Raw genomic sequence first — 115,343 nt, forward strand, 5'->3', positions numbered from 1 at the left:
ATGAACATCATCATCGAACGCGCCGCCCTTCTCCGGTCCCTTGGTCATGTGCAGAGCGTGGTGGAGCGCAGGAACACCATCCCCATTCTGTCCAACGTGCTGCTGCGGGCGAGCGAGGGCGAGCTGTCGCTGGCCGCCACCGACATGGACCTGGAGATCGTCGAGACGGTCCCGGCCACGGTGACCCGCGCGGGCGGCACCACCGCCCCGGCCCACACGCTGTACGACATCGTGCGCAAGCTGCCCGACGGCAGCCAGGTGGAGCTGGACATCGGCGGCGACGGCACGATCCTGACGCTGCGCGCCGGCCGGTCGCAGTTCAAGCTGTCCTGCCTGCCGGTCGACGATTTCCCGCAGCTGTCCGGTGGCGACCTGCCGCACCGCTTCGACCTGACGGCGGGCGACCTGCGGGCGCTGGTCGACCGCACCCGCTTCGCCATCTCGACCGAAGAGACGCGCTACTACCTCAACGGCATCTACCTGCACGCCGCCAAGGCCAAGGCCGGCGGGGCCGAGCTGCCGGTGCTGCGCGCCGTGGCGACCGACGGCCACCGTCTGGCGCGGGTCGAGATGCCGCTGCCGGAGGGGGCCGCCGGCATCCCCGGCGTCATCGTTCCGCGCAAGACCGTGAACGAGATCCGCAAACTGATCGACGAGGCCGCCGACCGCATCGAGCTGTCGCTGTCGGACAACAAGATCCGCTTCGCCTTCGATTCGGTGGTGGTAACCTCCAAGCTGATCGACGGCACCTTCCCGGACTATGAGCGGGTCATCCCGGTCGGCAACGACAAGACGATGGAGGTGGACGCCAAGCTGTTCGCCGCCGCCGTGGACCGCGTCGCCACCATCTCCACCGAGAAGAGCCGGGCCGTGAAGCTGTCGCTGACCCGCGGCACGCTGACCCTGTCGGCCACCAGCCCCGAGGCCGGCAGCGCCACCGAGGAGCTGGAGGTCAATTACCAGGAAGGCCCCCTGGAAATCGGCTTCAACTCTCGCTATCTGCTTGATATCACGCAGCAGATCGAGGGCGAGGGCGCGCGCTTCTCGCTGGCCGACGCCGCGTCGCCGACCATCGTGCGCGACGTCGCCGACTCCACGGCCCTTTACGTGTTGATGCCGATGCGTGTGTGACCGGTCCGGACGGATCGGCGCTTTTCGGGCCGGCGCGCTCCGGACCCCGTGTCTGACGGGGTGCGGCGGCCCGGCCCCCGCACCCCGGATCGGACGCTTTGCTCGACGCCAGACAGACTTCGCCCTACCCCGCCCCCGTGGTGGACACTCCGGCCGCTTTGGCGGTGACGCGCCTGACCCTGACCCGCTTCCGCGGTTATGACAGCGCGCGCCTGGAACCCGACCACCGCCCGGTGGTGCTGACCGGGCCGAACGGCGCCGGCAAGACCAACCTGCTCGAAGCGGTCAGCTTCCTCGCCCCCGGACGCGGCCTGCGCGGCGCCAAGCTGTCGGAGGTCGAGCGGATCGGCGGCAGCGCCGGCAATGGCACCAGCGCCGGCTGGGCGGTCGCCGCCGTTCTGGACACCCCCACCGGCCCGGTGGAGATCGGCACCGGCCGCGAGATCGGCCCCCAGGCGGCGTCGGGCGCCGAGCGCGACCGCCGCGTCGTCCGGGTGGACGGTCACCCCGCCAAGGGCCAGACCGTGCTGGCCGAGCATGTTGCCGTCGTCTGGCTGACCCCGCAGATGGACCGGCTGTTCCTGGAGGGCTCCAGCGGGCGCCGCCGCTTCCTCGACCGACTCGTCTTCGGCTTCGACCCCGCCCACGCCGGCCGGCTCAGCCGCTACGAGCACGCCCTGCGCGAGCGCGCCCGCCTGCTGCGCGAAGGGCATCGCGGCTGGAACGGCGACGAAGGCTGGCTGAGCGGGCTGGAGGACCAGATGGCGACCACCGGAGTCGCCGTTGCCGCCGCCCGCCGCGACGTGGTGCAGCGGCTGCGCGCCGCCTGCGGGCGGGCCGTCGGCCCCTTTCCCGGCGCCGACCTGACGGTGCAGGGCACGGTGGAGCGCTGGCTCGACGACGGTCCGGCGCTGGCCGCCGAGGACGCGCTGCGCCGCTCGCTGCGCGACAGCCGGCGCGCCGATTCGGACGGCGGAGGGGCCACGCTGGGGCCGCACAAAAGCGACCTCGCGGTGCGCCACGCCCAGAAGGACATGGCGGCGGCGCTCTGCTCCACCGGGGAGCAGAAGGCGCTGCTGATCGCCATCATGCTGGCCAACGCCCGCCTTCTGGCGGCGGAGCGCGGGGCCGCCCCGCTGCTGCTGCTGGACGAGGTGGCCGCCCATCTGGACCCGCAGCGGCGCGAGGCGCTGTTCGACGAGATCCTGGCGCTGGGCGCCCAGGCCTGGATGACCGGCACCGACGATTCGGTCTTCGGGCCGCTCGGCGGCGCGGCCAAGCGCTTCCACATCGAGGATGCGACCGTGACCCCGGCCTAGCGATTGAAAAGGCCCCCGAAAAAGGGCTGAAACGCCCAGAAAATCACCTACCGAAGTACGGTATTCCGCCGAAACCCAACGCAGTCTGCTATAGTCGAGCCATGGCACAGGAAGCACTGAAGAACGACCTCCCGCAGCAGGATTACGGCGCGGAATCGATCACCGTCTTGCGCGGGCTGGACGCCGTGCGCAAGCGTCCGGGCATGTACATCGGCGACACCGATGACGGCTCCGGACTGCACCACATGGTCTACGAGGTCGTGGACAACGCGATCGACGAGGCGCTGGCCGGCTACTGCGACGCGGTCGTGGTGCAGCTGAACGCCGACGGGTCGGTCACGGTGCGCGACAACGGTCGCGGCATCCCCACCGACATCCACTCCGAAGAGGGCGTGTCGGCGGCGGAGGTCGTGATGACCCAGCTCCACGCCGGCGGCAAGTTCAACCAGAACTCCTACAAGGTGTCGGGCGGCCTGCACGGCGTGGGCGTGTCGGTGGTGAACGCCCTGTCGGAGACGCTGGAGCTGCGCATCTGGCGCAACGGCCGCGAATGGTTCATGCTCTTCCGCCATGGCGTCGCCGATGCCCGTCTGGCCGACGTCGGCCCGGCCCCGATGGTGGACGACGGCAACGGCGGGCAGAAGCCGCTCTCCGGCACCGAGGTCACCTTCCTGCCGTCCAAGGACACCTTCACCAACACCGAATTCGACTTCGCGACGCTGGAGCACCGGCTGCGCGAGCTGGCCTTCCTGAACTCCGGCGTGCGGCTGGTGCTGACCGACGCCCGCGGGGTGGAGCCGAAGGTCCAGGACTTGCACTACGAAGGCGGCCTGGAAGCCTTCGTGAACTGGCTCGACCGCTCCAAGGTGCCGCTGCACAAGCCGGCGATCTCGATCAAGGCGGAACGCCCGACCGAGCATGGCGGCGTGGTCACCGTGGAATGCTCGCTCCAGTGGAACGACAGCTACCACGAGACGACCCTCTGCTTCACCAACAACATCCCGCAGAAGGACGGCGGCACCCACCTCGCCGGCTTCCGCGCGGCGCTGACTCGGGCGATCAACAACTACGCCAACGAGTCGGGCATCGCGAAGAAGGAGAAGGTCAACCTCTCCGGCGACGACGCGCGCGAGGGGCTGACCTGCGTGTTGTCGGTGAAGGTCCCCGACCCGAAATTCTCCAGCCAGACCAAGGACAAGCTGGTCTCCTCCGAAGTCCGCCCGGTGGTCGAGGCGGTGGTCGGCGAATGCCTCGCCCAGTATTTCGAGGAGCATCCGGCGGACGCCAAGCGCGTCGTCCAGAAGGTGGTCGAGGCCGCCGCCGCCCGTGAGGCCGCCCGCAAGGCGCGCGAGCTGACCCGGCGCAAGGGTGCGCTCGACATCGCCTCCCTGCCCGGCAAGCTGGCCGACTGCCAGGAGCGTGACCCGGCGCTGTCCGAACTCTTCATCGTGGAGGGCGATTCGGCGGGCGGCTCGGCCAAGCAGGGCCGGTCGCGCCAGTTCCAGGCCATCCTGCCGCTGCGCGGCAAGATCCTGAACGTGGAGCGGGCGCGCTTCGACAAGATGCTGTCCTCGGCCGAGATCGGCACGCTGATCGCCGCGCTGGGCACCGGCATCGGGCGCGACGAGTTCAACCCGGACAAGACGCGCTACCACAAGATCATCATCATGACCGACGCGGACGTGGACGGCAGCCACATCCGCACGCTCCTGCTGACCTTCTTCTTCCGGCAGATGCCCGAGTTGATCGAGCGTGGTTACCTCTACATCGCCCAGCCGCCGCTTTATCGCATCAAGCGCGGCAACGCGAAGGAGCGGTACCTGAAGGACGACCGGGCGCTGGAGGAGTATCTGATCGAGGCGGCGCTGGGCGACCTGTCCGTGCGCCCCGCCGACGGCTCCCTGCTGACCGGCGAGCCGCTGCGCGAGATGGTCGAGCAGGCCCGCGGCGCCCGCCTGCACATCGAGACGCTGGCCCGCAAGGCCGGCAACCTGTCGGTGGTGGAATCGGCGGCGGTGAGCGGCGCCCTGTCGGTTGCGTTGTCGCAGGACACCGCCCAGGCGCAGCAGGCGGCCGAGGCGGTGGCCGCCCGGCTCAACGCGCTGGACGTGGAAGGCGGCTGGCGCGGCGAGAGCCTGCTCCAGGGCGGTTACGCGCTGGTGCGGACGCGCCGCGGCGTGACCCACCGCCACCATCTGGACGCCGACCTGCTGAAGAGCGCCGAGGCGCGCAAGCTGGACGCCATCGCAGCGGACCTGAAGCGCGTCTACGCCGAGCCGGGCCGCGCCTTCGAGAAGCAGAAGGAGAGCCGCAGCCTGACCGGCCCCGTCGCCCTGTTCGACACGGTGATGGAGTTGGGCCGCCGCGGCGTGACGATCCAGCGCTACAAGGGCCTGGGCGAGATGAACCCCGACCAGCTCTGGGAAACCACGCTGGACCCGACCAAGCGCTCGCTGTTGCAGGTGAAGGTCAACCACGCCGACCAGGCGGAGGAGGTCTTCTCCACCCTGATGGGCGACATCGTCGAGCCGCGCCGCGAGTTCATCCAGGAGAACGCGCTCAAGGTTGCCAACCTGGACGTGTAAACAGGTTTGTCGGTTGTCTGATAAACCGAGGTTTCGCCACTTTAAGCGAGGCGGGTTGAACACCCCGCCTCGCTTTTCTTTTTGAGATTGCGGTAAATATTCCTAACCTCTCTTTGAGAGCCTCGGGGCGCCGCTTGTCAACATTGCCCGTCCCCGCCGACCGGGCGGAGGATGCGAGGTAACCCGATAGGCGAGACGCGCACCGCCCACACCCCGGGGCCGCGCCCCTCAAACTGTCCTTGGCCCCGCTCACCACCGCCCCAGAGCGTCGGGCGTCCCTCAATGTTGACAGTGTAATCGCCCCTTTCCTTTCCCGTAGTCGCGAAGATAGATCCCCGACGACCTGGTCCTTGAAAGACAGGCCGTCAAAGGATAGGTGCGCCCGGAAGCGATCCTGAGAATATTCGCTCGTTGCTTCGAGGACGTCCGCGCTCCACCATCTTCGCATTTCTCCTTCACGGAGCCTTCGAAAGGGAGCGAAGGACATGGGGCACACACGGGAGACGCCATCCTTTCCCATCCGGCGCGTCGGCGGACCGGAGGCGGATCTGTAACCCATCCGATCGGTCTGACCGGCCGGAACCGTCGGCGCCATCGTCGGGAACGGTGCCGGATCGTACTACCCCGGGGCGTACCCCGACTGCATCCGTGTGCCGGAGAATGTTCCTGTTGCGTTCGCGGCGCGACTGGGTCATGGGAATATATGCCCGTCAAAGGACGGGGTGCGAACCGGGGAGACCGATGTCTTGGTCCGCATGGCAGCGCATGAGGTGGAGGGACCACATGAACGAAGATGACGACATCGCCGGTCCGGAAGAGGCTTCCTTCGGGACCGATGGTCCAGACCCGGATATACGGGCGCCGCCGCGGAAGAGCGGCGGCGAGACCACCGTCCAGAGGAACCGCAACGAACGGGGCCTCGTCGCCAGCCGGAAGAACGGCATCCCGATGCCGTGGAAGCGGGAGGCGGAGCGGGACTTCATGCACCTCCTGGAGTCCGCCCCCGAGGTCCGGTCCTACGAGGGCCGCCAGGGCGCCATCGCGGTCAACGTCGACGGCGAGATCCGCGAACACAGGGTCCAGTTCAAGGTGGAGGTGGCCGACGCCAGCGGAAGGGCGCACACGGTGATGGTGGACGTGTTCGGCAGCCTCGACGGCGCCAAGGGCCGACTGGTCAATGCCGTCGCGGATCACTACTCCGCGCGCGCGATTCACTACGTCGCCATCACCGAGGCGGAGGTCGCCCGCCAACCCCGTCTTGGCAACGCGAAGGCCGTCCTGGCCGGAGGCGCCGCCGAAACGCCGGAGGAGTTCCTTCTCGCCCTCTCCGCCGCCCTCGCACGCGCACCCGCGACACTCGGCGAACTCGAACGCGCCCTCTCGGACTGGCGCCCCGCCGGGCCGACCGAGCCGCCCACGCCACTCCGTCACCTGATCTACGCCGCCACCCTGCGCGGGTGCCTGCGGCTGGAACTCCACAAGGAACCGATCTCGGAACACACCCCCATCCTCACCTGACGGAGGCACCCATGGCACGCCGGTTCACGCCGAAGATGGTCTTCCTGCCCGCCCAGCCGGTCGAGATCCGAGGACGGCGCCACCGGTATGTCCGCCGGGCGCCGGACGGCAGTGCGGTCTTCGAGGACGAACAGACCCAGGAGCAGGTCCGGCACACTGACGCCGAACTCGCCCAACTCCTCGAATCCGGGCAGTTCGACGTCCTGCCCTGGCCGGTTGTGAAGGCCCCGGACAGGGCGGAGGAACTCGCGGCGATGCGGGACCGCGTCGCCAACAACGACCGGCTGCACGCGGAGACGGCACGGCGCTGGCGTTACGTGCGGGCGTGGTTGGACAGCGGGCACGCAACCTACACCAAGGGCGCGCTGAAGGGACTGATCGAACGGGTGGCAAACGACAATGCCGACCCCACGCCGCCGGGGGCGAGCACCGTCCAGCGGTGGATCAAGCGGTTCCGTGAGGGCGGCCGCGCCTTCGAGGCGCTGGCGCCGACGATCCATCGGCGGGGCAACAGGACCGCGAGATTCGGTGGCGAAGTGATGGACCTGACCGACCAGGCCATCGACGAGAGCTACCTCCAGCCAGGGGAACCGCCGCTCACCTTCGCGCACAACAAGCTGCTCGCGCTGGCTGCCAACCGCAACGCCTCGCTGCCCGAGGCCATGAAGATCAAGATTCCCTCGGCGCGGACCCTCTACCGGATCAGGGACCGGCGCATCGACCAGTACACCCTGGTCGCCACCCGCCGGGGCAAGGAGGAGGCCGACGCGCTGTTCCAGCCGGTCGGCTCCGCTCCTGGTGTCGATGCCATCAACCGGATATGGGAGATCGACCATACCGAGGTCACGAGCTTCCTCGTCTGCTACGGCCCGGAACCCGATCCTGATCGCATCATCGGGCATCCATGGATCACGGTCGCCCTCGACAGGCATAGTACCATGCCCGTTGGTCTCTATGTCGGCTTCGAGGGGCCGAGCCTGTTCACGGCCTTCGAATGTCTGCGCAACGCGATCCTGCCGAAGGGCTACATGCGGGAGAACTATCCGCAGATCCAGAACGACTGGCCGTGCTTCGGCGTTCCGGGCTGCACCGTGCCCGACAACGCCGCCGAGTTCCGGTCCCCGCAATTCCCGATCGCCTGCGCCGCCCTTGGCATCGACGTCCAGTACACCCCCGTCGGCAAGGCGCGGTTCAAGGGCAAGATCGAACGGTTCTTCGGAACCCTACAGACCCAATGCCGCTCCGTCACGGGCGCGCGCTTCGCCGACTACTACAGACGTGTGCGCCGCCCGACGCCGGAGACCGCCAGCCTGGTCACCCTGGAGCAACTCGAGTACCTGCTGCACCGGTGGATCGCCGACGTGTACGCCGTCAGCCCGCGCCGCCGGTTCGAAGGGCGCTCCGCCCGCGACATGTGGGAGAACAGCGCACGCATCCATGCGATAGCCCCGCCGAGCCGAGAGCGTGTCCTGACCTCCCTGTCCCTGACCGAATTCCGCGTGCCGCGCAAGGACGGCATCACATTCCTGGGACTTCGTTACAACAGTACGGAACTTGCGAACCTCCGCATCGCTCCGAAGGCGCCTCCCGAGTTCCGCATCAAAATTGATCCCGGTGATCTTGCCGCGATCCAGGTGCACGACGACGCGAACGACCGGCACATCAGGGTTGAGGTCGATCCGGAACAGCGTGACGTCGCCGTCGGAAAAACTCTGCACCAGTACAAAGTCGCCCGCGCCCTCGTCCGCAATAACCCATTGCGGTACGCCGGGCAGGAGGACATCGCACGCGCGATGGTTGAGATCACCGAGTACGGCCTGAAGCGCCAAGGTAAGGGTACCCAGAAGGAACGCCGTGCCCTTGCGAAGCTCACCCAACAACCAGGCGGACGGCGGCGTCAGGCCGATGCCCCCGACACCCCGCCGCTCCCGATCGTCGACGTGCTCCTGGAAGGCATGGAGACGGTCGGCGTCCCCGGCGCGGCGCCCCCTCAGGCGGACGACATCGAGTTGATTGCTCGCCGCCACGGACTCAAGACCGACACCATGCGTCCGCGGGATGGCGACGATGGACTGGAGTGAACGGAGCCTCCGGATCGCGGCCTTCCGCGACGTATACGCCGTCACCCGGCGGGCAGAAGAGGCCGAGGAGCGCATCCGCGACCTCCACCTCAGCCACGGGACCGGCCAGGAGGGGCATTGCCTGCTCCTGGTCGGTCCGCCGGGGGCGGGCAAGTCCGTGGCGCTGCGACGCTACGCGGCCCGCCACCCGGACGTGGAGGAGCAACTCCGCACCCACCGCCGGATACTCGGTATAGAGGTGCCGCCCGGATGCACCCTGCGCTCCCTCGCCAGGACCATGCTGGCCGCCCTCGGGGACGTTGCGCCGTCGCGGGCGAACCAGGTCGAGGCCACGAAACGCGTCCATACGCTGCTGAAGGCGTGCGGCGTCGAACTGGTGATGATGGACGAGGCGCACCGCCTGATCCATACGGACACCGACAGGATCGCCTACGACGCCGCCGACTACATCGTCGGGTTGCTGAACACGAACCTCTGCCCGATCGTGCTGGCCGGGCAGCCGCACATCGAGCGCGTGGTCACCACCAACGCCCAGCTGGGGCGCCGTTCGGTCGGCGAGGTCTACATCGGGGCCTACGAGTGGGAGGACCAGGATCAGAGGAACGAGTTCCGGCTGGTCTTGAACGCCCTCGAACAGGCGCTCCGGCTTCCGTTCCCCTTCCGGCTCGGCAGCGCCGAGACGGCTCTGCGCATCCACCACTTCTCACGGGGGCTGCTCGGACCGGCGGTCCTCCTGATCGAGGAGGCGTTCAAATTGGCCCTGGATCGCTCGCTCGGGGCCCTGTCGCATCCGCTGTTCGCCGAAGTGGTGGACCGGCTCCGGATCGGGGATGGTCGGCGCCTGGTCAATCCTTTCGTCGTGGAGGCGCTCGCCCCGGCCCCGGCGGCCGGGCGCGACGAAGCGGTCAGGCCGAGGGTCGAGGAGGAGTCCGCCCGCAGACAACGGAGACGCCGACAGGCCCGATCGGAGGGCGGCCATGCCGACTGACGACGTCCCCCGACTTCCGATCCGGGTCCGACCGGAACGCGACGAGAGCCTGCTCGGCCTGATGGTCCGCACTGGCGCCGTCAACGGGTTCGGTTCTCCGGATCCGGTAGTGCACGCCTACGTTTTGTCCAACCATGACCTTCCGGCGTTGGCCACCAGTGTTTCGGCGATCCCGCTCCTGTCCCGCCTGCTGGCGCTCGACGAGTCCGCCATCGCCGTCCTGTCCTATGCCGGGCCGGACGGCGGCTCTCGCCTTCTCGGCCATCCCGTCCACCCCCACTTCATCTCGGCCCGACGGCGCAAGGTCTGCCCTCGGTGCTTGGACGAAAGCGGCTACCACAGAGCTCTGTGGGACATGGCCCTGATGACGATTTGCCCCGACCACCGCCTGCGCCTGGTCGAGCGGTGCCCCGCGTGCGGGAGCCGCCTCGGCTGGCGTGTGCCGTCGCCGTGCGCCTGCCGCTGCGGGTACGATCTGAGACGGGAGCCTGGCGTGCCGGTGCCCGTTGGCGAACTCGCCGGGGCCGGGGCGCTGCGACGCCTGTTCCTCACCGCGCCCGACGCCTTGGACGGGTTGGCCGCCGAGGTCGGCGTCGGCGGCGTGCTCCAGCTGGTCTATGTGTTCGGCGGTACGGAACTCGGCGTCGGATACCGCGCCAAACCGGCGCGCTTCGCCGACAAGCACCCGGATCGCGCACACCTGCTGCTCGACGCCGGGTGGCGGGCATGCGCAGAGTGGCCTGGGTCGTTCCACCGGTTCCTCGATGGCCTTGCCGAACGAGCGGTCGCGCGTCACGGCCGCTACGGTGCCGCCAAGCGGTACGGCGGGCTTCCGGCTTGGTTGGGCAGCGTCGCCGACGAACCCCACGGTCGCGTCGCGTGGAAGGCGTTCACCGACCACGTCGCCATGCGTCCCGACTTCTCCACCCGCCTGCGCGCCGTCCGGCGCAAGCGCGCCGAGGCCGCCCTTCCCGACGCGTGCGTCACTCTGGTCGAGGCTGCCCGGACGCTGGGCGTCGCATTCGACACCCTCAGGGCGTTCGTCGACCGCCATGGACTCGTCGTCACCGGAAGCGGCGGAAAGGGCGAGCCGGTGCTGTTGCGCGCCGCCACCGTCGACCGTCTCCGCGCCGACCTGCGGGAACTGGTTGACCAGGACGCGGCATGGCGCCTCCTGGGAATCGGCAAGCGTACCTTCGTCGGATTGCGCGGCACGGACCTGCTGCCTCCGCCCGCATCGGGCTTGGCGGCCGATCTGCTGGGGCGCAGTGCGTGGCGCGTCGCCGACCTGGAGGCGTTCCTGAGGCGCTTCGAGTCCGCCGTCCGCCCGGCGCATGGCACCGGGGAACTCGTCGGCCTGCCGACCGCGGCGCGCGCCCTCGGCGGCCTGGGTATGGGCGCCGAGGCGGTCCTCCGCGCCGTCCTGGAGGGGCAGTTGCATCCCGCGGCCCTGCGCCCCGAACGGCGCGGGCTTGCCAGAATGGTGTTCCACAAGGCGGACGCCGAGGCGCTCCGGGACACCTTGGGAGCGGCGGCGCGGCGCACGCTATCGGTCGATGGGGCGGCCAGGGCGCTCGGCATCAAGCAGGAGGTCGCGTACCACTGGGTCCGCCGCGGCTGGTTGCCGACCGTTAAAGTGCCAGGAACGACGGCCGAACGGGGTGGACGGATCACGGAGGAGGCGCTCGTTTTGTTCCGCCGGGAATACGTTACCGCACCCGATCTGCGCGGCACTAGGGGGTTGGGCACATCGAAGAAGCTGGCGCTCCAGTTGATCGATATGGGTGCGCGGCCGGTGTCAGGGCCCTCGGTGGACGGCGGGCGCCAGTTCCTGTTCCGACGCGCCGAGATCGACGCCCTGCTTGCGCGGCGCCGGAGCGCGGATCACGGAGCCGAGGACACGGACCAGCGGAAGGGCCGATGACGCGGATACGGACAAAAGTGAGGACGACGATGCGCCTGAAAGACATCCCCTACGAACGGCTCCCGCTCAACGCCGACATCCACGGCGAGCTTCGCGACCGTATCGACGTGATGGCGATAGCCTTCGACCGGCTTGGTCACACGGACTTGGCCCGCGAGATGGATGCGGTCCGCGCCGCCCTGTACCGCGCCTGGAATGCCGTCGAGGCCAAGCGGCGGGCTGAAGCCGATTCCGGCATATGATGCGGACGAGTGCTGCGGTTACCTAAAGATCCCGAATGGAGACGAGAATGACGGCGGAACGGCACGGGGACTTCCTGGTTATGCGCGATCTGGCGGGCTGCCGACGCGCCCTGCGCGTCACCGACATCTCCGAGGTGCGGGACCACGACGACACGTGCATGGAAGCCGCCGTCGTGACCCGCCGCGGGGAGGCCGTCATTCTGCCCGACGACTTCGACGAGGTGTTGCCGCTCGTGCTGGCACGATGGGATCGGCGCTGAGCGCCGCCCGTGAAAGCATCCTATGGTATGCCATTGGATCAAACGACTCGCGGCGGCTTGATCGCGAATATCCGACCGGTTAACGGCCTTATTTGCTGATTTCAGACAAAGTGGAGGGCCGCCGTCGCCCTTATGTCATCTTTCACGACAACTCGGATATGGACGGGACCGCTGGCGGTTGGGGTTTCACGCCTGATTTTTCGTTCCGACCAGCGCGGTTAACGCTTGGGCAACTGAAACACGGTATCCGGGATGATGTTCTATCGCCCCGATATCTGGAGGCTGCCTTGAAGCTGCTCCGTGACGCAAGAACCCTGAAGCTGAAGGCGATTGCTTCGCTTCGGACGGCCATGACGGGCTTCAACTCCTTTGGTGAGGACGGCCGTGTGACGACGGTTCTCCTCCATCTCCAACATGCGTCCGAGATGCTGTTGAAGGCCGCGCTCGTGCAGAAGCGGGTGCAGGTCTTTGACCGGGAAAAGCAGGTCTCCTTCGGCTTCGAGAAGTGCATCAACCTGGGGAAGATGCACTGCGGGGTCACCGAGGACGAGGCGGGCATCCTCAAGGCGGTGGACGCCATGCGGGACGCGGCCCAGCACTGGTTCGTCTACGTGGCGGAGGACATCCTCTACCTGCACACCCGCGCTCTGGTGACGGCCTTCGACACGATCCTCAAGCGGTCGCTCGACGACGACCTGTCGTCCCACCTGCCGACCCGCGTCCTGCCGGTCTCCACCATGCCCGCGGGCGACTTCGACTACCTGATCGACCGTGAGTACAGGCTGGTCGCGGACCTCCTCGCCCCCGGGCGCCGCGCCCAGGACGAAGCCCGGGGGCGCATCAGAGCCATGCTGGCGATGGAGTCCCATGTCGCCGACCACGTCGAGGTATCCGAACGCGACATCGAGCGCGTCGTGAAGGCGATCAAGGGCGGGAAGGCCGTCGCCGACGTCTTTCCGCGTCTCATGGCCCTGAGGGCCACCGCGACCGGCGCCGGACCGACGGTGAAGATCAAGATCGAGAAGAAGGTTGGCGCGCCGGTGAGGATCATCGCGAGCGACGATCCGGAGGAGGCCGGAGCCGTCCGCGAGATCGACCTCCGCAAGCGTTTCCACATGAGCGCCAAGGATCTGGCGGCGAAAAGCGGGCTGACGCCGCCGAAGGCCAACGCGGTCCGGCAATGGTGCGGGATCGATCGCGACGCCCAGTGTTGCCACGTCTTCCAGCACGGCAGCATGAAGTTCCCGTGTTACTCGGATCATGCCCTGACGAAGATGAGGCAGGCGGTCGGGGAACACGGAATCGACGCGATATGGGCTGCGCACAAGGGGAGGGTGGCGGAACTGGTGCGCGTATCGGCTATCGAAATGACGTGACCTGCACACCGCCGACAGCCCGGAATCGCGGCTCGGGAAACCCGAGCTTCCCAACCATCCCCTGGCCGAGGAACCCGAGGGGGCAGGCGGCCAGCCCCAGCCATTCCGCGCAGAGGCACAACGTCGCGATCAGGCAGCCGGAGTCCCGAAGCACCAGCGTCGCCGCGTGCTCGTAGGCGGCGTCCGCCTTGTCCATATCGGCCAGCAGGCGAAGCGTGCATCCGCGTGTTGCGCCGACCACGGCGACGAGGGCGGCGGCGTTCGCGGCGGCGATATGGCCGCTGTCCACGTCGAGCGTCCGAAACGCGTGCTCGCGCGGATCGTAGAGGAACGCGCCTTTGGCGGACTCCGGGATGCACACGACGGAGATGGGATGCAGCGCCCCAGCAGACGGTGCCGCGCGCCATTCCACCGGCAGTCCCGCCCGGCCTGCGGGGGCATGCCCCTTGGTCGCCACCGCGTGCCAGAGGAGTTCGGCGACACGATCGAGTTCCACCGGCCCACCGACGGCGGATCGCCTCGACCGCAGCACGTCGATGAAACCGCGCGGCGCTGGATCGGCGGGGATCGGCAGCATCTCCACGCCGGTGCCGCGCGGTTCGAAGGGTGCCCATGGCAGCGGAACCGCGCGCGGCTGCGGCTCGTCAGTAGGGATCCAAGCCAAGGGCTTCCCACGTCCGGTAATGTTTGACGCACCCGCGGCAGCTTCCGCAGGCGAGGTTGCCGACGTGGCAGGAATGGGCCCACGCCAGCACCTCCCTGGGGATGCCGGACGCACGGACAAGTTCCGCCGCGTCCATCCCGATGGCGGGGGCGGACACCGTGATGCCGCCTTCCTGGAGGGACATGAGCCGGGAGATGGCGTCGACGAACTCGGGCCGCCCATCGGCGTGCGCGCCATCGGTGACCAGCGCGCCAACCATCAGGTGTGTCACGCCAATCCGGACAGCCGCCATTCCCGCGAGTGTGAGGATCAACTGGTTGCGGAACGGCCACCATTCCGACACCGGCGCCACCGCGGCCGGTGCCGTGCCCGCCATGTCGCCCGAGCCCAGCGAGGAGCAGTCCGCGCGCACCACCTCGTGCCGGATGCCCATGGCTTCGCAGGCCGCCGCGCTGGCGGTAATCTCCGCCTGCGCCGGACGCTGGCCGTAGTCGACCGTAATGGCGACGTCTGGACGTTTCCACCACGCGATGGAAACGGAGTCCATTCCGCCGGAGAGAAGCAGTCCGATCATGATACCGGCAACCTCCACACCGCGCGGTAGACCGCCGAGGTGTAGTCGTCCACCACCTCGCATCCGGTCCCGACCACCATCTTCAGGTCCTCCGGCTTGACGTTCTCGGCGAACGCCACGACGGGGATGCCGAGCTTCACCGCGTAGCCGACCTCGAAGACCGTGCCGGGATCCATGCCGTTCAGGATCGCGAACATCACATCGCTGGCCTCCAGGCCCTTGATGTCGGCGGGGGCGACGACCTCGGCGCGGCCAGGGCCGACCGCGTGCACGGGGGAGAAGACCTCCGCCCCCATGTCCAGCAGGACGGCGCGCGTCTCCTCGACCAGCCAACGCTGCGCCAGATCGAAGAACGGCCCGGCCAGGTAGATCGTCCCCTTCCCGGGCGTCACCGGCGGGTCCGACAGCGCGGCCAGGTCGGCGGGCTGCCGGATCGGCAGCGTCCGACGGTTGCAGTAGTCGGCGGTGGCACGGGACGCGAGATCCGCGGCCTGGACGGGGTCCATTCCTTGGACGCCCCATAGGGCGGCGAAAGTGGCCGAGAACACGTCGCCCGAGCCGATCTTCCAGACGTATTCGGTGCTGTAGACAGGGACGGTTGCCGTTCCGCCCGGCCAAGCCACGAACGCGCCGTGCCCGCCCATCTTCAGGACGACAACCTCGGCGTTCTCGGTCCGCATCAACCGCCTCGCCACCTCGTCCGGCTCGTCGGTGCCGACCATCGACATGGCTTCGTAGCGGTTAAGCACGACCGCCAGACGGTTCGCCTTGGAACCGTTCTCCGAGAACGGCTTCGCGCCGAACGCGGACTGCGGGTCTTGCACGGCGACCTGGGCATCGACCACCGCGTCCCCTTCGAGCATGCCGTATCGCAGGACGACATCGCCCCGCACCCGCAAGGGGGCGTGCGTCACGATCCGGTCCGGAGACGGTCGGATGACGGGGGTCGCCAGGGGATGGAGATAGGAGAAGGACACCGGGTGCTGCGCGTCGCGCGCGTCGAGGGTGAACCCGAAGCGCGCCGCCAAGTCGTCGGCGTCCACCCGCAAGCTGGCGTCGACATATGCCACGAGCGTCGTCGGCACCAGCGACGACACCGCGGCGGCGGCCCGGCCGCCGGAACCGAACACCTCGTTCCAGAGCGGTTGTATGCACTTCTCGGCATACAGCCCTCCGACGACGATCAGGGAATCCATCAGATGGGTTCCACCCGGACCTCGTAGGCGCCGCCCGCGATCCTGACGATCACAGCACGGTAGGCGACTCCGTGGTTTGTGATGCAGCCGATGACGTCAAGGTACCCGCGGAACGTCAGGGAACCGGCGGCTCGTCCGCCGACGCCGACCACCAGCACCGGCCTGGTGCCGGAGGTGGCCACCCAAACGTCCAGAATGCTCCCGACCGTCAGCGTGGCGAGGATTGCCGGGTTCGGGCTGTTGATCGGACCTTGCCTTACGGTCAGGCAGGGATCGGGTTGTCCATCGCCTCCGCCGCCGAAGTCGCCATCCCCTCGTCCTCCCCCGCTTCCCGACATCGCGTCTGCTCCCTCCGTGGACGGTGTTTAACGTCCTGAAGCACGGAACCGGGGTCAACAAGAAAGTTGAGAAAGCTCGTGGATATCCTCCTCATTGTATCCCACATCACCGCATCCATGACGGATGCGCGTGCATGGGCTCGCGTGCAAAACTGGAGGAAACGCTGCTCAAGCTCGGCATATCTCCGGGCTGGGTCCACGTTCTCGGGAAACACGCCCATCACCCGGCAGGCCCGGACGACGTGGACGTCGAGGATGGCGACCTTGTCGCTGCCCCGCCGGTTGCGCACGATCCAAGAGGCGGTCTTCGGACCGATCCCCGGCAGGGCCAAAAGCGCATCCCGGAACCCCACGTCGTCAAGGGCCGACTCGTTCACGCCGTGTAGACCACGGAGCGCTGCCGCGAGGTAGGCCGACCGTTGGCGGGCGAACCTGTAGCGGACCGCGCGCCCTTTCACGATCAAGGGGGCCGACAGCAGGCGCAGGAGCTCCTCCTCCGGCAAAACCTCATCGGGGGCTTCCCGAAGTTCGTCGCGAACCCGAGCGAATGCCGCGAGCCCGACTTCGGCGGGAAGGCCATGACCGCCGAGGATGCAGGCGGAAACCTCCTCGGCCAGGGTGCCGCCGAGACGGAAACCGTGGTTGGGAACGTCGCCCTCCATCCAGGCCGCGGCCGACCAGAAGGCGGGGGTCAGGGGATGCTCGTGGCGGCCCCACTTCACGCCGGGCAGCAGCCACTCGTCGGGATCGGGCAAGTCGAGGAACCTGTACCCGTCGCCGAACGACGCGATCACCTGTTGCATGGCCGCCTTCCATATGGAATCCATATGCAAGATGCAATTTGGCGACTCGCATGTCAACGACCGGTGACGAACTCCTGAGGGCGGTGAACGAACGCATGGCGCGGCTTCGCCTGCGCCAGGAGGATGTCGCCGCGGCGTGCGGATGCACCCAGGGACACCTCAGCAAGGTTCTGAAACATAAGGTGAAACTGGCCCGGAAGACCGAGGTGGCGCTGCGCGGTTGGCTGGGGAGCGCCGACGGCAGTGACGGCACCGACGACGCTCGGGAGGCCCGGGAGTTGGTGGACCGTCTTGTTCAGGGCCCCGCCGAACGGCGCATGCAGATTATGCAATTGCTGCGGATCATCGACGGCATGGCGAGGTGACCGGCTTCCGTGACGGAACCCGGCGGGAGCCGGACGAACACATCCCAGCCACTCCCCAGCCGATAACGAAGCCCCCGGGATGAGCCGTCGGCGGATGATGGCACGCGGACAGGCTTCCGCGGCCGTCCTGAAACACATGCCGGGCCTCGGGCCGGGGGAAACCTACCGTTGGGTGCTGAATCCCACCGGTGCGGGCTGCCCCATACTGATCCCGGAGGGCATGCCCGCCAGCGGAATGGGCGGGCACCCCGTCCTTGGGATGGGGTGCCCGCCGGTCCTTTACAGCCTGAACGGCCCGCTCGCGGCGAAGCCCCGCGGCTCCACCGTCTCGCGCGCGATGACCGGCAACAGATCCCTCCGGAACGCATTCATCGGCTTGTCGGGGGACTGGAGCCACTTGCCGTCCTTCCGCTCCAGCCACCCGGAGGCGAACGCGTCGCCCGCGAGGAAGCCCGCGTTGGCGGTCCGGACGAACTCCGCCGCCCGCTCGGTCGGCCTCACGGCCACGCTCACCCCCAACTCGCCAAAACCGGCGCCGCGGACGCTGGCGATCGCCGGGAGACCGGCGAAGTCGAAGCGGTAGACCCCCTCCCCGTCGCCCCAGCGGTTGTCACCCGCGTCCAGGCTGAACAGCCCCCGATCCAGCCCGGTGTTGATGGCGGCGACCATCATGTTCCGCCACGCCGCCGTCCGGGTCGGCCCGCCGACGCTCTTCGCCAGCATGTCGCCGCCCCGGCTGCGCCGCGGCCTGTCCGCGGGGGCGATGTTCAGGAAGGCGTTCGGCCCGGTGCCGTCGCGCTTCACGGTAAACCCGAGGTGCAGCGCCGCCGCGATGAACATGCCGTTGCTCACGTAGCTGTCCGGCTCCCCGCGCTCGCGGTGGAACCGCTCCGCCACGTGCTTCCAGTCGTAGCTGATCGAGGTGCGGTTCACCGTGGCGCGCCTCGGGACCTGGGCGAGGAACTCGCAGGCCCGTACGAACTGGAGAACCCCATCGGCCGACGGCATCTCCTCGCGCAGGCCGCGGAACTCGTCCTCCCTCTCCTGGCGGCTCTTGCGGAAATCGTCCGTACGGAACCCGTTCATCGACAGGCCCGGCTCCGCGGCCATGACCGCCTCCACCGCCGAACGCGTCCCGGCGAACTTGCACCGCACCACGGCCTCCTCCAGGGCGCCGTACTTGACGGCCTGGAAGCCGTGTTCCTTCAGGTACTCCGAGAACACCCGGCTGTCGGGCGACCGCGTCTGCGGCCCGACGGCCAACTCGGCGCGCAGGGCGGCGTTGCTGCCCCAGCCGAGGCCGCGGGCCATGGCCTCGACGCGGTGGGACGACTTGAAGTCCGGCAGCATCCCGATGAGTTCACGCTTGATGGACTCGACATCGTCGAGCGAGATCAACGTCTTCATGACGGTTTCCCTAAGTTCGGATGTGGATGCCGCAGATCGCCGATTACCAGCGGCCCATCGAACCTGGGACCGTGAAGACCTGAACCTTATGCTTGTGGCGTCTGACTCGGCGACAAGTCATGGGTGCCACGGACCACGCCACGAACGTAATCGCTGCGCTTCGGCATGTCAACGCGCCGAATCGGTGCGGTGCCGTGGCGACGTCCGGCACGGCCCCGGGCGAGCATTGTGGGATGGTTCTCCGGTTCAGATTGGCATCTACTGGCAACGCCCAAAAACGCTTGCGTGTCACAATAGGAACGCTACCTTGGCGGGCGTCAGCGTGCCGTGGTCCGTGGGCCGGTCCGGCGGGACGCCTTCCGGGGAGCGGCAATGCGCATCGGCAGGGACATCCGGCAGATCATCTTCGACGGCCTGAGGATTGAGAACGTGCGGTGGTGGGGCGCCCTCGACGAGGTCGCGTTCCTCTCCCCCATGTTCGACCTCGAAGCCCTCCCGTCCTACGACAGCCGCTTCCAGGACGCCGCGGGGGACATCTGGCAGCACCGCGAGAACAACCCGGACGACTGGCCCCACGACTGGGTCTTCAGCGACCGCCGCCTGAACCTGCTCGGGTGCGCCGACGAGACCTTCCTGGCGTTCCTGTGCCGCATGCTCCACCCGGTGGTCCGTCCCGACGGGAACGAGGCCCAGGGTTTGGCGGCCAAGCTGAACGAGGCGCTGGCGCCCGCGGGCGTCGGCCTGGTCGAGGAGGGGACCATCTTCGGGCGTCCCGTCTACGTCGCGCGTCCGCTAACCTCGGCTCGTTCGTTCCTAAGGCACGCCAAGGTTTCGGCGGATGTCCTCGACGCCGGGTGGATGGCGAACGAGGTGCTCCGGCTCGAACGTGCGGTCGACGCCGACCCGGACGCCGCCCTCGGCGGCACCAAGGAACTGATCGAAAGCTGCTGCAAGACCATCCTCGCCAAGCGCGGCACCCCGGCCCCGGCCGGGGTGGACCTGCCGAAGCTGGTCAAGTTGGCCCTCACCGAACTGAAGCTCGTCCCCGACGACATCCCTGACGCCGCGAAGGGCGCCGACGAGATCCGGGTGCTGCTGAACAACCTCGCCACGGTCGCCGTGAAGATCGGCAACCTGCGGAACTGGTACGGGACCGGCCATGGCCGAGCGGGGAACCACAAGGGCCTCCAGCCCCGCCACGCCCGGTTGGCGGTCATGAGCGGCATCGCCTTCGTCACGTTCCTGGCGGACACCTTCCGGGGGCAGGAGGCGCAGCGTGCGTTGACCACGGCCGTCCCCTGACGCCGGTCGCGGGACGACCTTCTCGCCGGACCAAGGCGCCCTTGCGCCTGACGCAGCCTGCCGCTACCATGGCGCGATTTTCGTGCTGGGAATCAACCGCCGTCCCGCTCTCCACGAACACGGCTGGCGCTCCTCACCTGCTGCGGACCACGATGGGCAATTTGGATTCAACCCTGCTGGAGCAAGGCATCTATTCCCTGCCCCAGGCGTCACGTCTCGTCGGGGTGCCGCTGCCCAAGGTCCGCCGGTGGATGAAGGGCGGCGTCGTGCGGCGCCGGGGCGAGACGGACTTGGTCTTGGAGCCGCTCTGGTGCCCTCGCCTTCCCGCAATGGACGGCCAGGTGGCGCTGTCGTTCCTCGACCTGATGGAGCTCCGGCTCGTCCATCTCCTCATCGACCAGCACGACATGCGGCTGCCCAAGGTCCGGGAGTGCATCTATGGGTGGCGCCGGTTCGCCGACCGGTACCCATACCCCCTGATCAACCGGAAGGTCGATCTCTTCACAGCCGGGTCGTCGCTCAAGGCGCGCCTGCACGGCGAGGACGGCATCTTCGACCTGACGACGATGCAGTACGTCATGGGCGAGATCCTCAGGCTCCGGGAACTCGACCTGGACTACGACGGTCGGGACCTGCCGACATGCTGGTGGCCACGGGGCCGGGACGGCCTCATCGTGGTCGATCCGCATGTCGAGTTCGGCGACCCCGTGACCCGGGAGGGTCACGTGCCTACACGGGCCATCGCCGTGGCCGTCGGCGCCGAAGGCTCGGAGGCCAGGGTCGCCCGCATGTACCGCATCGAGGAGCACGCGGTGCGCGCCGCGGTCGAGTTCGAGAAGGGGCTGCGCGCGGGGAAGGCCGCCGCTTGAAGCTGCTCCTCGACAACGACCTGTCGGTTCCGTTGGCGGAAGGGCTCGCCCCCATCCTGATGGCGTCGCACGCAGTCGAGGTCGCCCACGTGCGGGACGCGTACCCCGGGATGCGGTGGGACGCGGTCTGGCAACGCCTGTCGGTCGACGGATGGACGTTGCTGAAGGGCGACGGCGAGTCGCGCCACCAATCCCATCGGCTCGACGTGATCCGCAGGAGCAACGCGAGCATCGTCTTCCTCGCGCCGCGCATCTGGCGGACGCCGGTCCACCAGCAGGCCGGAACCGTGCTCCTCAAATGGGAGGTGATCACGGCGGCGCTAGAGATATGCCCGCTGTGTCTGTTCGACGGGCGCGCCGCGACACCCCTTGCGGTCGGCGGGCATTCCGCCACCGCAGCCGGAGCGCCGGGGTTCCGCCGAGCGTCCGGCGCCTGAACACGCCTTCATCCCACCAGGACGGATGTCGCCGACGGCTCAGGGGTGCGCCTGGAGTCCGCAGACCACGACCGGGCCGCCGGGGGAGGACGGCGCCTTCCGCGGCGAGGAAGAGGAACCACGCGCCGACCACCGCGGGGGCGTAGCCCAGGAACCTTCCGGGGCATCCCGCATTCCAAGGATCGTGGCGCAAGGAAAGGGGGGTCGCGATCGGATTGCTTGTCGAGGAGACTGGTGCGGCGGCGCACGCGCCGTCGGTTCCCTAGCGCGGATTTCCGGCCTCGCGTCTGTCCTTAACGTGCGGTGAACTGATATGCCTCCGCCCCCGCCTAGACTGAGCGTGGGACCGGGCGTCGCCTCGGTCGATCTCGGCGATGGATACACCTATGGAAACGACTTTCCCTGTCGATGGCTCCACTCCCGGGGCACCCTCCACGGATACTAGGGAGGCGGGAGCGATTACCCCTTCGAACACAGGCGGCATCTCGGCGGCGAACGGCGGGAAGGTGGCTCCGGCACTAGGCGCGGAAGCGGCGCACGTCGTCCGGGACGTGATCGCCGCCTCCGTGGAGGTGACCTCGGCGTTGCTCGACGCGGGGCGCGGCGGGGTCACGGTGGCTATCGTCGCGGAAGGCCGAATGCAGGCGGGACGTGGCCACTGGATGGTAGACGCCCGTACCGATCCGCTACTGTTCGGCAAAGGCATCCACCTGCTTCTCCGCCCTTATAAGCCCGGGGACGCCCTCCTGCCGAATACCGTGGAAGTGCCCGCTGTCCTGCCGGGCGACGGGACCGATCCCGCCGTGACGAGGATCATCGCAACATTCGATGCGGTGGCGAAGGTCGGGATGCCCATGGCCGTCTGGTTCGACCGCGACCGGTGCCTGGACGTCACCGGCCTGCGCGTCCGATGCGTCGGGATGGTAAGGGAGACAGGGGCGTCGCACGAGGTCGCGCTCCTGGCCTTCGGCGAGGAGGCGTCTGCGCGCTGGGTCGATGTGCCCCTGGTGGTCGGGCTGTCCTAGATTCGTGAGCGAGGCGGGCGCGGCGTCCCCTTAGCCCAATCGGGAAGATAGTCCAGATTGTACACGGGCGGGGAGGCGCACTCCGTCAAGAGTGCCTTGCCAATGACGACGATCAAGCGGTTACGAAGGGACTTGCGCCTGTCCTGGTCGGATCCCGCAATCTCGTCGCAAGCCTCGCAGATCGCGGCGTGCAGTTGCTCAACGAGGTCGCATTTCTCGTCTTCGATCTGGTGAACAAGGTTGGTCATCGTGCCCTGCGATATTTCAGATGGTCGGCATCGCCGATGCGGTTCCGGACCTTACCCGGGGCCGTGTGGCATGTCGATCATGGGATGTGCCCGCCCCGACCGGGTGCATGCCTGCCTTGGCGCAAACGAGACATCCGCCCCGATCGGCGATCTCTCCTTGCTTGCCTCGCGGCTGCGCCGAAGCCGGGAGATGACGATCCGGCCCGCCCCACGGACGGGACGCCTGGGCCGCCCCAGCCCCGCGCCAGGAACGCCTTCCCACGATGGCTGCGTTCGAAAATCTCGCGTTATCCGGCGACCTCGCGCGGGAACCTCGCATTATGCGGCGACGCGCCTCGGGTTATCTGGCGGAGCCTCCAGGCGGAATGCGACCTTCTACCAGGTCGGCGCCCCGGGTTATCTGGCGCCCGACACAGGTGTTGTTGGTGTGGTTGGTCCTTAACGCAAAGCTTGAGAAACCGAACTCTATGATTGAGAAACTTTAACTCTATGATTGAGAAGTTTCACTCAATGATTGAGAAAGGCTGAGATCAAGCGAAGCTGGAACTTGACAGAACAGACGCAGAATGGGGCGGATCCAACCGGGTCCGCCCTTTTTCATAAAGCCCACGTTCCACACATGGAACTGGGGCTGGCGCCCTGCCCCATCAGTCCTTGAGACGCTTGCGCCGCGGCGGCTCGGCGCCCCCTTTCGATGATCAAGCCGGCCAACATGACGGACGGGTGCGTCGCCAGAGCACGCGCCAAATCGACCACCATAGGCAAGCGATGGATTGGAACGGCCGCGTTCCAAATCGCTGAGATAAGGCACGCTCATTCCGGCGCCGAACACGAGTTCCTTCTGGAAAAGGCCTCCTCGCTTTCTGTCCAGCAACGGGCGCCCCGTAACACTCGGCTGTGGGCCGACCAGTTCGGCCAAGGTCCAGCCCGATGCCGCACGCCCACCATTCCGGTGCCGCCCAACACCACGTTCGTGTTCAAATTCGCCTTCCTCCGTCCCACACGGGTGAAATCTCCCCGATCGCCCTGACGCGAAAGACTGGCTATGCTAGAAACGTGCGAGGTTGCTTCCGGGACCACGGAATGGCCCGGGCGCGCCCCCTGATAACGCTGCGATAATCACGGTTATCGGGGGGGGTATCACGTGACTTCCGCTGTTGTCGGGAACGGACGCCGGCACCATGGACCGGCTGTCGGCTGTCGGTTTTCCGGGATCGCTGGACTCAAGCCTGAACCCGCGGAAAGCAGCCGGATCTCAGCCCAGGATCGCCGGATAGGCAGTGCCAGGATCACTGGATTCGAATCGGGATTGGTGGACAGGTTCCGTCTCTCAGACCCTCCCGGCGTCCCCATCAGCACCGCATTTTCCCCAGTGCAAGCCGGTTGGCGACCCGCTGCGGGCGAGGCAGAACACGGCCAGTTTGATTACGTCCGACAAAAGGTATTTCCGGACGGAACCCTTGCGTGCGGCGGCGCGATCCCGCATCCTCCGCGCGAACCGCCCGCCCTTACCGCTTGGAAGCCACATGGCCAAGCACCAGCACCCCTTCACCGTTCCCGGCATCCGCCGCGCCGGCGACGAGTTTCAGGACCTCTGGGGCATCGAGCTTCTGCTCGAATGGCTGGAGCATCCTGAGCGCTATGACTGGGTCCGCTTCGAATGCGACGACGTGGGCGCCCTCGACGACGTCGTCGCTCGGCGCCGTGAGGGCGGGCTGGTCTGCCGACAGATGAAGCACACGGCCGAGCCGGACCGACCGGATCTCGCCGCGTCCTGGAGCTGGCTGACCAAGCGGGAGGCTGGCGCGAAGGGGTCGCGCCGCTCCCTGCTGCAGCGCTGGGCCGACGCCTTGGACCGGACGCTTGATGACGAGGGCATCGTCGACGCCGGCCTGTTCACCAACCGTCGAAGCTCATCGACCGCAACACGACCATCCCGACGAAGAAGAGCCAAGTCTTTTCGACCGCCGAGGACAACCAGACCGCGGTGACCATCCGCGTCTTCCAGGGCGAACGCGAGATGGCGGCGGACAACAAGCTGCTCGGTCAGTTCGACCTCGTCGGCATCCCGCCGGCCCCGCGCGGCGTGCCGCAGATCGAGGTGACCTTCGACATCGACGCCAACGGCATCGTCAGCGTCACGGCAAAGGACAAGGCCACCGGCAAGGAGCAGCAGATTCGCATCCAAGCCTCGGGCGGTCTGTCGGAGGCCGACATCCAGAGGATGGTCAAGGATGCCGAGGCGCACGCCGAGGAGGACCGGAAACGGCGCGAGTTGGTCGATGCCCGCAACCAAGCGGACGCCGCGATGTACACGGCCGAAAAGCAGTTGCAGGAGCACGGCACCCGGGTGAGCGAGACGGAGCGCAAGCCCGTGGAAGACGCCCTGAACGCCCTGCGCGAGGCGGTCGGTGGCGACGACATCGACCGCATCCGGCAACGGATCGACACGCTCTCGCAGGCGCTCACGCGCTTCGGCGAGACGATCCACCGTGCCGCCGCCGACACCGGCATCTGCATCCGCCGCTCCAAGACTGATCCGGAAGGCGAGGGCGCCGAGGTTTGGCTGTCGGCCGAGGCTATGGCCGCGCTCGCCGCGTGGCGGGTGGTGGCGCCCCGTTGGCCGGATTCGATCACCCGGCGCGCCGACGCGGGAGGGGGTGTTCGTCTTCGGCCATCTGCGGCGCGGCGGCCCGGGCGAGCGGATGAGCCCGGCGGCAGTGCGGCGAGTCGTCGTCCGACGCACCGGCGCGGCCGACCCGCTGGCCGTCGGCTTCAGCGGTCATTCCTTGCGCGTCGACGCCGCCCAGGATCTGCTCGCCGCCGGCGTCGACCTAGCCGGCCTCATGCAGGCCGGGCGCTGGGCCTCGCCGCAGATGCCGGCGCGCTACACCGAGCGCTTGCGGGCGGTGCGCGGGGCGGTCGCGCGGATTCGACGGTCCCGGCAGCGGGGCGACCACGGCCAAGACCCACTGTGATCGCCACCATCGACGAAGTCGCCATCAGCACGATGAAGCAGGACAGGTCGCAGGATTTGGTTGGTCCGTGCCTGGGCCGACCGAGCAAACGCCTTCGGACGTCGCCAACCAAGAGGCATCCTGTTCGGTCCCCATCGTTGGACGGGGATGCTCCACTTCGGCTTTTGGCGCAAAGCGGACCCTATCAAGGTGATGACGCTCTCCTTTCATCACACCTCTCCAGACCGCCGATCACCCGGACTGACGCAAACATGTTGGGCAGAGCTCTCCATAAGGGAAGGCTTCGGCTACTCCTTGCCGCTGCAGGACAGAATGAACGGCAGTAGGTCCTCATGTGGACGGGCGTCCCCTTGGCTGGCCGCTGACAGGTTATCGAGCGCCTTGGCGAGCGGGACGGAATCGAGCAGGCCGACGGCGGCGAGCGTGCCAACCACCTGATAGGCCTCGGCGCAGTCCTGCCGGAGGCGCTGAAGCTCGCGCAGCAGCGCGTCTCGGTCATCACCGCGAACAGCGAACGGGTCCGGGTCTTCGGGACCTTCGTTCACACCTTCCACCTGTGCCAACATATCGAGAAGACTGCCACGCTCACTCGACGGCGTGAGCTGGTCGCGAACCGGGAACGCGATGCCGGAAGAGGCGAAAAATTCTGTCCAGCGATCAGGCTCCGCCGCGGCCCGATCTGTGGGGGCGTCGAGCGGCGGGCCGACCTCCACCGGGCGCATTCCCCGCGGATGCCCAAGGATCTCGTACCGGCCGTCCCCCAAATCGCGGCCGGGCTCCCATTCAGCCGTAGGAGACAGTCGTATCCATCGCATTGTGGTCATGCCAGATGCTCCTTCACTTGACGGTAGAGCACCAGCGCCTGTTCCAACTGCGTGACCGCCGCATCCAACTCCTCCGGCGGCACGATCGTCCAGCCGATTTCCGACCCGGCCACAACCAGCACACGCGCCCGGTGGCGAATAGCCGCAATATGTTCGTCAATGCCACCGCCCTGGCTCAGAGCTGGAGCAAGCGCCAGCACCTCGATCTCCGGTGCCGGGCAGTCAGCGCCTGTGCCGCGTGTCAGCGCGTCGGCAATTCCTATCATGTCCAGGTCGGTAAGCTGGCGAACCCAGCCTTGCTCCTGCTGGCCGTTGTTGGACATGATCGGAGGCCCCCGCCCAACATCCGCCCTCCAATCAACCAAGTCGGGCCTGTTATCCGGCGTGATGCCGGCCCACAACTCCTCCAGGGTGTAGCGGTACTGCGGCTTCTGGGGTTCACGACCCTTTTCCGCACAGGCGGCCAGATACTCGTCCACGCTGTCGCGGAACGCTTGCCACAGGTCCGCGGCCGTGCGCCCCTCGGCGTGCACCACGTCAGAGATTTCCGGCGCGACCGCATGCAGCGTACTGGTCACCGGGTCGATCTGGATATCCAGTGCGTAGCCCTTGTAGCTGTCGTCGCGGTCGATCTCACCGGTGCCGGCGCCAAAGCCATCCCGCGACGTGCGCCACAGACACCCACGGAGCCGAGCGATGTCAACTTCGGCCTGCTCGACGCGCTGGCGAAGCTGATCGATTTCGTCGCAGGCCACCTCGAACGCCGGCACGCTCGGCGCGAGGTCCTCGGCGACGCGTTGTCCCGCGATGGTCCGTTTACCGAGAGCATGATAGTGCAGCCATTTCCGGCGCAGATTCGCCAAAGCCGAGCGGTCCCAAGGGGCTGGCGAAGCACTGACGTCCGGCGCCTCGCAGGGGAATTCATCCTCTCTGGCTATGCCTTTGAGGGCGGCGATGACAGCCACACTGGTCTGTCCACTCAAGCCGGCGACGCGGAACGCGTGCGCGAGCGCGTCCCATCCTTCGAAGGAAAGGTGGCGCTGCGGCGGCACGACTTCACCACGCTCCGTTCGTTTCATGGCATCGACTATGTTGCGAGCGGCGTCGTCAAGCATCCGGTCGCCGAAATGGATGTGCAGCGGCGGAGAGGCGCGTTCGGTGTCCTTGCTCATCAACCCCTCCACTGGTATCGGCGGCATCGCTTCCAGCTCCGGTGCCCGAGATCGGAGCGCCATTGGTCATCCCACGCTGTCGGTGGTCGGCCCAATCTTCCGGAGATAGCTACATCGCCTTCATCCACCTCGGCTGCTGCGGTCCGGCGTAACTCTGCGAGCGTTTGCGGATGGCGCAGCATCTGGCCGACGAGACGTCCAAGACGCGGCTTGCCAGTGCCGGGAAATGGCACGCGGCGAATTCTGAACATGACCTTTCTCCGCTAGGTAGCTACCTAGCGGAAGGCCGAGGGCTCCTTGCTCCGTCGACGCTGCATGACCATGGCTTGCGCATCACAACGGTCGCAACATAGCGTGTTCGGGCCGCTCCGCCTAGTCCACCCAGGATCGATGGTCTCGAACTTGGTGCCCCCCTTCGCCACACTCCTATCGGTGGATGGCGCCCCTTCCTGGGTGGCGGGATCGTTCGCTTTGCGCCATGAGCAGCCAGCACCGTTCAGCGCAAGCTGCCCCGATACGCGACCTTGACGCCTTCCGCCCGTCAGGGCGCGCGGCACGATATCCGGATGCCCGGCGCCGTGCCTCACTCATACACGGCGTCGCGCGGACCGGTATCTCCCAACGCCATTTTGACGAAGGCATCAGCCGTCAGGTCTGCGTCGAGCAGCGCGCCATGGTGGGCGAAGCGATCACTCCGGTCGAGCCACAGCCGATCACACAGCGCATCGAGCGAGCCGGAAGCACCGGGGAAGACCGCGTGCGACATCTCCTTGGTACAGATGAACCGGTCCGCCGAGAACGTGTCGGCACCCCATGCGGCGCGTCCGCAGCGCGCGAACTCGTAGTTCAGGAAGTCCATCTCGTTCTCATAGGCATGCGCCACCAGAAGGTCCTCGCCCAGAAAGGCGAAAAGCGCGTCGGCCACCTCGGGAAAGCGGGGCGCCACCTTCAGGTCGGCGGGCTTGATGCCGTGCACCTTGATGGCGTCGGGATGGAGAGGGGCGTCGGGGTTGACCCGCGACTCCCAGCTGCGCGCTTTCCTCCAGCCATCGCCCTCACGGATGATCTCAAGACACCCGATTTCGATGATGATGCCGGGCTGACGCAGGCCCTTGGGCGCCTTACTGATGTCCTGGAGGCTCGGCAGGCGCCGTCCGGTCGTCTCGATGTCGATCGCGACCAGCCGGTCACGGCCTTCCCACGGCTGCATGCTCATTGATATCCAATCTTTCATCGGTGGAGCCACCTGTGGCACGGATGTGAAACAAGGACAACGCTCCGTCACGCCGCCCAGAGTAGCATGGCGAAAGCGCCGGCCGCCGATCAGCGACACCACGGTCACAAGCGGCCGGCCCATGCCGTCGAGGCTCTTGACCCTGATGGGTCAGGATAAAGAGTCGCTGGTATAAGGCATGACGGCCGCGCCATGACCGGCGCGACTACCGGTGAGCAAGGAGTATCGCTGTGAAAATTCCCGGCCCCGAGCATCCCATCACGATCATCCCCAACCCGAATCGGATTCGTGTCGTCTTCGCCAGCCGGGTCGTCGCCGACACGGCACGCGCCCTGACGCTGACGGAGGCGAAGTTGCCCGTGGTCCAATATATTCCCCGCGCGGATGTCGACATGACGGCCTTCGAACGCACGGCGCACACGACGCATTGCCCTTACAAGGGCGATGCCACTTACTACAACCTGTGCGTGGGTGATCGCATCGCGATCAACGCTGTCTGGACCTACGAGACTCCCTATCCCGCCGTGGCCGCCATCCGCGAACATTTGGCGTTTTATCTGGAACGCGTCGATTGCATCGAAGAGCACGCGGCCACATAGCGGCAGCCGGCGGAAGGCTCCGCATGCGGTGTTGCTTTCATCGCAATGCCAGCTCCGTCTGCTCCTGACCGATAGTGTTGAAAAACTCCCTGACGAGTACTTCGCAGCCGTTTTGACGCAATAATGATCCACTCTGCCGGCCTTCAGAGCGATATCGCTGCGTGGCACCCCTATAGAGCGACGGAAAATTATAGAGCGACGAAAAATTTCTCGCTCCGGCAGGCTCGAGAGTTTTTCAACACTATCGGCGCAAAGCGGACCATCAGGGGCTTCGAACTTGGTGCCCTCTTTCACCACACGGCGAACGGCTGGGTGAAGCTGCTGGTCCGAAGGCCTACGGCTGTCGCCGCGGCGTGCCCCGTTACAGCGCTGTCGGGATTTCGACCGGGACGGGGCAAGCCCCTCTACCCGCACAGCCCCAGCAGGCAAGATGATGACCCTGAACATGCGTGTTGGCAAGGGAGTGGCTTCTCGCGGCAGGTTCCCCTTTCGCAACACCCATACTGGCAATTGTCGGTGCGAATCGGCCTCAGACGTGGCAGGGACGGGCCTCCCCTACTCGTTCTACACGGTAGGACAGGTTGCCGCGGTTCGTTGGCACCCAGGAAGGCACCCGAGCCCGACCAGGGTGTCGCGCACCGCCTCGTCGAGCGGGGTGTGGGGCTCAGCCCCAAGCTCAGCCGTCAGCCGGGCGTTGTTCAACTTGACGGGAGTCTCCCAGAGGTAACGCATCTCTACCAATTCCTGAAACAGCGGGACGAATGGGGAGGCTGCGGTCATCAGGAGCCATGGAAACCGACGGACGGGGAGATCAGGCTCGCCAACCACGCGCCTGATCGCTTCCAAGACCCGTGTTCCGTCTTCGTCCCAATGCCCTCCCATGTGGAAGGTGGCGAATGCATCCCGCGCCTCACGTTCAGCCAAACGCACCATTGTCTCCGCAACGTCAGGGAGGTAGGCCCACTGATGTCCGACGCCCGTTTTGCCAGGATAAGTGATGGAGCGGAGTCGGCGTCCGGGCTTCACAAGCCCTTGCGAGAACCAGCTGTTTCCTGCCCCTGGGCCGAAGAAATCGCCGGCGCGCACGATCAGAACTCGAACGTCCCCTTTGTCCGAGGCCATCCGGAGGTGCCGTTCCATTTCGACGCGAATGGCGCCCTTGCGGGTGAGCGGGGTCTGGGGAGAGGACTCATCCAGCAGCGGGAACGCGTCGGGCCCATAGTTGTAGACCGTGCCCGGAAGGAGGATGCGGGCGCCACTCGCGCGTGCCGCGGCAATCGCATTGGCCAGCATCGGAAGCACCAGCTTGCCCCAGTTCCGGTAGGCCGGGGGGTTTACCGCGTGCACGATGAGCGAGGCTCCCTGCGCCGCGTGCGCCACGGCTGAGGCCGACAGGGCATCGCCGCGAATCCACTCCAGGCCGCCTTGCGCGCCGGCTTTGCCGGGATCGCGGGCAAGCGCGCGGACAGTCCATCCACCGTTGCGCAGACGCCGCGCGACGTGCCCACCGATGCCCCCCGTCGCGCCGAGGACCAAGGCTGTCCGATGTGTCATATCCAACTCCTGCCGCTGCGTGTTGCGGCAGGTTGCTCCGTGGTGCTTCTCAACGGAATTGTGGAAAGTCGTGCAGTAGCTATACTGAAATACATGAGCCAGGAGCCCGCTTGGGACCTATACCGGACCTTCCTCGCCGTCCTGCGGGAGGGATCGCTGTCGGCTGCCGCGCGATCGCTTGGCCTCACCCAGCCGACGGTGTCGCGTCACCTCGAGGCGCTCGAAGACGCCGTAAGACTGAGGCTCTTCGTCCGGTCGCAACGGGGACTGACTCCGACCGAGGCGGCGTTGGAGCTTGAGCCTTACGCCGACACGATCGCCTCCGCCGCGGCCGCGATGCTCCGGGTCGCTTCGGGGCATGGTGCCGTGGTCGGCGGAACGGTGCGGATCAGTGCCAGCGAGGTTGTCGGGGTAGAAGTCCTGCCTCCGATCTTGACGGCATTGCGGGAACGACATCCTCATCTAACGATTGAACTCGTGCTCTCGAACACGGTTGAGGACCTGCTTCGTCGAGATGCCGACATCGCCGTGCGAATGGTCGAGCCCGCCCAGGATGCGCTGGTCGCCAAGCATGTGGGGATAATCGCGCTTGGATTTCACGCGCATCGTCGATACTTGGACCGGCGGGGCATGCCCGCCACGTTGGGCGAGTTGGTCCAACACGACGTGATCGGCTTCGACAGGGAGACACCAGCGATCCGGGCGATGCTCAAGCGGGTCCGCGGCGTGGACCGATCCGCCTTCGCGCTGCGGGCCGACAGCGACCTTGCCCAGCTTGCCATGCTCCGGGCCGGCTTCGGCATCGGCGTCTGCCAAGTTCCGGTCGCTGCACGCGATCCCGACCTCGTCCGGGTGCTCGCCGACGCGTTCGTGCTGAACCTTCCGACCTGGGTGGTGATGCACGAGGATCTCCGGTCGAGCCCCCGGTGCCACACCGTGTTCAACGCGCTCGTTGACGGATTGGCAGCCCACTCGAAAGCAGGAGCGTCCAGCGCGCATCGCGAACCTGGGACCCGGCCCGAGATGCCACCGGACAAACCGGAGTGGTAGGGAGGACGTTGTCTTACACCGGTCTGCACGGGATTGCGGCGCCTTTTCCAAAACAGTGACCACGCTAGCTGGCGGCTCCCCTTTCACCACATTGGCTCAAACCGCATTTTGTCCGGCTGACCACCGGCTTTGGCCGGGCGCATGCCCTTTTTTGTCAGTCCTTGCGGCCCCTCACGGCCCAGGCCCGCGCGACAAGATGGATGCTGCCGTCTGCCTGTGCCGGTAAGGACGCCCGCAGGCGCTCACGCAACGCGGCTCGGTTGTCCTCGTCCAACGACATGCAGTAGGCCGGCGCCGGCGCTTGTCCCCCAAGAAACGGAGCCCAGTAGTCGTCGAAGTCGCGGAACTTGGTGGGAACGTCGATCGGGAGGGTCTTCACCTGCGAAAGGCCGGCGCCCTCGAACAGCCGGCGCATTGTCTCCGGCTGGCATATCGGGAAACGACGCCCCTCGTCGAACCCGAGGGCCTGCGTGTCCAGTGCGATCGCCGCATCCCAAAAGCGGCGCATCAACTCCATCTTGCCTGCGTAATCCCAGACATAGAGCGCCACCTCGCCGCCTGGTCGAACGACCCGCGCCATCTCGGAAGCCGCGAGCGGATGATCGGGCAGGAAGTTGAGGACGAGGCCGGACACCACGCGATCGAACTGGGCGGCGGGGAACGGCAGGCCGAGGGCATTGGCTTGAAGCAGCTCGGCGCCTGAGGCCTTCAAGCGCCGATGTGCAAAGTCGAGAAAGCCGGCTGACGGGTCAATCCCGACCAAACGCTTGGGGGCGCATCGCTCAACAATGGCCTCCGCCACCGTTCCGGTGCCGCAGCCCACATCGAGCCAATCGAGGTCGGTCGGGGCGTTCAACCAAGCGAGCAACGCGTGGGCCACCGGACGGCTCCAGCGTCCCACGTAGGGTTCATAGAGGTCACCGCTCTCCCAGCGAACGGCCGCGGCTTCCGTCATCGCCGGGGCTCCCTTGGCCTTTAGGAGCCTGATCGTACTCCTTCCCGGCTTCGCGATCACTGGAACAGGCGGATAGGCGGGAGACCGCGACAAAAGCCTTTTCTTTACCTGTCAGAGGCCTTCTCCTCAACAGCCTCTGACGCGCTTCCGCTCTTGATCCGGACCAATTCGCCAACAGTGTCCGGGCCAAGAACCGACCAGTCACAGAAAAGGCGCACGTTCCCTCTTGCCGCGTCGGGCCCGGTTCTGTTCGGCCTTGCTTCCGTAGGTGTCCGAATGATGGGCGCGCACGGCCCACGCTGATGTTCGCATCCGACTGTTGTTTCAGCTCCAGACATTGGAGGCAAGCATGTGCCACAGCAGTGATCGTTGGAGCTTCTGGTCTCATCGGCAGCAGAAGACGGAGCCGGTGAATCGGAGTACGACACCGGCACCGACCGAGGAGGATGCCCGGAAGCCCGCCGTGGAACCGCGTGAGGACGAGCGAACCCGGCGCGAGAAAGAGTTGGAACGCCTGCCCTAATCGGGAAGCTTCTGAATCGCACTGCTCTCCTGCTCGGCTGCGTTGGCGATCTCCCGCTTGAGTTTGGCGGTGATGGCATGAACAAAGCTTGATCGGTCAGCGACGCTGTGGACAAAGGCGCCGGAGCCGCCAATGACCCGTTGTGCGAAATACGCCCCGAGCCAGGGAACCTCGTCGAGGATGACCAAGCCGTTGATGGTGACACCCTCAGCAACGACGCGGTCGCGCGCGACCTCTGGGAGCGTGCCAACGTTGTTGTAGCCGTTGCTGACAACGTCGATGACACGGCGGGGCGCCGGCATAACGTTGGGAAAGAGCGTCGCGCAGTTCAACAGCGCCGCACCGATGCCGGTGCTGCCGGCACGGTCACGCCGCGGCACGGCGTCGATCGCCGCCGCGAACGCTTCGCCGCTGCTGGCGTCAGCGATCACCGTCCATGGGACGAACACCTTCAGGGCCGTGGGATCCGACCATAGCACCAGGGTCACCGCAATTCGACCGCGATAGCCATCACGGATCAACTCCACCACGGTCCGATCTCGGAATGCGGCCGCATGTCCGTCGAGTTCGAATTCAAACATGGCTTGGTCGATGCTTGCTGATCCGTCAACGGCGAGCACGAGTTCCAGATCGACGGCGGGCTGGGCCGCAAGGGCGCTGCCACAGGAGAGGATGGTCGCGGCAACTGCAGCAGCAACTCCGGTCGGCACCGACATGACTGGCCTCCACCCAGTTATGTGGAGCGGCCCGAAACGTCTGCGACCGCCTGAAGCAACCCATCGCCGTTACGCGGTCGTCCAAACGAGTGTCCCCTTTCACCACACCGGGAAGGGTATCCGTTGGCAGCAAGTGCCGCTCCTTGAGGCTGCCGAGCAAGCTTCACGCTGCCCACCAGAGCCCATCAGGCGGCTTGGTCACGCTGGTATCGCCGTACGGCTTCCAGGTCCCACGCGGAACCCCGCAGGGTTGCCCGATGCTCCGGAGTGAGATCACCGGTAAACACTGGGTATTTACCCCACTGCCGTCAACCAAGAGGTGCCTCAAGACGGCTCACCGACATTCCAGATGGCCGCGCCCGAGCAACCGCCTCGGCTTCGCACTGTTACCTTTATCGCTGGGTGCGCTTACCAACCGAGGGACCGATGGGCGACGAGATGACCCCCGACGAATTTCTGCCCCCGGACGCCAGGGCACGCTTTGATCGCATTCGTGCAACGGCCCGAGAGGTCTTCGGCGACGACTACAAGGCCCGTGATTTCCTGGTGCGACCTCACCCGCAGCTCGAAAGTCGCCGACCCATGGCCCTCCTCCTCACCGAGGGTGACGAAGGCGTCAGGCGTGTCCAAGGCATCCTGCGGAGTCATCGCACGGCTGCCAAGCGGTAAGGATGACCGGCTGCGTTCCCTTGTGCGACGTTAGCGACGGCTTCTGACCAGGGAAGAAACGCACCCGAGAGACGAAGCGGATGGAGTCTGCCGAAAGAGCCCCTGTCCGCTGCCCAACCGTTCCGTCCACGGACGCAATCCGCCCGCAACGCGGATGGGGGCGACAGGGTTATCGCAGGAAGGCCGGCGACCGGAGAAGGCCTCCGCGGCGCGGAGGATAAGCTGCCGGACAGCGCATGAGGGCAGGATGACACGGCCGAACGCGCTTGAATCTCCCAGCACGCAGGTTGGTCCGCTTCCGCGCCAGGGCCTTGTCCTGTATTGGCCGGGCGTAGGAGGCTATGCGCACAGCCACGAGCGGGCCACCCATTTGGAAATCGCGCGACGGCTTGCTGCGCTCAAAGGGTTCGATGGCACCGGGGAATTCGACCCGAACCGGCGTTACGCCGATCCGGTCTATCTCCTGCCGGCTTTCACCCTCGTGGGAACCGACTCGGCAAGCGCGCTCGGCATCCGGAGCGAGCATGACCTGTTCGGCGGTGTCGTGCCTCACTCCTTCGCTGCGACCAAGGCGATCACGCACCCGCTCATCCGGTGCGACGCCTGCGCCCCAGCCGGCTGGTCGGCGGAGATGGGCCAGCGGGTCCGTCGGGTCGTCCTGCCGGGATTCACCGCCTTCAGCCACGGCGACGCCCTTATCGCGGGCCGGCACCTCCTGGATGGCGGGTCGGTGCGCGTCAAGCCCGTCCAGGAAACCGGTGGCCGCGGACAGGCCGTCGTGGGCAATGACGTCGAACTGACGGCCGTTCTGGCCGCCATCGACCCTGCGGACTTGTCCCGGCACGGCATCGTACTGGAGGAGCATCTCGGCAATGCCACAACGCTCAGCGTTGGTCAGGTGCGCGTGTCGGATCTCGTGGCAACCTATTACGGCGTGCAACGCCTGACCATGGACAACAACGGCGCAGTGGTCTACGGCGGCTCCGACCTGACGGTCTGGAGGGGTGGTTTCGACACCCTGCTCGGCCTCGCCCTGCCGCAACCGGTCCGGCTCGCGGTGCAACAGGCCTGCGTCTATGACGCCGCCGCGACCGCCTGCTTTCCCACCTTTTTCGCCTCGCGCCGCAACTACGACGTCGTCCAGGGGGTGGACGTTCGCGGCCGGCGGCGTTCCGGAGTGCTCGAACAGTCCTGGCGCGTCGGCGGGGCCAGCGGCGCGGAAATCGCGGCTTTGGAGGCGTTCCGGGCCGACCCGGACCTGAAGGCCGTGCGCGTCGCCAGCGTCGAGGCCTATGGCGCCGATGCGGCGCCGCCTCCGGATGCGACCGTGCATTTCCGCGGTCGGGACGAGCGGGTGGGCTTCATCAGCAAATACGTGATGGCTGAACGGTTGGGGGTGGGAGACGCTCATGGCGACGAGGGATGAGGGTATCGACATCGCGGTGGACGACCAACGCATCGCCGGGACGTTGGTCACCCCGGCGGCGGCCATTCCGGGCTTCCTGTTCATCCACGGCTGGAGCGGCAGCCAGGAGCAATACCTGGCGCGGGCGCGCGAGATCGCGGCGCTCGGCTGCGTGTGCCTGACCTTCGATCTGCGCGGGCACGCGCGCACCGATTCACAGTTCGAGACCGTCACGCGCGAGGACAACCTGCGCGACGTCATCGCCGCCTACGACGTTTTGGCCGGCCAGCAGGGTGTCGATCCGGACAACATCGCCGTGGTGGGCAGCAGCTACGGCGGCTATCTGGCGACGATCCTCAGTTCGTTGCGTCCGGTCCGTTGGCTCGCGCTGCGGGTGCCGGCGCTCTACAAGGATGAGGACTGGCACGTGCCAAAGCGGCGGCTCGACCGTGACGAACTGGCGACCTACCGCCGTGGCGAGGTGCGCGCGTCGGAGAACCGGGCGCTGAAAGCCTGCGCGGCGTTCGCCGGTGATGTGCTCATCGTCCAGTCCGAGCATGACGACATCGTGCCGCATCCGGTCATCATCAACTACCGCAAGGCGTTTGAGCGGGCGCGGTCCCTGACTTACCGGATGATCGAAGGCGCGGACCACGGCTTGACGGACGAGGCGTGGCAGGAGGCTTACACCTCACTCCTCGTTACCTGGGCAGCGGAGATGGTGCTGGGCGCCCGGGAGGGAGGCGGTGCGTCGGCGGTGCACACACACCGCCAGCCCATGCCGCGTCGGCAGAAACCGAGCCAGGCATAACGCCCACCTGCCGGCTGCTGCGGGTCGGCGCACCCATCATGCTGAATAATCGATAGGGTTCCCGCCAGGGTGGGCAATCGCCGCTACGGGTGCCTCAGCACAGTCAGGATGGTGACGGGCTCCGCATCGTTCAGCGCCTGACGCATCGTCCGTTCGTCGGTGAAACGGCCGCGCAGGAGCCGTCCCTCGCAGACCACCTCGACATGGTCGGCAGCGAAGGGCCAGGGGTCGACGACCAGTTCCACCGGGGCGCCAGACGGTGAACGGAGGCGGATCTCCGTCCGGGCCTCGCCGATGGTCGGGACATTGGGAATGCACGCTTCGCTGGTGAGACCCCATCCGACCTCCAAAGACATGCGGTCCACGGCGGCGACAAGCAATCGGTTGCGCTCGATGGTCTGCGGAGAGAGAGCCGACGTATAACGCGGGTTGCCCGACAGCGCCCCAATGCAGGCCCGTTGGAACCGGTGCTGGTCGTCCAGAAAGCGGCGAACCAGCGCGGCATCCTCCGGTGCCGCCTTGGCAAAATCGAAAAAGCTGCCGTAGATCGTGTCGGCATGCAGCGAGACGAGGAGAGCCGGATAGCGCCCGAACGCGAGCGCGCGGCGCACACCGTCCGTCCAAAGGCTGGTATGGATGGCCGCGCCGAGTTCCTGGAAGCTGTGCGGGCGGGCGGTCTGGGGGTTCAGCGTCGGTTCGGCTTCCCAGGACAGCCAGCCGATGTCGTGCAACTCCGCCCCAAGACAGACCTCCTCGCAGGGTACGGCCGGAGCGAAGATCCCATTGCCCCAGGCGCGGAGCAACTGGCCGGACAGCCAGGCATGGCTCGGCTGCGGGATGGCGATCACATCTTTGCCGACATCGCGAAACAGCATGGTCGACTCCCCAGGTCATGGGCAAGCCCGAGACCGGCGACCTGTGCCCTGTAAACGGATGCTGCCAGGGATCGTCTCATTGGATGCAGGCGTGCCGGTCGGCCATGGATGGAACGCTCGTCTCGCTTACCCGATGACACCAAATCGGTTATGGACCCGTCCGCGGTCCCCTTGGCTTGGGTCACAAAACCTATGCTGCCCGGACGGCATGAGGTGCACCTTCACCCCTCGCAGAGAAGTCCTGCTTTGGGTCAAGCCGGGTTCATCGGTTCGGCAGGCTGGACAGCAGCGTCCTCGGGTTCTGCTGGCGCGGCGGGGATGGGCTCCTCGTCGACTTCCTCCGGAGGGCGGCCAAGGCACGACCCATCAGGGCAGGCGAATGGTGACAAGGTCAGGGGCGCAAACTGGTGAGACTTCATGGCGCATCCTCCTCTTCACGTCAGAACACCGTCCACGCGACAACGTCGCAGGGGAAGCTGAAAACTTGCTTGTGGGTCGGCGCCCGCTTGGGACAGATCACTCTATGCCACGGCAAATCCAGCGCGCTGCCGTGGGGCCCGGTATCCAGGGGTCACCCGAGAGTGTCCAGCACCGCCCCCAGCGGTGGGAATCGAATACGTCGTCGGGGAGTTTGACCAGCGAGATCGGCGCATCACACCACGGACAGTGCGCCCAGGCGCCGCCGGCCTCCTTACCGGGCGGCGGTGTGCGCACCGTCGTCAGGCTCGGCACCGCCTTAAGTAGCTTTGGAATCGCGCTGCGATAAAGCGCCATGAGTTGCGGAATTTTGGTCAAATCACGCGCCGACAGGACGCCACGCGGGGCGAAGATCGTGTGCTCGGGCACGTTGATCAGAGCGGTGAGGAGGTCGATATCCCGACGGCACCGCCAGCATTCGGACGTGATACTGACCACCGCGGGCGCGGAGGCGGGCATCGCCGGACCTTGGAAACTGATGCGCCCCGTCAGAAGCATCGTCGTGAAGCCCGCCAGCCCGGTTCGTCCGCTGTGCCCGTCGGCATCCGTGACGATCACGTGAGGAACAGCATCGGTCGTCTTAGGGCGCACCAGCCGGAAGAGCGGCAGGTCCTGGCGGGGATGATGGCCGGGCACGTCGTAGCCGACAAGCCAAGCGCAGCGGACGCCGATGGTCTGGTAGCGCTCCTGTCGGTCCTCAATGGCGATGAGCGGAATTCGGGACAGTTGCACCTCGACCGCCACGGCCCAGGACGGGTGGCGGATGAGGACGTCGGCGATGGCGGCGCCGTCGTTCAGGCGTGCTTCAGTGGTGACGTCCAGCCCCAACGCCGCCGCCGCGCGCGCGACCACCGTCTTGGCGATCATGTGGTACGGACTTTCCCGGACGGGGCAGTCGGCTCCCTTGTGGCAAAAGAATTGCCAACCGGTTTGGGAGGTGACGGGTACCACGGCGGAACCGCAGCAGTCAGCCGTCAGGCCGCGGGTTCGGTAGCTGGCTTTGAGGGCCTCCCATTCCGCAGAGGACATCATCCACGCTTCGAGACGCGCTCCATCCGACGCAATGGCGAGCAGGGGCATTGAGAACATTTAGCAGATGGCCACAAGCCTTAAAACCTGTTCCTTCATAATGAATGGATCAAGCTCTACTGTTAGGTCAAAGCCCGCCGTCCCCTTTCACCACACCAACGCCAGCGGCTTTTGACCCGATGCCGACCGTCACTTACGACCGTATTGCGCCAGGTGCGGACATTGGCTTACTGCCCGATAGCAGGCGTTCGGCTTCGCACCGCGTTTCGGTCATCCCCTATCCTAACCTGGATCAGGTAATGGTCGATGCCGCTGCGGGTGATGACCTGGGTGGTGCGGTGAAAGGTTTGCGTCACCGAGGCGCAGCGGCCGAGCAGCGCGCCGCCCAGATGATAGGTCTGCAAAGTCCCGCGGAAAGCGCCGACCTCCTCCTTCGGCAGGCTGATGTCGAAGACCGGCGACATCTGGTCCCGCCACAGCCAGAATCCTTCCTCTCCTGGACTCTCCCGGACTCTCCAGGCTGTCGAAGGAAAGAACCGGAGCGGCACCGTGGGTTGCATCGGCCATCAATAGTACCCAAAAAATTCTCTGTGGAAAGGGAAACCACTCCCCGGCACCGCTGTCAAGATTCAACGGGCATGGCTTTTATAAGCAACAGCGGCTTGGCCGGGCCGAACTTTGGCCCGGATGGATAAGTCCCGTCTTGCAACAACGCCCCCTTCGACGGGCGGGGGCGGTGCTGTATTCAATCTCTGCAAGAACAGGAGTGGGTGAACATTATCTTTCCAGCCAATCAACCAATGCTCCCGGCACCGATGGCGCACGGCTTCGTGGCTTGGTGAGAATAAACATGGGCCGGGACGGCGAGAGTCAGGACGGCAAGTTGCCCGGGGTCAGGGACCGCATCCACCGTTCGAGAACACGCTCCGCCGCCCCAACGTCCTTCGGCGCGGACTGCCGCATGCGTTCGGCGGTGTCCCGCGCTTCGCCCGGGGTCATGCCGTAGGCGGCGCGGAACGCCCGGCTGAACGCGGCCTCCGACCCGAAGCCCCAGTGGTAGGCGATGTCGGCGATCCGGGGCCGGTCCGGTTGGGACGCCGCCAGATCGTGAAGCGCCCGCGCCAGCCGACGGTCGCGGACATGCTTCGCCACCCCGCCCAGCGGCTCGAACAGGCGGTAGAGGGTCGAGCGCGACAGGCCGAAGGCGTCGCAGATCAGATCGGTCCCGAGATCGGCGGCGTCGAGCTTCCGGTCGATGAAGTTCTTGATGCGGTCGAGCAGGGCTCCCTGCGGCTCGTCGATCGGGGCGCATGCGTCGAGCGCCGAACCGATGCCCGCGGCGATCACCCCGATGGCGCCGCCGGCCACCGCGGCGGCAGCCTTGATGCTCAGGCCGGGGAGCTGGGCGTGGAGGCTGCGGACATGGTCGTTCAGCAGCGTTCCGATCGCCGACGCGGCCGGCAGCACCAGCCCGTGCAGGAACTCCGGCGCCTTGAACGGAAGAATCAGGCCCGCGCGGGGGATCACCAGCGTCAGGGCGCTGAAAGCCGTGGTCTCGACCGCCAGCGGCTGGGCCAGATCCAGAACTCCGACATCGCCGATCCGCATCGCGAACGCCCGTTCGCCCGCTGTACCGGTGCAGCCCCCGTCGAGATAGACCTGGATCAGGCAGTGCTCCGCGGCGCTGCGGGCGATGGTGGCGCTCGTGCGGCGCGGGGTCACCGGCGGCCGTCGACAGCCCAGTGGTGGCGCAGCGCCGGACCGCTGAGGCCGGCCCGAAGCCGGACCGCCCGACGCCGGAGGTCCGGGAGTCCGGACGGAGGGAGGGGGCGGCCAAGCGGCCACCGCGGCCCTCACGGCGGCCGGAGGTGTCGGGCGGCGACATCCGGGTGTCGGGCGAGTCGGTGAGGATCGCCGGAATGCTCGACGCCTCGGGAACGGCCGGACGGGGCGGGACGCTGGTGGCGACCGGCGGGACGGTGGTGCTGTCCGGGACGGCAGTGCTGGACGTGTCCGGGACGGCGGGCGGCACGCTGCTGGTCGGCGGCGACTACCAGGGCGGACGGAACGCGGCGACGCGCTACCTCGCCGAACCGGTGGCGAGGGCGCGGGCCCTGACGGTGGAGGCGGGGGCGCAACTCCGCGCCGACGGCACGCGGGGGGACGGCGGCCGGGTCGTGCTGTGGTCAGACCGCGACACCGCCTTCGCCGGGACGATCTCGGCGCGGGGTGCCGTCAGGGGCGGCGACGCGGAGGTTTCAGGCAAGGCGCGCCTGGCCTTCACCGGCACGGCGGACCTGCGCGGAACGGCGGGCTTCGGTACGCTGCTGCTCGACCCCTACAACCTGACCATCTCCACCCAGGGGGAAGAGGATGAGCTCGACGCTTCCATCGCGGAGCGGATTCGCGGCGCCGAGGGTGAGCGGATCGAGGCGGCGCGGATCGACGAGGATTCCGTTGCAAAGTTTGCCTGCGGGCGGAGATCGGGTAAAAACCCGCCCTCTTTCGGCGGCAGGGGTGACAGGGTGAAGCGCAGCGGAAAGAGCCCGTTCAAGGGCCGGCAGTTTACGGCAGCGGTGATCCTGTGGGCGGTGCGCTGGTATCTGCAGTTCCCGATCAGCTATCGTAATCTCGCGTAATCTCGGGCAGATGTTGGCCGACCGCGGCTTGGCGGTCGATCACACCGCCATCTTCCTCTGGATCCAGGCCTACGCGCCGGAGCTGGACAAGCGCCTGCGCCCGCACCTGCGCATGACGATCGGTGTGAACAGGCGTGGGGTTCTGATGCCGATTGGCACGGGAACACATTGATAATAATAAGAACTAAGGGGGCCTTGACGTGTGCTGTTTCACATGGGCAGGAAGCGCTGGACCTGGGCGGGGTCTTTGAAGCACTTCCTTTGCCGTTCACGCCGCCGGGTGGGTTGGTGGGAGTTCTCCGCCCGGTTGTTCAGCCCATTGTGCTGGCGGTGTTCCCCGCCCATTCCTCGGCCGCGGTGAGCGCCTGTTCCAGCTCATCGGCATACCGAGTTGATGAGCGTGTGTTCCCCTGTGCGCTTCCCCCGGCTTGCGGGTCGTGCGCCGATCTCCTGCGCGTCGGCTCAATGCTCGGTCCGAGGCGGCTCCAAACGGGGAACGCCAAAATCGGCGAGAATGGCGTCAATGGCCGCGCGGTTCCGCTCCAGCGCACCGCTGACAAGGTCATGGAACGCCCGGTCACCGCGCCGCAGCCCCATGGAGATGTCGAAGGCCATGGGAAACAGCGGGCCTTCGGCGGGCGGTGCGACCGGGGTGAGGGCCAGTGGAACCGGCTGACGGCCGGCGTGGTAACCGGCGACCGGTCCCCAGACGATGGCGACGTCTACGGCCCCGCTGGCCACCGCCTCCACGATGCCCGCCGCCCCGTCGTCACGGCTGTAGTCGCCGTAAACCATGTAGCCGCGCACGTTGTCGATGATGCCCCGCCGCGTCAGCGCGTGCGCCGGCGGCGTGTTGGCGAAGTCGTCGCCGATCATCTGCACGCCGATGCGCAGGCTCCGCAGGCGCGGATCGTCGAACGAGGTTATGACCGGCCCGCCTTGCGCCCTCGCGACGAACACATAGCCGGAGCGGTAATAGGGGGCTGTGGTGGACACCATCTCCAGGCCGCTCGGCACGCCGGGGATGAGGTCGCACAGCCCTTCCTTCAGCGTGTTGCGGATGAAGCCGCGCCGCTGCGGCCACCATGTGTAGGCGACCGGAACGCCGAGGTCGGCGGCCAGAAGCTCCACGATCCTGTTCTCGAACCCCTCGCGGCGCTCGTTGGAGAAGGGAAGGTTGTTCGGATCGGCGCAGACGCGCAGTTCCTCAATGGGGCCCGCGCCGGCGGGTCCCGTGAGCAGCAGGCACAGCGCAAGGGCCGTCCGGAACATCCCCAGCCCCCTCATTTCAAGGTGTAGAGAAAGGCCGCGATGTGCCGCGCGTCGTCCTCGCTCACGTCCAGGGACGGCATGGCGGTTTTCGGGTCAACGCCCTGCGGATCGCGGAGCCACAGGACCAGATTGTCCGGGGTGTTCTGAAGCACCCCCGCCACATAGACCCGGTTGGCGATGCCGCCGAGCGGCGGACCGACGAGGCCGTTGGCCCGATGCACGCCCGGAATGCTGTGGCAGGACCCGCAGCCGTAGCGCAGCACCGCCTCCCGCCCCGCGGACGGGGAGCCGCCGGTGAGGTCGGCGGCCCGCCGTTCCAGTTCCCACCGCTGGTCCTCCCAGGCATAGGCGGCGATCCCGGCGGCGCTCAGCGCCAGCAGCGCGGAAACCATGGCGGTGGTGCGCAAGGACAGGGCCGCGCTCATCGCTCGCATCCCGTCAGGAACACGGCCGCAAGCGCTTGCGCCAGAATCACCAGGATGAAGAAGGCGGCGATCCCGGTGCTGAGCCCCGCGACGAAGCGGCGGTTGCCGAGATCGGGGCTCACCGCCCGCCCATCCCTGGGCCGGCGCGCACGCCAGGAGACCCATCCGGCGACCGCCGTGGCCGTGGCCAGCGCCAGTCCCAGCGCCACCGCCGGCCAGCCGCTGCTCTGCGCGCAGGTCCAGGGCACGAGGGCGCTGCCCCCCTGCTGTTGCAGGAAGGCGGCCACCGGGCCGGTGGCAAGCCCGGCCCAGATGCCGAAACGCCGTGTGCTGTGCTCGGCGGACGGCATGGCATCTCCTCACGCGAACCGTGGGACGAGGTAGAGCAGCGCGTAGATGGGAACCCAGGCGCCGACCACGAAGTTCCAATACATCGCGTTGTCGGTGACGTCGCCCATGCGCCGGGGGGCCTTGCCGTGCCTGGTGAACATCAGCACGGCCAGCACCGCCGTGTCGCCCACGTCGGTCAGCAGGTGAACGGTGTGCAGGCCGAGGATCGTCCAGAGGATGGAGCCGTAGGCGTTGCTGTCCCACAGCGCGTTCAGCACCGTGAACTCGAACCAGCGGATGCCCAGGGTGACGAGACCGACCGCCAGCATCGCCAGCACGGCACGGCGCGTGCCGCGCAGGTCCGACGCCTCAGCCACCCGCTTGGCCCAGACGTTGGGGATCAGGCTCAGCAGGAGGGCGACGGTCATCAGCGTGCCCCAGGTCAAATCGGGCGGGGGCATGCCCGGCGGCCAATGCCGGAACTGCATCATGATGTAGAGATAGGTGAAGCCGGCCAGCACGAAGGCGAAGCCCTCGATCAGCATGAAGCCCATCGTGCCCCACCAGGTCAGGGTGCTCGGCCCATGGCCGTGGGTGGGCAGGTCGGACACGTCCCGGACGAAGTGCCTCTCGCTCATGATTCCACCACCGGTTCCGGAGGGGCGTGGCGCCGCTTCGGCCAGAACCAGCCGACCAGCCCGACCGCCAGCGGCACCGCCCCCCAGACCAGCGCCCATGGCGTGAAGATCGAGCCGATGAACAGCACCGTCACCGCCAGGGCGGACAGCAGCGGCCAGATGGTCGGACGCGGCGAGGGTTCGCGCAGGTCGGGATGCGCGTCCAGGACGGTGGTCAGCAGCACCTCGCGCTCCTCCACCCGCAGGCCGTGGACCATGCCGAGCGGTCCGGCCCTGTCCCACAGCGGCTCCAGCCCCTCCACGACGGGTATATGGGCGAAGTTGTAGCTGGGCGGCGGCGAGGCGGTCGCCCATTCCAGCGTGCCGGCGTTCCACGGGTTCGGGCCCGCGATGCGGCCGGCGCGCAGGCTGACCAGCACGTTGACGAGGAACAGCGCCACGCTGGCCGCGATCAGCAGCGCGCCGAGCGTGGCCGTCAGGTTCAGGCCCGTCCAGCCCAGCTCCGCCGGGTAGGTGTAGACGCGGCGCGGCATGCCCATCATGCCCAGCAGATGCATGGGGAAGAAGGTGACGTTGAAGCCGACGAAGAACAGCCAGAAATTCCACCGCCCCAACCGCTCTCCCAGCATCCGGCCGGTGATCTTGGGGAACCAGAAATAGAAGGCGCCGAACAGCGGGAAGACCGCCCCGCCGATCAGCACGTAATGGAAATGCGCCACGACGAAATAGCTGTCGTGCACCTGGAGGTCGAAGGGGACCGAGGCCTGCATGACGCCGGTCAGCCCGCCCAGCACGAAGATGACGATGAAGCCCACGATAAAGAGCAGCGGCACCGTCCATTGCGGCCGGCCGTCCCACAGGGTGGCGATCCAGCAGAAGATCTGGATGCCGCTGGGGATGGCGATCATCATGCTCGCCGCCGTGAAATAACCGCTGGCGAGATGCGGCAGGCCGGTCGCGAACATGTGGTGGACCCACAGCCCGAAGCCGAGAAAGGCGGTGGCGACCAGCGCCAGCACCATGGGCACGTGCCCGAACACCGGGCGCCGCGCCATGGCGGCGACGATGCTCGACACCATGCCGAGCGCCGGCAGGAAGATGATGTAGACCTCCGGATGGCCGAAGAACCAGAACAGATGCTGCCACAGCAGCGGGTCGCCGCCTTCCGCCGGGTTGAAGAACTGCGTGCTGACCAGCCGGTCCATGATCAGGAAGCTGCTGGCCAGCATCACCGCGGGCATGGCGAAGATGACCATGAAGGAGGTGACCAGCATCGACCAGACGAACAGCGGGATGCGGTTCAGGCCCATGCCCGGCGCGCGCATCTTGAAGACGGTGACGACGATCTCCACCGCGACGGCCAGGGCCGCCACTTCGGTGAAGGTGATCATCTGCGCCCAGAAGTCGGTGCGCTTGCCGGGCGAATATTCCGGACCGGCCAGCGGCACGTAGCTGAACCAGCCGGTCTCCGGCCCCGTGTTCATCAGGAAGGCGACGACGATCATCACCCCGCCGAACAGGTAGACCCAGTAGCTGAAGGCGTTCAGCCGCGGAAAGGCGATGTTGCGCGTCCCCACCATCAGCGGCACGAGATAGACCGCCATCGCCTCCATGATCGGCACGGCGAACAGGAACATCATCGTCGTGCCGTGCATGGAGAAGAGTTGGTTGTAGCGGTCCGGCCCGACCAGCGTGTTCTCCGGCTGCGCCAGTTGCAGCCGCATCAGCAGGGCGAGGACACCGCCCACCAGGAAGAAGACGAAGCCGGTGGCGATGTAGCGCCGCCCGATCCGCTTGTGGTCCACCGTGGTCAGCCACCCCCACAGCCCCGGCGGCGTGCCCCAGGTCCGCTCCAGCCGACGCATGGTGTCCTCCTCACCGAGGGAGGGGCCGTCGCGGAGTTCGGAGGAGGAGACGCCATCCCTGGGACCCATGACGCCCCTCCTTCACTTCAGGCTGTCGAGGTAGGCGACGAGCGCCTGCAGGTCCGATGGCGGCACGCCCACCAGCGGCATGTGGTTGCCGGGCTTGATGCGCTGCGGGTCGGCGATCCAGCCGGCGAGGTTGCCCCGGTTGTACGGCAGGGCTCCCGCGGCGATGCTCCGCCGGCTTGCCAGATGCGTCAGGTCCGGCGCCACGGAGGCCGAAGCCGGCGTGCCGCGGATGCCGTGGCACATCGTGCAGGCGGAGGTGAGGAACAGGGCCTGCCCACGCGCCTGCGCCTCGTCCGCGGGGGCGGGAGCGGGCGCCAGCTGCGCCTCCTTCCAGGCGTCGAACGCCGCGCGGGAGTGGACGATCACGTCCAGCGCCATGTGCGCGTGCTGAAGCCCGCAGAACTCCGCGCACTGGCCGCGGAAGGTCCCTTCGCGGTCGGCGGTCAGGAACAGTTCGTTGTCCCGGCCGGGGATCAGGTCCAGCTTGCCATGCAGGTTCGGAATCCACAGGCTGTGGATGACGTCCGCCGCCTTCAGCTTGACCCGCACCGGCACGCCGACCGGCAGGTGGATCTCGTTGGCCGTGGTGATGCTGCGGCTGGGGTCGTCGTCGGGATAGCGGACGGTCCACCACCACTGCTTCCCCTCCACCTCGACGACGACCTCCTCCCGGTTGGCGAGGTGGGTGAGGCTCTTGTCCACGGCGTAGCTCGCCGTGACGAAGACGAACAGGATCAACACCGTGCCGGCGACCCAGGCGACCAGCCCATTGGTCAGCCGCCGCTCGCCCCCGGCCTGACGCGGCAGGGTTCCGCCCGGCTCCACCCAGCGGTGCCGCCGCGTCAGCGCCCACAGCAGCCAGAGCAGGACGACGGCGTAGACGAAGGCGCAGCCGGCGAGGAGAATCCACCCCATCACGCCGATCCGCGCGGCCTGCCCGCCCGCCGGGTCCAGCATGGATTGCGGGCCGGAGCAGGCGGTCAGGACGAGGAAGGGAACAACCCTCCCCGGTCTCGACAAGGAAACGGGCGCCCCTCTCATGGCCCGCGTCCTTCCGACGACGGAGAGGCCACGCCGCCCGGCTTCGGTGGGGACACGGGCTGGTTCTGCTCGCCCGGCGTGACGGCCATATGATCGTCGCGGCCGGGCGCGACGTCCTTGCGGACCTCGCGCTGCATGGAGCGGACATAGGCGGCGATCTGCCACAATTGCTGGTCGGGGATCTTGTTGCGGAAGGACGGCATGCCGTTGGGCCGCCCCTCGACGATGGTCGCGGCGATGTTCTCCAACTCCCCGCCGTATATCCACACCTCGTCCATCAGCGGCGGTCCGATGTCGCCCCCGCCATGGGCGTGGCAGCCCGAGCAGTTGAACCATTCGAACAGGCGCTTGCCTTCGGAGACGTGGTAGGCGTTGCCCTCATATTCCCGCCTCTGTGGAGGAGGTGGGCTGGGAGCGCCGGCGTAGAGCGTGCCCTGCACGATGGCGCCGGGCTTCACCTCGCCCACCGGCTCGCCACGATAGCTGCGCTCCTCCCGCTCGCAGGCGGCGAGCAGCAGGGTGCCGAGCAGGGCGAGGCTAACGGCGCTGCGGGAGAGCGAAGACATAGAGCATGCCTCCCTTGGTGGTCCGCTGCGGCAGGTCGGAGACGGCGTTGACGAAACCCTTGGCGGCGCTGGCGTCATGGGGGTCGAGATCGCCGGCCACGATGGCGCCGGCCCAGCCGCCCACGCCCGACAGGATCGCGATGTATTGCCGCCCGTCCGGCCCGCGATAGCTGATCGGCTGACCGATGATCCCGGACCCGGTTTTGAACCGCCACAGCAGCTCCCCGCTGCCGGCGTTCACCGCCTTGAACCACCCGTCCATGGTTCCGTAGAAGACGAGGCCGCCGGCCGTCGCCAGCGCACCGGACCACAGCGGCAGGTCCTCCTTGAGTTCCCACACCTTTTTTCGTTGGGCGGGGTCCCAGGCGGTGAAGGTGCCGCGGTGGCCGCCGGGGCCGGCGTACATCTTGACGTTGGCGCCGACGTAGGGCGTGCCGGCGATGTAGTTCGCCTCGACGCTTTCCCAATCCATGCACAGATTGTTGTGCGGAATGTAGACGATCCCGGTTTTCGGCGAGAAGGCGGACGGGTTCCAGTCCTTTGCGCCCGGCGCGGTCGGGCAGATGTCCCGCACCACCTTGCCGACGCGCGGATGCTTCTCCTCGTTGTATTCGATCAGGCCGGTCTTCAGGTCGACGCCCTTGGTGCTGTTGGCCGGGAAATAGGGGTCGGCGGCCAGCACCTCCCCGCTGCTGCGGTCGATGACGTAGAGATAGCCGTTGCGCTCCGGCCGGATCAGCACCTTGCGGGGTTGCCCCTGCCAGGGCATATCGAGCAAAATCAGCTCGTTGATGCCGTCGTAGTCGTACAGATCGTGGGGCACCGCCTGATAGAACCAGCGGGCCTGCCCGGTGTCGGGGTTGCGGGCGAAGATGCCGCCGGTCCATTTGTTGTCGCCGGGCCTCTGCTCCGGATTCCAAGGGCCGGGATTGCCAGTGCCGTGATAGATCAGGTCAAGCTCGGGGTCGTAGCTGATCCAGCCCCAGACCGTGCCGCCGCCGATCTCCCAGGCGTTGGGCGGCCATGTGCCGACGCCGAGGTCCTTGCCCTTTTCCTTGTCGTAGAAGGGTTTGTAATCGTCCCCGATCAACACGTCCTTATCGGGGCCGGTGTTGTAGGCACGCCAGACAATCTTGCCCGTCCCGGCATCGAGCGCGGTGATCCAGCCGCGCACCCCGAACTCCCCACCCGCGTTGCCGACCAGCACCTTCCCTTTCACCACCAGGGGCGCCATGGTCATGGTCTCGCCCTTGTTGATGTCGCCGAGCTTGGTGCGCCACACTTCACTACCCGTCTCCGCGTCCACGGCGACGGTCTGGGCATCCAAGGTGTTGATGAAGATCCGGCCGTCGGCGAAGGCAGGCCCACGGTTCACGTAATCGCAGCAGGCGACTCCCTGCGCGGAGGCGGCCGGTTTCGGCTCGAACGTCCATTTGGTGGGCGCGCCGGGCTTGGTGAGGTCGAGAGCGTAGAGTTTGTTGGGATAGGGGGTCACCACATACATGGTGTCGTTCACCACCAGCGGTGCCGCCTCATGCCCGCGCACAACACCGGTGGAGAAGGTGAAGAAGACCTGGAGGTCGCGAACGGTGTTCGTGTCGATTTCGTCCAGTTCGCTGTAGCGGGTGCTGGCGTAGTTCTTGGCAGCCATCACCCAATTGCCATCGTCGGGCGGCGAGGCCGCCGGAGCGGGAATGGCCTTGGCCAGGGTTTGTGATTCCTGACCCAGCGCCGGAAAAGCGGGGACGGCCGCTCCGAACGCCAAAAGCCATAGAAAGGTGAGGCAAGGAGGCGATCGTCTCAAGATACGAAACCTCCAAATGGAATTCCCCAATTCAAGAACCGGCGAATAGAAGGAAAAGTTCCATCGTCTAGGCTGTCTTGCGACCGGGTTTCGAAAGAGGAGGCCGCCAACAGTTCGCCGCCCAAATGCTTGAGCTGGCTGTAATTTTAATGCCTTGCTGCGTTGCACATTCAGCGTATCTGGTATTTGGTATACCAGTGTACAGTCATCTCCATCAGACACGAGGGAGATGCACCATGGCTTACACCACCGCTTCGCACACCGATCAGGACGGCGCTCTGTCGGGGATCGTCAAGGGCGTTCGCGAGTTCGTGAGCGCTTGGTTCGAAACCTCCGCCGCCTACATCGTCTATCGCGAGCTGTCGGCCCTGAGCACGGCCGAACTGGCCGCCCGCGACCTGCGCCGCGAGGACATCGGCCGCGCCGCCATGGACCTGCCGACGCTGATGCGCGAGTAACCCGCACACCGCCCGCCCTCCCGGATCGGACGTCCGCTTCGCCGCGGCGGCTGCCAAGGGAGAGCGGCGAGCCACCAGTGGGGTCAATTCCCCGCCAGAACCGCCAGACAGGCGGCGGGTGGCTCGAGAATCGCCTTGGGCGGCCGGGGCACCGGCGCTTCCTTCGGCGGCTCGAACCAGCTCAAAAGCTCCTGGCCGCAGCCGTCGCCCGGCGGAATGGGGGCTTGCGGGACGCAGGCCGTCGATCCGGCCGGGCAGTTCATCCGCACATGGAAGTGCGAGTCGTGCCCACCCCAGGGGCGCACGGCGTTCAGCCAGGAGCGGTCGCCCTGCTCGCTCTGGCACAGCGCCAGCTTGATCGCCGGGTTCACGAACACCCGCGCGACCTTCGGACTCGTCGCCGCCAGTTGCAGAAGGCGGGCCTGACGGGGACCGAACCGCTCCGGCAGAACGCGCTGCGTCTGCCGGTTCACCATGGTCGGAAAGTCCGTACGCTCCCGCGCCTCCCGCACAAGAGGCGGCTGGTCGAGATCGAACCACACGTCGACGTCGAGGCCGATCTGGTGGCTGGCATGCCCGCTTTCCATGCGGCCGCCATACACTTTGGAAATGTCGCCGATGGCCAGCCGCCCCAACCGCTCGGCCTGCGCCCGGCGGGCAAGCTCCTGGACGAAGGCGATGGTGTCGGGATGCCCGTGGTTCCGGTTCCGCGACAGATTGACCGCCTGGTACCCGGGACCTTCGGGAGGCAGCGTCTGCGCGCCGCGGATGCAGCCGTTGGCGTAGCCGCCGATCGGCTGTGCCGACAGGGCCGGCAACGGCGGCTGCAAGGCCACCGTGCTGAGGTCCATCGGCACGGCGCCGGAAAGCGGGGGCGCCGATCGGGAGACCGGATCGGCCGCCACCGCGTCACCGGTGAACCAGACCCCGCAAAGGATCGTCAGCGCAGCGAAAGACCTCAGCGCTGCGAAAGACCATTGTCGAGCCATGACCGGCCTGGACCCTCTCATTGTTGACCCGGTCCGACATTAGCACGGTGCGTGCGGTGTGGGCGTTGCATCGGGTGGGCGGCGGCGGGCGTCGTCAGAGGCCGTGTTGATCGAGCAGCAATTGCCCGTCGCGCGCCACGTCGTCGCCGTGGTCGAACAGGTTGCGCCAGGACGCCACGCCCGCGGTGATGTCCGGGTGCGACACGGCGGACGAGAAGGCTTCGACGCCGATCAGCCCCTGATAGTCGGCGGCCTTCAACCGGCGCAGCATCGGGGCGAAATCGATGGACCCCTGCGTCAGGCGGCCGCGATGGTTCTGGTCGATCTCGAAATAGCCGAGATGGGGCATCGCCAGTTCGAGCGCGCCCAGCAGGTCGTTCTCCTCGATGTTCATGTGGAAGGTGTCGAGATGGATGCGGACGTTGTCGGCGCCGATCAGCTTGACCATCCGGACGGCCTGTTCCGCCGTGTTGATCAGGTTGCTCTCGTACCGGTTGACCACCTCGAGCGCCAGCAGCATCCCGTAGGATGCGGCCCGTTCGGCGACGATCCGCAAGCCATCTGCCGCAACCTGGACGTTGGCGTCGCTCGGCACCTTCGACGCCTTGCCGAAGGCGCTGTAGAGGATGCCGCCCATGCGGTCCGCGCCCATGTCGCGCGCCAGGGCAAGGGCCGCGCAGTGCCGCTCGACCCCGCGGCGGTGCACGTCCGGGTCGGTGCTCGAAATGTCGTTGTCGGCCTGAAGCGGCGAGGTCGCGACGGGGCGGACCCCCGCCCGCTCGCACAGCGCGGCGATGGCCGCCGGTTCGATGCTGTCATGGTCGCGGATCGGCACGACGAGCTGGCCATAGCCGAAGGCCGCGGCCCGCTCGGCCGCATAGGCGCCATCCTTGGTGGACCATTTCGGGATCCAGGTGTAACTGTGGATCGACCGTCTGTTCATCGCGTTTCCTCCTGATTGTGCCCGCGTGCGGGGTCGTTGGTCTTGCCGACGGTTCGCAAAGGGCAAGCGGCCCCCTTCCCCGCCGGCGGGCCAACCGGCCTGGGTCTGCGTCCGTCAGCGATGCCCGGATCAACCGTCCGGCGGTGGGGTCCCGGGCGGGGTCTATTCGAAGAGAATGTCGTGGCGCTTGAGGATGTCGTCGCGCATCGCCTCGATCATCTTCAAATGCGCCAGCAGGAGCGACTGGGTTCCCGCGACGTCGTTCGCCATGATCGAGCGCATCAGCTTGACGTGGTCGGCGATCGCATCGTCCTCATGATGTGCCTCCTGAAGCTCGAGGAAGCGCACCCGTGTCAGATGCGTCCTCACGTCGCTCAGCATCTCCAACAGCATGGCGTTTCCCAGAACCCCGATGACGGTGTCGTGGAACGCCACGTCCAGTTCGGTGAAACCGACATAGTCCTTCTCCTGCACGACCTGTATCTGCTGCTCGATCAGCGACAGCGCCTTGCTTTGCGCCACGCTGTGATCGGCGGTCTTGTTCCAGATGCGCGCCACCTCCCCGAACGCCGACACCTCCAGCGCCTCCCGGATGAACTGGGCCTCCTTCACCTTGGCCACGGACAGGCGGGACACCTGCGCCCCGCGCTGCGGCAGGATGCTCAGCAACCCTTCGTTCGCCAGCCGGGAAAAGGCCTGACGCACCGGTGTCCGGCTGACGCCGTATTCGTCGGCGACGGCGTTTTCGTAGATCATCGAGCCGGGCTGGAACGACAGCGAAATGATCCTCTTCCGCAGCTCCTTGTAGATCACGCTGTCCAGCGTGTTGCGTTCCAACACCAGCCGTTCGTTCTTCACCGTGTTCCCCCAGCCGCCGTGCAAGCGGACATCGCCCTTTCCGAGCCCAGAATCGCGATTATCGCCGGATCGGATTGGCCCACGCAAGGTCGCAGCGCCGCTGAACACAGTCCGGAACGCGGGTGGAACCGGGCCGATGACTGATACAGCCGGGCGAACACTTTGTCACTATTGGTTGCACCTCCCCTCCGTCACGCCGCCCTTGGCCGGCGAAATCCATCCGAATGCGGGTTTGATTGCATTCCAATCAAATCGCCTTCTGGATAATCCGTACCATCTTGCATCCTTGGATACAAGTGTGCAAGATAACCGAACGTTGCGCTGGATGAGCCGTTCGCCATCCGCACACCGCCTGTCCGCTCCGCGCGGGCGATCAGTAAACGAATGGCATAAGGGCAGTCTCAGGCTCCGCGCTCAAAGCAACGGGCGCCCTTGATCACCAAACTCATAATAAATCCTAGGGAGTAGGCAGTGACCAATATGTCCAAGCGCCTTGGCGCTTTTCTCGGAGCCACCGCGCTGACGCTGATCGCGGGCATGGGGATGGCCCAGGCCCAGACGCAGAAGCACATCCTGCGCATGAACCACGTTCACAGCCCAGTCGAAGCCTATCATTCGGCGTTCCAGGAATGGGCCAAGCGCGTCGAGGAGCGGACCAATGGCGGCCTGAAGATCGAGGTGTTCCACAGCGCCCAGCTCGGCAACGAAGAGGACATCATCGAGCAGATCCGCCAGGGCGCCAACATCGGCCAGAACACCGACGCGGCGCGCCTCGGCAACTACGTTCGCGAGATCGCCGTCCTGAACGGCCCGTACTTCGTCGAGACGCTCGACGAGGCCTTTGCGCTGTCGAAGCTCGACACCGTCAAGAAGTGGAAGGCGGAACTGGCGGACAAGCACGGTCTCCAGGTCGTCTGCTTCGACTTCGTGCAGGGCAAGCGTCATGTCTTCGCCAACAAGCCGGTCCGCAACCCGGGTGAGCTGTCCGGGCTGCGCATCCGCACCCCGCCCGCCCCGATCTGGCAGGAATCGGTGCGCGCCATCGGCGCGGCCCCGACGGCGATGAGCTTCGGCGACATCTACCCCGGCCTGCAGCAGCGGGCCGTCGACGGCGCGGAGCTGACCTACGCCAACATCCGTCCCGGCAACCTCCAGGAGGTCGTCCGGAACGTCAGCGAGACCGGCCACATCCTGCTGATCAACTTCGAGGTCGTCAGCGCCTCCTGGTTCAAGAAGCTGCCCGCCGACTACCAGACCGCGCTGGTCGAGGAATGCAGCGCCGCCGGCCAGAAGGTGTCGAAGGTGCTCGCTGACGCCGCGGAGAGCGAGAAGGCCGCGCTGGTCAAGGGCGGCATGAAGGTGACCGAGAACGTCGATGTGGAGGCCTTCCGCAAGGCCGGCGACGCCGCGTACCAAGCGCTCGGCCTCACCGATGTGCGCGCGGCGATCTACAAGGAAATGGGACGCTAAGTCATCCGAAGCCGGCGAGGCCTGCCTTATGAAAACTCTCTACGACTATATGCTGAAGCTGGAGGCGATCCTCGCCGGCTTGTTCCTGATGCTGATGGTGGGGTTGCTTCTGCTGGGCGGCGTGGCGCGGATGATGCAGCACCCGCTCAACTGGACCATCGATCTGGCGACCTGCTTCTTCGCCTGGGCGGTGTTCCTGTGCGCGGACATCGCCTGGCGCAAGGACATGCTGATGTCCCTCGATCTGGTGACCGCGAAGCTGTCCGAGCGGTACCAGCGGACCCTGCTGTTCGTGAACTACGCGCTGATCGCGCTGTTCCTCTGCTACGCCATCTACGGCGGCACCCTGCTCGCCTGGACCAGCCGGTCCCGCACCTTCAACGGCATTCCCGGCGTCAGCTATTCCTGGGTCACCGCCAGCATCGCTGTTGGCGCGGCCCTGATGCTCGTCACCACCATTCTCAAGATACGGGCCCTGATGCGGTCCGACGGCGTGCCGTGCGCCGCTGCCGCCAGCGGGGAGATCGCCTGACCATGCTGCTCGTCGTTCTCGCCTTCGCGGTCTTCCTGCTCATCGGCATGCCCGTCGCCTTTGCGATCGGCATCTCCGGCGTGCTGTTCTTCCTTCAGCACCCGGAGCTGCCCTTCACCATCCCGCTTCAGGTGACGGTCTCCCAGACCCAGAATTTCGCCCTGCTCGCCGTTCCCCTGTTCATCATGGCGGGCAACTACATGAACCGGTCCGGCATCACCGAAAGCCTGCTGAATCTGGCGTCGGTGGCCACCGGACACCTCAAGGGCGGGCTCGCCCAGATTTCCATCGTCCTGTCGGCGCTGATGGGCGGCGTGTCGGGGTCGGCCATCGCGGACGCGGCGATGCAGTCGCGCATCCTCGGCGAGGAGATGACGAAGCGGGGCATGTCGCGCGGCTTCACCGCCGGCGTGATCTCCTTCACCTCGCTCCTCACCCCGCTGATCCCGCCGGGCATCGGCATGATCCTCTTCGGGACCATCGGCCAGGTGTCGATCGGGCGGCTGTTCGCGGCGGGCTTCGCCCCGGCGCTCCTGCTCGGCATCGCCATGAGCGCCGCCGTCTGGTACACCTCCAACAAGCGCGGATACCCCGCCGAGCGCGAGAAGCGGGCGTCGCTGGCCGAAGTCGGCAGCGCCCTGAAGGGCGGCGTCTGGGCGCTGCTGTTCCCGGTCATCCTGCTCGTCGGCTTGCGCATGGGCATCTTCACGCCGTCGGAGATCGGCGCCTTCGCGGTGCTCTACGCCCTGTTCATCGGCTTCGTGGTCTACCGCCGGCTCAAGGCGAAGAGCTTCGTCGAGGCGCTGGAGGTCAGCCTCGCCGACGTCGGCTCCGCGATGTTCCTCATCAGCCTGTCGGCGATCTTCAGCTACGGCATCGTCTTCGAGCGCATTCCGGAGGTCATCGCCTCGTCCCTGACCAGCCTCACCGACAACGTCCAGCTGGTGATGGTGCTGATCGTCCTTCTGGTGCTGGCGGCCGGTCTGTTCATCGACGCGACGGTGATCATCATCATGATGACGCCGATCTTCCTGCCCGCCGTGCGGGCGATGGGCGGCGATCCGGTGCATTTCGGCGTCGTCTTCATCGTCGCGGCGACCATCGGCAACTTCACGCCACCGGTCGGGGCGGCGATGTTCACCGTCTGCTCGATCCTGAAGGTGTCGGTGGGAGCCTATGTCCGGGAGTCCCTGCCCTTGATGATTGCCATCGGGCTGACAACCATCCTTCTGATCTTCGTGCCCGAGTTCATCCTCCTCATCCCGAACCTGCTCTTCGGATGATGGCGGCGCGCCGGGAGTTGGCGGCGGAAACGCCGCCCTCCCGGCCCCCGGGCACATCGAATCCCTGCGTCCAATCCGGCGCCCGGTACGGCGCCGACTGGTGGAGTTCCAAACACGATGACCGGCAGACTAGACGGAAAACGCGCGCTGGTGACCGGCGCGGGACAGGGCATGGGACGGGCCATCGCGCTCGCCTTCGCCAGGGAGGGGGCCAGCGTCGTCGCGGCCAGCCGCACGCTGTCCAAGATGGAGGATCTGCCCCGCATCGATTCCCAGATCACCCCGGTCGCGCTCGACGTGACCGATCCGGCGGCGGTCCGGCGCGTCGTCGCCGAGGCCGGGCCGCTCGACATCCTCGTCAACAACGCCGGGTGGGTCCACAACGGCACCATCCTGGACTGCAGCGACGAGGATTGGGCGCGCAGCCTGGACCAGAACGTCACCTCGATGTTCCACACCATCCGGGCGGCGCTTCCCGGCATGATCGAACGGCGCCGGGGCTCCATCGTGAACGTCGCCTCGGTGGCGTCGAGCCTGACCGGCGTCGCCAACCGCACCGCCTACGGGACCAGCAAGGCGGGGGTGATCGGCCTGACCAAGGCCGTGGCCCGCGACTTCATCGGCGTCGGCGTCCGCTGCAACGCGCTGTGCCCCGGCACCACCCACTCGCCGTCGCTGGAGGAGCGCATCCAGTCGAGCGCCGATCCTGAGGGCATGCGGGCGCAGTTCATCGCGCGCCAGCCGATGGGCCGCCTGGGAACCGTGGAGGAGATGGCCGCCGCCGCGGTGTATCTGGCCAGCGACGAGTCCGGCTTCATGACGGGCAGCCTGCTCGTCGCCGACGGAGGGCAGACGCTGTGACCGGACCGGCTCAGCCGACCGCGCGCTACGGCGCGGATGCCCTGGACTCCTTCTGCCGCGCGGTGCTTCTGGCTGCGGGAGCGGACGAGGCGACGGCGGACGCGGCCACCCGCGCGATGATGCACGGCTCCCGGCTGGGGGTGGACAGCCACGGCGTGCGGCTGCTCGGGCATTATGTGGCCACCATGACCCAGGGACGGGTGAACCCGCGCCCTGCCCCGCGCATCCTGTCGGAATTCGGGGCCGTCGCCACGCTGGACGCCGACAACGCCCACGGCGCGCTCGGCGCCTACCGCGCCCAGGAGAAGGCGGTCGAGCTGGCCGGCCGGTTCGGCATCGGCGCGGTCGCCATCCGCAACAACTCCCATTTCGGCCCGGCCGGCGCCTTCGCGCTCGCCGCGGCGGAGGCGGACTGCATCGGCATGGCCGTCTGCAACTCCGACAGCTTCATGCGGCTGCACGACGGTGCCGAACGCTTCCACGGCACCAACCCGATCGCCATCGCCGTTCCGGTGAAGGACGGCGATCCGTGGCTGTTCGACATGGCCACCAGCGCCATCCCCTACAACCGCGTCCAGCTCTACCGCAGCCTCGGGCTTGCGCTTCCCGAAGCCACCGCGTCGGACCCCACGGGACGCAACACCACCGACCCCGAGCGGGCCGAGATGCTGGCGCCGCTGGGCGGCGAGTTCGGCTTCAAGGGGGCCGGGCTGGCGGGCTTCGTGGAAATCCTCAGCGCCGTCCTGACCGGCATGAAGCTGAGCTTCGAGATCCTGCCGATGCCAGGACCGGACCTGAGCACGCCGCGCGGCATGGGCGCCTTCGTGATGGCGATCCGTCCGGAGGCTTTCCTGCCGCAGGAAAACTTCCAGGACAGCATGGCGCGCTATCTGGCCGCCCTGCGCGGGTCCCGGACCGTGCCGGGCCGAACGGTCATGGCGCCCGGCGACCGCGAATGGGCCGAGGCGGAGCGCCGCAGGTCGTTTGGCATCCCCATCGACCAGACGACCATCGACAGCTTCGACCAACTCGCCGGGGCCTATGGCATCCCCGCCCCGGTTCCGGTGGGCTCGCCCGTGTAAGGCGGAACTCCGGACACGGTATGCGGATTTGGCGGGGCGGCACGGCTCCGCCTTTTTCTTGTTGCCCGCGCCCCGTAAATGCAGAATCCCTCTCATAATTGAAAAGAATGGGAAGGGAGAGTCCCCCGCCATGAAACGTCGTTCCTTTCTGACCAGCGCCGGGGTCGGGCTGGCCGCCAGCACCGTCGTCGCAGCACCGGCCATCGCGCAGAGCCAGCCCGAGATCAAGTGGCGCATGGCGTCGAGCTACCCCAAGAGCCTCGACACCATCTTCGGCGGGGCAGAGCTGATCGCCCGCCGGGTCGCCGCCGCCACCGACAACAAGTTCCAGATCCGCACCTTCGCAGCGGGCGAGATCGTTCCGGCGCTCCAGGTGCTGGACGCGGTGCAGAACGGCACGATCGAGTGCGGCCAGTCCGCGGCCTATTTCTACATCGGCAAGGACCCGACCTTCTGCTTCGACACGGCCATGCCCTTCGGCCTCAACACGCGCCAGCACATCTCCTGGATGATGCACGGCGGCGGGCTGGAGCTGATGCGGGAGCTGTTCCGGGAACACAACATCTACAACATCCCCGCCGGCAACACGACGGCCCAGATGGGCGGCTGGTTCCGCAAGGAAATCAAGACGGTGGAGGACCTGAGCGGCCTCAAGATGCGGGTCGGCGGGCTGGCCGGGCAGATCATGGGCAAGCTGGGCCTCGTCCCGCAGCAAATCGGCGGCGGCGACATCTACCCGGCGCTGGAGCGCGGCACCATCGACGCGGCGGAGTTCGTCGGCCCCTACGACGACGAGAAGCTGGGCTTCCACAAGGTCGCCAAATACTACTACTCGCCGGGCTGGTGGGAGGGCTCCGCCCAGATCCCGCTGATGATCAACATCACCGCCTGGGAGCAGCTTCCCGAGTCCTACAAGACGATCCTGGAGCAGGCCTGCTGGGAGGCCAACACCTGGATGATCGCCAAGTACGACGCCGTCAACGCCGCGGCGCTGAAGCGTCTGGTCGCCGGCGGCGCCCAGCTCCGCGCCTTCCCGCGCGACGTCATGATGGCCTGCGAGAAGATCGCCAACGAGCTGTACGACGAGCTGTCGGCGAAGAACCCGCGCTTCAAGAAGGTCTACGAGGCGTGGAAGCCCTTCCGCGACGAGGAGCGGCTATGGTTCCGCGTCGCCGAGAACAGCTTCGACTCCTACGTCTACTCCCAGTCGGCGCAGCGCCGCTGAGAACGGCACGGCCCCTCTCCACCCAGGCGGGGAGAGAGGGGCCGCCTGTTTCACGCGGTCAGTGCGAGACCGCGCCGGCCGCGCCCAGGCCGGTTTCCGAGCGGATGTACTGGTACTCGTAGGCCTTCGCCTCCGCCGCCGCCCGCGCGCTGCGGTCGGTGACCGAGAAGAGCCAGGTCGTCGCGAAGGCGATGACCATCGAGAACAGCGCCGGATGCTCGTAGGGGAAGATCGGCGCCGGGAACTTGAAGACGCTGACCCACACGGTCGGCCCCAGCACCACGAAGGCGACGCAGCTTACCAGACCGGCGAAGCCGCCGATGAAGGCGCCGCGCGTGGTCAGGCCCTTCCAGAAGATCGACAGGATCAGCACCGGGAAGTTGACCGACGCCGCCAGACCGAAGGCCAGCCCGACCATGAAGGCGATGTTCTGGTTCTCGAACAGCAGGCCCAGCGTGATGGCGATGACGCCCAGCGCCAGCGTGGCGAGGCGCGACACCCGCATCTCCGACGCCTCCGTGGCGTTGCCCTTCTTGATGACGCGGGCGTAGAGGTCGTGGCTGACCGCCGACGCGCCGGCCAGCGTCAGGCCGGCGACCACCGCCAGGATGGTGGCGAAGGCGACCGCCGAGATGAAGCCCAGGAAGATGTTGCCGCCGATGGCCTTGGACAGATGGATGGCCGCCATGTTGCCGCCGCCCAGGATCTTTCCCGCCGCGTCCAGATAGGCCGGGTTGGTGCCGACGATCACGATGGCGAGGAAGCCGATGGTCACCGTCAGGATGAAGAAGTAGCCGATGAAGCCGGTGGCGTAGACGACCGACTTGCGCGCCTCCTTGGCGTCCGGAACCGTGAAGAAGCGCATCAGGATGTGCGGCAGGCCCGCCGGTCCGCACATCAGCGCGAGGCTGAGCGACACCGCGGCGATGGGATCGGCCATGGCGGCGCTGGGGCGCAGGATGGCGGCGTTCGCGGCGTGGGCGGCGACGGCCTGCTGGAGCAGCCGCTCCGGGTTGAAGCCGAACTGCGCCAGCGCCAGCCCGACCAGCACGGTGCAGCCGCCGAGCAGCATCACCGCCTTGATGATCTGCACCCAGGTCGTGGCGAGCATGCCGCCGAAGGTCACGTACAGGATCATCAGCACGCCGACCATGACCACGGCGTAGGTGTAGTCCAGGCCGAACAGGAGCTGGATCAGCTTGCCCGCCCCGACCATCTGCGCAATCAGGTAGAAGCAGACCACGGTCAGCGACCCGACCGCCGCAAGCGAGCGGATCGGCGTCTGGCCCAGCCGGTAGGAGGCCACGTCGGCGAAGGTGAAGCGGCCGAGGTTGCGCAGCCGCTCGGCGATCAGGAACAGCATCAGCGGCCAGCCGACCAGGAAGCCGATGGTGTAGATCACCCCGTCGAAGCCCTTGGCGAAGACCATGCCCGACAGGCCGAGGAAGGCCGCCGCCGACATGTAGTCACCCGCGATGGCCAGCCCGTTCTGGAAGCCGCTGATGCCGCCGCCCGCGGTGTAGAAGTCCGACGCCGAGCGGGTGCGCTTGGACGCCCAGTAGGTGATGCCCAGCGTACCCGCGACGAACAGCAGGAACATGGCGATGGCCGTCAGGTTGACCGGCTGGCGCTCCACCGCGCCGTCGATGGCGGCGGCGTGGACGGGCCCGGCGACCAGAACCGGCAGCAGCGCGGCGGAGGCGGAAGCCAGAAGACGCGCGGCGCTCATCGGCCCACCTCGTTCAGCAGGTCGCGGTTCATCGCGTCGTAGCGGCTGTTGGCGCGCAGGACGTAGACGCCGGTCATCAGCGAGCAGAAGACGGTGATGACGATGCCGGCGGCCAGCCCGACCGGGAAGGTCATGCCCTCGGCCAGCGGGCGCGCCATCAGGTCGGGCGCCAGCGCCGAGGCGAACACGAAGGCGTAGTAGACCGCCAGAACGATCAGCGCCAGCCGCCAGCTGAAGCGCGCGCGGCTCGCCGTCATCGCGGCGAACTTCGGGTTGGACAGCACCCGCTCGTAAATCTCGTCGGACATGGTTTTTATCGCTTTTTTCTTGGAACCCAGGCATTGCGCATCGCAGCAATACCCTGAGCGCATGGCAGCAAAAAGCGAAATTAAATTTCTTATTACACGAAATGACGAAATATTCGCTCGAATCCGCTCCCGTTTAACCGGACAACGGTTGATCATTAGCCAAGAAGCGGTTGATCTCGATGCGCGGAATGCGACAACGGGTCGCGCTGCGTCGCAACATGAGACAACACTGTTATCCCGCCGTCCGCCCTTTCAGACGGGCATCCTTCAGCCGGACATGGATCAGGCCGCTGCCCGTGGGGTCGGAGCGGTCGGGCTTGACCATCGCCTCCAGCAGCTTCTCGTCGCTCGACCAGTAGGGCACGTACCACAGCCGGTCCACGTCCATGACCAGCACCCGGTGGGTCTCCGCGTCGTAGGCGCCGAGCGGCGCGATGTGGCCCACCGTGGCGTCGCCGGTCAGCGTGCCCTGGTCGTAGGCCAGCAGGATGATGTCGCTGTCGTCGCGCTCGTTCTCGTCCAAGATGCGCCGCAGCTCGTCCAGCGTCTCCGGCGAGGTGTCCTTGGGCCGGAAGACCTCCACCGTGGCGTCCAGCCCGAAGGCGTCCACCGACCTCTGGACCAGCCCGGCGAAATCGGCGAAGGACACGCCGTCCCCGTTCTCCGCCGTGGCCGCCTTCCACCCGTCGTCGTCCACCTCGTTCAGCACCCGCGCCTGGGTGACCAGCCGGTTGGACGAGAGCGGCGGCAGGCCGCGCAGCGCGTTGATCATCATCGCCACGCTGGCGACCGAACAGGCGCTGCCCGTCTGCTGGGCCGTGTAATAGGGCATCATCGCCCAGAAGTCCGGCGCCCCGGCCCGGCGCAGATAATCGCGGTCATCGGTCATCGGCACGGCGTCCGGGCCGAACTTCGGCTTCGTCTCGCTCTGCGCGTCCTGCGCCGCGGCGGGGGGACCGGCCAGACACGCGACGGTCGACAGGACCAACAGAGCCGAGCGGAACGGTGCCTTCATCACCGGCGTTTTCCTCAATGGTGTCACGGTCGATGCCTCTGCCGGCTCTAGCCGGACGGGGTGGGCCTTGGCGGAAGGCTCTGCGGCACGAGCGCCATGCAGTTCTGCACGACCGCGGCGCAGGCGCCCAACGACGACGCCCGGTAGACCAACTGCTCGACGGCCCCGTTCCTCAAGGTGAAGGTCGCTTCGCACCGGTTGTCCACCACGTCGCCAGCCCGCGGAGGATAGTAGTCCCACGGGTCGTAGTCGAGCCCGCGATGGCGCCAGCCGGGGTAGCCCCACGGATACCCCCATCCGTAGCCCACCGGCGGCGGCGGTGGGGCGTAGTAATCGATGGAGCCCGCGCGGTAGGTGAAGAACTCCAGGTCGCCACTGGCCGCCTGCCGGTGCGGCACCCCGGCGCACGACAGCAGCGTTCCCTTGGGCATGCCGACCAGCACGCTCTGGGCGGCCAGCGCGACGTCGGCCCGGGGGTCGGCGCACCCCGCCAGCCCCCCGGCCACGACGAGCAGAAGGACGGCGGCGGACCGCCGCAAGGGTTGCAAATGCGGGAGCACGGGCGGAGCCTCCTTCCCCGGGACATATCCCGGAAGAACAAGCCTCCGCCCGTTTTTGATCCCACTCAGGCTATGGCCGGGCCCGGGATCAGGCGTCCCAGAAATGCGGCATGCCGTCCGACGCCGTGTAGCCGCTCTGGCCGATCAGCGCCCAGTTCAGGTCATGGATGCCCATGGCCAGCGCCGGGGAGTTCGGCTGCAGCGAGTAGTCGCCCCAGTAGGGGTTGTTGAACAGCGGCTTGCCCGTCACGTCGTTGTCGCCGTAGCGCGGCACGTTGTGGACGAGGTTGCCGTCGATCACCGGATTCCCGGCGGTCAGCAGTTCCATGTAGTCGTCCAGCGGCAGCGTCCCGCTGATGACGTTGCCGGTGATGGTGTTGTTGCGCGGCAGGCCCGGATCGCCGTGCTTGGGCGCCCAGCCGACGCGGATGAACTCCTCCACGTTGCTGGCGATGATCGAGAAGTTGTTGGTGACGAGGTTGTTGTCGCCGCCGTGGATGTGCACCCCGGCCAGCCCGGTGTCCTTCAGGAAGTTGCCGGTCACCGTGACGCCGCCGGCCATGTCGTCCAGATAGATGCCGAAGCCCTTGTGGTTGGTCAGCCACTGGTCGGTGTTGCTGGTCGCCAGCCCGCCGACATGCTCCACCCAGTTGCCGCGGATGATCGTTCCGGTGTCGACGCTGGACCGGCCCAGCACCTCGATGCCGCCGCCGTCCGCCGTCTCCAGGTTGGTGTTGGTGACGCGGTTGTACTCGATGACGTTGTTGCGGTTGATGTTGCTGGAGTCCCAGTTCTTCAGCGAGATGCCGTAGCGCGCGCTGGAGTCCACGTCGTTGTGGGCGATCAGGTTGTTGTCGACCCCGGTGCCGATGATCCCGGCCACACCCTTGCGCACCTCGCCGACGTGGGAGATGTCGTTGGCGTAGACGGTGTTGCCGTTGCTGCGCCCGTCCAGCTCGATGCCGTTGACCGCCAGATGCTCCAGCGTGTTGCCGCCCACCAGGTTGTTGGAGGACGCCGCGGTCAGCTTGATCGCCGTGCCGACGTTGAGGAAGCTGTTGTTGCCGATGCTGTTGCCCGACGCCCCCTTCAGCTCCACCGCGTAGCCCCAGGTGGTGGTGTTGGTGAAGCCCAGCCCCTCGATGGTCACGTCGCTGCTGCCGTTCAGGCGGATCAGCGTGCCCAGCCGCGCCACCTCGACGCCGTCCTGCGCCAGGGTGGCGGGATGTTCCGGCTTGAACACCAGCGACTTGTCCGAGGCGCGCCACGCGAACTCGCCCGCCTGATCGACGAAGGACGGGTTGTTCAGCAACTTGTAGGTGGTTCCCTCGGCGAAGGGCAGCGAGGTGCCGTTCTTCAGCGTGATGGTGCGGGTGGCGTCGTTGACGCTGGCGATCTCGGTCAGCGTGTCGGACAGCCGCTCGGCGTCCATCAGCTGGATCTTCATGCCGGGGATGATGTCGCCCGACGACATGTCGCCGGTGTGGTAGCGCACCGACCAGCCGCTGGGGCCGCCGTTGGCCGCGTCGGCGAAGTACCAGCCGGTGGTGGTGGGGTTGTCGGCGTCGACGATGCCCTTGCTGGCCAGCGTCTGGCGCACGCCGCCGATGGTCAGGTCGAGGTCGGTGGCCTGCGACAGCTTCGCGGAATAGATCCCGTTGCCCTCGCTGACGAAGTTCGTGACCTTCTCCGCCCCGTTCAGCACCGGCGTCTCGCCGGGATAGTTGCGGAAGCTGTGGCCGTTGTCGGCGCCGGTCAGCTCCAGCGTCTTGGTCAGGCGGTAGACACCCTCACGCACATAGGTCGTGTCGACGTCGCTGTCCCGCATGGCGTCGCGGGCGCGCTCCAGCGAGGCGAAGGGACCGTCGGTGCCGTCGGCGTTCGGCGCGGACAGCTTGCCCGACCACGTGTCCTTGCCGTTGGCCGCGACGTAGAAGGCCGGGCCGGACGGCGGCGGCGGGGGCGGCTCGGCCGGCGGCTGGAACAGCGACGCCGGGGCATCGACGTTCAGAGCGCCACCCCAGAACAGCCCTTCCTGCCCCTTCACCACGTCCTTTCCATCCACCGCCCCCTTGTCATAGGTGACGATGCTGTCGGTCGCCGCGACGGTGTTGCCGTTGATCGACACCGACTTGACGAACAGGTTGCGGTCCTGGCCGTTCACCATGGAATCGTTGTCGTAGTGGATCTGGATCCTGTGGGCTTCCTTGGCGTCCAGATCGACCGTGAAGCTGAAGGGCTGCGGGTCGCTGGAGGTGGCGCGGCCCTCGCCGATCACCTTGCCGTCGACCAGCAGCTTGAAGTGCGGCGCCACCCCGCCGGCCGACTGGCCCCAGGCGGTGACGACGATGTCCGTCGGCGTCAGCTTGGCCGGCGGCGGAGGCGGAGGCGGCGGGACGTAGGGTCCGTCGAAATATTCCTCCGGCACGCCGAAGGTCAGGGCACCGCCCCAGAACAGCCCTTCCTGGCCCGCGACCACGAACTTGCCGTCCACCGGCCCCTTGTCGTAGGAGGCCATTGGGGAGGTCGATTTGATCTCCTGCCCGTCGATGGTGATGCCCTGGACGAACAGGTTGCGGTCCTGGCCGTTGACGGTGGCGTCGTTGTCGTAATGGATCTGGATCTTGTGGGCCTCGTTGGGGTCCACATCGACCTTGAAGGTGTAGCCGGTCGGGCTCGTCGCGCTGACCCAGGCGTCGCCGACCACCTTGTCGTCCACCAGCAGCTTGAAATGCGGCGGCGTACCGTTGGCGGCGGCGCCCCAGGCCTTCACGACGATCTCGGTCGTCATGGTGGCCGGGGCCTCGGGCTCCGGCTCCTGCGCGCTGGCGAACATGGTCTTGGGCAGGTCGACGTTCAGCGCGCCGCGCCAGTACATCTCGGTCTGCCCGGCGATGACGTTCTTGCCATCGATGTCGCCGGTGTCGTAGGTCACCAGCGGGTCGATGCTGAGGATCGGTTTCCCGTTCACCTCGAACGATTTGACGAAGAGGTTGCGGTCCTCCCCGTTCACGAAGCCGTCGTTGTCGTACTGAAGCTGAAGCTTGTGGGCCTTGTCGGCCGGAACGCGGGCGTTGAAGGTGTAGCGGCCCAGCGACGCCGACGCGACGGTCGCCTGCCCGATCTCAACCCCATCCAGCCGCAGCACGAAATGCGGCCACTTTCCGCCTGCGGGAGCGCCCCAGGCGTTCACCGTAAAGGTGACGTCCATCAGTTCGGTAGTTTCGGCAGCCATCTCGGACCTCATAGAACTCTAGACCAACGTCTTAGCCCAGAGGTTGAGGTGCTCCGCTTAACGGAAAAATAAGAATCGTGGTAAATATTTTACTAACGACGCTGATTCCTGTGACATAAACAGGCAGTTGTAGTCGGACAAAAATGTTTGCACATTGACAAGAAAGTCTGCACATCGACAAAAATGTTTGCTCCTAACCGAGCTTGAGCTTTGCCCTACACCTGTCGGCATCCAGCTACTTCTCCTTGACTCCCCTCCCTGTGGCGGACAAGCGTCTCTGCTTCCCAACACTCCACGGACTGAGCTTTCCCTGAAGCAGTGGACAGCGGGTTATGCGGCCTGTCGCTCGGCCTGCTCAGGGGTGATGTAGCCAATCGCCGAGTGCAGGCGTTGGCGATTGTAGTAGCCTTCGATGTAGCCGAACAGGTCCCGCTTGGCGTCCTCACGGGTCGCGTACCGGTGATGGTGGACGAGTTCCGATTTCAGGCTCCCGAAGAAGCTTTCCATCGGCGCGTTGTCCCAGCAGTTCCCCTTGCGGCTCATCGACGGGGTAATGCCGTGGCTTTTCAAGGCCTTGCGGTAGGCCGCCGAGGCGTATTGGCATCCGCGGTCGGAAGGGTGCAGAAGGCCGGGGGCCGGCCGCGGGCGCTGGAGGGCCATGGTGAGCGCCGCCAGCGGCAATTCGGTGCGCAGATGATCGCGCATCGCCCACCCAATCGCCTTGCGGCTGAACAGATCCAGCACCACTGCCAGGTACAGCCAGCCCTCGTCGGTTGGCACGTAGGTGATGTCGGTGAGCCAGACCTGGTTCGGAGCGGTGGGAGTGAAGTTGCGGTCCAGGAGGTTGGGGGCGATCGGCAGAGCGTGATTGCTGTCGGTGGTGCAGACCCGGAAGGCCCGGGGACGCTGGGCGCGAAGACCATGACGGTGCATGAGGCGTTCGACACGCCCCCGGCTGACGGTCCGGCCCTGTGCCCACAGGGCGGCATGGATGCGCGGCGCTCCATAGCGCTCGCGGTGATCGGCGTGAAGCCGCCGGATGTCATCGAGCAATTGCCGGTTCGCCGCCTGACGCGGGCTCTCCGGTCGCGTGCGCCAAGCATAGTAGCCGGACGGCGACACGCCGAGCGCATCGCAGAGCACCCGAACCGGGTATTCGTCGCGGCAATCCTCAACGATCCGGAACCTCATTTCAGAGGCTCCGAGAAAATGCTCACAGTTTTCTTTAATATGTCTCGTTCCATGCGGACGCGGTCCAGTTCGCGTTTCAGGCGCGCGATTTCCGCCGATTGATCGCCGGCGGCCAGGGGGGCCGGCGCTTGCCTAGTGGGGAGCTGCGCCGGCCCCCCTGGCCCGGAAACGCGCCGCCGCCACGTGCGCAGCATCGACGGCTGGATGCCCAAGTCCTTGGCAACATGCTCCAGGGGCCGGCCACTGCTTTCCAACAGGGCCACGGCTTCCCGCTTGAACTCGTCCGTGAAGAAGCGCCGTTTCGTCGTCATGTCCACCTCTCCGCTCCCCGCGGGAGCTTAACAAAGGTGTCCACCGATTCGGAGGAGGCTCACCTTTCACCTCCGCCATGATCATGGTCGGGCGTCAGGGGACCCCGACGTCCGACGCCGATCTTTCATCGCCTGGGCCGAGGAGGCCGGCCAAGGCCACCCCACCCTCGGAAAGCGGAGTGGGATGGCCAGGGAACGACCGCCGATGGTCAAGCGCCGTTCGTCGCTCAGTTGAACAAAGCGGAGAACGAGCTGGTCACTCCCTCGATGGTGATGCGGTTGCCTCCGCCCGTTGAGAAGACGGTGTTGCCATTCTCCACCCGCGCCGAAGCGATCACATCGCTCAGGCTGGTTCCGTCATACAAGGCCAGATGGTCCTGATTGACGACGAAGTCCTTCACCACCGAGCCGCCCGACGTGGCGCCGAAAGCGAACAGGTCGCTTCCATCACCACCCCACAGTTCGTCGCTGCCACCGTCGGCGAAAAGCATGTCATTGCCGATACCACCCCACAGCGTATCATTGCCGTCGCTCCCCCACAGCGTGTCATTGCCGGCCTCGCCCCATACCCAATCGTCGCCCGCTTCGCCGGTCACCCAATCGTCGTCGGCGCCGCCGTTCACAGCATCGTTGCCGTCCCCACCCCACAGGGTGTCGTTGCCCTCCTCGCCGAAAAGCGTGTCGTTGCCGGCGTCGCCCCGGCCTTGGTCGTTGCCGGCTCCCAAGCCGATCAAGTCGTTCCCGTTGTTGCCGGACACGATGTCGGCGCCGGCATTGCCATGCAGCGTGTCGTTGCCCTCCTCGCCAAACAGCGTGTCGTCACCGTCCTCGCCGATCAGCACGTCGTCGCCGTACCAACCCAACAGCACGTCGTTGCCGTCTCCACCCCACAGCGTGTCGTCGCCAAAGCCACCGGCCAAGGTGTCGTTGCCGCCAACGCCGAGAATCTGATCCGCACCGTCACCCCCGTTGATCCAATTGCCGAGGTAGGAGCCAGACAGGGTGTCGTTATAGGCGGAGCCGTCGAGGTTCTCGATGTCGATGAGCACATCGCCCGCCGCGTCACCAGCGCTGCCGCTGCCGCTGCCCAGGCTCACCGTGACCGCCGCCGAGGAGGTGGCATAGCTGGCGGTGTCCGTTCCGCCGCCGCCGTCCAGCGTATCCGCCCCGGCCCCGCCGGCCAGCATGTCGTTGCCGTCGCCACCAACGAGCGCGTTGGCCGCGGCCGAACCGGACAGGGTGTCGTTGTAGGCGGAGCCGATCAGGTTCTCGATGCTGACGAGCACATCCCCCGTCGCGTCGCCGCCGAAAGCGGTCCCCGCACCCAGATGCACGCCGATCGCTGCGGCGGAGGTTGCATAGCTGGCGGTGTCCACCCCATTGCCGCCTTTCAGCTCATCGCCCCCGGTGCCGCCTGCCAGCGTGTCGTCGCCATCGCCCCCGTCCAGGGAGTCATTGCCGTCCAAACCGAAAATCTGGTCCGCGCCGCTACCGCCCAGCAGCACGTTGGCTGCGGCCGAGCCGGTGAGGGTGTCGTTGTGGTTGGAGCCGGTCAGGTTCTCGATGCCGATGAGCACGTCGCCCGCCGCATCGCCACCCGTACCTGTACCGGTGCCCAGGTTCACGCTGACCGCAACCAAGGAGGTTGCGTAGCTGGCTGTGTCCGTTCCGGCACCGCCGTCCAGCGTGTCCGCCCCGGCCCCGCCGGCCAGCAGGTCGTTGCCGGCACCACCAGCGAGCGTGTTGGCCGCAGCCGAACCGGTCAGAGTATCGTCATAGTTGGAGCCGGTGAGGTTCTCGATGTTGACCAGCACGTCGCCTGCGGCATCGCCGCCGGTGCCGGTGCCGGTGCCCAGGTTCACCACGACCGCGACCAACGAGGCGGCGTAGCTGACGGTGTCCGTTCCCGTTCCGCCGTCCAGCGTGTCCGCACCGGCTCCGCCGATCAGCAGGTCGTTGCCGTCACCGCCGTCCAGATAGTCATTGCCGTCCAGACCGAAAATCTGGTCCGAGCCGCTACCGCCCAGCAGCACGTTGGCCGCGGCCGAGCCGGTGAGGGTATCGTTGTAGCCGGAACCGGTGAGGTTCTCGATGCCGAAAAGCACGTCGCCCGCCGCGTCGCCGCCGGAGGCGGTTCCCATGCTCAGGTTCACGCTGACCCCCGCCCCGGAACCCTCGTAGCTGGCGGTGTCCGTGCCGGCGCCGCCGTCCAGCGTGTCCGCCCCGGCTCCGCCGGCCAGCATGTCGTTGCCGTCGCCACCGACGAGCGCGTTGGCCGCGGCCGAGCCGAACAGGGTGTCGTTGTAGGCGGAGCCGGTGAGGTTCTCGATGCTGACGAGCACGTCGCCCGCCGCGTCACCGCCACTTCCGGTGCCTGAATTCAGGTCGACGCTGACCGCGACCAAGGAGGCGGCGTAGCTGACGGTGTCCGTTCCCGTTCCGCCGTCCAGCGTGTCCGCCCCGGCTCCGCCGATCAGCAGGTCGTTACCGGCACCACCAGCGAGTGCGTTGGCGGCGGCCGAGCCGGTCAGCGTGTCGTTGTAGGCAGAGCCGATAAGGTTCTCGATGTTGACCAGCACGTCGCCCGCCGCGTCGCCGCCGCTGCTCGTGCCGGTGCCTAGGTCCACCGAGACCGCCAGCGCAGAAGCGGCGTAGCTGGTGGTGTCGGTCCCGGCGCCGCCGTCCAGCGTATCCGCTCCGGACCCGCCGATCAGCGTGTCGTCGCCATCGCCACCATCCAGATAGTCATTGCCGTCCAGACCGAAAAGCTGGTCCGCACCGGCGCCACCATCGATCAGATTGGCGGCGGCCGAGCCGGCCAGGACGTCGTCGTAGCCGGAACCGGTAAGGTTCTCGATGCCGATGAGCACGTCGCCCGCCGCGTCGCCGCCGGAAGCGGTCCCCATGCCCAAGTCCACCGCGACCGCGGCCGCAGACGTGGCGTAGCTGGCGGATCCGTGCCGGCGCCGCCGTCCAGCGTGTCCGCTCCGAACCCGCCGACCAGCATGTCGTTGCCGTCGCCACCGACGAGCGCGTTGGCCGCGGCCGAACCGAACAGGGTGTCGTTGTAGGCGGAGCCGGTGAGGTTCTCGATGCCGATGAGCACGTCGCCCGCGGCGTCGCCGCCAGTGCCGGTGCCTGAATTCAGGTCGACGCTGACCGCGACCAAGGAGGCGGCGTAGCTGACGGTGTCCGTTCCCGTTCCGCCGTCCAGCGTGTCCGCCCCGGCTCCGCCGGTCAGCAGGTCGTTTCCGTCGCCACCGTCCAGGGAGTCACTGCCAACGCCGCCATCCAGGCTGTCGTTGCCAGCGTTGCCCATCAACGTGTCGTTGCCGGCACCGCCAGCGAGCGCGTTGGCGGCGGCCGATCCGTACAGGGTGTCGTTGTAGGCGGAACCGACGAGGTTCTCGATGTTGACGAGCACGTCACCCGCCGCGTCGCCGCCATTCCCGGTGCCCGAGTTCAGGTCCACCGCGACCGAGGCCACGGACGCGGCGTAGCTGGCGGTGTCAGTCCCGGTGCCGCCATCCAGCGTGTCCGCCCCGGCCCCGCCGATCAGCGTGTCGTCGCCATCGCCACCATCCAGATAGTCATTGCCGTCCAGACCGAAAAGCTGGTCCGCACCGGCGCCACCATCGATCAGATTGGCGGCGGCCGAGCCGGCCAGGACGTCGTCGTAGCCGGAACCGGTAAGGTTCTCGATGCCGATGAGCACGTCGCCCGCCGCGTCGCCGCCGGAAGCGGTCCCCATGCCCAAGTCCACCGCGACCGCGGCCGCAGACGTGGCGTAGCTGGCGGTGTCCGTTCCGGCGCCGCCGTTCAGCGTGTCCGCTCCGGCTCCGCCGATCAGCAGGTCGTTGCCGTCACCGCCGTCCAGGGAGTCATTGCCGTCCAGCCCGAAAAGCTGGTCCGCGCCGCCACCACCCAGAAGCACGTTGGCCGCGGCCGAACCGGCCAGGACGTCGTCGTAGCCGGAGCCGTAGAGGTTCTCGATGCTGACGAGCACGTCGCCCGCCGCGTCGCCGCCGGAGGCGGTCCCCATGCTCAGGTCCACCGCGACCCCCACCGTGGAGGTGGCATAGTTGGCGGTGTCCGTGCCGGCACCGCCGTCCAGCGTGTCCGCCCCGGCCCCGCCGACCAGCATGTCGTTGCCGTCGCCACCGACGAGCGCGTTGGCCGCGGCCGAACCGAACAGGGTGTCGTTGTAGGCGGAGCCGGTGAGGTTCTCGATGCCGATGAGCACGTCGCCCGCGGCGTCGCCGCCATTCCCGGTGCCCGAGTTCAGGTCCACCGAGACCGCCGCCGCGGACGCGGCGTAGCTGGCGGTGTCCGTTCCGGTGCCGCCGTTCAGCGTGTCCGCCCCGGCCCCGCCGGTCAGCAGATCGTTGCCCGCGCCGCCGTCGATCAGGTTGGCCACGGCCGAGCCGGTCAGGACGTCGTTGTAGGCCGAGCCGGTGAGGTTCTCAATGTTGACCAGCACGTCGCTGGCGGCATCGCCGCCCGTGCCGGTGCCAGTGCCCAGGTTCACCGCGACCGCGGCCGCGGACGTGGCGTAGCTGGCGGTGTCCGTTCCGGCGCCGCCGTTCAGCGTGTCCGCTCCGGCCCCGCCGATCAGCAGGTCGTTGCCGTCACCGCCGTCCAGGGAGTCATTGCCGTCCAGACCGAAAAGCTGGTCCGCGCCGCCACCACCCAGAAGCACGTTGGCCGCGGCCGAACCGGCCAGGACGTCGTCGTAGCCGGAGCCGTAGAGGTTCTCGATGCTGACGAGCACGTCGCCCGCCGCGTCGCCGCCGGAGGCGGTCCCCATGCTCAGGTCCACCGCGACCCCCACCGTGGAGGTGGCATAGTTGGCGGTATCCGTGCCGGCGCCGCCGTCCAGCGTGTCCGCTCCGAACCCGCCGACCAGCATGTCGTTGCCGTCGCCACCGACGAGCGCGTTGGCCGCGGCCGAACCGAACAGGGTGTCGTTGTAGGCGGAGCCGGTGAGGTTCTCGATGCCGATGAGCACGTCGCCCGCGGCGTCGCCGCCAGTGCCGGTGCCTGAATTCAGGTCGACGCTGACCGCGACCAAGGAGGCGGCGTAGCTGACGGTGTCCGTTCCCGTTCCGCCGTCCAGCGTGTCCGCCCCGGCTCCGCCGGTCAGCAGGTCGTTTCCGTCGCCACCGTCCAGGGAGTCACTGCCAACGCCGCCATCCAGGCTGTCGTTGCCAGCGTTGCCCATCAACGTGTCGTTGCCGGCACCGCCAGCGAGCGCGTTGGCGGCGGCCGATCCGTACAGGGTGTCGTTGTAGGCGGAACCGACGAGGTTCTCGATGTTGACGAGCACGTCACCCGCCGCGTCGCCGCCATTCCCGGTGCCCGAGTTCAGGTCCACCGCGACCGAGGCCACGGACGCGGCGTAGCTGGCGGTGTCAGTCCCGGTGCCGCCATCCAGCGTGTCCGCCCCGGCCCCGCCGATCAGCGTGTCGTTGCCGGCACCGCCAAAGAGCGCGTTGGTCACGTCCGAGCCGGTCAGGCTGTCGTCATAGGCGGAGCCGATGAGGTTCTCGATGAAGATCAGCTGGTCACCCGCCGCGTCGCCGCCGTTACCGCCACCCGCGCTGTAGCCGTTGCCCAGGGTGACGCTGACCGCCGCTGAGGAGGTGGCGTAGCTGGCGGTGTCCGTCCCGTCCCCGCCGTTCAACGTGTCCGCCCCGGCTCCGCCGATCAGTGTGTCGTTGCCCTCGGTGCTGACGAGCACATTGGCTCCGGCCGAACCGACCAGGAGGTCGTCGTAGATGGAACCGATCAGGTTCTCGATGTTGACGAGCACATCCCCCGCCGCGTCGCCAGCGGTGCCGGTGCCGGTGCTCAGGTTCACGCTGACCCCCGCCCCGGAACCCTCGTAGCTGGCGGTGTCCGTGCCGGCGCCGCCGTCCAGCGCATCCGCTCCGGCCCCGCCGTGCAGAAAGTCGTCGCCGTCGCCACCGTCCAGGCTGTCATTGCCAGGATTGTAGCCGGTATCACCGTAAAGGGTATCGTTGCCGGCGTTGCCGATCAGCGTGTCGTTGCCATCCCCGCCGGTCAGCAGATTGGCGACCGCCGAGCCGGTGAGGGTATCGTTGTGGTTGGAACCGGTGAGATTCTCGATGCTGACGAGCACATCGCCCGCCGCGTCACCGCCCGCACCCGTGCCCGTGTTCAGGTCCACGCTGACCCCCACCGCGGAACCGGCATAGTTGGCGGTGTCCGTGCCAGTGCCGCCGTCCAGCGTGTCCGCCCCAGCGGCGCCGTACAGCAGGTCGTCGCCGGCGCCGCCGACGAGCAGGTTGGCGACGGAGGAGCCGAACAGGAGGTCGTTGTAATTTGAGCCGATGAGGTTCTCGACGCTGACGAGCACGTCGCCCTCCGCGTCGCCCCCCACGCCCGAGCCGGCGCCATAGCCGCTGCCCTCCTCCAGGTCCATATAGACCCAGGTCGCGGAGGTGGCGTAGCTGACGGTGTCCGTGCCGTCGCCGCCCTGCAGGGTATCCGCTCCGGCCCCGCCGATCAGCAGGTCGTTGCCCGCGCCGCCAACCAGCGCGTTGGCAGCGGCCGAGCCGGTCAGCGTGTCGTTGTAGGCGGAGCCGGTGAGGTTCTCGATGCCGATGAGCACGTCGCCCGCCGCGTCGCCGCCGCTGGCAATGCCGGTGCCCAGGTCGACGTTGACCGCTGCCGCGGAGGTGGCGTAGCTGGCGGTGTCCGTTCCGGTGCCGCCGTCCAGCGTGTCCGCCCCAGCCCCGCCGGTCAGAAGGTCGTTGCCGGCGCCACCGGCGATCAGGTTGGCCGTGGCCGAGCCGGTCAGGACGTCGTTGTAGGCCGAGCCGGTGAGGTTCTCGATGCTGAGGAGCACATCGCCCGTCGCGTCGCCACCACTCCCGGTGCCCATACCCAGGTTGACGTTGACCGCCGCCGTGGACTGAGAATAGTTGGCCAGATCAATTCCGGCGCCGCCGATCAGCGTGTCGGCTCCAGCACCGCCACGGAGAGTGTCATTGCCATCTCCGCCGTCCAGGCTGTCATCGCCCTCGTAACCAGCGATCGCATCCGCACCGGCGCCGCCATAAATCGTGTTGGCGTCGGCCGAACCCATCAAGTTGTCGCTGTAGCTGGAGCCGATGAGGTTCTCGATGCCGTCGAATACGTCGCCTGTCGCATCACCCGTGGAGTCGACGCTCCCAGACAGACTGACCGTAACAGACTCGGAGGATGCGGCGTAGCTGACCAAATCGATGCCGGCACCGCCGAGAAACGTGTCAGCTCCGGCACCACCAATCAACGTATCGTTGCCATCACCGCCATCCAGGAAATCATCCCCGTCTCCGCCAATCAGCGAATCGTCACCTGCATATCCAAAAATTATATCGTTTTGAGAACCCCCAATAATGTTGTCATTGTTATTAGTTCCGTTGATATTTGGCATTTTTGTTCTCCTAGATTTTCTTTTGATTGTGCAAAAACCAATCAACGATTGTATAGATTACACATATAATATTTTCTATTCTCTTAGAACGCTTTTCGTGAAAGCGAATTGTGCGTAATTATATCTTGATGTTTAAGATGATTATTCTGTATAAGCAGAAATTAAGAGATTTTCCCTGCTTGTTTTTGGATTGATCCCAATGGCGAAATTTTTTGCTTTTGGAATCGCGAACCGGCTGGTTTGTCGGTCACCGCCTATTTGGTGCATTGATATTAAGTTTTTCTCCCAAAAGACGATCTCGCGCCTGACTGCAACCTTTGGAGGGAAGATTGGCGGTGAAAACGACCATAACACACAGTTATGGCTAATTATAACTATTTTGATACGGTAATCTGCCAAATATACGACTTTTTGACGCATTTCGCGATCAAGCACGCGCATTTCGGGGTATCGATAAGGCGCCGCACGGCAGGAGAGGTTGCCCCTGCAACCGCAGGGATGGGCGCGTAAACCCTCCTCCGAATCGGTGGTTCTTCCGCGTTTGGTGTGGATAGCGGGTGAACGCATGCAGAAAAGAGTGCTGCGCTCCATATGAAATGGAGAATGAACACGCTCTCCTTTCTGCCAAGCTGTCGGATCGGCTTTGTCACGAAAGCTGTGCCGCCGCGCAGCATGCTCCGACTTTCCGACAGGCTCACACGGAGGCGGTCGCCGCCCGCCAATCAGTCCTGGCCTGCGGCCGGAAGGTGCGCAGGGTCCGGCGGGAGATTGAGCTGGTCCTCGTTTCCCGGACAGTCGGATAAGCTTGGTTCGCCCAGAATGAAGGACGGACCCGATGACGGTGAAACGGAAACGGTGTTCGTCCGAATTTAGACTCTATGTTCGCGGCCTGAGAAGGCTGGCGGCCCGCCCTGCGACATGCCCCAATCGAGGGTTGCGCCGGACTGGCCGGCGCCGAGCCTCAGACATGGAGGGCGGGCCTGATGAACGATACCATCTACGTGGGACTGGATGTCCACAAGGCGACGGTGGCGGTCACCGTGGCGGAAGGCTGCGGGGCGGTGAGGTGCGGCAACTGGGAAGCGTCCGCCACACGCCTGAGCAAATCGCCAAGCTGGCGGAAAAGCTGGCCAAGGGTGGCCGGCGGCTGAGCTTCTGCTACGAGGCCGGTCCCTGTGGCTACGGTCTGCATCGGCAGCTGACCGACTTGGGGCACGACTGCATCGTGGTGGCGCCGTCTCTGATCCCGATGAAGGTCGGCGACCGGGTGAAAACCGATCGCCGGGATGCGGTGATGTTGGCGAAGCTGCACCGCTCCGGAGACCTCACGGCTGTTTGGGTCCCGGACAGCGCACACGAGGCGGTGCGCGACCTGATCCGGGCGCGGGCCACAGCCGTTCGGGTGCTCGGCAACATGCTCCAGGGGCCGGCCACTGCTTTCCAACAGGGCCACGGCTTCCCGCTTGAACTCGTCCGTGAAGAAGCGCCGTTTCGTCGTCATGTCCACCTCTCCGCTCCCCACGGGAGCTTAACAAAGGTGTCCACCGATTCGGAGGAGGCTCAGCTCCCGGAACCGCCGTTCAGGCGGACTCCGGGCGTGATTATGCCGCGGCCAGCAGCTTGGGCAGGCGGATCAGGTTGTAGGCGGTGGCGGTCAGCATGAACATCCAGCCGACACGGGCCGTGCCGCGATGACGCGTTTTGCGCAAGCCGGCTCCCTTGATCCAACCGAAGACCTCTTCGATCCGCTTGCGAATTCGCAGGCTGACGGCATAGCCGGGGTGACGGGTGGTCCGACCGTCGATCGCCGAACGGCGGTTGCTCGTGTTCCGCGCGACGTGCGGGGCGGCGCCCAGGCCGCGCAGGTTCGCCACGAAATCCTTGGTGTCGTAAGCCTTGTCGGCGCCCACCGTGATGCGGTGGCGACCGGGGATCGCCTCGACCATGGAGACCGCCGCCTCGCGTTCGGCCAGGGCGGTGGCCGCCGTCAGCCGGACATTCACCACCAAGGCGTTCCGGTTCTCCATCAGCGCGTGCCCCAGGAAGGCCAGCTTCGCCGGCTGCCCGTTGCCCTTGCGGTAGAGCCGCGCCTCGGGATCGCTCGTCGAGGCATGGGTTTCGTTGGATCGCTTCTCGCCATGGAAGTCGCGGTCGCCGTTGCGCCCCGGGCCCGGCGGCTCGCCGCTGCCGTCCTTGGGCCGGAAACTCTTCACGCTGGCCCAGGCTTCGATCAGCGTGCCGTCCACCGAGAAGTGCTCGTCCGACAGCAGCGTCTTGACCTTCGGCTGGCCCAGCACGGTGGCCAGGAACTGGGCCGCCACGTCGCCGGTCAGCAGACGCTCACGGTTCTTGGTGAACACCGTCACGTCCCACACCGGGGCGTCCATCGACAGGCCGACGAACCAGCGGAACAGCAGGTTGTAATCGAGCTGCTCCATCAACTGGCGCTCCGAGCGCACTGAGTAGAAGGCCTGGAGCAGCAGCGCCCGCAGCAGCTTCTCCGGCGGGATTGAGGGGCGTCCGATCTTGGAGTACAGCCCCTCGAACGCCGGCGACATCACCTCCAGCGCTTCATCCACGATGGCCCGGATTGGCCGCAGCGGGTGATCAGACGGGACCCGTGCCTCGCAGCTCACGTAGCTGAACAGACCCTCGCTGCGTTCGTCCGAGCCCCGCATCGCCCCCTCGCCGGCTGCATTCTCCTCAACCGTAGAGAATCACGACCAGCCGGCCATGCACAGCCTTTTTCCGCGTCCTGCTAGGAGCAAACAATTTTGTTTCGGCATATCAACGCACGAGGTACGCACATGACGAGTAGGTGCAAACGTTGTTGATTTCGCATATTCAGCACATACGGCGAATCAATGGCTTACGCCGCATTTACGTGCAAACATTTTTGTCCATCTACAGCAGCTCCAGTCAGGCGAAAATGATTGAGCATTGGAAAGGAAGTCATCACATTGACAAGAGGTTCGATCCTGGCCGAGCTTGAGCTTGGTCTTAACTTTTCTGGCCTCCACCATCCTCCAACTACTTCTCCTCGACGCGCTTCCCGAGGATGAACCAGCATCTCTGCTGAACCAGCACTCCACGGATTGAGCAACTTGACACTCATCGGCTCATAGTCGCGCACGTCGCGCGTGATCACGATCAGCCGGCGGACAAGCGCGGTGGCGGCGATCGGGCCGTCACGTTTGGTGCATGGGTTTGGGTACAAACCCGCCAGAGCCCTCGTGCTCTCGTCCATGGCAGGCCTGAACTCCGTTGATCCGTGGCGAGACTGCTTCAGCGCCGGAGGATGATCCGGGCTGGTACGGTGCGTCGAGGGTTAAGATTCACGCCGATCCCGTTGCTCACTTGCCGCCCGTGACATCGAGGAAGGTGCCGGTGATGAAGGAAGCCTCGGCGCTTGCCAGCCATAGGATCGCCCGGGCGACCTCTTCAGGCTGACCGCCCCTTCCCATGGGGATCGAGTCCTTGACGCGATCCACCCGTCCCGGCTCTCCGCCGCTCGCATGCATGTCCGTGTAGATGTGCCCGGGGCGGATGCAGTTCACGCGGATGCCGTCCCGCGCGACCTCCTTGGCGAAGCCGGTCGTGAAGGTTTCAAGGGCCCCCTTCGAGGCGGCGTAGTCGACATATTCGTTTGGACTGCCGAGCCGGGCCGATGCCGATGAGATGTTGATCACGGCGCCGCCCCGCCCGTTGTGGCGATACGACATGCGCTTTGCCGCCTGCTGCGCACAAAGGATAGGGCCGATCGCGTTGACCGCGAAGATGCGCTGCATCCGCTCGAAGTCGAGATCCTCGGTCCGGGACTGCCGCGCAAGCACCGCGGCGTTGTTGACCAGGACGTCGATCCGGCCGAACTCCTGGTCAATTGCGGCGAACAGCCGGACCACCTGCGCCGGGTCCGCGCTGTCGGCGCGCACGGGTAAAGCCCGGCGCCCCAGCGCTTCCACATCCGCCGCCACCGCACGGGCGGCGGACTCGTTGGCGACGTAGCTGATCGCCACATCGTAGCCCTGAGCGGCGGCCAGCCTCGCAGTCGCCGCGCCCACGCCACGCCCTCCACCCGTTATCAGAACCAGCGGCGCTTGAGGAACGGTGTTCATTGGAAGAACCTTCCTGTGGTGGCGAAACGTTCATGCGGATCCGCAAGCGGCGGAAATGCCGGCGACTTACGGCCGGCCTTGGCCGATCCACCTCGACATTCGGTGCCGGGAGACGCCGGGGCGCTCGTGCGCTCCCGCGGTGGAGTCGCTCAGATGCGGCCTCAGCATCAGGACAAGCGGAACGATCAGGGCGGCGGTCGCCGCCGAAGCCAGCACGCCGATCGTCTGGGTGCTGTGATCGGCAATCGCGCCGTAGAGAATCGGCGCGACGCCTCCGGAACCGATGACACTCGTGTAGAAGACCGCGAAGGCCCGCCCCGTATCGCCATCGGAAAGCTCCGGCACGGTGCCGTAGAGCACCGAAGAGGTGCCGTTGAGCACGACGCCCAGCAACGGCAACAGGATGAGTGTTGGCGTCAGCGACGTGAACAGCGTCGCCACGATGAGCAAGGCCGTGGCGGCTTCGGTCACCATGACGCTGCCGACGACACCCAACCGCTCCCCAAGCCGGCTGCACGTCGCTTTCCCGAACGCGCCGCCGATGAACAGCAGGGCGAGGGCAAGCCCGACCGTCGCCGTGTCCCCGCCCTGTCCATGGATGAGGAAGGGCAGAAAGAGCAGATAGCCCATGCGGGTTGCCGTATCGAGAGCGCCGATCGTCGTCAGAACGCCGAAGCCGCCGCGGCCCTGGCCGGAAGCCGTCCTCGTCGTGGCGGTCCTGGCGATGGGAGTGGCCGGCGTCAGCGGCACCAGGGCGACCGATAGAACAATTCCAAGCACCGCCATCAGCCCCAGCACCGGCTGCCAGCCGAGAGTCGGCAACAGCACAGCGACGAGTGCGGGCAGCGCGGCTTTCCCGAGATCGCCGGAAAAATTGTAGATGCCGAGTGGATGTCGCGCCGCCGCGCCATAACTCGCGGTGACAAGCATCGAGCCACATGGATGCTGAATGCTCGATCCGATTCCGGCCACGATGAGGCCAACGCAAAGCCCCGCAAAGCCGAACGGCGCCGCCATGATCAGCAAGCCCGTCAATGCGAGGACGGTCGACAGGATCAGCGCCGCTCGCGGCGACAAGCCACGCAGGGCACGATCAGCCGGGATTTGCAGGCCGCCCATCGTCCCGGAATAGAGGGCGCGGACGACGGCAAGCGCCGCATAGGAAAGGCCGAACTGCGCCTGCCATACTGGCAGAAAAACATAGAGAGCATCGGTGTAGCCGTCATGAAGCGCATGAGCAAGACACGCACCTGTCAGGCTTTTCTTTTTCTCAGTCCACCAATCTCTCGATTTCATATCTATTCTGTTCCTCGATGACGCAACAGGCCCTGTTCAGCTGGGGTAATTTCAATAGCATGGTATACGTGTGAGATTTCAGCGACTAGTATGCTTTGCATCACGGATACCGTTCGTTTTTCTCACGGATTTCCCATGCGCCGCCTTCCCCCCTTGAACGCCCTGCGCATTTTCGAGGTCGCGGCTCGGACCGGCAGCTATGCCGAAGCCGGAGCCGAACTCGGTCTCACCCATGGTGCGGTCAGCCGGCAGATCGCCGCACTCGAAAGCTGGCTCGGCCAGAGGCTTTTCATGAAGGACGGGCGCCGCATGGTCGCGACGCCGATGGCGAGAATCTTCGCCGCCGAGGTCGGTCTTTCCTTCGATCGCCTGGCTGTTGCGGCGGAAGCCTGTGGCCGGCCCGACGCGCGCCGCATCCTGCGTGTCAGCGCCCCGACCAGCTTCGCGATGCGCTGGCTGATCCCGCGGCTCAACCGATACCACGCCGACCATCCGCACATTGAAGTCGCGGTTACGACGGTTTCGACCGTGCTCGAGGACTTGCGCGGTGGTGTCGACGTGGCGATCCGGCGTGGCGCCGCTCAGCAGCATGTGTGGCCTCAGCATCGCGTCGTCCCGGTGCTGGATGATGCGGATACGCTGATCATGAGCCCGACGCTGTTCGCGCAACGGCCCATCCTGAAGCCCGCCGACATCAAGGGACATACGCTGCTTGCAAGCGAAACACGTGCCGGCGATTGGACGGACTGGCTCGAAGCGGCCGGGCTGCAGCACCTTGCCGGGCATCCCCGCCAGATCTTCGATCACTTTTTCGTAACCCGTCAGGCGGTGGAAGATGGGCTTGGCATTGGTATCGGCCCGTTCCCAATGCTGGAGATCGATGTCGCCCGCGGAAGGTTGATGACGCCACTGCCGGAGATCCGGGTTCCGAGGACGGGGTACGTCGCGCTTGTTCCACGTCACGCCGATGCCGGAAACCTGATTGCCGGCTTCGTCGACTGGCTCGTCGAAGAGACGCGGGGAGCACGGTGACGAGCCGGGCGGAACCCCGGTTCTCTCGGCCATCTCCCTCTTGAGGGCATGAGCGGCGAAAGCGTGCGATTGGAGGTTTGCGCCCCTTTCTGCCGAAAGTGAAACACGCCGGCGCCTTTATGGAAGCGCTTGCCGTGCGGCATCGTTAGGGCCTTTTGGTAAGGGATCTCCCTTAGGCACGCGCCGAATGGTCGAACGGCGATGCGGCACGATACTTCATGGCGTGAATGCGGGGGCTTGTGTGCAGCGACCTCGGCCGGCGGCGTCCCCCTCGACGTTCCTCAAACCCTATGCCGCGCCGTCGAGGGTGACGGTCATCTTCGAAGCACAGTCTGCACACCGCCGCTGAAGACCCTTCCACCGGCGGAAAGCTCGACCGCTGACCTCCGGCTCACCACCGACGGTGGGCCGGAAAATCTCAGTCGGCAGGCACGTTTGGGAGATTCCAATGGGCGTTTGCGTGAAACGAGAATGGCTGCGTGAGGCACCGGGTGCCTCTGCCGAACTGAAGCCCCCCTCCGAGTTGCAGCAACAGCAGGCTGTCCGCAGCGAGGTTCCGGATCAGCCGCAGGAACGAGACGCATCGCGCGGTGAAAACAGGAGGGACCGGTAGCATGGCATTCGCCTTATGCAGCCCGGCCTTCCCCAAACGGGCAGGCCAGAAAGCCACGATCGTGTCGAGATCCGAGAAAACCGGGGGCTGGGGCACGCCAAGGAACCATTTGCCCCACCCGCAGGTTGGAGGGATTGATGGCTTGTTCCGTCGACGGTGACGGGAGTTGCCGATGTCCTCCGTTGTCCATGCGCGTGGCTGTCCGCGCTGCCTTCCGCGACCGGGCACCGCTTAAGGGCGCCGCTCGGCGCACGGAAGACCGCCGTTCGTCTCGCGAATGCGATGCGCAGTTCCACGCCGCCGGCGAACCTGTCATCAGTGTTCCTGTCATCAGTGTTGGTGTGAAAAAACATACGTTGGCCATTAACGACAAAAACGCCGGCCCTGTTTGAGCCGGACGGCCGAAGGCGTGCTGGTGCAAGATTGCCCGCAGGATGCCATCGGTCAGGCGATCCCCTGTGGAATCGATGATCTGACGACCAATCGCGGCTTCGCGATTGGCGCCGCGCGCCCGTCTGCCCGGCGTGGAGTGACACCTATCGCCACGAACCAACCGGGATGATGCATGAGCATACAGTTCCCTGCGACGCCCAGGCGCCTTCACAGAGGACATGAGGTGAACGCGACGGACGGTTTTCCCGGTGCCGGCATCATGGGCGAATGCGTGCGAACCCACGACTGGACGGCCACGCCCCTCGGGCCGGCAGAGACTTGGCCACAGTCGCTCCGCACCGCCTTGAGCATCATGCTGAGTTCCGCCTTCCCCACCTATCTGGCCTGGGGGCCGGAACTGACGAGCTTCTACAACGACGCCTACATTCCGATCATGAGTGACAAACCGAACGGCCTCGGGCGGCCGTTCCCCGAGGTCTGGTCGGAGGTGTGGGACACCATCGGTCCGATCACCGAACGGGCCATGCACGGCGAAGCCAGCTACTTCGAGGACCTGCCGCTGACGCTCGTGCGCCGGGGCCATCCCGAGGCGACATGGTTCTCGTTCGCCTACAGCCCCATTCGTGACGAGACGGGCGGGATTGGCGGGGTCCTGTGCACTGTCCATGAGACCACACAGCGTGTCCACGCCGAGATGGCCCTGCGCCAGAGCGAGGCGCGGCTCCAGGCCGCCATCGACCTCGTCGATGTCTCACCCTATACGTGGGATCCGGCAACCGGTGCGCTGGACTGGGATGCTCGCCTGAGGGCGATGTGGGGCCTGTCCCCGGATACGCCGGTCTCCTTGGATGTCTGGATGTCCGGCATTCATCCTGAGGACCGGGCCCGGGTCGAAGCCGCGCTGGCCCATTGCGTGGATCCCGCGGGCGATGGTGTCTACCACATCGACTATCGCGTCATCGGGATTGAGGACGGGGTGGAGCGCTGGGTCTCCACCCATGGCCGGACCACCTTCGAAAATGGCCGGCCGGTGTGCTTCACCGGGGCTGCGCTTGAGATAACGGAGCGCAAGCGGGCCGAGGCGGCCCTGCGTGAGAGCGAGGCCCGGCTCTCGGCGATCCTGGACCAGCTGCCGCTCGGTGTGGGACTCGTCGACCGGGAGGGGAACATCACGCTGGGGAACCAGATGCTTCAGCAATACGCCCTCGTCACCATCCCCTCCAGAAGCCCGAAGCAAGCCGGGCATTGGCGAGCCTACACTCCCGAGGGCCAGCCTCTCAGCCCATCGGACTATCCAGGCGCGCGGGCGTTGCGGGGCGAAACGGTCGTCCCCGGGATCGACTTCATCTTCACCTTGCCGGATGGGCGAGAGGCGTGGACGCGTGTGAGCGCGGCACCCTTCCACAACGCCGCCCGGGAGAGGCTGGGCGCGGTCTTCGTGGTGCAGGACATCGACCGTGAGAAGCGGGCCGAGGAGCGCTTCCGCGAATTCGCGGCGCATTCCACGAACGCGTTCTGGATCGCCAACGCGGGGGACCGAACGCTTGAATATCTCAACCCGGTCTTTGAAACGGTTTTCGGGACAGCGCAAAACGCATTCCGACATGACATAAGCCGGTGGATCGAGGTCGTTCATCCCGATGACCGTGCCCGCGTCGCCGAGGCTTTCGGCAGGACGGCGCTCGGTGTGGTCTCCGTGGAGGAATTCCGCATCACCCGAACCGACGGAGCGTTGCGTTGGATCCGCAACACCTTCTTCCCCATCCGGGACGAACAGGGCCGGGTCCGGCGCACCGGCGGCATCGCCCAGGACATCACGCGCCATGAAGGGCGCTTCGTGTACATCGTCGACGCGGATGGGACTTCACGCGAGAGCCTCTCTCGCGTGCTTTGGGAGGCCGGCTATGACGTCAGAGCCTTCCCTTCCGGCAAAGCCTTTCTGGAGTCGGCACCCGCCCTGGTGTCGGGCTGCGTCGTGCTCGACATCCAGCACCCTGACGCGGGCGGCCTTGCCGTCCCGAGAGAACTCAAGGCTCGGCGGATCGGCCTGCCGGTGATCGTTCTGGGTGATGCCGGAGGCGATGTAACCTTCGGAGTGCACGCGATGAAGGCCGGCGCGGTGGATTTCCTGCCGTTGCCTTATCGTACCGACACCCTGCTCGCCGCCGTCGCATCAGCGGCGGCCGACATTCGTCAGACTGAAGAGGCCGACCACGAGACCGGCCGGGCCCGGGCTCGCATGGCCGAGATGTCGGAGCGCGAACGGGAGGTGTTGGCCGGCATCCTCGCTGGCCAGACGAACAAGCAGATCGGGCGGGACATCGGCATCAGCCCGCGCACGGTGGAGACCCACCGGGCGCATGTCATGCAGCGGCTTGGCGCCAAGACCGTACCGGACGCGGTGCGGATTGCCGCATCGGCCGGTGTGCAGGCGCCGCGGCGGTCAGGTGATGGAGGTTAGAAACCCCTGGCGCGGAGGTTCCCTGAGGAACCATCCCTAGGAACGCGGTGAGGCTCGCTCAGGTTTTGAGGCTTTCAATCCGACAGGCCACCCCCGCAGAGACAGGCTCTTCGGTCCGAAGCACTTCCGGAAGCGCAGGCCTCTGCATCTTGGCAGGATGAAGGAGGAAAGCATGCGAGCCTTGGTTTGGCATGGCAAGGAAGACATCCGGTGCGACACCGTCACTGACCCCGAACTCGAGCAGCCGCGCGACGCCATCGTCAAGGTGACGAGCTGCGCCATTTGCGGCTCGGACCTGCACCTGTTCCACAACTTCATCCCGGCGATGCTGCCCGGCGACATCATGGGGCATGAGATGATGGGGGAGGTCGTCGAGGTCGGGCCGGAGGCCAAGCACAAGCTCAAGGTCGGCGACCGGGTGGTGGTTCCGTTCACGATCATCTGCGGCGAGTGCGACCAGTGCAAACGCGGCAATTTCTCGGTGTGCGAGGCCACCAACCGCAAAAAGTATCTCGCCGACAAGGTCTTCGGCCACCCGACCGCGGGCCTGTTCGGCTACACGCATCTGACCGGCGGCTATCCGGGCGGACAGGCCGAATATCTCCGCGTCCCCTTCGCTGATGCGACGCACATCAAGGTGCCGGATGGGATCCCGGACGAGAAGGTTCTCTTCCTCGGTGACATCTTCCCGACCGGCTGGCAGGCCGCCGTCCAGTGCGACATCCAACCGACCGACACCGTTGCGATCTGGGGCTGCGGTCCCGTCGGTCAGATGGCGATCCGCAGCGCCGTCCTCCTCGGCGCCAAGCAGGTGATCGCCATCGATCATCTGCAGGAGCGCCTGGAAATGGCGGAAGCCGGTGGCGCCATCACCATCAACTTCGACGAGGAGAGCGTGGTCGAGCGCCTGAACGAGCTCACCGGTGGTTTGGGCCCGGAGAAGTGCATCGACGCCATCGGCATGGAAGCCCATGTCTCGCCCTCCATGCCGGACACGGTCTACGACCGCGCCAAGCAGATGCTCGGCGCTGAAAGCGACCGGCCGCACGTCCTTCGCGAGATGATCTACGTTTGCCGCCCGGCCGGCGTGATCTCGATCCCGGGCGTCTATGGCGGGTTGGTCGACAAGATCCCGATGGGCCAGCTGATGAACAAGGGGCTGACCATCCGGACGGGCCAGACGCACGTCAACCGTTGGACCGACGACCTCCTGCGCCGCATCGAGGAGGGGCAGATCGATCCATCGTTCGTCATCACCCACACCGTGAGCCTCGATGAGGGGCCCGAGATGTACAAGGTGTTCCGCGACAAGCAGGACAACTGCGTCAAGGTCGTCCTGAAACCTTGAAGACCGGGGAGAGAAGACGTGACTTACACAATCTCGAACATTGCCCGGTCCAAGGGCGACCCGAAAGTCCTTCACTCCGGGCCCAGTTCGCTGGGTGCCTCCGACCGCTTGGCCAGAGCGCTCGGCTGGTACAGCATCGGGCTCGGCTTGACCGAGCTGTTTGCGGCGAAGCGCATCACCCGGACGCTTGGCATGGAGGGCAAGGAAGCCCTTGTGCGGGCCTATGGCGTCCGCGAACTCGGGCACGGCATCGTCTCGCTCTCGCCCGACAAGCATCTCGGGTTGTGGAGCCGGGTGGCCGGAGACGGGCTCGACATCGCCACCCTGATGACGGCCATGCGGCACGACAACCCGAAGCGCGACAATGTCGGGATTGCTCTTGCGGCGGTGCTGGGGGTGACTCTGCTCGACATCATCGGCGCGCAGGGGGTCACGGCCCGCCACCGCCGCCCCCATGACCGGCCACGCTCCTACAGGGATCGGACCGGCTTCCCGCAGGGTGTCCAGGCGGCGCGTGGCGCCGCCAGGGACTTCAAGGTGCCTCCGGACATGCGGGCCGCACCGGCCCTCGCGGCGGTGTCCAATCGCGCCCCGCAGGAGAAGGCGCAGGAGAAGGCGCGGCCGCACTGAATCACCAACGACACGGCTGCGTTTGAGCGGAGTTCACGCTCTTGAGGTGGCCGTCGCATCCCCCATGATCACGGCCACGCGATCACGGCTACGCAATGGAAATGAACATGCAACGGCTCGCAACGGTGACCCTGCTTTTCGGAACGCTCCTGGCCGGCACATCCATGGCGCAGCAGGGCGCCGCACCATCTCAGGGCACGGGGCATCTGGAGCAGGTCGCCAGTTTTGAACATCAGGTGACCGGAGTGACCGTTTCGAAGGACGGGCGCATCTTCGTCAACTTCCCGCGCTGGACGGAGGATGCACCGATTTCGGTCGCCGAAGTAACGCGCGACGGCCACATCAAGCCGTACCCGGACGACGCGTGGAATTCCTGGCGCAACGCCAAGAAGAACCAGATGTCCGCCGGCGATCACTTCGTGTGCGTCCAGAGCGTCGTGGCCGATGCGCGCGGCAATCTCTGGGTCGTGGACCCGGCCGCGCCAGCCACGGCACCGGTCGTCCAGGGTGGGCCCAAGCTCGTCAGGATCGACCTGAAGACGAACAAGGTTGCGCAGGTGATCCACTTCGACGAGACGGTCGCGCCTCAGGGCAGCTACCTGAACGATGTCCGGTTTTCGCCGGATGGGCGGCATGCCTACCTGACCGATGCCGGGGCCAAGGGTGCTCTCGTCGTTGTGGATCTCCAGGACGGCAAGGCCCGACGCGTCCTTCACGGCCACCCGAGCACCCAACCGGAAAAGGATGTGGTGGTGAAGACCGATGGGCAGGAGTTGCGCCGTCCCGACGGGCGCGGGGTCGAATTTGCCGCTGACAGCATCGCGCTCTCTCCCGATGGGCGCACGCTCTACTGGAAAGCGCTGACCGGCCGGACCCTCTATCGCATCCCGACGGACGCCTTGGAAAACCCACGTCTGTCCGGGAAGGATCTCGAAGCTCGGGTGGAGCGTGCCGCAGAGACCGAGCCGACGGACGGTCTTTGGATCGACGGGCACGGACGGTTTTACCTGAGCGCGATCGAGCAGGATGCCGTGAAGGTCCGTGATGGCGATAGCATCACCACCCTCGTACAGGACAAACGGCTGCGCTGGCCCGATACATTCTCGGAGGGACCCGACGGGAGCGTCTACGTCACCAGCTCCCGCATTCAGGACATGAGCTGGTTCAAGCCCGAGACCGGCCCGCGCCTCGAGACGCAGCTGTGGCGCATCGAACCTGGACCGGGCGCGGAGGCGACCGGCCCGGTCGGGCAGTCCCAATGAGCCCGACCGAGCCGGTGGGATGACAGGAGGCCGCGATGATGGGACGACTGGAGCAGGGTCTTGGAATACTGCTGATCCTGACCATCCTGCTCGATGTCTTTCTGACCGTGCTCTACGCCCGGATCGGCACCAGCATCGTCGGATTCAGGGTCGAGCGGCTGATCTGGGCCTCCTTCGTCAAAGCCTCAAAGGTTCTTGGTTCTCGGCAATTTGGCCCTCGACAAGGAGCCGTTCTGTCCTTCTGTGGTCCGGTCATCCTCGTGCTGCTGGTCGGGGTCTGGGCTCTCGGGCTGACGCTCGGGGCGGCGCTGATCATGCACCCGGAACTCGGCACCTCCATCCGCGCCACCAACGGCGAAACCCCCACGGACTTCGTCACCGCGATGTATGCCGGGGGAACCAGCATGGCCATTGTCGGGGCGAGTGACTTCACCCCGCACACGAGCCCCACCCGGCTGCTTTTCCTGTTCAATTCGCTGATCGGCATGTCGGTGATGTCGCTGACGCTGACCTATCTGATGCAGGTCTATACGGCGCTCCAGCGGCGCAACGTGTTGGCCATGAACATCCATTTCCTCTCCGGGTGCACAGGCGATGCCGCCGAATTGCTGGCACGTCTCGGACCTGAGGGGCAGTTCAGCGGCGGCTACACGAACCTGTCGGAACTCGGCGTCGAGATGACCCAGACCAAGGAGGCGCACCACTTCTACCCGGTGCTCTTCTACTTCCGCTTCAGTGATCCATACCACTCGGTGTCCCGTTCCACGCTGGTCGCGTTGGACACGGTGAGCCTGATCAAGAGCGCCCTGGATGATCAGAAGCACCGCTGGCTGAAGGAGGCAGGAGCCGTCACGCAGCTCCGGGAAGCGTCCATGATGCTCCTCACATCCCTGGAGAACACCTTCCTTCCCCATGGGGCACCGGACCGGGAGGCGCAACCGGACCAGCAGACCCGGGACCTTTGGCGAGCACGCTACCACGCTGCCCGGCAGCGGCTTCGGCAGGCGGGGATCCAGATCACGGCCGACGGGCAGGCCGGTGCCGAAGTCTACATCTCCTGCCGAATGCAATGGGACCATCACATCACGAACCTGGCACCCGCGATGGCTTACAGCATGGAGGAGATCGACGCGGCAATGAACGGTCTTGGATCCAAGGACAGGCCAAACGATCCCCGGCCCCGCCTTCACATCGCCGAATGACGGTGATGATGCTCTTCGTGCCCCAAGCATTGGCATGTCATGCCGACCGGTGTCCGGTTCGGGGCGATAGTGTTGAAAAAATCGGGATTGCCGGCGGCGTTAAGTCCTGATTCAGTTCTCCCGAGCAGAGGAGGACGCAGCGATGATGGGCGAGCGGACGGTGATGCAGGAGGCGCTGTTTTATGAGTTCAGCCTCGAGCGCCACGTCCCGGCGGCCCGCCCCCGCCGTCACCGGCGCTTCGCGGGCCAGCCGGATCGTCGTCCGGTCCGCAACCCGTTTCCCCTACCCCAGTCCCAGCCCGAACAACCGCATCGACGACAGCCGGTCGCGCACCTGATACTCGGCCTGCTCGTCCGGACGACGCGGGAACGCAAGCGTATCCTGCCCCCGTCAGCCTGCAGACGTTGATCCGTCACCCTGGAAGGACCTTGTGATGGCCAACCACCACCAAGCCCGTGCTGTTTTCGCCGACCTTCACCATGCCGGCTGCTTCGTCATCCCCAATCCATGGGATGTCGGAAGCGCCGTGATGCTGAAGCATCTCGGGTTCCGCGCGTTGGCCACCACCTCGGCGGGGTATGCCTTCTCGCGGGGACTTCCCGACACCGATTGGGCGGTGCCCCGCGGCGACATGCTGGCCCACATCGCCGAGATGGTCGGGGCAACCGACCTGCCGGTGAACGCCGATTTCGAAGCCGGTTACGCCCATGATTGCGAAGGGCTGGCCCGCAACGTGCGCCTCTGCGCCGACACCGGCGTGGCCGGTCTGTCCATTGAAGACGCCACGGGCGACCCGGAGAAGCCGCTGTACGATTTTCATCACGCCGTCGAACGCGTGGCCGCGGCGGCGGAGGCGTTGCGGGGAACCGGCGTCCTTCTGACCGCCCGCTGCGAAGCCCTGCTGGTGAACCACCCGGCGGCCGTCGAAGAGGCACTGCACCGCTTGCCGGCCTACGCCGCTGCCGGAGCCGATGTCCTCTACGCGCCGGGCTTGCAGACCCCGGATGTCATCCAGGCAGCGGTCGAAGCCGTCCGCCCGAAACCGCTCAACCTTCTGGTTTCCTCACCGATCGGCCTGTCGGTGGAGCAGATCGCCGCCCTGGGCGTGCGACGCATCAGCCTGGGCAGCGGGTTCAACCGCGCCGCCTGGGGCGGCTTCCTGCGGGCGGCCCGGATGCTCGCCGACCACGGGCGCTTCGACGCCCTTGGCGAGGCCGAACCGTTCGATGCGCTCAACGGGTTCTTCCGGACCCACGGCCGGCCAACACCCTGAACGACGGGCTGCGGAACCAGCACGGCACGGATTGAGCAACTTGACACTCCTCGGCTCAAAGTCGCGCACGCCGCGCCTGACCACAATCAACCGGTGGACAGGCGCGATGGCGGCGATCAGGCCGCCATGCTTGGGGTGCGGGTCGGGTGCATGAAGCGCGGCCCACGCGAGCCGGCCCACATGAGCCGGCCCTGGGCGGCCCGATCAACCGTTCATGCGGGCCAGGACGCGATCGACCATGACCCCCGATTGTCCGAGGTAGTTGGCCGGGTCGCACAGCTTGGCCAGTTCGGCGCGGCTGAGGCAGGCGCTGATCTCCGGCGTCTCGGCCAGGAGGTCGAGCAGCGGCCGGTTCTGGCGCACCGCCTCGCGGCAGAGGTCGTAGACGAGGTCGTGGGCGTACTCGCGCCCGATGTGGCGGCCGAGCCCCATCATCACCGCCTCGGACGCCACCAGCCCGTTGGTCATCTCCAGATTGGCGCGCATCCGCTCGGCATCGACCTCCAGCCCGCTCACCACGAACCGCGCCTGTTTCAGGGCGCCGGCCAGCAGGCAGAAGGCCTCCGGCAGGACGATCCACTCGATCTCCCACGGGCCGGTCGACCGTTCGTGGTCGGCCACCATGGCGTCGAGCAGGGCCGCCGTGTGCTGGCGCAGCACGGAGATCGACGCGTGGATGTAGCAGCTGGAGATCGGATTGCGCTTCTGCGGCATGGTGCTGCTCGACCCGCGGCCATGCGCGAAGGGCTCGTAGACCTCGCCGACCTCCGTCTGCATCATCAGCTTCACGTCCATCGACAGCTTGCCGAGGGTGCCGCCGACCAGGCCCAGGAAGCAGCCCACCTCGGCGATGGTGTCGCGGATGGTGTGCCAGGCGATCACCGGCTGGGCGAGGCCCAGCTCCTTCATCAGCCCGGCCTGGGTCTCCATGGCGCCGTGCTCCAGGGAGGCCAGCGTGCCGGACGCTCCGGCGAACTCGCCCATCAGCACGCGCGGACGGAGCTGCGCCAGCCGCTCGCGATGGCGCTCCACCGCCGACAGCAGCCCGGCCATCTTGTAGCCGAAGGTCACCGGCACCGCCTGCTGCAGGTTGCTGCGGCCGATCATCGGCGTGTCCCGGTGGCGCTTGGCGAGGGTCGCCAGGGCCGCCGACAGGCCCGCCAGATCCTCGTCCACGATGACCAGCGCCTCGCGCATCTGCAGGACCGTGGCGGTGTCGGTGATGTCCTGCGTGGTGGCGCCCCAGTGGCAGTACTCGCCGAGCCGGTCGCGGCACAGCGCGTTGAGCTGCGAGACGACGCCCAGCACCGGATAGCCGATGCGCTCCGTCTGCGCCTTCAGCGTCGCCATGTCGATCTTGTCGAGCGAGCAGTTGGCGACGATCTCGTCGGCGGCCTCCTGCGGGATGATGCCCAGGCGGCCCTGGACGCGGGCGAGCGCGGCCTCGATGTCCAGGTATTTGCGGGTTCGGTTCTCGTCCGACCAGACGGCGCGCATGGCCGGGGTGCTGAAGATGTCGCCGAAGATGGCGGAGTCGATGATCGTGGACGGCATGGTGCTGGTCCTCCCAGAAAATGTCGTTCTGTTCGCGGCGCGGCTCAGACCGCCTTCGCGTCGCGCAGCCGGGCGATGTCGCTGGGCGCGTAGCCCAGCTCGGCAAGAATACGGTCGGTGTGCTGGCCGAGCGCCGGCACCGGGTCCATGCGCGCATCCCCGTTGCTTGCCATGCCCGGCGGCAGCAGGGCCGGCACCGGCCCGTTCTGGGTCTCCACCGTGCGCCAGCGATCGCGGGCCGCCAGTTGCGGGTGGTTCCAGACGTCCTGCATGGCGTTGGCCTGGGCGTTGGCGATGGCGGCCTGCTCCAGCCGGGCGACCACCTGCTCGGCGGTCAGGCCGGCGAAGGCCGCCACGATGATCCCGCGCAACTCGTCGCGCGCCGCGTTGCGGCGGGAGTTGCTGGAGAAGCGCTCCTCCCGCGCCAGCTCGGGGCGTTGCAGCACCGTCTCGCAGAAGGCCACCCATTCGCGCTCGTTCTGCAAGCCGAGCAGCACCGTCTTGCCGTCGCCGGCCGGAAACGGGCCGTAGGGGTAGATGGTGGCGTGGCTGGCGCCGGTGCGGGCCGGCGGCGGCGCGCCATCGAAGGCGTAGTAGAGCGGGTAGCTCATCCACTCCACCAGCGATTCCAGCATGGAGACGTCGATGCGGCAGCCCTGCCCCGTCTGCTGGCGCTGGAGAAAGGCGGCCAGGATGTTGCTGTAGGCGTACATGCCGGCGGAGATGTCGGCGATGGACGGGCCGGCCTTGGCGGGCGTCTCCGGCGTGCCGGTCACCGACAGGAAGCCGGACTCGCCCTGGATCAGCAGGTCGTAGGCCTTCTTGTCCCGGTAGGGGCCGTCGTCGCCGTAGCCGGAGATGTCGCAGACGATGATTCCCGGCTTTTCGGCGGACAGCGCCTCGTAGGACAGGCCGAGGCGGGCCGCCGCGCCGGGGGCGAGGTTCTGCACCACCACGTCGGCCTGCTCGCGGATCAGGCGCTTGAGGATCGCCTGCGCCTCCGGGTTCTTGACGTCGAGCGTCAGGCTTTCCTTCGAGCGGTTGGTCCACACGAAGTGCGAGGCGACGCCGCGCACCCGCTCGTCGTAGCCGCGGGCGAAGTCGCCGACGCCGGGACGCTCCACCTTGATGACGCGGGCGCCGAGGTCGGCGAGCTGGCGCGTCGCGAAGGGGGCGGCGATGGCGTGTTCCAGGGTGACGACGGTGATTCCAGACAGCGGTTTCATAGGGGGCGTCCTCACGTCAGGACCGCGGTGGCGTCCATGGTCAGCCAGCCTTCATGGTCCTTGGCCCACAGGTGGACCGTCTTGCCGTCGGCGAGCGGCGTGCCGCACACCGAGAAAGGGTTGATGTCGAAGGTCGGCCGCACCGCCTTGAAGCGGAAGGAGGCGACCTCGGCTTCCGGCAGCCGGTGGCGCAGCAGGTCGAGCAGCAGGGTGGCGATCAGCGGGCCGTGCACGATCAGCCCCGGATACCCCTCCACCCCCGTCACGTAGCGCCGGTCGTAGTGGATGCGGTGGCCGTTGAAGGTCAGCGCCGAGTAGCGGAACAGCAGCACGTCGTCGGGAACCCAGCGCGTCTCCCAGGCCGCGTCCGCCGGCGCCGGCTGCGGTTCCGGCGGCGCATCCTGCGGCGTGGCCGCCTCGCGGTAGACGATGTCGTGGAACTCGGTCAGCGCCACCTCGGTCTCGCCGGCGCGGCGGATCTCGTGGCGGACCTTGACGAAGACCAGCGGGCCGGTGCGCCCGGACTTCTCGGTCACGTCATGGATGGTCGAGGTCCGGGTCAGGGCGTCGCCGACGCGCAGGGGGCTGTGGAACTCGAACTGGCTGCCGGCCCACATCCGGCGGGGCAGCGGCACCGGGGGCAGGAAGCCGCCGCGCCTGGCATGACCGTCCGGCCCGATCTCCGACTGGCGGTGCAGCGGCAGGAAGTACAGCCAGTGCCACAGCGGCGGGAGCGGGGTACCGGCGGCGGGGCGCTCGGCGGGCCGGTCCAGAGTGGCCGAGAGAGCGGCGTAGGGGGTCGGGGTGACGGTGTCGGACACGGTCTCGCTCCGGCCGATCCAATCCTTCGCGCTTGTGGTGGAAACGGTCATGGGGGAGGCGGTCATGGTGGCGTCCTCGATGCGTGGGGGCGGCCTGCGCCGGATCAGTGCGACGGCTGGGCGGGGGCGGTCAGCGGCAGGACGGCGATGTCGCCCTTCTCCTCCAGGCACCGCTCGGTGCTGGCGTAGCTCTGGTTCAGCTCCCGCTGCAGAACCTCGCGGTCGCAGGCGTTCTCCCAGATCGAGACGACGATGCTGGCGACGCAGTTGCTGATGATGCTGGTCAGGGCGCGGGCCTCGGACATGAAGCGGTCGATGCCGACGAGCAGGGCGACGCCCGCCACGGGAAGGTCCGGCATCACCGTCAGCGTGGCGACCAGGGCGACGAAGCCGCTGCCGGTGACGCCGGCCGCACCCTTCGAGGTCAGCAGCATGACGCCGAGCATGGCGAAGATCTGGCCACCCGACAGGTGGATGTCGCAGGCCTGGGCGATGAACAGGGAGGCCAGCGTCAGGTAGATCGCCGTGCCGTCGAGATTGAACGAGTAGCCCATGGGCAGCACGAGGCCGGAGACGCCCTTCTTGCAGCCCAGCGCCTCCAGCTTCTGCAGCACGCGCGGCAGGACCGGTTCGGAGGAGGAGGTGCCGAGCACGATCAGCAGCTCTTCACGGAAGTAGCGCAGCACCTTCCACAGGCTGAAGCCGTGCAGCCGCGCCAGCGTGCCGATGATGACGACCAGAAAGACGCTGCAGGCGATGTAGAAGGTGAGGATCAGCAGGCCGAGCGAGCCGATGCTGTCGATGCCGTATTTGCCGACGGTGAAGGCCATCGCGCCGAAGGCGCCGATCGGGGCCAGCTTCATGATGAAGCCGAAGGCGGCAAACAGCACGTGGGAGAAGGATTCGATGCCCTGGACCACCGGCTCGCCGGCCTTGCCGACCCGCGTCAGCCCGAAGCCGACCAGGACGGAGATGAGCAGCACCGGCAGCACCTCGCCCTCGGCGAAGGCGCCGAAGAAGGAATGCGGGATGATGTGCAGCACGAAATCGGTGAAGCCGACCGGAGCCGCCTGCTTGGCGTAGCGCGCCGCCACCGTGGGGTCGAGCGACGCCGCCGACACGTGCATGCCGACGCCGGGCTCGATGATCATCACCGCGGCCAGCCCGATGAGCAGCGCCGCCACCGTCAACGCGTAGAACAGCGCCATCGACTTGACCAGCGTCTTGCCGATCTCGCGGGTGTCGTTGAGGCTGGTGATGCCGCTGACGATGGTGCAGAAGACGACCGGCGCGATCATCATCTTGACCAGCTTGACGAACCCGTCGCCGAGCGGCTTCAGGGAGGCCCCGAAGTCCGGCCAGAAATGACCGGCCAGGATGCCCAGGGTCAGGCCGACGACGACCTGGAAATAGAGAGCTTTGTAAAAGGCCTTGGGCTTGGTCGGCGCCGGGGTTTGTTCTCCCGTTTGTAGGCGCATGGCGTTTCCTCCTCGGTGCGTTGTGGATCAGGCGGCCATGGCGGCCCGTGGTGGGTCCAATGGCCGTGCGAACACGGTTCCTTCGAACAGGCGTCGTGACGTGCGCAGGATGCTGGCGGTTGGGGCGGATTGACCGGCTCCCGGATCGAGGCGGACGGTCAGCCGGCCGGCAGGGTGCTCGAAAGTGACGTCGCCGGGCAGGGCCGAATGTCCGGCCAGCGCGGAGGCCACGGTTCCCGGGATCGTGCAGGCGGTCGCGGTGGCGACGGCCCCGGTGATGGCCATCGCCCGGTGGCAGTCGTGCGGCATGAAATAGCGGACGGCGAGCGTGCCGCCGCGCGTCGGCGGCGCCAGCAGGACGGGCTTGGGGATCACCATGCCGGCGGCGTTGGGGAAGCCCATGCGGCGGCCGGCCTCGACGCGCAGCGCCTCCAGTCGGGCCATGAAACCCCGGTCGAGCCGGTAACTGTCCATCGGCTCGTGCCCCGTCTTGCCGAGGTCGGCGGCGCGGACCAGCATCACCGGGATGGCGGCGTCGATGCAGGACACCTCGATTCCGCCGATGCGGTCGATCGGCGCCCCGGTGGGCAGCAAGCGGCCGGTGTTGGCGCCCGCCGCGTCGAGAAAGGCGAGGTGAATGGGCGCCGCGGTGCCGGGAACGCCGTCGATGACGGCCTCGCCCTCGTAGGTCACCCGGCCGTCGGGGGTCTGGACGCGCGCCTCGATCAGCTTGCCGGTGTTGACGTTGTGGATGCGCACCACCGTCACGCCGTCCGTCGCCGGGACCAGCCCGGCCTCGATGGCGAAGGGGGCGACCGCGGCCAGCATGTTGCCGCAGTTGGGTGAGGTGTCGACGATCCCTTCCTGCACCCGCACCTGGGCGAACAGATAGTCCACGTCCGCGCCGGCCAGGGTGGCGGGACCGACGATGGCGACCTTGCTGGTCAAGGGATTGCCGCCGCCGATGCCGTCGATCCCCAGGTCGTTCCCCGCCCCCATGACGGAGAGCAGAAGGGCGTCACGCTCCGCCGGGGATGCCGGAAGGTCGGAGGCCAGGAAGAAGGGCCCGCGGGAAGTTCCGCCGCGCATCATCACGCAGGGAATGCCGATCTGGCGGCTGGTCAGGTGGTTCATGGCGCTTGCTGTCTCTTGGTCTCGCCGTCGCGGCGAAGAAAGCCGATGGACAGATATTCCGCCCCGGAACCGTATTTGTTAAATGCAATGATTCGGGATATTATTGCGCATCGCGCATCAATGGGCGCCGCCGCGGGGAGGAGAGCATGAATTTCGAACTGGTCGATCTGAAAGCCTTCGTGGCGGTGGCCGACCTGGGCAGCTTCAACCGCGCCGCCCAGCTGCTGAACCTCTCGCAGCCGGCGCTCAGCCGCCGCATCCAGAAGCTGGAGGACACGCTGGGCGTCGCTTTGTTCGAGCGCTCGACGCGCCATGTCGCCCTGACCATGGTCGGACGCGACTTCATCCCCAAGGTCCGGCGCTTCCTGGACGAGTTCGAGTCATCGCTGCTGGGGATCAGCGACCTGGGGGCGCGGAGCGGCGGGCAGATCACCATCGCCTCCGTCCCGACGGCGGTGTTCTACTTCCTGCCGAACGCGATCAGCCGATTCAGCGTCGCGTTCCCGCGCATCCGCATCCGCATCCTCGATCTCGGCGCCAACGAAGGGCTGGAGGCGGTGGCCCGCGGCGAGGCAGACTTCGGCATCAACTTCATCGGCACGTCACACCCGGACATCGAGTTCACGCCGCTGGCCGAGGACCCGTTCGTCGTCGCCTGCCGGCATGACCATCCGCTGGCCTCCCGGCGGGAGGTCGGCTGGGACGAGCTGGCGGCGCACCGGGTCATCACCGTGGGCAGGACCAGCGGCAACCGGGCGCTGATCGACAACGCCCTGGCGCAGCACAGCCTGAAGCTCAATTGGTCCTACGAGATCACACACCTCGCCAGTTCGCTCGGGCTGGTGGAGGCCGGGCTCGGCGTCGCGGTGCTTCCCAAACTCGCCACCCCGGCCTCCGGCCACCCCATCATCCGCACCATCCCGCTGAGCCACCCGAAGATTTCCCGGACGATCGGCGTCGTTCGCCGGCACGGCGCCATCCTCTCGCCCATGGCGGCGCGCTTTCTGGAGGTGCTGCTCGGCTCCTGGAAAGCCTGATGCCCCGAGAGCCTGTTTGGGAATGAGGGTTTGTCTGTTCCGGTGTGGAACCGGGAGACAGTCGATGTGGACGAAGGCTCATCGAGCGAAGCAGGCGGAGGAGGAACGGCGATCACAAAGGCGTTGCCACCGGTGCCGCTTCACGCCGCGGATGGGCCACGGGAGATGCCTCCACCGTCCCGGATCTCGGCGGGACGACGCCGGCCAAGACCGGACGCCTCCCGGTCAGCGCATCTCCACCAGCAGACGCCGCAGCCAGATGCCGGAAGGGTCGGCTTCGGTCCGGCGGTGCCAGACCAGCGAATAATTGAAATTCGGAATCAGAAACGGCAACGGGAAGGACAACAGGCCTTGCGACAGGGCGATCGATTCCAGCAGTGACGGCAGGGTCGCGATCATCTTCGTCCCCACGATGGCGGTGATGTTGCTCATGAAACTGGGGGAGCGCAGGGCAATGGCCCGGTGACGTCCGATGCCCTTCAGAAAGACATCGATCGGGCTCGATCCCGAAGCGCGGAACTGCGCGATGGCGTGTGGATAGAACAAATAATCGTCGATGGAAACGCCTTGCTCGCTTAGCTCCACCAGAGGGTGGTCCGCGGAACAGAACCCGACGAAACTGTCATGGAAAAGGAATTGCGACAGATAGGGTGACTCCGGAGGCTGGAGCCCCCAGAAGGTGCAGTCGAGTTCGCCGCCGGCCAGCTGGTTCAGGGTGTTCTCCCCGACGTTGATCAGTTCCAGCGTCACGTTGGGGGCGATCTGCTGAAGCTTCCGGGTGAGCCTTGGCACGATGGTCAGGGCGGCGAAATCGCTGATGCCGATCCGGAAATGGCGGTTGTCCTCGACGATGTCCGAACCGTCGCTTCTCATCAGGACGCGGACGGACTGGAGGATGCCCGCCACCGGACCAATCATGGATTGCGCCCGCTCCGTCGGCACCAGACGGTTGCGGGCGCGCACGAACAGCGGATCGTCCATCAGGACCCGGAGCCGGTTCAACGCATGACTGACCGCCGGTTGGCTCAGCGCCAGTTGCGGAGCCGCATCCTTCACCGAACCGGTGCGCGCGATCGCGTCAAAAACCACCAGCAAATTCAAGTCGATACGGTTCAAATTCATGGCGCGAATTCCGATCTTTATAACCCTGCATTTTACTAAAGCAACTTGCGTATGTATAGGCCGAAGGGAGGTCTCAAAGCGCCTAACCCCTTCGAGGATTGCTCGTCATGCTCCATTCGACCGTGTCCCGGCCCGTCCCCGCTATCCTGGGCTGCGAGGGTGTTCCCGAGGCTTCGAGGCGCGAGATCGCGTTCATCGACATGGCGCTCGATGACTGGCAGGCGCTGGAGGCCGGGATGCCGGCCGGCATCGAAGTCTTCCTGATCGACAGCCGGGCGGACGGCATGGCGGCGATGGCGCGGACGCTGGACGGGCGCCGCGACATTCACGCCATTCATGTGCTCAGCCACGGCTTCGAAGGCGGTCTCCAACTCGGCTCCGGCCGGTTCGACACCGCGGCCCTGGCCCAGCGTGTCGAGGAACTGGCCTCTATCGTCTCCAGCCTCGCCCCGGATGGCGACATCCTGCTCTACGGCTGCAACGTGGCGGCCGGCCGGGGCGCCGACTTCCTCACCGCGCTGGCGGAGGCGACGGGGGCCAACGTCGCGGCCTCGCGGACGCCCACGGGTGCCGCGGACCGGGGCGGCGACTGGGACCTCGACTGGGTGCACGGCGCTGTCACCACGGACTCTCTGCGCTTCGATTCATATCGCGGGGTGATGGTCGCTCCGGTCATCGTGAGCGGCGTCGCCTACATCGGTGAAAACATCGTCGTGTTGACGTTCGATCAAGCGCTGGATACCGGAAGCCAGCCGAACGTGAATTCCTTCGCCTCCGACGCGTTGACCCCGGGCAGCGCGCGGATCAACGGCATCCCGACCAACCTGACGTCCGCTGTGGTTTCCGGCAACACGCTGACGCTGACGCTCCCACAGCAGACGTTCACCAACAACGACATCCTCACCATCCTGTACGAGGACCCGTTTGGCGACCAGTCCAGCAGCGTTCTTCAGGGTTCGTCCTCCGGTGAGGATGTCGGAACCTTCCAGTACGATATCACCGTCGCGACGGCCCGTCCGACCACGGCTCCGACACTGACGGCGACGGGCGGCACGACGACCTTCACCAACAGCCAAGTGGACCTGTTCTCGTCGGTCACGGCCAGCACCAACGACACGGGGCAGGTCTTCACCAGCCTGACGCTGACCGTAACGGGCGTCCAGGACGGTGCGGCGGAATCCCTGACCTTCTACATACCCGGCGCGACCAATCCGCTTCAACTCAGTTTGGTCAACGGAACAGGCATCGCGAATCCGATGATGCCAGGCGGAGCGGTCGTCACCGCGACCGTCATCGTCACCGGCAGCACGGCGACCGTGACGCTCACGGGCCTGGAGGCGTCGGATGCCGATATGGGGTGGCTCCTCGACGACCTCGTCTACAACAACACCGCCAGCACGCCGTCCAATGGCCAGCGCGTCATCACCGTCAACAGCGTCACCGACGACGGCAGCAGCAACAGCACCGCCAGCATCTCCGGCGTCTCCAGCACCGTCAATATCGGTGCGGCGGCTTCGACTCTGCCGACGCTGACGGCGACGGGCAGCACGACGACCTTCAACGCCAGCGCGGTGGATCTGTTCTCGTCGGTCACGGCCAGCACCAACGACACGGGGCAGGTCTTCACCGGCCTGACGCTGACCGTGACGGGCATCGTCGACGGCGCGTCGGAAATGCTGGGCTTTATCATACCGGGGATGATGGGGGGGCCCGTCACCATCGCGCTGACCGGCGCCGGCACCCTGACGGGTCCCTTCGTCGGGTCGGCTGTCGGCGGCGTCACGCTCAATGGCAGCACCGCCACGGTGACGATCAGCGGCCTGCAGTACTCGGCCGCCGACATGCAGTCGTTCATCGACAGCATCGCCTACAACAACATCGCCGGCACGCCGTCCAACGGCCAGCGCGTCGTCACCCTCACCGGCGTCACCGACGACGGGGCGAGCAACAACACGGCCAGCCTGACCGGCATCGCCGCCACCATCAATGTCGGCGCACCGCCGCTGACCCTGCCCACCCTGACGGCGACGGGCGGCACGCCGGCCTTCAGCCAGGGATCGCCCGTGGGCGTCGATCTGTTCTCCACGGTGACGGCGAACACCAACGACACCGGGCAGGTCTTCACCGGCCTGACCCTGACGATCACCGGCGTGTCCGACGCCGAGGCGCTGCTCGGCATCGGCAGCAATCCCCTGGCCTTGTCGATCGCCGGCGGCGGCCCGACGCCCTTGCCGGGAATCACCGGGTCCGGGCTGGGCGTCTTCGCCAACGTGGCGGTCAACGGCACCACGGTGACCGTAACCCTGACCGGGCTGTACCACACCAACGCCCAGCTCGAGGCGCTGATCGACGGCCTGTCCTACATCAATTACACCGGCGGAACCCTCGTCTCCGGCAACGTCACGCCCGGCAACCGCGTCATCACCGTCACCAGCGTCACCGACGACGGCGGCAACAACCACACCGCCAGCCTCACCGGCGTTTCCGCCACCGTGAACGTCTCGGGCCCGGCGGCGCCCGTCCTGGTCAGCGCCGTGGCCCATGCCGGCGAGAACACCATCACGCTGACGTTCGACACGGCCCTCGACAGCACAGGCACGATTCCGACCAGCCTGTTCCTCGGCACCTCCGGCCCCTGGTTCTACGGTGCGAACAAGGTCGTGCTCACGAGCAACGGAAGCACCGGCCCGGTCGACGTGAGCTCCGTGTCGGTGTCCGGCAACACGCTGACGCTGACCCTCAGCAACGCCACGCTCACCGCCGGCGACTCGATCAACTTCCGCTACCTTGATCCGAACAGCGGCGACGACGCCAGTGGCGTCATCCAGAGCGCCACCGGGGGGCTGGACGCCCTCGGCTTCGACGCCGCCCTGACCGTGGGCGCGGCCCGCCCTGTCCCGGTCCTGCAAAGCGCCGCCGTCACCGGCGATTCGCTGGTGCTCACCTACGACGTGGACCTCGATTCCGCCAACCCGCCGGCGCTGGGAGCCTTCACCGTCACGGTCGGCGGCACCTCGGTGGCGATCAGCGGCGTCGCCGTGGACGGCGTCGGCAAGACGGTCACGCTGACGCTCGGCCAGGTGGTCGCCTATGGCGACACGGTCGCCGTCTCCTACACCGACCCCACCGCGAACGACGACGCCAACGCCATCCAGGCCGGCAGTGGCGGGCGCGACGCCGCCAGCCTTTCCGGCCAGTCGGTTACCAACAATTCGCCCGACCCGAGCACCACGCCGCCCTCCGTCACGGCCATCGACGCCTATGTCGGTGAAAACGTCATCATCGTAACGTTCGACCAAACCCTGGACGCCCAGAGCCCGCTGCTGCTGTCCAGCTTCGGTGCCGTCGACAGCTACATTCCGCTGGACCTGGGCACCGGCGCCATCCTCGTGGGCAGCACGAAGGTCGATCTGCGCTCGGCGGTCATCTCCGGCAACAAGCTGATCCTGACCACGGTGAGCCCGCTCGCTCAAGGGGATTACGTCCGCTTCACCTACACCGATCCCACCGCGGGCAACGACACCGCCAACGTCCTGCAGAACCTGTCGGGCCTGGATCTCCCCGACACCCGCTTCGCCACCATGGTCACGGCCGCCCGCACGGTCAACGCCCCGAGCCTGACGGCGACGGGCAACGCGACGACCTTCATCAACTCTTCGAGCCCGGCGGACCTCTTCTCGTCGGTCACGGCGAACGCCAATGATCTGGGTCAGACCTTCACCGGTCTGACCTTCACCGTGACCGGCGTCCTGGACGGTATGTCGGAATACCTGATCTTCATGGTCCCCGGGGGCACGTCCTCCATCATGAATTTGGCCGATGGTGCCAGCTTGATGAGCGGCACCTTCGGAGTCACTGGCGGCGCCACGCTCAACGGCAGCACCTTGACGGTGACGATCAGCGGCCTGCGGTTGTCGGCTGACGAAATGCAGTACCTCCTGGACGGCTTCTACTACAACAATAACGCCGGCACGCCGTCCGACGGCCAGCGCATCATCACCCTCGCCAGCGTCACCGACAGCGGCGGCAGCAACAACATCGGCACCCTCACCGGCATCTCCGCCGTCATCACCATCGGCGCCCCCCCGACGCCGGTCCTGCAAAGCGCCGCGGTCAACGGCACGTCGCTGGTGCTGACCTACGACACGGCGCTCGACGCCGTGAACGTTCCGTCCGCGGGCAGCTTCACCGTCCTGGCCGGCGGCTCCCCGGTGACCGTCAGCGGCGTCGCCGTGGACACCGCGAGCAAGACGGTCACGCTGACGCTCGCCCAGCCGGTCGCCTACGGCGCCGCGGTCAGCGTTTCCTATGCCGACCCCACCGCGGGTGACGACGCCAACGCCATCCAGTCCTTCGGCGATGGCCTCGACGCCGCCGGCTTCACCGGCCAGTCGGTCACCAACACCACGCCCGACCCGAACGGCGTGCCGCCGACGCTGACTCTGACGGCAAAGAACGGTGGTTTCTCGTCCGGCCAAGGCAGCAGCGGCACCGACCTGTTCGATGGTGTGACCGCCTCGACGGTGGACAACGGTCAGACCTTCACCGGCATGGTTCTGACCGTTCACAACGTCGGCGGCACCGGCAGCACCGAGTTCCTGAGCATCGGCGGCACCGACATCGCCCTGAGCAACGGCACCTCGGGCAGCTTCGCCAGTGGCAACTACGCGGTCACGCTGGCGAACGGCGTCGCCACGGTGACGCTGAGCGGCATGGCGCTGAGCAACGGCGGCATGGACACGCTGATCGACGGCATCGCCTACAAGAACACCGACGCGGCCGGCACGAACTACGGCAGCAGCGAGACCCGCTCGGTCGTTCTGCGCTCCATCACCGACAGCGGGGCCTCCAGCAACTCCACGGTGATCGACCAGGTCGCCACGGTCACGATCGCGGACACGGCCACCTACACCCCGTTCCTGACGATCGTACCGACGAACCCGACCATCACCTTCACGCCGGGAACGCCGCAGCAGGTGTCCTTCACCCTGACGGCCACGCAGATGAGGACGTTGGTCGGTTCGTCCATCACGTTCGGGGTCGATGCCCCGAGCGGCTGGTCGGTGGGAAACGTCAGTCTCACTCCCGCGATCGCCGGGATCATCAATCAAGGCGCCGTCTTCACGCTGACCTTCGACGTGACGTCCTCCGGCACGGACACGTCCGGCGCGTTCCCCATCAGCGTCCACGCGATTTCCACCGGCATTGACCTCACCAGTTCGGTCCTCTCCAGCTCCGTCATGGTGACGGTCACCCCTCCGCCGGTGTTTCAAAGCGCGTCGGTGGACGGCGCGACGCTGGTGCTCACCTACGACAGCGCGCTGGACGCGGCCAACCCGCCGGCGGCCGGCGCCTTCACGGTCAAGGTCGGAGGCACCACGGTCACGGTCAGCAACGTCGCTGTGGACAGCACCAACAAGACGGTCACGCTCACGCTCACCCAGCCGGTCACGGACACGGACACGGTCACCGTCGCCTACACCGACCCGACCGTGGGCGACGATGCCAACGCCGTACAGTCCCCTACCGGCGGCGATGCCGCCAGCTTCACCGCCCAGCCGGTCACCAACAACTCGCCCGACACCACCCCGCCGACTCTGACCTCGGCGCGGCTGAACGGAACGCAGCTGACTCTGACTTATTCGGAGACGCTGAACGGCGCCCAGGCGCCCACCTCGGCCTTCACGGTGACGGTGGGCGGCGTCACGCGGACGGTCACTGCGGTCGTCACCAGCGGCAGGACGGTCACCCTGACGCTGGACGCCGGGGCGACGCCCTATCAGAGCGTCACGGTGGACTACACCCCGCCGGGCTCCGGCGCGAAGACGGCGGACGCGGCCGGCAACGCCGCGGGCGCGTTGAACGGCCGGACTGTCACGGTGGTTGGTGATCCGACCTTCACCCTGGAAGGCACCAACCTCTTCGGCCTCGGCGATGTTGGGGACAACGCCACACCGATCTTCGTGGACATCGATGGTGACGGCGACCTCGACGCCCTGGTCGGCAACTTCGCCAGCAAAATAGTCTTCTATCGCAACGTCGGGACGGCGACGCAGCCCACCTTCACGCTGGAGGGCTCCAACCCCTTCGGCCTCAACACCGTGGGTTCCGGCGGGGCGCAACCGACCTTCGCCGACCTCGACGGCGACGGCGATCTTGACGCCCTGGTCGGCACCGCTAGCGGCAACACCTACTTCTATCGCAACGTCGGGACGGCGACGCAGCCCACCTTCACGCTGGAGGGTTCCAACCCCTTCGGTCTCAGCCGCGCCGGGTTCGGATCGTCGGTGGAACTGGCGGATATCGACGGGGATGGCGACCTTGACGCCCTGATCGGCGTTGACGACGGCCACACGGTCTTCTATCGCAACGTCGGGACGGCGACGCAGCCCACCTTCACGCTGGAGGCCACCAACCCCTTCGGCCTCGGCAACGTCGGGGTCAGCGCGACGCCGAAGCTGTTGGACATCGATGGTGACGGCGACCTCGACGCCCTGATCGGTAGCGGGGATGGCCAGACATACTTCTATCGCAACGTCGGGACGGCGGCGGCGCCCACTTTCGTCCTGGAGGGCACCAACCTCTTCGGCCTCGGCGATGTTGGGGACAACGCCACACCGATCTTCGTGGACATCGATGGTGACGGCGACCTCGACGCCCTGATCGGCAATACGGACGGTGATACGGTGCTGTTCCGCAACGGTCCGCCGCCGCCGGCCGCACCGGGCGGTCTGACGCTGACGGCGGGATCGAACAGCGGTTCGACGACGGACACGCTGACCAAGGTCACGACGCCGACGATCACCGGGACGGCTGAGGCCTTCGCCACAGTGGTGCTGTACGACGGGGCGACCGTGGTGGGCACCGCGACCGCCAACGGCGCGGGCCTGTGGACGGTCACGTCGGCGTCGCTGAGCGACGGCGCGCATTCGCTGACCGTCAAGGCAAGCACCGCCAACGGCACGTCGGCGGCTTCGACGGCGCTGAGCGTGACCATCGACACGGCGGCGCCGTCGCTGACCTCGGCGGTGCTGAGCGGGACGCGGCTGACGCTGATCTATTCGGAGGCGTTGGACGGCGCTGAGACTCCGGTGGCCGGCGCCTTCACGGTGACGGTGGGTGGCGTGGTGCGCACGGTCACCGCGGTCGCCACCGACGGCCGGGCAGTCATCCTGACGCTGGATGCCGGCGCCTCCTCGATCTATGAGGGCGCGACGGTCAGCTACACCCCGCCGGGCTCGGGCGCCAAGACCGTGGATGCCGCCGGCAACGCCGCGGGCGCCCTGAGCGGCCAGCCGGTCCGCGTGGGCGGCGACCCCAAGTTCACCCTGGAAGCCACCAACCCGTTCGGCCTCGGCAGCTTCGTCGGCCAGTCCGCCCCGGTCTTCGCCGACATCGACGGCGACGGCGACCTCGACGCGGTGGTCGGCGACTGGTACGCCAACATCGTCGTCTACCGGAATGTCGGCACGGCGGATGCGCCGAGCTTCACCCTGGTGGGCACCAACCCCTTCGGCCTGAACACCGTCGGCGGCGGCATGCCCGCCTACGCCAAGCCGGTCCTCGCGGACATCGACGGCGACGGCGACCTCGACCTGCTGGCCGGCAACGCGGGCGGCGGCATCGTCGTCTACCGCAACGTCGGGACGGCGGCGGCGCCCAGCTTCACCCTGGTGGGCACCAATCCCTTCGGCTTGAGCAATGTCGGGGGCTTCGCGTCGCCGTCCCTGGTGGACATCGACGGCGACGGCGATCTCGACGCCCTGATCGGCAACGCGGATGGCGACACGCTCTTCTATCGGAACGTCGGAACGGCGGCGGCCCCCACCTTCGCGCTGGAAAGCACCAATCCCTTCGGCCTCGGCGATGCCGGAAGCAACGCCACGCCGATCTTCGTGGACATCGATGGGGATGGCGACCTCGACGCGCTGATCGGCAACGACAGCGGCAACACGGTCCTCTACCGGAACATCGGGACGGCGGCGGCGCCCACCTTCACGCTGGAGGGCACCAACCCCTTCAACCTGGGCGACGTCGGCAGCAACGCGAAGCCGACCTTCGCGGACATCGACGGGGACGGCGACCTCGACGCCCTGATCGGCCGGGACGACGGCAAGACGGTCCTCTACCGGAACACCACGCCGCCGCCCGCCACCCCCACGGCGCCGACGCTGACGGCGGGTTCCAACAGCGGCTCGACCACCGACACGCTGACCAACGTCACGGCGCCGGCGATCGTCGGAACCGCGGTCGCCTCGTCGACGGTGGTGCTGTACGACGGCGCGACGGCCATCGGCACGGTGACGGCCGACGCCTCCTCCGGCCTGTGGACGCTCTCCACCGCCTCGCTGAGCGATGGCACCCACTCGCTGACCGTCACGTCGAGCAACGCCAACGGCACCTCGTCGGCCTCGACCGCATTGACGCTGACGATCGACACCAAGGCGCCGACGCTCACCTCGGCGACGCTGAACGGGACGCAGCTGACCCTGACCTATTCGGAGCTTCTGGACGGCGCCCAGACTCCGGCCGGCGCCTTCACGGTGATGGTGGGCGGCGTGGCGCGGACGGTCACCGCGGTCGCCACCAGCGGCAAGACGGTCACCCTGACGCTCGACGCCGGGGCGACGGTCTACCAGAGCGTCACGGTGGACTACACGCCGCCGGGCTCCGGCGCGAAGACCGCGGACGCCGCCGGCAACGCCGCGGGCGCGCTGACCGGTCAGGCGGTCCGCGTGGCGGGCGATCCCAGCTTCGTCCTGGAAGCCACCAACCCCTTCGGCTTGAACGGTCTTTTCCCGCAAGCCAAGCCGGTCTTCGTCGACATCGACGGCGACGGTGACCTCGACGCCCTGGTCGGCAACATCGGGATCAATCTCCAGTTCTACCGCAACGTCGGCAACGCGACCGCACCCAGCTTCACCTTGGAGGCGGCGACCGATCCCTTCGGGCTGAGCGGTGCGACGATGTCCACCCCGGCCTTCGCGGACCTCGACGGCGATGGCGACCTCGACATCCTGGTCGGAAGCAACTCCGGCTCCCTGCTGTTCCTGCGCAATATCGGAACCGCGACGGCGCCCAGCTTCACCCTGGAGGCCACCAACCCCTTCGGGCTCAGCACTTTCATCCCCCTCGCGTCGCCGAGCATCGCGGACCTCGACGGCGATGGCGACCTCGATATCCTGGTCGGCAGCCAGGGCGGCGACACGCTGTTCTACCGCAACGTCGGAACGGCGACAGCGCCCAGCTTCACCCTGGTCGGCACCAATCCCTTCGGCCTCGGCAATTCGGGGGGGCAGGCGTCGCCGACCATGGTGGACATCGACGGCGACGGCGACCTCGACATCCTGGTCGGCAACATCATCGGTGACACGGTGGTCTACCGCAACGTCGGGACGGCGACGGCGCCCAGCTTCACGCTGGTCGGCACCAACCCGTTCGGGCTGAGCAACGCCGGGATGATGGGGGCGCCGAGCATCGTCGACATCGATGGCGACGGCGATCTCGACGCCCTGGTCGGCGCCTTCACAAGCATCACCCTGTTCCGCAACGTTCCGCCGACTCCGGCGAGTCTGGCGCTGACGACCGCGTCCAACAGCGGTTCGACGACGGACACGCTGACCAACGTCACGGCTCCGGCGATTACCGGCTTGGCCAAGGCGTTCACAACCGTGGTGCTGTACGAGGGCGCGACGGCGCTGGGCACGGTGACGGCCGATGCCAATGGGCTTTGGACCGTCACGACGGCCTCGCTGGGCGACGGGGCTCATTCCCTGACCGCCGTGTCGAGCGATGCCACCGGCACGTCGTCGGCCTCCAGCACGCTGACGGTGACCATCGACAGCGCGGCTCCGAACGCCCCGACCGTCACGACGGCGCTGAGCAACAGCGCGACGCCGACCCTGACCGGCACGGCGGAAGCGGACAGCACGGTGACCGTCACGGTGGGTGGGGCGACCTACACCACGACGGCGACCAACGGCACCTGGAGCCTCAACCTCGCCACGGCGACGCCGACCTCCGGATCGCTGAACCTCAACGCCAACGGCACGAACGCCGTCTCGGCGACGGCAACGGACGCGGCGGGCAACACCTCCACGGCCGGCACCCAGACGCTGACCATCGACACTACCGCGCCCAACGCCCCGGCGGTCACCAGCGCCGCGCTGACCAAGAACGCCACGCCAATCCTCACCGGCACCGCCGAGGCCGACAGCACGGTGACCGTCACGGTGGGCGGCGCCACCTACACCACGACGGCAACCAACGGCAGCTGGAGCCTCAACCTCGCCACGGCCACGCCAGCCTCCGGCACGTTGAGCCTCAACGCCAACGGCAGCAACGCCGTCTCGGCCACCGCCACCGACGCGGCGGGCAACGTCTCCACGGCTGGCACCCAGACGCTGACCATCGACACCACTGCGCCCAACGCGCCGGCGGTGACCAGCGCCGCACTGAGCAACAGTGCCACCCCGACCATTGGCGGTACGGCCGAGACCGGCAGCACGGTGACCGTCACCATCGGCGGGGCGACCTACACCACGACGGCGACCAACGGCACCTGGAGCCTCAACCTCGCCACGGCCACGCCGGCCTCCGGCTCGTTGAGCCTGAACGCCAACGGCACCAACGCCGTCTCGGCGACGGCAACGGATGCGGCCGGCAACACGTCTACGGCTGGCACCCAGACGCTGACCATCGACACCACTGCGCCCAACGCGCCCACCGTTACGACGGCGCTGAGCAACAGCACGACGCCCACCCTCACCGGGGCGGCCGAGACCGGCAGCACGGTGACTGTCACCATCGGCGGGGCGGCCTACACCACGACGGCGACCAACGGCACCTGGAGCCTCAACCTCGCCACGGCCACCCCGACCTCCGGCTCGCTGAGCCTCAACGCCAACGGCACTAACGCCGTCTCTGCCACCGCCACTGACGCGGCGGGCAACGTCTCCACGGCCGGCACCCAGACGCTGACCATCGACACCACCCTGCCCGATGCTCCAACGGTGACCAGCGCGGCGCTGACCAAAAACGCCACGCCAATCCTCACCGGAACGGCGGAGGCCGACAGCACCGTCATCGTCACGGTGGGTGGGGCGACCTACACCACCACCGCCACCAACGGGACCTGGAGCCTCAACCTCGCCACGGCCACGCCGGCCTCCGGCTCGTTGAGCCTGAACGCCAACGGCACCAACGCCGTCTCGGCGACGGCAACGGATGCGGCCGGCAACACGTCTACGGCTGGCACCCAGACGCTGACCATCGACACCACCGCGCCCAATGCGCCCACCGTTACGACGGCGCTGAGCAACAGCACGACGCCGATCCTCACCGGCGCGGCCGAGACCGGCAGCACGGTGACTGTCACCATCGGCGGGGCGGCCTACACCACGACGGCGACCAACGGCACCTGGAGCCTCAACCTCGCCACGGCCACCCCGACCTCCGGCTCGCTGAGCCTCAACGCCAACGGCACTAACGCCGTCTCTGCCACCGCCACTGACGCGGCGGGCAACGTCTCCACGGCCGGCACCCAGACGCTGACCATCGACACCACCCTGCCCGATGCTCCAACGGTGACCAGCGCGGCGCTGACCAAAAACGCCACGCCAATCCTCACCGGAACGGCGGAGGCCGACAGCACGGTCACCGTCACGGTGGGTGGGGCGACCTACACCACCACCGCCACCAACGGGACCTGGAGCCTCAACCTCGCCACGGCGACGCCGACCTCCGGCTCGTTGAGCCTGAACGCCAACGGCACCAACGCCGTCGCGGCCACGGCAACCGACACCGCCGGCAACACATCCGCGCCGAGCACCCAGTCCCTGACCATCGACACCACGGCACCCAACGCGCCGGCAGTGACCTCGGCGACGCTGACCAACAGCACGACGCCGATCCTCACCGGCGCGGCCGAGACCGGCAGCACGGTGACTGTCACTATCGGCGGCGCCACCTACACCACCACCGCCACCAACGGCAGCTGGAGCCTCAACCTCGCCACGGCGACGCCGACCTCCGGGTCGCTGAGCCTGAACCCCAACGGCACGAACGCCGTCTCGGCCACCGCCACCGACGCGGCGGGCAACACCTCCTCGGCCGGCACCCAGACGCTGACCATCGACACCACCCTGCCCGACGCGCCAACGGTGACCAGCGCCGCGCTGAGCAACAGCACGACGCCCACCCTCACCGGGGCGGCCGAGGCGAATGCCACGGTGACCGTCACGGTGGGCGGCGCCACCTACACCACGACGGCGACCAACGGCAGCTGGAGCCTCAACCTCGCCACCGCGACACCGACCTCCGGGTCGCTGAGCCTCAACCCCAACGGCACCAACGCCGTCTCGGCCACCGCCACCGACGTGGCGGGCAACACCTCCACGGCCGGCACCCAAACGCTGACCATCGACACCACCCTCCCCGACGCCCCGACGGTGACCAGCGCCGCGCTGAGCAACAGCACCACACCCACCCTCACCGGCACCGCCGAGACCGGCAGCACGGTCACCGTCACGGTGGGTGGGGCGACCTACACCACGACGGCGACCAACGGCACCTGGAGCCTCAACCTCGCCACCGCGACGCCGACCGCCGGGTCGCTGAGCCTCAACCCCAACGGCACCAACGCCGTCTCGGCCACCGCCACCGACGCCTCGGGCAACGTCTCCGCGCCGGGCACCCAGACGCTGACCATCGACACCACCCTGCCCGACGCACCGACCGTCACCACCGCGCTCACCAACAGCACCACGCCCACCCTCACCGGCACCGCCGAGGCCAACGCCACGGTGACCGTCACGGTGGGCGGCGCCACCTACACCACCACCGCCTCGGGGACCGGCGCCTGGAGCCTCGACCTCGCCACCGCCACCCCGACCGCCGGCTCGCTCAGCCTCGACCCCAACGGCGCCAACCCCGTCGCGGCCACCGCCACCGACGCCGCCGGCAACGTGTCGAGCCCCGCCACCCACACGCTGACCGTCGACACCACCCCACCGACGGCCAGCGTGCTGTTCGACGACGACAGCATCGACGCCATCGAGCAGTCCAGCACCGCCTTCACCATCAGCGGCGGCGAGGCCGGCGCCGCCTTCACCTGGACGATCACCTCCGCCGGCGGCGGCCAGGTCTCCGGCAGCGGCGTGATGAGCGGCCCGACCGCGCAGGTCGGCGGGCTCGACCTCTCCGGCCTGGGCGACGGTACGCTGACCCTGACGCTCGCCCTGACCGACCCGGCGGGCAACGCCTCGCTGCCCTTCACCGCGACGACGCAGAAGCTCACCGCCACCGTCGACAAGCCCGCCCCCGTCGCCCCGCCGCCGGTCGCCACGGTGGACGGCGCCACCGTCACCGGCGCGGTCACCACCAACGGCGACGGCAGCCGCACCACCACCGTGACCATCGAGGCCAGCACCGGCACCCGCGTCGAGGACACCAGCACCGCCAACCCCGACCTCGCCGACGTCCCGGTGGTGCGCGAGCAGGTGGTCGACGCGCAGACCGGCCAGGTCTCCACCCAGACCACGCTGACGGTCAGCGTCTCCACCGGCGTCGCCGTCACCGCCACCGGCGGCGCCGAGCGGCAGACCGCCGCCCAGGCGCTGACCGGGCTGACCGGCCTGATCGCCGCCATCGAGGCGCGCACCGACGAGGGCACCGCCGCGCGCAGCGGGCTGACCGGCGGCGGTTCGGGCTTCCTCTCGGTGCTGTCGGCGCAGGCCCAGCTTCTGGTCCGCGCCATCGACTTCACCGCGCCCGGCGTGGCCGCCGGCCAGGCGGTGCAGACCAAGGTGACCGGCACCACGCTGGGCGGCACCGGCCCGACCAGCACGGCGCCGACCGCGGTGGTGCTCAACACCACGGGCCTGACCGGGCCGGTGACCATCCAGCTCGACAACGTCGAGTTCGCGGCGGTGGTCGGCAACGCCACGCTGGTCGGCGGCGACGGCGAGCAGATCGTCTACGGCGACGACCACGAGCAGTACATGCATCTGGGCGACGGCGACGACCTCCTGCACGGCGGCGGCGGCAACGACACGATCACCAGCGCCGGCGGCAACGACACGCTGTACGGCGACGAGGGCGACGACCTGGTGCACGGCGGCGAGGGCGACGACTGGCTGTNCGGCGGGTCSGGCAACGACCTGATNCGGCGGCGGCACGGGCGACGACCGCGGCTTNCGGCGGCGAGGGCGACGACSTGCTGTTCGGCGAGGAGGGCGACGACACGCTGMCSGSSAACGAGGGCAACGACACGCTGAGCGGCGGGNCGGGCAACGACCTGCTGTTCGGCGAGGASGGCGACGACCTTCTGTACGGCGACGAGGGCGACGACACGCTGAGCGGCGGGGACGGCAACGACACGGCGCTGGGCGGGTCGGGCCACGACCTGATCGCCGGGCAACGACCTGCTGTTCGGCGAGGACGGCGACGACCTTCTGTACGGCGACGAGGGCGACGACACGCTGAGCGGCGGGGACGGCAACGACACGGCGCTGGGCGGGTCGGGCCACGACCTGATCGCTCTGGGGTCGGGCAACGACCTGGGGCTGGGCGGGGACGGCAACGACACGCTGTTCGGCGAGGAGGGCGACGACACGCTGTTCGGCGGGGCGGGCGACGACGTGCTGCACGGCGGGGCCGGCAACGACGTGCTGTTCGCCGACGGCGGGGCGGACACGCTGTGGGGCGGCGAGGGCGCGGACGTCTTCGCCTTCGGACGCGGCTCCGGCGGGTCGGTGGTGATGGACTTCGAAGTGGGAGTGGACCGCCTGGCCTTCTACGAGGCCGGCGTCGACCTCGGCGCGGTGATCCGCTCGGCGCGGGTGGAGGGCGGCAACACCACGCTCGACGTCGGCGGGGGCAACCGCATCACCATCCTCGGCCAGACCGGCAACGTCGCCGCCTGGTTCGGCTGAGCGGCGGCGGCGCAGCGCGCTCCGCAAACGAAAGGCGGGTGCCGGGGCCTTCGGGCTCCGGCACCCGCCTTTTTCTTTGCGGGCGGTGGGTCAGCTCAACCCCGGAGGCGGCCTTCAGGCTGCCTCCGGCGCCGACGCAACCGGGCGCTCAGTAGGACTTCGGCAGGTCCAGGACATGCTCGGCGACGTAGGCCAGGATCAGGTCGGTGGAGACGGGGGCCACCTGATACAGCCGGGTCTCGCGGAACTTGCGCTCGACGTCGTATTCGCTGGCGAAGCCGAAGCCGCCATGGAACTGCAGGCAGGCGTTCGCCGCCTCCCACGAGGCCTTGGCGGCGAGGTACTTGGCCATGTTGGCCTGGGCGCCGCAGGGCTCCCCGGCGTCGTAGAGTCGGCAGGCCTCGAAGCGCATCAGGTTGGCGGCCTCCACCTCGATGAAGCTCTCGGCGATGGGGAACTGCACGCCCTGGTTCTGGGCGATCGGGCGGCCGAACACCTGACGGTCGCGGGTGTAGTCGCACACCTTGTCGATGAACCAATAGCCGTCGCCGATGCATTCCGCCGCGATCAGCACCCGCTCGGCGTTGAGGCCGGTCAGGATGTATTTGAAGCCCTGCCCTTCCTCACCGATCAGGTTCTCCGCGGGGATTTCCAGATTGTCGAAGAACAGCTCGTTGGTCTCATGGTTGACCATGTTGCGGATGGGCCGGACGGTCATGCCCTTGGCCATCGCCTCCTTGATGTCGACG

General features: G+C 67.1%; 84 protein-coding genes and 8 pseudogenes (1 of these 92 running past the window's edge). 42 read left to right on the forward strand and 50 right to left on the reverse strand.

The annotated features are described in order from the left end of the window. The 10 genes from dnaN (at position 1) to ABAZ39_RS14325 (ending at position 13,424) form a co-directional block, all read left to right on the forward strand. On the forward strand, positions 1-1,131 hold the full coding sequence (gene dnaN, locus ABAZ39_RS14280) for a DNA polymerase III subunit beta (protein ID WP_040133753.1): 1,131 nt from the start codon (positions 1-3) through the stop codon (positions 1,129-1,131). Positions 1,132-1,229: 98 nt separating this feature from the next. Next, a complete protein-coding gene (recF, locus tag ABAZ39_RS14285) occupies positions 1,230-2,450 on the forward strand; it encodes a DNA replication/repair protein RecF (RefSeq protein WP_207198054.1) in 1,221 nt (406 codons plus the stop codon). A 101-nt stretch (positions 2,451-2,551) separates the two neighbouring features. Beyond that, on the forward strand, positions 2,552-5,035 hold the full coding sequence (gyrB, locus tag ABAZ39_RS14290; RefSeq protein ID WP_040133754.1) for a DNA topoisomerase (ATP-hydrolyzing) subunit B: 2,484 nt from the start codon (positions 2,552-2,554) through the stop codon (positions 5,033-5,035). Positions 5,036-5,818: 783 nt separating this feature from the next. Further along, positions 5,819-6,553 carry a hypothetical protein gene (locus ABAZ39_RS14295; protein ID WP_040133755.1) on the forward strand — a complete coding sequence of 245 codons (735 nt, stop codon included), beginning with the start codon at positions 5,819-5,821 and terminating at the stop codon, positions 6,551-6,553. Between the two features lie 11 nt (positions 6,554-6,564). Continuing rightward, positions 6,565-8,634 (forward strand): TnsB C-terminal domain-containing protein, encoded by a 2,070-nt coding sequence (locus ABAZ39_RS14300; RefSeq protein WP_040133756.1) that lies wholly within the window; start codon positions 6,565-6,567, stop codon positions 8,632-8,634. After that, entirely contained in the window at positions 8,612-9,622 is a 1,011-nt protein-coding gene (locus ABAZ39_RS14305; RefSeq protein ID WP_081863052.1) for a TniB family NTP-binding protein, read from the forward strand. The genes ABAZ39_RS14300 and ABAZ39_RS14305 overlap by 23 nt, the downstream gene beginning before the upstream one ends. Beyond that, positions 9,612-11,546 (forward strand): TniQ family protein, encoded by a 1,935-nt coding sequence (locus tag ABAZ39_RS14310; protein ID WP_040133758.1) that lies wholly within the window; start codon positions 9,612-9,614, stop codon positions 11,544-11,546. The genes ABAZ39_RS14305 and ABAZ39_RS14310 overlap by 11 nt, the downstream gene beginning before the upstream one ends. Before the next feature lie 29 nt (positions 11,547-11,575). Beyond that, complete coding sequence (locus ABAZ39_RS14315; RefSeq protein WP_144243554.1) at positions 11,576-11,788, forward strand: hypothetical protein; 213 nt, start codon at positions 11,576-11,578, stop codon at positions 11,786-11,788. Between the two features lie 47 nt (positions 11,789-11,835). Next, the gene (locus ABAZ39_RS14320; protein WP_040133760.1) at positions 11,836-12,048 is read left to right on the forward strand and encodes a hypothetical protein; all 213 of its coding nucleotides are present in this window, start codon (positions 11,836-11,838) and stop codon (positions 12,046-12,048) included. Positions 12,049-12,335: 287 nt separating this feature from the next. Continuing rightward, positions 12,336-13,424, forward strand: coding sequence for a DUF8611 domain-containing protein (locus ABAZ39_RS14325; RefSeq protein ID WP_051658114.1), 1,089 nt, complete (start codon positions 12,336-12,338; stop codon positions 13,422-13,424). Here ABAZ39_RS14325 and ABAZ39_RS14330 read toward each other — a convergent pair. From ABAZ39_RS14330 to ABAZ39_RS14350, 5 genes are all read right to left on the reverse strand, one after another. Further along, positions 13,408-14,001: a nitroreductase family protein gene (locus ABAZ39_RS14330; RefSeq protein WP_144243555.1), complete on the reverse strand. Its 594-nt coding sequence runs from the start codon at positions 13,999-14,001 to the stop codon at positions 13,408-13,410. The two genes, ABAZ39_RS14325 and ABAZ39_RS14330, sit on opposite strands and share 17 nt — an antisense overlap. 67 nt (positions 14,002-14,068) lie before the next feature. Then, entirely contained in the window at positions 14,069-14,665 is a 597-nt protein-coding gene (locus ABAZ39_RS14335; protein WP_144243611.1) for a 7-cyano-7-deazaguanine synthase, read from the reverse strand. Further along, entirely contained in the window at positions 14,659-15,858 is a 1,200-nt protein-coding gene (locus ABAZ39_RS14340) for a PfkB family carbohydrate kinase (RefSeq protein WP_040133763.1), read from the reverse strand. Before ABAZ39_RS14340 ends, ABAZ39_RS14335 begins: the two co-directional genes overlap by 7 nt. Beyond that, positions 15,858-16,040 carry a hypothetical protein gene (locus ABAZ39_RS14345; protein WP_040133764.1) on the reverse strand — a complete coding sequence of 61 codons (183 nt, stop codon included), beginning with the start codon at positions 16,038-16,040 and terminating at the stop codon, positions 15,858-15,860. The genes ABAZ39_RS14340 and ABAZ39_RS14345 overlap by 1 nt, the downstream gene beginning before the upstream one ends. A gap of 80 nt (positions 16,041-16,120) precedes the next feature. Then, a complete protein-coding gene (locus ABAZ39_RS14350; RefSeq protein ID WP_051658115.1) occupies positions 16,121-16,999 on the reverse strand; it encodes an 8-oxoguanine DNA glycosylase in 879 nt (292 codons plus the stop codon). Positions 17,000-17,049: 50 nt separating this feature from the next. Here ABAZ39_RS14350 and ABAZ39_RS14355 point away from each other — a divergent pair, with 50 nt between their 5' ends. Continuing rightward, positions 17,050-17,364 carry a hypothetical protein gene (locus tag ABAZ39_RS14355; protein WP_040133765.1) on the forward strand — a complete coding sequence of 105 codons (315 nt, stop codon included), beginning with the start codon at positions 17,050-17,052 and terminating at the stop codon, positions 17,362-17,364. Positions 17,365-17,643: 279 nt separating this feature from the next. Here the strand turns inward: ABAZ39_RS14355 and ABAZ39_RS33040 are convergent, their stop codons facing one another. Beyond that, complete coding sequence (locus tag ABAZ39_RS33040; protein WP_051658116.1) at positions 17,644-18,771, reverse strand: hypothetical protein; 1,128 nt, start codon at positions 18,769-18,771, stop codon at positions 17,644-17,646. A gap of 372 nt (positions 18,772-19,143) precedes the next feature. On the opposite strand from ABAZ39_RS33040, the gene ABAZ39_RS14365 reads away from it, so the two are divergent. The 6 genes and pseudogenes from ABAZ39_RS14365 to ABAZ39_RS36885 form a co-directional block, all read left to right on the forward strand. Continuing rightward, entirely contained in the window at positions 19,144-20,073 is a 930-nt protein-coding gene (locus tag ABAZ39_RS14365) for an abortive infection family protein (RefSeq protein WP_051658117.1), read from the forward strand. Positions 20,074-20,114: 41 nt separating this feature from the next. Then, on the forward strand, positions 20,115-20,942 hold the full coding sequence (locus tag ABAZ39_RS14370) for a hypothetical protein (RefSeq protein WP_144243556.1): 828 nt from the start codon (positions 20,115-20,117) through the stop codon (positions 20,940-20,942). Continuing rightward, the gene (locus ABAZ39_RS14375) at positions 20,939-21,379 is read left to right on the forward strand and encodes a PIN-like domain-containing protein (RefSeq protein WP_040133767.1); all 441 of its coding nucleotides are present in this window, start codon (positions 20,939-20,941) and stop codon (positions 21,377-21,379) included. Before ABAZ39_RS14370 ends, ABAZ39_RS14375 begins: the two co-directional genes overlap by 4 nt. A 551-nt stretch (positions 21,380-21,930) precedes the next feature. Further along, positions 21,931-22,404 (forward strand): hypothetical protein, encoded by a 474-nt coding sequence (locus tag ABAZ39_RS14380; protein ID WP_211113715.1) that lies wholly within the window; start codon positions 21,931-21,933, stop codon positions 22,402-22,404. Between the two features lie 1,774 nt (positions 22,405-24,178). Next, positions 24,179-24,643 (forward strand): hypothetical protein, encoded by a 465-nt coding sequence (locus ABAZ39_RS37690; RefSeq protein WP_144243557.1) that lies wholly within the window; start codon positions 24,179-24,181, stop codon positions 24,641-24,643. Further along, positions 24,559-25,191 (forward strand): annotated as a pseudogene (locus tag ABAZ39_RS36885) (Hsp70 family protein); the annotation flags it as partial. The gene ABAZ39_RS37690 and the pseudogene ABAZ39_RS36885, both read left to right, overlap by 85 nt. 726 nt (positions 25,192-25,917) lie before the next feature. Here ABAZ39_RS36885 and ABAZ39_RS14405 read toward each other — a convergent pair. The 3 genes from ABAZ39_RS14405 to ABAZ39_RS14415 form a co-directional block, all read right to left on the reverse strand. Next, positions 25,918-26,454 (reverse strand): hypothetical protein, encoded by a 537-nt coding sequence (locus ABAZ39_RS14405; protein WP_040133773.1) that lies wholly within the window; start codon positions 26,452-26,454, stop codon positions 25,918-25,920. Further along, positions 26,451-27,626: a hypothetical protein gene (locus ABAZ39_RS33045; protein WP_144243559.1), complete on the reverse strand. Its 1,176-nt coding sequence runs from the start codon at positions 27,624-27,626 to the stop codon at positions 26,451-26,453. Before ABAZ39_RS33045 ends, ABAZ39_RS14405 begins: the two co-directional genes overlap by 4 nt. Before the next feature lie 583 nt (positions 27,627-28,209). Then, complete coding sequence (locus ABAZ39_RS14415; protein ID WP_040133774.1) at positions 28,210-28,842, reverse strand: 3'-5' exonuclease; 633 nt, start codon at positions 28,840-28,842, stop codon at positions 28,210-28,212. A gap of 248 nt (positions 28,843-29,090) precedes the next feature. Here ABAZ39_RS14415 and ABAZ39_RS14420 point away from each other — a divergent pair, with 248 nt between their 5' ends. Then, positions 29,091-29,459, forward strand: coding sequence for a DUF427 domain-containing protein (locus ABAZ39_RS14420; RefSeq protein ID WP_040133775.1), 369 nt, complete (start codon positions 29,091-29,093; stop codon positions 29,457-29,459). A 564-nt stretch (positions 29,460-30,023) separates the two neighbouring features. Here ABAZ39_RS14420 and ABAZ39_RS14425 read toward each other — a convergent pair. After that, on the reverse strand, positions 30,024-31,013 hold the full coding sequence (locus tag ABAZ39_RS14425; RefSeq protein ID WP_040133776.1) for an NAD-dependent epimerase/dehydratase family protein: 990 nt from the start codon (positions 31,011-31,013) through the stop codon (positions 30,024-30,026). A 93-nt stretch (positions 31,014-31,106) separates the two neighbouring features. Here ABAZ39_RS14425 and ABAZ39_RS14430 point away from each other — a divergent pair, with 93 nt between their 5' ends. Then, entirely contained in the window at positions 31,107-32,063 is a 957-nt protein-coding gene (locus ABAZ39_RS14430; RefSeq protein ID WP_040133777.1) for a LysR family transcriptional regulator, read from the forward strand. A gap of 154 nt (positions 32,064-32,217) precedes the next feature. Here ABAZ39_RS14430 and ABAZ39_RS14435 read toward each other — a convergent pair whose 3' ends face one another. Both ABAZ39_RS14435 and ABAZ39_RS14440 read right to left on the reverse strand, forming a co-directional pair. Beyond that, positions 32,218-33,018, reverse strand: a complete 801-nt coding sequence (locus ABAZ39_RS14435) for a class I SAM-dependent methyltransferase (protein WP_040133778.1) — start codon at positions 33,016-33,018, stop codon at positions 32,218-32,220. A gap of 519 nt (positions 33,019-33,537) precedes the next feature. Beyond that, the gene (locus ABAZ39_RS14440) at positions 33,538-34,257 is read right to left on the reverse strand and encodes a DUF1194 domain-containing protein (RefSeq protein WP_051658119.1); all 720 of its coding nucleotides are present in this window, start codon (positions 34,255-34,257) and stop codon (positions 33,538-33,540) included. Positions 34,258-34,683: 426 nt separating this feature from the next. Between ABAZ39_RS14440 and ABAZ39_RS34155 the strand changes: the two genes are divergently transcribed. From ABAZ39_RS34155 to ABAZ39_RS14455, 3 genes are all read left to right on the forward strand, one after another. After that, the gene (locus tag ABAZ39_RS34155) at positions 34,684-34,926 is read left to right on the forward strand and encodes an antitoxin Xre/MbcA/ParS toxin-binding domain-containing protein (RefSeq protein ID WP_081863055.1); all 243 of its coding nucleotides are present in this window, start codon (positions 34,684-34,686) and stop codon (positions 34,924-34,926) included. Between the two features lie 247 nt (positions 34,927-35,173). After that, positions 35,174-36,352 (forward strand): DUF3182 family protein, encoded by a 1,179-nt coding sequence (locus ABAZ39_RS14450; protein ID WP_051658120.1) that lies wholly within the window; start codon positions 35,174-35,176, stop codon positions 36,350-36,352. After that, positions 36,336-37,142 (forward strand): alpha/beta hydrolase family protein, encoded by an 807-nt coding sequence (locus ABAZ39_RS14455; RefSeq protein WP_040133780.1) that lies wholly within the window; start codon positions 36,336-36,338, stop codon positions 37,140-37,142. The genes ABAZ39_RS14450 and ABAZ39_RS14455 overlap by 17 nt, the downstream gene beginning before the upstream one ends. 83 nt (positions 37,143-37,225) lie before the next feature. Here ABAZ39_RS14455 and ABAZ39_RS14460 read toward each other — a convergent pair whose 3' ends face one another. From ABAZ39_RS14460 to ABAZ39_RS14475, 4 genes are all read right to left on the reverse strand, one after another. Beyond that, positions 37,226-38,017 carry a DUF3891 family protein gene (locus ABAZ39_RS14460; RefSeq protein ID WP_040133781.1) on the reverse strand — a complete coding sequence of 264 codons (792 nt, stop codon included), beginning with the start codon at positions 38,015-38,017 and terminating at the stop codon, positions 37,226-37,228. Positions 38,018-38,533: 516 nt separating this feature from the next. Continuing rightward, positions 38,534-39,583, reverse strand: a complete 1,050-nt coding sequence (locus ABAZ39_RS14465) for a competence protein CoiA family protein (RefSeq protein WP_040133782.1) — start codon at positions 39,581-39,583, stop codon at positions 38,534-38,536. Between the two features lie 167 nt (positions 39,584-39,750). Next, positions 39,751-39,987 (reverse strand): hypothetical protein, encoded by a 237-nt coding sequence (locus tag ABAZ39_RS14470; protein ID WP_040133783.1) that lies wholly within the window; start codon positions 39,985-39,987, stop codon positions 39,751-39,753. A gap of 406 nt (positions 39,988-40,393) precedes the next feature. Further along, entirely contained in the window at positions 40,394-41,245 is an 852-nt protein-coding gene (locus ABAZ39_RS14475) for a helix-turn-helix transcriptional regulator (RefSeq protein ID WP_051658121.1), read from the reverse strand. An 803-nt stretch (positions 41,246-42,048) separates the two neighbouring features. Between ABAZ39_RS14475 and ABAZ39_RS34160 the strand changes: the two are divergent. Next, positions 42,049-42,262 (forward strand): annotated as a pseudogene (locus ABAZ39_RS34160) (IS6 family transposase); the annotation flags it as partial. A gap of 119 nt (positions 42,263-42,381) precedes the next feature. Here the strand turns inward: ABAZ39_RS34160 and ABAZ39_RS35620 are convergent. From ABAZ39_RS35620 to ABAZ39_RS14520, 9 genes and pseudogenes are all read right to left on the reverse strand, one after another. After that, a pseudogene (locus ABAZ39_RS35620) lies at positions 42,382-42,528 on the reverse strand (IS6 family transposase); the annotation flags it as partial. Positions 42,529-42,624: 96 nt separating this feature from the next. Then, positions 42,625-43,434: a substrate-binding domain-containing protein gene (locus ABAZ39_RS14485; RefSeq protein ID WP_040133785.1), complete on the reverse strand. Its 810-nt coding sequence runs from the start codon at positions 43,432-43,434 to the stop codon at positions 42,625-42,627. 11 nt (positions 43,435-43,445) lie between these two features. Beyond that, entirely contained in the window at positions 43,446-43,859 is a 414-nt protein-coding gene (locus tag ABAZ39_RS14490) for a c-type cytochrome (RefSeq protein WP_051658122.1), read from the reverse strand. After that, the gene (locus tag ABAZ39_RS14495; RefSeq protein ID WP_051658123.1) at positions 43,856-44,209 is read right to left on the reverse strand and encodes a hypothetical protein; all 354 of its coding nucleotides are present in this window, start codon (positions 44,207-44,209) and stop codon (positions 43,856-43,858) included. The genes ABAZ39_RS14490 and ABAZ39_RS14495 overlap by 4 nt, the downstream gene beginning before the upstream one ends. 9 nt (positions 44,210-44,218) lie before the next feature. Next, positions 44,219-44,827, reverse strand: coding sequence for a cytochrome c oxidase subunit 3 (locus ABAZ39_RS14500; protein WP_040133786.1), 609 nt, complete (start codon positions 44,825-44,827; stop codon positions 44,219-44,221). Continuing rightward, positions 44,824-46,692 carry a cytochrome c oxidase subunit I gene (ctaD, locus tag ABAZ39_RS14505; protein WP_144243612.1) on the reverse strand — a complete coding sequence of 623 codons (1,869 nt, stop codon included), beginning with the start codon at positions 46,690-46,692 and terminating at the stop codon, positions 44,824-44,826. The genes ABAZ39_RS14500 and ctaD overlap by 4 nt, the downstream gene beginning before the upstream one ends. Positions 46,693-46,773: 81 nt before the next feature. After that, complete coding sequence (coxB, locus tag ABAZ39_RS14510) at positions 46,774-47,802, reverse strand: cytochrome c oxidase subunit II (RefSeq protein ID WP_081863058.1); 1,029 nt, start codon at positions 47,800-47,802, stop codon at positions 46,774-46,776. After that, a complete protein-coding gene (locus ABAZ39_RS14515) occupies positions 47,799-48,368 on the reverse strand; it encodes a c-type cytochrome (RefSeq protein ID WP_040133789.1) in 570 nt (189 codons plus the stop codon). The genes coxB and ABAZ39_RS14515 overlap by 4 nt, the downstream gene beginning before the upstream one ends. Then, complete coding sequence (locus ABAZ39_RS14520; protein ID WP_372684172.1) at positions 48,340-50,097, reverse strand: methanol/ethanol family PQQ-dependent dehydrogenase; 1,758 nt, start codon at positions 50,095-50,097, stop codon at positions 48,340-48,342. Before ABAZ39_RS14520 ends, ABAZ39_RS14515 begins: the two co-directional genes overlap by 29 nt. Positions 50,098-50,408: 311 nt before the next feature. Between ABAZ39_RS14520 and ABAZ39_RS14525 the strand changes: the two genes are divergently transcribed. Further along, positions 50,409-50,630, forward strand: a complete 222-nt coding sequence (locus ABAZ39_RS14525) for a hypothetical protein (RefSeq protein ID WP_040133790.1) — start codon at positions 50,409-50,411, stop codon at positions 50,628-50,630. A gap of 83 nt (positions 50,631-50,713) precedes the next feature. On the opposite strand, the gene mepA is transcribed toward ABAZ39_RS14525, so the two are convergent. From mepA to ABAZ39_RS14540, 3 genes are all read right to left on the reverse strand, one after another. Continuing rightward, entirely contained in the window at positions 50,714-51,481 is a 768-nt protein-coding gene (gene mepA, locus ABAZ39_RS14530) for a penicillin-insensitive murein endopeptidase (protein WP_051658124.1), read from the reverse strand. Between the two features lie 232 nt (positions 51,482-51,713). Then, positions 51,714-52,562, reverse strand: a complete 849-nt coding sequence (locus tag ABAZ39_RS14535; RefSeq protein WP_040133791.1) for a sugar phosphate isomerase/epimerase family protein — start codon at positions 52,560-52,562, stop codon at positions 51,714-51,716. Between the two features lie 162 nt (positions 52,563-52,724). After that, a complete protein-coding gene (locus tag ABAZ39_RS14540) occupies positions 52,725-53,420 on the reverse strand; it encodes a GntR family transcriptional regulator (RefSeq protein WP_040135157.1) in 696 nt (231 codons plus the stop codon). 480 nt (positions 53,421-53,900) lie between these two features. Between ABAZ39_RS14540 and ABAZ39_RS14545 the strand changes: the two genes are divergently transcribed. From ABAZ39_RS14545 to ABAZ39_RS14570, 6 genes are all read left to right on the forward strand, one after another. Next, on the forward strand, positions 53,901-54,890 hold the full coding sequence (locus ABAZ39_RS14545) for a C4-dicarboxylate TRAP transporter substrate-binding protein (protein ID WP_051658125.1): 990 nt from the start codon (positions 53,901-53,903) through the stop codon (positions 54,888-54,890). Positions 54,891-54,918: 28 nt separating this feature from the next. Continuing rightward, complete coding sequence (locus ABAZ39_RS14550) at positions 54,919-55,422, forward strand: TRAP transporter small permease (protein WP_040133792.1); 504 nt, start codon at positions 54,919-54,921, stop codon at positions 55,420-55,422. Between the two features lie 2 nt (positions 55,423-55,424). Next, positions 55,425-56,705: a TRAP transporter large permease gene (locus ABAZ39_RS14555; RefSeq protein WP_014239575.1), complete on the forward strand. Its 1,281-nt coding sequence runs from the start codon at positions 55,425-55,427 to the stop codon at positions 56,703-56,705. Between the two features lie 117 nt (positions 56,706-56,822). Continuing rightward, positions 56,823-57,566 (forward strand): SDR family oxidoreductase, encoded by a 744-nt coding sequence (locus ABAZ39_RS14560; protein ID WP_040133793.1) that lies wholly within the window; start codon positions 56,823-56,825, stop codon positions 57,564-57,566. Continuing rightward, positions 57,563-58,648, forward strand: coding sequence for an Ldh family oxidoreductase (locus ABAZ39_RS14565; RefSeq protein ID WP_040133794.1), 1,086 nt, complete (start codon positions 57,563-57,565; stop codon positions 58,646-58,648). The genes ABAZ39_RS14560 and ABAZ39_RS14565 overlap by 4 nt, the downstream gene beginning before the upstream one ends. A gap of 130 nt (positions 58,649-58,778) precedes the next feature. Continuing rightward, positions 58,779-59,873, forward strand: a complete 1,095-nt coding sequence (locus ABAZ39_RS14570; protein WP_040133795.1) for a TRAP transporter substrate-binding protein — start codon at positions 58,779-58,781, stop codon at positions 59,871-59,873. Positions 59,874-59,931: 58 nt separating this feature from the next. Here ABAZ39_RS14570 and ABAZ39_RS14575 read toward each other — a convergent pair whose 3' ends face one another. The 10 genes and pseudogenes from ABAZ39_RS14575 to ABAZ39_RS35625 form a co-directional block, all read right to left on the reverse strand. After that, complete coding sequence (locus ABAZ39_RS14575; RefSeq protein WP_040133796.1) at positions 59,932-61,602, reverse strand: cation acetate symporter; 1,671 nt, start codon at positions 61,600-61,602, stop codon at positions 59,932-59,934. Further along, complete coding sequence (locus ABAZ39_RS14580; RefSeq protein ID WP_014198129.1) at positions 61,599-61,910, reverse strand: DUF485 domain-containing protein; 312 nt, start codon at positions 61,908-61,910, stop codon at positions 61,599-61,601. The genes ABAZ39_RS14575 and ABAZ39_RS14580 overlap by 4 nt, the downstream gene beginning before the upstream one ends. Positions 61,911-62,142: 232 nt before the next feature. After that, the gene (locus ABAZ39_RS14585; RefSeq protein ID WP_040133797.1) at positions 62,143-62,925 is read right to left on the reverse strand and encodes a phytochelatin synthase family protein; all 783 of its coding nucleotides are present in this window, start codon (positions 62,923-62,925) and stop codon (positions 62,143-62,145) included. A 47-nt stretch (positions 62,926-62,972) separates the two neighbouring features. Next, positions 62,973-63,485 (reverse strand): hypothetical protein, encoded by a 513-nt coding sequence (locus ABAZ39_RS14590; RefSeq protein ID WP_063922664.1) that lies wholly within the window; start codon positions 63,483-63,485, stop codon positions 62,973-62,975. 88 nt (positions 63,486-63,573) lie between these two features. Beyond that, positions 63,574-66,720 carry a carbohydrate-binding domain-containing protein gene (locus ABAZ39_RS14595; protein WP_040133798.1) on the reverse strand — a complete coding sequence of 1,049 codons (3,147 nt, stop codon included), beginning with the start codon at positions 66,718-66,720 and terminating at the stop codon, positions 63,574-63,576. A gap of 330 nt (positions 66,721-67,050) precedes the next feature. Next, positions 67,051-68,222, reverse strand: a protein-coding gene (locus ABAZ39_RS14600; RefSeq protein WP_144243562.1) for an IS3 family transposase whose coding sequence is annotated in 2 segments (ribosomal slippage) — positions 67,051-67,937 and positions 67,937-68,222 — 1,173 coding nt in all. Because the reading frame shifts where the segments join, the coding sequence is not laid out codon by codon here. A 227-nt stretch (positions 68,223-68,449) separates the two neighbouring features. Next, positions 68,450-71,128 (reverse strand): calcium-binding protein, encoded by a 2,679-nt coding sequence (locus ABAZ39_RS14610; protein ID WP_040133801.1) that lies wholly within the window; start codon positions 71,126-71,128, stop codon positions 68,450-68,452. Continuing rightward, positions 71,017-75,333 carry a beta strand repeat-containing protein gene (locus ABAZ39_RS14615; RefSeq protein WP_040133802.1) on the reverse strand — a complete coding sequence of 1,439 codons (4,317 nt, stop codon included), beginning with the start codon at positions 75,331-75,333 and terminating at the stop codon, positions 71,017-71,019. The genes ABAZ39_RS14610 and ABAZ39_RS14615 overlap by 112 nt, the downstream gene beginning before the upstream one ends. Before the next feature lie 144 nt (positions 75,334-75,477). Next, positions 75,478-75,663: pseudogene (locus tag ABAZ39_RS37695) on the reverse strand (calcium-binding protein); the annotation flags it as partial. A gap of 141 nt (positions 75,664-75,804) precedes the next feature. Next, complete coding sequence (locus ABAZ39_RS35625; RefSeq protein ID WP_144243564.1) at positions 75,805-76,104, reverse strand: hypothetical protein; 300 nt, start codon at positions 76,102-76,104, stop codon at positions 75,805-75,807. 542 nt (positions 76,105-76,646) lie between these two features. Between ABAZ39_RS35625 and ABAZ39_RS34165 the strand changes: the two are divergent. After that, positions 76,647-77,086: pseudogene (locus tag ABAZ39_RS34165) on the forward strand (IS110 family transposase); the annotation flags it as partial. 178 nt (positions 77,087-77,264) lie between these two features. On the opposite strand, the gene ABAZ39_RS14625 reads toward ABAZ39_RS34165, so the two are convergent. The 4 genes from ABAZ39_RS14625 to ABAZ39_RS14635 form a co-directional block, all read right to left on the reverse strand. Then, entirely contained in the window at positions 77,265-78,341 is a 1,077-nt protein-coding gene (locus ABAZ39_RS14625; protein WP_040133804.1) for an IS5 family transposase, read from the reverse strand. A 191-nt stretch (positions 78,342-78,532) separates the two neighbouring features. Continuing rightward, entirely contained in the window at positions 78,533-78,910 is a 378-nt protein-coding gene (locus ABAZ39_RS34170; protein WP_081863061.1) for a PIN domain-containing protein, read from the reverse strand. A gap of 106 nt (positions 78,911-79,016) precedes the next feature. Beyond that, the gene (locus tag ABAZ39_RS14630) at positions 79,017-79,778 is read right to left on the reverse strand and encodes a glucose 1-dehydrogenase (protein WP_040133805.1); all 762 of its coding nucleotides are present in this window, start codon (positions 79,776-79,778) and stop codon (positions 79,017-79,019) included. A 66-nt stretch (positions 79,779-79,844) separates the two neighbouring features. Further along, positions 79,845-81,074, reverse strand: a complete 1,230-nt coding sequence (locus tag ABAZ39_RS14635) for an MFS transporter (protein WP_051658126.1) — start codon at positions 81,072-81,074, stop codon at positions 79,845-79,847. A gap of 135 nt (positions 81,075-81,209) precedes the next feature. Between ABAZ39_RS14635 and ABAZ39_RS14640 the strand changes: the two genes are divergently transcribed. The 6 genes from ABAZ39_RS14640 to ABAZ39_RS14665 all read left to right on the forward strand — a co-directional run bounded on the left by ABAZ39_RS14640 (position 81,210) and on the right by ABAZ39_RS14665 (position 90,015). Next, positions 81,210-82,106, forward strand: coding sequence for a LysR substrate-binding domain-containing protein (locus ABAZ39_RS14640; RefSeq protein WP_040133806.1), 897 nt, complete (start codon positions 81,210-81,212; stop codon positions 82,104-82,106). 1,229 nt (positions 82,107-83,335) lie between these two features. Continuing rightward, positions 83,336-85,573 (forward strand): PAS domain S-box protein, encoded by a 2,238-nt coding sequence (locus ABAZ39_RS33050; protein ID WP_081863213.1) that lies wholly within the window; start codon positions 83,336-83,338, stop codon positions 85,571-85,573. 172 nt (positions 85,574-85,745) lie between these two features. Next, a complete protein-coding gene (locus tag ABAZ39_RS14650; RefSeq protein ID WP_040135167.1) occupies positions 85,746-86,921 on the forward strand; it encodes a zinc-dependent alcohol dehydrogenase in 1,176 nt (391 codons plus the stop codon). An 18-nt stretch (positions 86,922-86,939) separates the two neighbouring features. Then, positions 86,940-87,551, forward strand: coding sequence for a hypothetical protein (locus ABAZ39_RS14655; protein WP_040133807.1), 612 nt, complete (start codon positions 86,940-86,942; stop codon positions 87,549-87,551). 107 nt (positions 87,552-87,658) lie between these two features. Next, positions 87,659-88,813, forward strand: a complete 1,155-nt coding sequence (locus tag ABAZ39_RS14660; protein ID WP_040135169.1) for an L-dopachrome tautomerase-related protein — start codon at positions 87,659-87,661, stop codon at positions 88,811-88,813. Between the two features lie 35 nt (positions 88,814-88,848). Then, entirely contained in the window at positions 88,849-90,015 is a 1,167-nt protein-coding gene (locus tag ABAZ39_RS14665; RefSeq protein ID WP_040133808.1) for a potassium channel family protein, read from the forward strand. 220 nt (positions 90,016-90,235) lie between these two features. Here the strand turns inward: ABAZ39_RS14665 and ABAZ39_RS37700 are convergent. Further along, positions 90,236-90,370, reverse strand: a pseudogene (locus ABAZ39_RS37700) (IS5/IS1182 family transposase); the annotation flags it as partial. A gap of 79 nt (positions 90,371-90,449) precedes the next feature. On the opposite strand from ABAZ39_RS37700, the gene ABAZ39_RS14675 reads away from it, so the two are divergent. Continuing rightward, entirely contained in the window at positions 90,450-91,289 is an 840-nt protein-coding gene (locus tag ABAZ39_RS14675; protein ID WP_040133810.1) for an isocitrate lyase/PEP mutase family protein, read from the forward strand. Between the two features lie 204 nt (positions 91,290-91,493). Here the strand turns inward: ABAZ39_RS14675 and pcaB are convergent, their stop codons facing one another. From pcaB to ABAZ39_RS14700, 5 genes are read right to left on the reverse strand one after another with little or no spacing between them, the layout of a single operon-like run. Then, positions 91,494-92,843 carry a 3-carboxy-cis,cis-muconate cycloisomerase gene (gene pcaB / locus ABAZ39_RS14680; protein ID WP_040133811.1) on the reverse strand — a complete coding sequence of 450 codons (1,350 nt, stop codon included), beginning with the start codon at positions 92,841-92,843 and terminating at the stop codon, positions 91,494-91,496. Between the two features lie 44 nt (positions 92,844-92,887). Next, positions 92,888-94,069, reverse strand: coding sequence for a CaiB/BaiF CoA transferase family protein (locus ABAZ39_RS14685; RefSeq protein WP_040133812.1), 1,182 nt, complete (start codon positions 94,067-94,069; stop codon positions 92,888-92,890). Between the two features lie 11 nt (positions 94,070-94,080). Next, positions 94,081-94,956 (reverse strand): HTD2 family dehydratase, encoded by an 876-nt coding sequence (locus ABAZ39_RS14690; RefSeq protein WP_081863063.1) that lies wholly within the window; start codon positions 94,954-94,956, stop codon positions 94,081-94,083. 38 nt (positions 94,957-94,994) lie between these two features. Beyond that, positions 94,995-96,368, reverse strand: a complete 1,374-nt coding sequence (gene dctA, locus ABAZ39_RS14695) for a C4-dicarboxylate transporter DctA (RefSeq protein WP_040133813.1) — start codon at positions 96,366-96,368, stop codon at positions 94,995-94,997. A 27-nt stretch (positions 96,369-96,395) separates the two neighbouring features. Further along, entirely contained in the window at positions 96,396-97,502 is a 1,107-nt protein-coding gene (locus ABAZ39_RS14700; protein ID WP_040133814.1) for a 4-oxalomesaconate tautomerase, read from the reverse strand. Positions 97,503-97,648: 146 nt separating this feature from the next. Between ABAZ39_RS14700 and ABAZ39_RS14705 the strand changes: the two genes are divergently transcribed. Beyond that, positions 97,649-98,539, forward strand: coding sequence for a LysR family transcriptional regulator (locus ABAZ39_RS14705; RefSeq protein ID WP_040133815.1), 891 nt, complete (start codon positions 97,649-97,651; stop codon positions 98,537-98,539). Between the two features lie 225 nt (positions 98,540-98,764). Here the strand turns inward: ABAZ39_RS14705 and ABAZ39_RS14710 are convergent, their stop codons facing one another. Next, entirely contained in the window at positions 98,765-99,661 is an 897-nt protein-coding gene (locus ABAZ39_RS14710) for a LysR family transcriptional regulator (RefSeq protein ID WP_040133816.1), read from the reverse strand. Positions 99,662-99,768: 107 nt separating this feature from the next. Between ABAZ39_RS14710 and ABAZ39_RS14715 the strand changes: the two genes are divergently transcribed. The 3 genes and pseudogenes from ABAZ39_RS14715 (at position 99,769) to ABAZ39_RS37855 (ending at position 114,594) form a co-directional block, all read left to right on the forward strand. Continuing rightward, positions 99,769-113,937, forward strand: coding sequence for an Ig-like domain-containing protein (locus tag ABAZ39_RS14715; protein WP_040133817.1), 14,169 nt, complete (start codon positions 99,769-99,771; stop codon positions 113,935-113,937). After that, a pseudogene (locus ABAZ39_RS37515) lies at positions 113,907-114,020 on the forward strand (hypothetical protein); the annotation flags it as partial. The gene ABAZ39_RS14715 and the pseudogene ABAZ39_RS37515, both read left to right, overlap by 31 nt. 67 nt (positions 114,021-114,087) lie before the next feature. Next, on the forward strand, positions 114,088-114,594 hold the full coding sequence (locus ABAZ39_RS37855) for a calcium-binding protein (protein ID WP_505436645.1): 507 nt from the start codon (positions 114,088-114,090) through the stop codon (positions 114,592-114,594). 148 nt (positions 114,595-114,742) lie between these two features. On the opposite strand, the pseudogene ABAZ39_RS14725 reads toward ABAZ39_RS37855, so the two are convergent. Beyond that, positions 114,743-115,343: pseudogene (locus tag ABAZ39_RS14725) on the reverse strand (acyl-CoA dehydrogenase family protein); its annotated part runs 122 nt beyond the window's last position; the annotation flags it as partial.

This window comes from Azospirillum argentinense, assembly GCF_000632475.1.
In the GTDB taxonomy this organism is placed as follows: Bacteria; Pseudomonadota; Alphaproteobacteria; order Azospirillales; family Azospirillaceae; genus Azospirillum; species Azospirillum baldaniorum.

What these genes read in the sequence shown, in the direction of transcription:
- dnaN (WP_040133753.1), top strand. Translation starts at nt 1, where the DNA reads ATGAACATCATCATCGAACGCGCCGCCCTTCTCCGGTCCCTTGGTCAT.
- gyrB (WP_040133754.1), top strand. Translation starts at nt 2,552, where the DNA reads ATGGCACAGGAAGCACTGAAGAACGACCTCCCGCAGCAGGATTACGGC.
- ABAZ39_RS14295 (WP_040133755.1), top strand. Translation starts at nt 5,819, where the DNA reads ATGAACGAAGATGACGACATCGCCGGTCCGGAAGAGGCTTCCTTCGGG.
- ABAZ39_RS14300 (WP_040133756.1), top strand. Translation starts at nt 6,565, where the DNA reads ATGGCACGCCGGTTCACGCCGAAGATGGTCTTCCTGCCCGCCCAGCCG.
- ABAZ39_RS14305 (WP_081863052.1), top strand. Translation starts at nt 8,612, where the DNA reads ATGGCGACGATGGACTGGAGTGAACGGAGCCTCCGGATCGCGGCCTTC.
- ABAZ39_RS14310 (WP_040133758.1), top strand. Translation starts at nt 9,612, where the DNA reads ATGCCGACTGACGACGTCCCCCGACTTCCGATCCGGGTCCGACCGGAA.
- ABAZ39_RS14315 (WP_144243554.1), top strand. Translation starts at nt 11,576, where the DNA reads ATGCGCCTGAAAGACATCCCCTACGAACGGCTCCCGCTCAACGCCGAC.
- ABAZ39_RS14320 (WP_040133760.1), top strand. Translation starts at nt 11,836, where the DNA reads ATGACGGCGGAACGGCACGGGGACTTCCTGGTTATGCGCGATCTGGCG.
- ABAZ39_RS14330 (WP_144243555.1), bottom strand. Translation starts at nt 14,001, where the DNA reads ATGCTGCCGATCCCCGCCGATCCAGCGCCGCGCGGTTTCATCGACGTG.
- ABAZ39_RS14340 (WP_040133763.1), bottom strand. Translation starts at nt 15,858, where the DNA reads ATGGATTCCCTGATCGTCGTCGGAGGGCTGTATGCCGAGAAGTGCATA.
- ABAZ39_RS14350 (WP_051658115.1), bottom strand. Translation starts at nt 16,999, where the DNA reads ATGCAACAGGTGATCGCGTCGTTCGGCGACGGGTACAGGTTCCTCGAC.
- ABAZ39_RS14355 (WP_040133765.1), top strand. Translation starts at nt 17,050, where the DNA reads ATGTCAACGACCGGTGACGAACTCCTGAGGGCGGTGAACGAACGCATG.
- ABAZ39_RS33040 (WP_051658116.1), bottom strand. Translation starts at nt 18,771, where the DNA reads ATGAAGACGTTGATCTCGCTCGACGATGTCGAGTCCATCAAGCGTGAA.
- ABAZ39_RS14365 (WP_051658117.1), top strand. Translation starts at nt 19,144, where the DNA reads ATGCGCATCGGCAGGGACATCCGGCAGATCATCTTCGACGGCCTGAGG.
- ABAZ39_RS37690 (WP_144243557.1), top strand. Translation starts at nt 24,179, where the DNA reads ATGGCCAAGCACCAGCACCCCTTCACCGTTCCCGGCATCCGCCGCGCC.
- ABAZ39_RS14405 (WP_040133773.1), bottom strand. Translation starts at nt 26,454, where the DNA reads ATGACCACAATGCGATGGATACGACTGTCTCCTACGGCTGAATGGGAG.
- ABAZ39_RS33045 (WP_144243559.1), bottom strand. Translation starts at nt 27,626, where the DNA reads ATGAGCAAGGACACCGAACGCGCCTCTCCGCCGCTGCACATCCATTTC.
- ABAZ39_RS14415 (WP_040133774.1), bottom strand. Translation starts at nt 28,842, where the DNA reads ATGAGCATGCAGCCGTGGGAAGGCCGTGACCGGCTGGTCGCGATCGAC.
- ABAZ39_RS14425 (WP_040133776.1), bottom strand. Translation starts at nt 31,013, where the DNA reads ATGACACATCGGACAGCCTTGGTCCTCGGCGCGACGGGGGGCATCGGT.
- ABAZ39_RS14430 (WP_040133777.1), top strand. Translation starts at nt 31,107, where the DNA reads ATGAGCCAGGAGCCCGCTTGGGACCTATACCGGACCTTCCTCGCCGTC.
- ABAZ39_RS14435 (WP_040133778.1), bottom strand. Translation starts at nt 33,018, where the DNA reads ATGACGGAAGCCGCGGCCGTTCGCTGGGAGAGCGGTGACCTCTATGAA.
- ABAZ39_RS14440 (WP_051658119.1), bottom strand. Translation starts at nt 34,257, where the DNA reads ATGTCGGTGCCGACCGGAGTTGCTGCTGCAGTTGCCGCGACCATCCTC.
- ABAZ39_RS34155 (WP_081863055.1), top strand. Translation starts at nt 34,684, where the DNA reads ATGGGCGACGAGATGACCCCCGACGAATTTCTGCCCCCGGACGCCAGG.
- ABAZ39_RS14450 (WP_051658120.1), top strand. Translation starts at nt 35,174, where the DNA reads ATGACACGGCCGAACGCGCTTGAATCTCCCAGCACGCAGGTTGGTCCG.
- ABAZ39_RS14455 (WP_040133780.1), top strand. Translation starts at nt 36,336, where the DNA reads ATGGCGACGAGGGATGAGGGTATCGACATCGCGGTGGACGACCAACGC.
- ABAZ39_RS14460 (WP_040133781.1), bottom strand. Translation starts at nt 38,017, where the DNA reads ATGCTGTTTCGCGATGTCGGCAAAGATGTGATCGCCATCCCGCAGCCG.
- ABAZ39_RS14465 (WP_040133782.1), bottom strand. Translation starts at nt 39,583, where the DNA reads ATGTTCTCAATGCCCCTGCTCGCCATTGCGTCGGATGGAGCGCGTCTC.
- ABAZ39_RS14470 (WP_040133783.1), bottom strand. Translation starts at nt 39,987, where the DNA reads ATGTCGCCGGTCTTCGACATCAGCCTGCCGAAGGAGGAGGTCGGCGCT.
- ABAZ39_RS14485 (WP_040133785.1), bottom strand. Translation starts at nt 43,434, where the DNA reads ATGTTCCGGACGGCCCTTGCGCTGTGCCTGCTGCTCACGGGACCCGCC.
- ABAZ39_RS14490 (WP_051658122.1), bottom strand. Translation starts at nt 43,859, where the DNA reads ATGAGCGCGGCCCTGTCCTTGCGCACCACCGCCATGGTTTCCGCGCTG.
- ABAZ39_RS14495 (WP_051658123.1), bottom strand. Translation starts at nt 44,209, where the DNA reads ATGCCGTCCGCCGAGCACAGCACACGGCGTTTCGGCATCTGGGCCGGG.
- ABAZ39_RS14500 (WP_040133786.1), bottom strand. Translation starts at nt 44,827, where the DNA reads ATGAGCGAGAGGCACTTCGTCCGGGACGTGTCCGACCTGCCCACCCAC.
- ctaD (WP_144243612.1), bottom strand. Translation starts at nt 46,692, where the DNA reads ATGCGTCGGCTGGAGCGGACCTGGGGCACGCCGCCGGGGCTGTGGGGG.
- coxB (WP_081863058.1), bottom strand. Translation starts at nt 47,802, where the DNA reads ATGAGAGGGGCGCCCGTTTCCTTGTCGAGACCGGGGAGGGTTGTTCCC.
- ABAZ39_RS14515 (WP_040133789.1), bottom strand. Translation starts at nt 48,368, where the DNA reads ATGTCTTCGCTCTCCCGCAGCGCCGTTAGCCTCGCCCTGCTCGGCACC.
- ABAZ39_RS14525 (WP_040133790.1), top strand. Translation starts at nt 50,409, where the DNA reads ATGGCTTACACCACCGCTTCGCACACCGATCAGGACGGCGCTCTGTCG.
- mepA (WP_051658124.1), bottom strand. Translation starts at nt 51,481, where the DNA reads ATGGACCTCAGCACGGTGGCCTTGCAGCCGCCGTTGCCGGCCCTGTCG.
- ABAZ39_RS14535 (WP_040133791.1), bottom strand. Translation starts at nt 52,562, where the DNA reads ATGAACAGACGGTCGATCCACAGTTACACCTGGATCCCGAAATGGTCC.
- ABAZ39_RS14545 (WP_051658125.1), top strand. Translation starts at nt 53,901, where the DNA reads ATGTCCAAGCGCCTTGGCGCTTTTCTCGGAGCCACCGCGCTGACGCTG.
- ABAZ39_RS14550 (WP_040133792.1), top strand. Translation starts at nt 54,919, where the DNA reads ATGAAAACTCTCTACGACTATATGCTGAAGCTGGAGGCGATCCTCGCC.
- ABAZ39_RS14555 (WP_014239575.1), top strand. Translation starts at nt 55,425, where the DNA reads ATGCTGCTCGTCGTTCTCGCCTTCGCGGTCTTCCTGCTCATCGGCATG.
- ABAZ39_RS14560 (WP_040133793.1), top strand. Translation starts at nt 56,823, where the DNA reads ATGACCGGCAGACTAGACGGAAAACGCGCGCTGGTGACCGGCGCGGGA.
- ABAZ39_RS14570 (WP_040133795.1), top strand. Translation starts at nt 58,779, where the DNA reads ATGAAACGTCGTTCCTTTCTGACCAGCGCCGGGGTCGGGCTGGCCGCC.
- ABAZ39_RS14575 (WP_040133796.1), bottom strand. Translation starts at nt 61,602, where the DNA reads ATGAGCGCCGCGCGTCTTCTGGCTTCCGCCTCCGCCGCGCTGCTGCCG.
- ABAZ39_RS14580 (WP_014198129.1), bottom strand. Translation starts at nt 61,910, where the DNA reads ATGTCCGACGAGATTTACGAGCGGGTGCTGTCCAACCCGAAGTTCGCC.
- ABAZ39_RS14585 (WP_040133797.1), bottom strand. Translation starts at nt 62,925, where the DNA reads ATGAAGGCACCGTTCCGCTCGGCTCTGTTGGTCCTGTCGACCGTCGCG.
- ABAZ39_RS14595 (WP_040133798.1), bottom strand. Translation starts at nt 66,720, where the DNA reads ATGGCTGCCGAAACTACCGAACTGATGGACGTCACCTTTACGGTGAAC.
- ABAZ39_RS14610 (WP_040133801.1), bottom strand. Translation starts at nt 71,128, where the DNA reads ATGGGGACCGCTTCCGGCGGCGACGCGGCGGGCGACGTGCTCATCGGC.
- ABAZ39_RS14615 (WP_040133802.1), bottom strand. Translation starts at nt 75,333, where the DNA reads ATGGGTTCGGCCGACGCCAACACGATTTATGGCGGCGCCGGTGCGGAT.
- ABAZ39_RS35625 (WP_144243564.1), bottom strand. Translation starts at nt 76,104, where the DNA reads ATGCGCGTGCTTGATCGCGAAATGCGTCAAAAAGTCGTATATTTGGCA.
- ABAZ39_RS14625 (WP_040133804.1), bottom strand. Translation starts at nt 78,341, where the DNA reads ATGCGGGGCTCGGACGAACGCAGCGAGGGTCTGTTCAGCTACGTGAGC.
- ABAZ39_RS34170 (WP_081863061.1), bottom strand. Translation starts at nt 78,910, where the DNA reads ATGGACGAGAGCACGAGGGCTCTGGCGGGTTTGTACCCAAACCCATGC.
- ABAZ39_RS14630 (WP_040133805.1), bottom strand. Translation starts at nt 79,778, where the DNA reads ATGAACACCGTTCCTCAAGCGCCGCTGGTTCTGATAACGGGTGGAGGG.
- ABAZ39_RS14635 (WP_051658126.1), bottom strand. Translation starts at nt 81,074, where the DNA reads ATGAAATCGAGAGATTGGTGGACTGAGAAAAAGAAAAGCCTGACAGGT.
- ABAZ39_RS14640 (WP_040133806.1), top strand. Translation starts at nt 81,210, where the DNA reads ATGCGCCGCCTTCCCCCCTTGAACGCCCTGCGCATTTTCGAGGTCGCG.
- ABAZ39_RS14650 (WP_040135167.1), top strand. Translation starts at nt 85,746, where the DNA reads ATGCGAGCCTTGGTTTGGCATGGCAAGGAAGACATCCGGTGCGACACC.
- ABAZ39_RS14660 (WP_040135169.1), top strand. Translation starts at nt 87,659, where the DNA reads ATGCAACGGCTCGCAACGGTGACCCTGCTTTTCGGAACGCTCCTGGCC.
- ABAZ39_RS14665 (WP_040133808.1), top strand. Translation starts at nt 88,849, where the DNA reads ATGATGGGACGACTGGAGCAGGGTCTTGGAATACTGCTGATCCTGACC.
- ABAZ39_RS14675 (WP_040133810.1), top strand. Translation starts at nt 90,450, where the DNA reads ATGGCCAACCACCACCAAGCCCGTGCTGTTTTCGCCGACCTTCACCAT.
- pcaB (WP_040133811.1), bottom strand. Translation starts at nt 92,843, where the DNA reads ATGCCGTCCACGATCATCGACTCCGCCATCTTCGGCGACATCTTCAGC.
- ABAZ39_RS14685 (WP_040133812.1), bottom strand. Translation starts at nt 94,069, where the DNA reads ATGAAACCGCTGTCTGGAATCACCGTCGTCACCCTGGAACACGCCATC.
- ABAZ39_RS14690 (WP_081863063.1), bottom strand. Translation starts at nt 94,956, where the DNA reads ATGACCGCCTCCCCCATGACCGTTTCCACCACAAGCGCGAAGGATTGG.
- dctA (WP_040133813.1), bottom strand. Translation starts at nt 96,368, where the DNA reads ATGCGCCTACAAACGGGAGAACAAACCCCGGCGCCGACCAAGCCCAAG.
- ABAZ39_RS14700 (WP_040133814.1), bottom strand. Translation starts at nt 97,502, where the DNA reads ATGAACCACCTGACCAGCCGCCAGATCGGCATTCCCTGCGTGATGATG.
- ABAZ39_RS14705 (WP_040133815.1), top strand. Translation starts at nt 97,649, where the DNA reads ATGAATTTCGAACTGGTCGATCTGAAAGCCTTCGTGGCGGTGGCCGAC.
- ABAZ39_RS14710 (WP_040133816.1), bottom strand. Translation starts at nt 99,661, where the DNA reads ATGAATTTGAACCGTATCGACTTGAATTTGCTGGTGGTTTTTGACGCG.